Origin of the sequence: Flavobacterium lipolyticum, assembly GCF_020905335.1 — a bacterium.
Taxonomy (GTDB): domain Bacteria; phylum Bacteroidota; class Bacteroidia; order Flavobacteriales; family Flavobacteriaceae; genus Flavobacterium; species Flavobacterium lipolyticum.
This window is the reverse complement of the sequence record NZ_JAJJMN010000001.1, coordinates 230,687-346,029: the sequence shown is the minus strand read 5'-3', so window position 1 is coordinate 346,029 and position 115,343 is coordinate 230,687. Positions and strand designations below refer to the sequence as shown.

At 35.1% G+C, this 115,343-nt stretch carries 95 protein-coding genes, 1 tRNA gene and 1 other RNA gene (2 of these 97 running past the window's edge); 53 read left to right on the top strand and 44 right to left on the bottom strand.

Going from position 1 to position 115,343, the window contains the following annotated elements; genetic code table 11:
* Positions 1–779, top strand: partial view of a hypothetical protein gene (locus LNQ34_RS01430; RefSeq protein WP_229998423.1) — the 3' portion only. 259 nt of this gene lie to the left of the window's left edge; 779 of the gene's 1,038 nt are visible here — the last part of the coding sequence; the start codon falls outside the window, past its left edge; the stop codon is at positions 777–779.
* 177 nt (positions 780–956) lie between these two features.
* On the opposite strand, the gene LNQ34_RS01425 is transcribed toward LNQ34_RS01430, so the two are convergent.
* The 8 genes from LNQ34_RS01425 to LNQ34_RS01390 form a co-directional block, all read right to left on the bottom strand.
* Positions 957–1,703, bottom strand: a complete 747-nt coding sequence (locus LNQ34_RS01425) for a HesA/MoeB/ThiF family protein (RefSeq protein WP_202703604.1) — start codon at positions 1,701–1,703, stop codon at positions 957–959.
* 347 nt (positions 1,704–2,050) lie between these two features.
* The gene (locus tag LNQ34_RS01420; protein WP_229998422.1) at positions 2,051–4,024 is read right to left on the bottom strand and encodes a protein-disulfide reductase DsbD family protein; all 1,974 of its coding nucleotides are present in this window, start codon (positions 4,022–4,024) and stop codon (positions 2,051–2,053) included.
* A gap of 48 nt (positions 4,025–4,072) precedes the next feature.
* Positions 4,073–4,879: a hypothetical protein gene (locus LNQ34_RS01415; protein WP_202703606.1), complete on the bottom strand. Its 807-nt coding sequence runs from the start codon at positions 4,877–4,879 to the stop codon at positions 4,073–4,075.
* Positions 4,880–4,881: 2 nt separating this feature from the next.
* Positions 4,882–5,409, bottom strand: a complete 528-nt coding sequence (locus LNQ34_RS01410; RefSeq protein ID WP_123923531.1) for a heavy-metal-associated domain-containing protein — start codon at positions 5,407–5,409, stop codon at positions 4,882–4,884.
* Between the two features lies 1 nt (position 5,410).
* Positions 5,411–5,899 (bottom strand): TlpA family protein disulfide reductase, encoded by a 489-nt coding sequence (locus LNQ34_RS01405; RefSeq protein ID WP_229998421.1) that lies wholly within the window; start codon positions 5,897–5,899, stop codon positions 5,411–5,413.
* A 66-nt stretch (positions 5,900–5,965) separates the two neighbouring features.
* Entirely contained in the window at positions 5,966–6,346 is a 381-nt protein-coding gene (locus tag LNQ34_RS01400) for a heavy-metal-associated domain-containing protein (RefSeq protein ID WP_202703608.1), read from the bottom strand.
* A 160-nt stretch (positions 6,347–6,506) separates the two neighbouring features.
* A complete protein-coding gene (locus LNQ34_RS01395) occupies positions 6,507–6,860 on the bottom strand; it encodes a DUF6769 family protein (RefSeq protein ID WP_229998420.1) in 354 nt (117 codons plus the stop codon).
* A gap of 382 nt (positions 6,861–7,242) precedes the next feature.
* A complete protein-coding gene (locus tag LNQ34_RS01390) occupies positions 7,243–9,258 on the bottom strand; it encodes a hypothetical protein (protein ID WP_229998419.1) in 2,016 nt (671 codons plus the stop codon).
* An 848-nt stretch (positions 9,259–10,106) separates the two neighbouring features.
* Between LNQ34_RS01390 and LNQ34_RS01385 the strand changes: the two genes are divergently transcribed.
* Positions 10,107–12,305 (top strand): alpha-galactosidase, encoded by a 2,199-nt coding sequence (locus LNQ34_RS01385; RefSeq protein ID WP_229998418.1) that lies wholly within the window; start codon positions 10,107–10,109, stop codon positions 12,303–12,305.
* A gap of 355 nt (positions 12,306–12,660) precedes the next feature.
* On the opposite strand, the gene LNQ34_RS01380 is transcribed toward LNQ34_RS01385, so the two are convergent.
* Entirely contained in the window at positions 12,661–15,375 is a 2,715-nt protein-coding gene (locus LNQ34_RS01380) for a S8 family peptidase (protein ID WP_229998417.1), read from the bottom strand.
* A 565-nt stretch (positions 15,376–15,940) separates the two neighbouring features.
* On the opposite strand from LNQ34_RS01380, the gene LNQ34_RS01375 reads away from it, so the two are divergent.
* From LNQ34_RS01375 to LNQ34_RS01325, 11 genes are all read left to right on the top strand, one after another.
* Positions 15,941–16,771: a M57 family metalloprotease gene (locus tag LNQ34_RS01375; protein ID WP_202703613.1), complete on the top strand. Its 831-nt coding sequence runs from the start codon at positions 15,941–15,943 to the stop codon at positions 16,769–16,771.
* Between the two features lie 234 nt (positions 16,772–17,005).
* Positions 17,006–17,989, top strand: a complete 984-nt coding sequence (locus tag LNQ34_RS01370) for a hypothetical protein (protein WP_202703614.1) — start codon at positions 17,006–17,008, stop codon at positions 17,987–17,989.
* A 254-nt stretch (positions 17,990–18,243) separates the two neighbouring features.
* Positions 18,244–19,032 carry an SDR family NAD(P)-dependent oxidoreductase gene (locus tag LNQ34_RS01365; RefSeq protein ID WP_229998416.1) on the top strand — a complete coding sequence of 263 codons (789 nt, stop codon included), beginning with the start codon at positions 18,244–18,246 and terminating at the stop codon, positions 19,030–19,032.
* 231 nt (positions 19,033–19,263) lie between these two features.
* Positions 19,264–20,070, top strand: coding sequence for a phytanoyl-CoA dioxygenase family protein (locus tag LNQ34_RS01360; RefSeq protein ID WP_229998415.1), 807 nt, complete (start codon positions 19,264–19,266; stop codon positions 20,068–20,070).
* Positions 20,071–20,223: 153 nt separating this feature from the next.
* Positions 20,224–20,922: a CDP-alcohol phosphatidyltransferase family protein gene (locus tag LNQ34_RS01355; RefSeq protein ID WP_229998414.1), complete on the top strand. Its 699-nt coding sequence runs from the start codon at positions 20,224–20,226 to the stop codon at positions 20,920–20,922.
* Positions 20,912–21,343 (top strand): GtrA family protein, encoded by a 432-nt coding sequence (locus LNQ34_RS01350; protein ID WP_229998413.1) that lies wholly within the window; start codon positions 20,912–20,914, stop codon positions 21,341–21,343. Before LNQ34_RS01355 ends, LNQ34_RS01350 begins: the two co-directional genes overlap by 11 nt.
* Before the next feature lie 325 nt (positions 21,344–21,668).
* The gene (locus LNQ34_RS01345; protein WP_229998412.1) at positions 21,669–22,247 is read left to right on the top strand and encodes a DUF4833 domain-containing protein; all 579 of its coding nucleotides are present in this window, start codon (positions 21,669–21,671) and stop codon (positions 22,245–22,247) included.
* Positions 22,248–22,477: 230 nt separating this feature from the next.
* Entirely contained in the window at positions 22,478–22,654 is a 177-nt protein-coding gene (locus LNQ34_RS01340) for a hypothetical protein (RefSeq protein WP_229998411.1), read from the top strand.
* 13 nt (positions 22,655–22,667) lie between these two features.
* Complete coding sequence (locus tag LNQ34_RS01335; protein WP_229998410.1) at positions 22,668–23,120, top strand: hypothetical protein; 453 nt, start codon at positions 22,668–22,670, stop codon at positions 23,118–23,120.
* A gap of 955 nt (positions 23,121–24,075) precedes the next feature.
* Positions 24,076–25,779: an AAA family ATPase gene (locus LNQ34_RS01330; protein WP_229998409.1), complete on the top strand. Its 1,704-nt coding sequence runs from the start codon at positions 24,076–24,078 to the stop codon at positions 25,777–25,779.
* The gene (locus LNQ34_RS01325) at positions 25,772–26,845 is read left to right on the top strand and encodes a hypothetical protein (RefSeq protein ID WP_229998408.1); all 1,074 of its coding nucleotides are present in this window, start codon (positions 25,772–25,774) and stop codon (positions 26,843–26,845) included. The genes LNQ34_RS01330 and LNQ34_RS01325 overlap by 8 nt, the downstream gene beginning before the upstream one ends.
* A 205-nt stretch (positions 26,846–27,050) precedes the next feature.
* On the opposite strand, the gene ssrA is transcribed toward LNQ34_RS01325, so the two are convergent.
* Positions 27,051–27,447, bottom strand: a transfer-messenger RNA (tmRNA) gene (gene ssrA / locus LNQ34_RS01320).
* Between the two features lie 573 nt (positions 27,448–28,020).
* The gene (locus LNQ34_RS01315; RefSeq protein WP_229998407.1) at positions 28,021–29,223 is read right to left on the bottom strand and encodes a serine hydrolase domain-containing protein; all 1,203 of its coding nucleotides are present in this window, start codon (positions 29,221–29,223) and stop codon (positions 28,021–28,023) included.
* Between the two features lie 240 nt (positions 29,224–29,463).
* On the opposite strand from LNQ34_RS01315, the gene LNQ34_RS01310 reads away from it, so the two are divergent.
* A complete protein-coding gene (locus LNQ34_RS01310) occupies positions 29,464–30,666 on the top strand; it encodes an NAD(P)-dependent oxidoreductase (protein WP_229998406.1) in 1,203 nt (400 codons plus the stop codon).
* 142 nt (positions 30,667–30,808) lie between these two features.
* Here LNQ34_RS01310 and fumC read toward each other — a convergent pair whose 3' ends face one another.
* On the bottom strand, positions 30,809–32,194 hold the full coding sequence (fumC, locus tag LNQ34_RS01305) for a class II fumarate hydratase (RefSeq protein WP_229998405.1): 1,386 nt from the start codon (positions 32,192–32,194) through the stop codon (positions 30,809–30,811).
* A gap of 83 nt (positions 32,195–32,277) precedes the next feature.
* On the opposite strand from fumC, the gene LNQ34_RS23400 reads away from it, so the two are divergent.
* On the top strand, positions 32,278–32,409 hold the full coding sequence (locus LNQ34_RS23400; RefSeq protein WP_255664083.1) for a hypothetical protein: 132 nt from the start codon (positions 32,278–32,280) through the stop codon (positions 32,407–32,409).
* A 465-nt stretch (positions 32,410–32,874) separates the two neighbouring features.
* Here the strand turns inward: LNQ34_RS23400 and LNQ34_RS01300 are convergent, their stop codons facing one another.
* Both LNQ34_RS01300 and arsC read right to left on the bottom strand, forming a co-directional pair.
* Positions 32,875–35,346, bottom strand: coding sequence for a TonB-dependent receptor (locus LNQ34_RS01300; RefSeq protein WP_202702392.1), 2,472 nt, complete (start codon positions 35,344–35,346; stop codon positions 32,875–32,877).
* A gap of 89 nt (positions 35,347–35,435) precedes the next feature.
* A complete protein-coding gene (gene arsC / locus LNQ34_RS01295) occupies positions 35,436–35,786 on the bottom strand; it encodes an arsenate reductase (glutaredoxin) (protein WP_229998404.1) in 351 nt (116 codons plus the stop codon).
* A gap of 113 nt (positions 35,787–35,899) precedes the next feature.
* Between arsC and LNQ34_RS01290 the strand changes: the two genes are divergently transcribed.
* The 3 genes from LNQ34_RS01290 (at position 35,900) to LNQ34_RS01280 (ending at position 38,155) form a co-directional block, all read left to right on the top strand.
* Positions 35,900–36,832: a CPBP family intramembrane glutamic endopeptidase gene (locus LNQ34_RS01290; protein ID WP_202702390.1), complete on the top strand. Its 933-nt coding sequence runs from the start codon at positions 35,900–35,902 to the stop codon at positions 36,830–36,832.
* An 11-nt stretch (positions 36,833–36,843) separates the two neighbouring features.
* Complete coding sequence (locus tag LNQ34_RS01285) at positions 36,844–37,884, top strand: AMP-binding protein (RefSeq protein WP_229998403.1); 1,041 nt, start codon at positions 36,844–36,846, stop codon at positions 37,882–37,884.
* Positions 37,885–37,954: 70 nt separating this feature from the next.
* Positions 37,955–38,155: a bacteriocin gene (locus tag LNQ34_RS01280; protein WP_202702388.1), complete on the top strand. Its 201-nt coding sequence runs from the start codon at positions 37,955–37,957 to the stop codon at positions 38,153–38,155.
* 75 nt (positions 38,156–38,230) lie between these two features.
* Here the strand turns inward: LNQ34_RS01280 and LNQ34_RS01275 are convergent, their stop codons facing one another.
* The 3 genes from LNQ34_RS01275 to LNQ34_RS01265 form a co-directional block, all read right to left on the bottom strand.
* Complete coding sequence (locus LNQ34_RS01275) at positions 38,231–39,451, bottom strand: RsmB/NOP family class I SAM-dependent RNA methyltransferase (RefSeq protein ID WP_202702387.1); 1,221 nt, start codon at positions 39,449–39,451, stop codon at positions 38,231–38,233.
* A gap of 143 nt (positions 39,452–39,594) precedes the next feature.
* Positions 39,595–41,568 carry a KUP/HAK/KT family potassium transporter gene (locus LNQ34_RS01270; protein WP_017496128.1) on the bottom strand — a complete coding sequence of 658 codons (1,974 nt, stop codon included), beginning with the start codon at positions 41,566–41,568 and terminating at the stop codon, positions 39,595–39,597.
* A 133-nt stretch (positions 41,569–41,701) separates the two neighbouring features.
* Positions 41,702–42,913, bottom strand: coding sequence for a dermokine domain-containing protein (locus tag LNQ34_RS01265; RefSeq protein WP_229998402.1), 1,212 nt, complete (start codon positions 42,911–42,913; stop codon positions 41,702–41,704).
* A gap of 117 nt (positions 42,914–43,030) precedes the next feature.
* Here LNQ34_RS01265 and LNQ34_RS01260 point away from each other — a divergent pair, with 117 nt between their 5' ends.
* The 3 genes from LNQ34_RS01260 (at position 43,031) to LNQ34_RS01250 (ending at position 45,351) form a co-directional block, all read left to right on the top strand.
* Positions 43,031–44,092 (top strand): WD40/YVTN/BNR-like repeat-containing protein, encoded by a 1,062-nt coding sequence (locus LNQ34_RS01260; protein ID WP_202702385.1) that lies wholly within the window; start codon positions 43,031–43,033, stop codon positions 44,090–44,092.
* A 269-nt stretch (positions 44,093–44,361) separates the two neighbouring features.
* Positions 44,362–44,736 (top strand): hypothetical protein, encoded by a 375-nt coding sequence (locus tag LNQ34_RS01255; RefSeq protein WP_229998401.1) that lies wholly within the window; start codon positions 44,362–44,364, stop codon positions 44,734–44,736.
* 222 nt (positions 44,737–44,958) lie between these two features.
* On the top strand, positions 44,959–45,351 hold the full coding sequence (locus LNQ34_RS01250; RefSeq protein ID WP_229998400.1) for a hypothetical protein: 393 nt from the start codon (positions 44,959–44,961) through the stop codon (positions 45,349–45,351).
* A gap of 148 nt (positions 45,352–45,499) precedes the next feature.
* On the opposite strand, the gene LNQ34_RS01245 is transcribed toward LNQ34_RS01250, so the two are convergent.
* The 4 genes from LNQ34_RS01245 to LNQ34_RS01230 form a co-directional block, all read right to left on the bottom strand.
* Positions 45,500–45,958, bottom strand: coding sequence for a sensor of ECF-type sigma factor (locus LNQ34_RS01245; RefSeq protein WP_202702382.1), 459 nt, complete (start codon positions 45,956–45,958; stop codon positions 45,500–45,502).
* Positions 45,959–45,975: 17 nt separating this feature from the next.
* A complete protein-coding gene (locus LNQ34_RS01240) occupies positions 45,976–46,389 on the bottom strand; it encodes a hypothetical protein (protein WP_229998399.1) in 414 nt (137 codons plus the stop codon).
* 33 nt (positions 46,390–46,422) lie between these two features.
* Positions 46,423–46,965 carry an RNA polymerase sigma factor gene (locus LNQ34_RS01235; RefSeq protein ID WP_202702380.1) on the bottom strand — a complete coding sequence of 181 codons (543 nt, stop codon included), beginning with the start codon at positions 46,963–46,965 and terminating at the stop codon, positions 46,423–46,425.
* A gap of 62 nt (positions 46,966–47,027) precedes the next feature.
* Positions 47,028–48,161 (bottom strand): SRPBCC family protein, encoded by a 1,134-nt coding sequence (locus tag LNQ34_RS01230; protein ID WP_202702379.1) that lies wholly within the window; start codon positions 48,159–48,161, stop codon positions 47,028–47,030.
* Between the two features lie 430 nt (positions 48,162–48,591).
* Here LNQ34_RS01230 and LNQ34_RS01220 point away from each other — a divergent pair, with 430 nt between their 5' ends.
* Positions 48,592–48,972: a pyrophosphohydrolase domain-containing protein gene (locus LNQ34_RS01220; RefSeq protein ID WP_202702378.1), complete on the top strand. Its 381-nt coding sequence runs from the start codon at positions 48,592–48,594 to the stop codon at positions 48,970–48,972.
* 302 nt (positions 48,973–49,274) lie between these two features.
* On the opposite strand, the gene LNQ34_RS01215 is transcribed toward LNQ34_RS01220, so the two are convergent.
* A complete protein-coding gene (locus LNQ34_RS01215; protein ID WP_202702377.1) occupies positions 49,275–50,345 on the bottom strand; it encodes a branched-chain amino acid aminotransferase in 1,071 nt (356 codons plus the stop codon).
* Positions 50,346–50,662: 317 nt separating this feature from the next.
* On the opposite strand from LNQ34_RS01215, the gene mnmC2 reads away from it, so the two are divergent.
* Together mnmC2 and LNQ34_RS01205 are read left to right on the top strand one after the other, a co-directional pair.
* Positions 50,663–51,328, top strand: a complete 666-nt coding sequence (gene mnmC2, locus LNQ34_RS01210; RefSeq protein ID WP_229998398.1) for a tRNA (5-methylaminomethyl-2-thiouridine)(34)-methyltransferase MnmC2 — start codon at positions 50,663–50,665, stop codon at positions 51,326–51,328.
* A 166-nt stretch (positions 51,329–51,494) separates the two neighbouring features.
* Entirely contained in the window at positions 51,495–51,692 is a 198-nt protein-coding gene (locus LNQ34_RS01205; RefSeq protein ID WP_017496117.1) for a hypothetical protein, read from the top strand.
* 34 nt (positions 51,693–51,726) lie between these two features.
* On the opposite strand, the gene LNQ34_RS01200 is transcribed toward LNQ34_RS01205, so the two are convergent.
* The gene (locus LNQ34_RS01200; protein ID WP_202702375.1) at positions 51,727–52,671 is read right to left on the bottom strand and encodes a LysR substrate-binding domain-containing protein; all 945 of its coding nucleotides are present in this window, start codon (positions 52,669–52,671) and stop codon (positions 51,727–51,729) included.
* 107 nt (positions 52,672–52,778) lie between these two features.
* On the opposite strand from LNQ34_RS01200, the gene LNQ34_RS01195 reads away from it, so the two are divergent.
* From LNQ34_RS01195 to can, 4 genes are all read left to right on the top strand, one after another.
* Positions 52,779–53,258 carry a Dps family protein gene (locus tag LNQ34_RS01195; RefSeq protein ID WP_089076315.1) on the top strand — a complete coding sequence of 160 codons (480 nt, stop codon included), beginning with the start codon at positions 52,779–52,781 and terminating at the stop codon, positions 53,256–53,258.
* Positions 53,259–53,391: 133 nt separating this feature from the next.
* Positions 53,392–53,676, top strand: a complete 285-nt coding sequence (locus LNQ34_RS01190; protein ID WP_070907274.1) for a hypothetical protein — start codon at positions 53,392–53,394, stop codon at positions 53,674–53,676.
* A gap of 80 nt (positions 53,677–53,756) precedes the next feature.
* On the top strand, positions 53,757–55,409 hold the full coding sequence (locus tag LNQ34_RS01185; RefSeq protein WP_202702374.1) for a SulP family inorganic anion transporter: 1,653 nt from the start codon (positions 53,757–53,759) through the stop codon (positions 55,407–55,409).
* Positions 55,410–55,526: 117 nt separating this feature from the next.
* Positions 55,527–56,162, top strand: a complete 636-nt coding sequence (can, locus tag LNQ34_RS01180; protein WP_017496112.1) for a carbonate dehydratase — start codon at positions 55,527–55,529, stop codon at positions 56,160–56,162.
* Positions 56,163–56,198: 36 nt separating this feature from the next.
* Here the strand turns inward: can and LNQ34_RS01175 are convergent, their stop codons facing one another.
* Together LNQ34_RS01175 and LNQ34_RS01170 are read right to left on the bottom strand one after the other, a co-directional pair.
* Positions 56,199–57,401 (bottom strand): LETM1-related biofilm-associated protein, encoded by a 1,203-nt coding sequence (locus LNQ34_RS01175; RefSeq protein ID WP_229998397.1) that lies wholly within the window; start codon positions 57,399–57,401, stop codon positions 56,199–56,201.
* Between the two features lie 116 nt (positions 57,402–57,517).
* Entirely contained in the window at positions 57,518–58,045 is a 528-nt protein-coding gene (locus tag LNQ34_RS01170) for a superoxide dismutase family protein (protein WP_070907271.1), read from the bottom strand.
* Positions 58,046–58,253: 208 nt separating this feature from the next.
* Between LNQ34_RS01170 and LNQ34_RS01165 the strand changes: the two genes are divergently transcribed.
* From LNQ34_RS01165 to LNQ34_RS01155, 3 genes are all read left to right on the top strand, one after another.
* Positions 58,254–58,691: an META domain-containing protein gene (locus LNQ34_RS01165; protein ID WP_202702372.1), complete on the top strand. Its 438-nt coding sequence runs from the start codon at positions 58,254–58,256 to the stop codon at positions 58,689–58,691.
* 32 nt (positions 58,692–58,723) lie between these two features.
* A complete protein-coding gene (locus tag LNQ34_RS01160) occupies positions 58,724–59,242 on the top strand; it encodes a DUF4251 domain-containing protein (protein WP_229998396.1) in 519 nt (172 codons plus the stop codon).
* A 74-nt stretch (positions 59,243–59,316) separates the two neighbouring features.
* Entirely contained in the window at positions 59,317–59,805 is a 489-nt protein-coding gene (locus LNQ34_RS01155) for a hypothetical protein (RefSeq protein ID WP_229998395.1), read from the top strand.
* A 75-nt stretch (positions 59,806–59,880) separates the two neighbouring features.
* Here LNQ34_RS01155 and LNQ34_RS01150 read toward each other — a convergent pair whose 3' ends face one another.
* The 8 genes from LNQ34_RS01150 to LNQ34_RS01115 all read right to left on the bottom strand — a co-directional run bounded on the left by LNQ34_RS01150 (position 59,881) and on the right by LNQ34_RS01115 (position 69,956).
* Positions 59,881–60,975 carry a glycoside hydrolase family 18 protein gene (locus LNQ34_RS01150; RefSeq protein ID WP_229998394.1) on the bottom strand — a complete coding sequence of 365 codons (1,095 nt, stop codon included), beginning with the start codon at positions 60,973–60,975 and terminating at the stop codon, positions 59,881–59,883.
* Between the two features lie 228 nt (positions 60,976–61,203).
* Positions 61,204–63,009, bottom strand: a complete 1,806-nt coding sequence (locus LNQ34_RS01145; RefSeq protein WP_202702368.1) for an acyl-CoA dehydrogenase family protein — start codon at positions 63,007–63,009, stop codon at positions 61,204–61,206.
* A 53-nt stretch (positions 63,010–63,062) separates the two neighbouring features.
* A complete protein-coding gene (locus tag LNQ34_RS01140) occupies positions 63,063–63,413 on the bottom strand; it encodes a four helix bundle protein (protein WP_229998393.1) in 351 nt (116 codons plus the stop codon).
* Positions 63,414–63,570: 157 nt separating this feature from the next.
* Positions 63,571–64,752 carry a thiolase family protein gene (locus LNQ34_RS01135; protein ID WP_017496103.1) on the bottom strand — a complete coding sequence of 394 codons (1,182 nt, stop codon included), beginning with the start codon at positions 64,750–64,752 and terminating at the stop codon, positions 63,571–63,573.
* A 328-nt stretch (positions 64,753–65,080) separates the two neighbouring features.
* A complete protein-coding gene (locus LNQ34_RS01130) occupies positions 65,081–67,471 on the bottom strand; it encodes a 3-hydroxyacyl-CoA dehydrogenase/enoyl-CoA hydratase family protein (RefSeq protein WP_229998392.1) in 2,391 nt (796 codons plus the stop codon).
* 50 nt (positions 67,472–67,521) lie between these two features.
* The gene (locus LNQ34_RS01125; RefSeq protein ID WP_017496101.1) at positions 67,522–67,980 is read right to left on the bottom strand and encodes a MarR family winged helix-turn-helix transcriptional regulator; all 459 of its coding nucleotides are present in this window, start codon (positions 67,978–67,980) and stop codon (positions 67,522–67,524) included.
* 221 nt (positions 67,981–68,201) lie between these two features.
* On the bottom strand, positions 68,202–69,239 hold the full coding sequence (locus tag LNQ34_RS01120) for a helix-turn-helix transcriptional regulator (RefSeq protein WP_229998391.1): 1,038 nt from the start codon (positions 69,237–69,239) through the stop codon (positions 68,202–68,204).
* Positions 69,240–69,341: 102 nt separating this feature from the next.
* Positions 69,342–69,956, bottom strand: a complete 615-nt coding sequence (locus LNQ34_RS01115) for an HD domain-containing protein (RefSeq protein WP_229998390.1) — start codon at positions 69,954–69,956, stop codon at positions 69,342–69,344.
* 543 nt (positions 69,957–70,499) lie between these two features.
* Here LNQ34_RS01115 and LNQ34_RS01110 point away from each other — a divergent pair.
* The 7 genes from LNQ34_RS01110 to LNQ34_RS01080 all read left to right on the top strand — a co-directional run bounded on the left by LNQ34_RS01110 (position 70,500) and on the right by LNQ34_RS01080 (position 79,261).
* A tRNA-OTHER gene (locus tag LNQ34_RS01110) sits at positions 70,500–70,616 on the top strand.
* A gap of 239 nt (positions 70,617–70,855) precedes the next feature.
* A complete protein-coding gene (locus LNQ34_RS01105) occupies positions 70,856–73,096 on the top strand; it encodes a hypothetical protein (RefSeq protein WP_229998389.1) in 2,241 nt (746 codons plus the stop codon).
* A gap of 317 nt (positions 73,097–73,413) precedes the next feature.
* Complete coding sequence (locus tag LNQ34_RS01100) at positions 73,414–73,974, top strand: hypothetical protein (protein ID WP_229998388.1); 561 nt, start codon at positions 73,414–73,416, stop codon at positions 73,972–73,974.
* A 73-nt stretch (positions 73,975–74,047) separates the two neighbouring features.
* Complete coding sequence (locus tag LNQ34_RS01095; RefSeq protein ID WP_229998387.1) at positions 74,048–75,469, top strand: RtcB family protein; 1,422 nt, start codon at positions 74,048–74,050, stop codon at positions 75,467–75,469.
* A 930-nt stretch (positions 75,470–76,399) separates the two neighbouring features.
* Entirely contained in the window at positions 76,400–77,197 is a 798-nt protein-coding gene (locus LNQ34_RS01090) for a TatD family hydrolase (RefSeq protein ID WP_229998386.1), read from the top strand.
* Positions 77,198–77,428: 231 nt separating this feature from the next.
* Complete coding sequence (locus LNQ34_RS01085; RefSeq protein ID WP_229998385.1) at positions 77,429–78,190, top strand: nucleotidyltransferase domain-containing protein; 762 nt, start codon at positions 77,429–77,431, stop codon at positions 78,188–78,190.
* Positions 78,191–78,202: 12 nt separating this feature from the next.
* Positions 78,203–79,261, top strand: coding sequence for a nucleotidyltransferase domain-containing protein (locus LNQ34_RS01080; protein WP_229998384.1), 1,059 nt, complete (start codon positions 78,203–78,205; stop codon positions 79,259–79,261).
* 22 nt (positions 79,262–79,283) lie between these two features.
* Here LNQ34_RS01080 and LNQ34_RS01075 read toward each other — a convergent pair whose 3' ends face one another.
* The 4 genes from LNQ34_RS01075 to LNQ34_RS01060 are packed head-to-tail and all read right to left on the bottom strand — an operon-like array spanning position 79,284 to position 82,102.
* On the bottom strand, positions 79,284–80,111 hold the full coding sequence (locus LNQ34_RS01075; RefSeq protein ID WP_229998383.1) for a sensor histidine kinase: 828 nt from the start codon (positions 80,109–80,111) through the stop codon (positions 79,284–79,286).
* A complete protein-coding gene (locus LNQ34_RS01070; RefSeq protein ID WP_229998382.1) occupies positions 80,108–80,755 on the bottom strand; it encodes a hypothetical protein in 648 nt (215 codons plus the stop codon). Before LNQ34_RS01070 ends, LNQ34_RS01075 begins: the two co-directional genes overlap by 4 nt.
* 4 nt (positions 80,756–80,759) lie before the next feature.
* Positions 80,760–81,467, bottom strand: a complete 708-nt coding sequence (locus tag LNQ34_RS01065; RefSeq protein WP_229998381.1) for a hypothetical protein — start codon at positions 81,465–81,467, stop codon at positions 80,760–80,762.
* Positions 81,468–81,472: 5 nt separating this feature from the next.
* Positions 81,473–82,102, bottom strand: a complete 630-nt coding sequence (locus LNQ34_RS01060) for a response regulator transcription factor (protein WP_017496092.1) — start codon at positions 82,100–82,102, stop codon at positions 81,473–81,475.
* 225 nt (positions 82,103–82,327) lie between these two features.
* Here LNQ34_RS01060 and LNQ34_RS01055 point away from each other — a divergent pair, with 225 nt between their 5' ends.
* Both LNQ34_RS01055 and LNQ34_RS01050 read left to right on the top strand, forming a co-directional pair.
* Positions 82,328–83,587 carry a hypothetical protein gene (locus tag LNQ34_RS01055; protein ID WP_229998380.1) on the top strand — a complete coding sequence of 420 codons (1,260 nt, stop codon included), beginning with the start codon at positions 82,328–82,330 and terminating at the stop codon, positions 83,585–83,587.
* 410 nt (positions 83,588–83,997) lie between these two features.
* Positions 83,998–86,517, top strand: a complete 2,520-nt coding sequence (locus LNQ34_RS01050; protein WP_229998379.1) for a DEAD/DEAH box helicase — start codon at positions 83,998–84,000, stop codon at positions 86,515–86,517.
* A 92-nt stretch (positions 86,518–86,609) separates the two neighbouring features.
* Here the strand turns inward: LNQ34_RS01050 and LNQ34_RS01045 are convergent, their stop codons facing one another.
* Positions 86,610–87,008, bottom strand: coding sequence for a helix-turn-helix domain-containing protein (locus LNQ34_RS01045; protein WP_229998378.1), 399 nt, complete (start codon positions 87,006–87,008; stop codon positions 86,610–86,612).
* 184 nt (positions 87,009–87,192) lie between these two features.
* Here LNQ34_RS01045 and LNQ34_RS01040 point away from each other — a divergent pair, with 184 nt between their 5' ends.
* The 9 genes from LNQ34_RS01040 to LNQ34_RS01000 all read left to right on the top strand — a co-directional run bounded on the left by LNQ34_RS01040 (position 87,193) and on the right by LNQ34_RS01000 (position 98,076).
* Positions 87,193–87,819, top strand: coding sequence for a putative polyvalent protein kinase domain-containing protein (locus tag LNQ34_RS01040; RefSeq protein WP_229998377.1), 627 nt, complete (start codon positions 87,193–87,195; stop codon positions 87,817–87,819).
* 171 nt (positions 87,820–87,990) lie between these two features.
* Positions 87,991–88,932 carry a multicopper oxidase domain-containing protein gene (locus LNQ34_RS01035; protein ID WP_229998376.1) on the top strand — a complete coding sequence of 314 codons (942 nt, stop codon included), beginning with the start codon at positions 87,991–87,993 and terminating at the stop codon, positions 88,930–88,932.
* 17 nt (positions 88,933–88,949) lie between these two features.
* Positions 88,950–89,378 (top strand): hypothetical protein, encoded by a 429-nt coding sequence (locus tag LNQ34_RS01030; RefSeq protein ID WP_229998375.1) that lies wholly within the window; start codon positions 88,950–88,952, stop codon positions 89,376–89,378.
* Between the two features lie 40 nt (positions 89,379–89,418).
* Positions 89,419–90,885, top strand: a complete 1,467-nt coding sequence (locus tag LNQ34_RS01025) for a tyrosinase family protein (RefSeq protein WP_202702061.1) — start codon at positions 89,419–89,421, stop codon at positions 90,883–90,885.
* A 339-nt stretch (positions 90,886–91,224) separates the two neighbouring features.
* Complete coding sequence (locus LNQ34_RS01020) at positions 91,225–94,329, top strand: DUF6493 family protein (RefSeq protein WP_229998374.1); 3,105 nt, start codon at positions 91,225–91,227, stop codon at positions 94,327–94,329.
* 5 nt (positions 94,330–94,334) lie between these two features.
* Positions 94,335–95,663: an SWIM zinc finger family protein gene (locus LNQ34_RS01015; protein WP_229998373.1), complete on the top strand. Its 1,329-nt coding sequence runs from the start codon at positions 94,335–94,337 to the stop codon at positions 95,661–95,663.
* Between the two features lie 840 nt (positions 95,664–96,503).
* On the top strand, positions 96,504–97,115 hold the full coding sequence (locus LNQ34_RS01010; RefSeq protein ID WP_229998372.1) for an RNA ligase 1 family protein: 612 nt from the start codon (positions 96,504–96,506) through the stop codon (positions 97,113–97,115).
* Positions 97,116–97,347: 232 nt separating this feature from the next.
* The gene (locus LNQ34_RS01005; RefSeq protein WP_229998371.1) at positions 97,348–97,851 is read left to right on the top strand and encodes a hypothetical protein; all 504 of its coding nucleotides are present in this window, start codon (positions 97,348–97,350) and stop codon (positions 97,849–97,851) included.
* 63 nt (positions 97,852–97,914) lie between these two features.
* A complete protein-coding gene (locus LNQ34_RS01000; protein ID WP_229998370.1) occupies positions 97,915–98,076 on the top strand; it encodes a hypothetical protein in 162 nt (53 codons plus the stop codon).
* 125 nt (positions 98,077–98,201) lie between these two features.
* Here LNQ34_RS01000 and LNQ34_RS00995 read toward each other — a convergent pair whose 3' ends face one another.
* The 3 genes from LNQ34_RS00995 to LNQ34_RS00985 all read right to left on the bottom strand — a co-directional run bounded on the left by LNQ34_RS00995 (position 98,202) and on the right by LNQ34_RS00985 (position 103,113).
* Positions 98,202–99,980 carry an AMP-dependent synthetase/ligase gene (locus LNQ34_RS00995; RefSeq protein WP_202702055.1) on the bottom strand — a complete coding sequence of 593 codons (1,779 nt, stop codon included), beginning with the start codon at positions 99,978–99,980 and terminating at the stop codon, positions 98,202–98,204.
* Between the two features lie 167 nt (positions 99,981–100,147).
* Positions 100,148–100,579 carry a hypothetical protein gene (locus LNQ34_RS00990; protein WP_017496073.1) on the bottom strand — a complete coding sequence of 144 codons (432 nt, stop codon included), beginning with the start codon at positions 100,577–100,579 and terminating at the stop codon, positions 100,148–100,150.
* Positions 100,580–100,710: 131 nt separating this feature from the next.
* Complete coding sequence (locus LNQ34_RS00985) at positions 100,711–103,113, bottom strand: TonB-dependent receptor (RefSeq protein WP_229998369.1); 2,403 nt, start codon at positions 103,111–103,113, stop codon at positions 100,711–100,713.
* Between the two features lie 352 nt (positions 103,114–103,465).
* Here LNQ34_RS00985 and LNQ34_RS00980 point away from each other — a divergent pair, with 352 nt between their 5' ends.
* Together LNQ34_RS00980 and LNQ34_RS00975 are read left to right on the top strand one after the other, a co-directional pair.
* The gene (locus LNQ34_RS00980) at positions 103,466–104,749 is read left to right on the top strand and encodes a zinc-dependent metalloprotease family protein (protein ID WP_229998368.1); all 1,284 of its coding nucleotides are present in this window, start codon (positions 103,466–103,468) and stop codon (positions 104,747–104,749) included.
* A 161-nt stretch (positions 104,750–104,910) separates the two neighbouring features.
* Complete coding sequence (locus tag LNQ34_RS00975; RefSeq protein WP_229998367.1) at positions 104,911–106,206, top strand: zinc-dependent metalloprotease family protein; 1,296 nt, start codon at positions 104,911–104,913, stop codon at positions 106,204–106,206.
* 128 nt (positions 106,207–106,334) lie between these two features.
* Here the strand turns inward: LNQ34_RS00975 and purL are convergent, their stop codons facing one another.
* From purL to LNQ34_RS00960, 3 genes are all read right to left on the bottom strand, one after another.
* The gene (purL, locus tag LNQ34_RS00970) at positions 106,335–110,006 is read right to left on the bottom strand and encodes a phosphoribosylformylglycinamidine synthase (protein WP_229998366.1); all 3,672 of its coding nucleotides are present in this window, start codon (positions 110,004–110,006) and stop codon (positions 106,335–106,337) included.
* Between the two features lie 222 nt (positions 110,007–110,228).
* Positions 110,229–112,082: an endonuclease gene (locus LNQ34_RS00965; protein WP_229998365.1), complete on the bottom strand. Its 1,854-nt coding sequence runs from the start codon at positions 112,080–112,082 to the stop codon at positions 110,229–110,231.
* A gap of 339 nt (positions 112,083–112,421) precedes the next feature.
* Positions 112,422–113,939: a hypothetical protein gene (locus LNQ34_RS00960; protein WP_229998364.1), complete on the bottom strand. Its 1,518-nt coding sequence runs from the start codon at positions 113,937–113,939 to the stop codon at positions 112,422–112,424.
* A gap of 251 nt (positions 113,940–114,190) precedes the next feature.
* Here LNQ34_RS00960 and LNQ34_RS00955 point away from each other — a divergent pair, with 251 nt between their 5' ends.
* Together LNQ34_RS00955 and LNQ34_RS00950 are read left to right on the top strand one after the other, a co-directional pair.
* The gene (locus LNQ34_RS00955; RefSeq protein WP_017496067.1) at positions 114,191–114,622 is read left to right on the top strand and encodes a PaaI family thioesterase; all 432 of its coding nucleotides are present in this window, start codon (positions 114,191–114,193) and stop codon (positions 114,620–114,622) included.
* A 5-nt stretch (positions 114,623–114,627) separates the two neighbouring features.
* Positions 114,628–115,343 carry the 5' portion of a chorismate-binding protein gene (locus tag LNQ34_RS00950; protein ID WP_229998363.1) on the top strand. The gene runs 364 nt beyond the window's last position, so only the first 716 of its 1,080 coding nucleotides appear in the window; the start codon lies at positions 114,628–114,630; its stop codon lies off the right edge, out of view.

Genomic DNA, 115,343 nt, shown 5'->3' with positions numbered 1-115,343 from the left:
TTCGCGATATTGAGTTACTTTCTAAAACAGAAGACAGTCAGAGTTATTTTACAAACGACTGTTATTGCCTACTGGGTTTAGACAGAACAAAGACTATTAATTTTCCAACAAAATATGATACCGTTCATTATTATACAAAGGATGGGAAAATTAGGCTTATAAAAGAGATAACGTCTTATCAACCAAGTTATGAAACTTATATAAAGCATGATGTCGAGATTTCGAGAGAAGATTATAACTCAGAAACGCCAGACTTATATTCCTATTTTACAATTGATAAGAATGGTTTTTTTATTGGGAATCTTTACAAAGTAATGAACACATCTTTTTTGGAATGTTATAATAAGAAATCATCGTATGCAATTACTGATGGCCTGGTTAAATTACAAGAGAATTCCGGTATTAGTGCGGAATTTACTTATGCAATGTATTTGTTTAACACTGACCTTTTGTATGCAAAAGTTAGTATGGATCGTTTTGTAAAAACTTTACCTAATTTTGATTATAAAAAGGAAGAGATTTATATTGAACAAGGTGATTTGTATTTGGAAAAAATAACTAATATAAAATTATATAATGTTGATAATTTAGAACCTGTTGACTATAATGATTTTGCAATAGTGTTTAATTATTTGAGAGAATTTAAAATTATTAAGAAAGATGGGAAAGAAAAGTACTTTGTAAAAATCAATGTAGTAGGAAATGAATTATCCCCTTTTTCAGGAGAGTACTACATAGATTTAAAAGAAATTGCAATGTTTGCTTCGATTCCGGATTAGGATGTTTCTTTAAGAAAAGATTCATAAAGATAGAAACCGGGTTAAAAGAAATTGATACATCGATGTGAAATCTTGAAGAGAACACTTCACTCTTTTATTCAAACAAAAAAGCTGCTTCAAATAATTGAATGCAGCTTTTTTTAATTTTATAATAAAAATGAAGTTCGTTTAAATTCCTTATTTAAGCGAGGTCAGATAAAATTCCGGGAATGTTTTTACGGGAGTGTTGGTCGCGATGTCAAATGCAATATGGGTACACATTCCCGCTACGAGCCAGGATGCAATAGGGAGTTGGGGAGGAGACAGATTTTTGTTTTCCTTTTTGTATTTGTCCAGAATTTCTTCGAGCCATTTTTGCGGATTTTCCCAATAGCGCATATACTCTAAAACATAGTCGACAACATTCACTTCGCTAAATTTTTCATCTGACTTTTTTAAAACTTCTAAACCTTCATCTTTTGAAATGACCAATACCAATGCACCCCATCCTAAATTATAGGGATGTAACACCGGAATGTTTTTCTGCTGACAAATGGAATCAAATATAAGCGGAACATCAGAAGTAAAATCCAGAGCGTTGATCGCAATTTTATGGTCGGTAATGTAATTGCCAACATTTTCGGGTGTTAAAAAGCAGTTATGAATCGTGATTTTTGCCTGACTGTTGATCGACAATAATCGTTCTTTAAGCGCTTCTACTTTGGGTTGTGCGATATTGTTTTCGGTATAATTTTGTCGGTTTAAATTGGACAATTCGACAACATCACCATCGATGATGGTCAGGGTTTCAAAACCTAATCGCAATAAACATTCAGCAATAGCGCTTCCGATACCTGCCCCGCCTAATAATATCGGAGTGTTTTTTATTAATTCCTGCTCTTCAGGGCTGATGTAAAGCCTATTTCTGATGTGCCTTTCTTCCATATTTATTTTTTACAATCGTTAAAAATTTATCCTTTTGATAAAGAAAAATCAGACAACAGGAATCCTGAAATTTCTCAGAACTGTTCATTTTTTAATCTGTATCAGAGCTAAAGTATCGAAAATAAAATTAATATCGAAATACCAAATAACTAAATGTCATTGCTTTAAAATGTGTTCGTGCACCATTAGTTTTGTGGCAGAAATTAGGATCAAGCTTTTGTCTCAGGACGAAATGAAAGTGCAATAAAAAAAGGAGATACCTAAATATCTCCCTCTTTTATGGGCTTCAACAGCCCACGATTGTGCACAACGTCTAAAAAATGCACAGATGTAAAAAAATGGTACTTTTAATTTTGAAATTTAGCAATACCGGATTTCAGCCATTGCTCATATTCGGTAATGTCAGGAGTATATCCTGCAGGTTTGCTCAGCTTTTGCTCATTTGTATCTAATAAAATATAGTACGGCTGCGCATTTGCTTTGTAGCGGGTAATTTGAAAATCACTCCATTTATTTCCGATGGTTGTGATCTTTTTACCAGTTTCTTTAGAGACATATTGTTCTTCAAGAGGTAATTCTCTTTTGTCGTCAACATATAAAGAAATTAAAACGACTTCATTATTTAAGATGGACAAAATACGAGGATCAGACCAGACATAATCTTCCATTTTTCGGCAATTCACACAGGCAAATCCGGTAAAATCTAAAAGGATAGGTTTGTTTACACTTTTGGCGTAGGCTAGTCCTTTTTCATAATCTGTGAAAGCTGTGATGTCATGAGGGCCTTTATGTGCTCCGTCTGGTAATACTTTTTCAGCGGATGAGGTGTTTTTTCCACTCCCACCCACGCCATACGGAGATTCGCTATACGTCATTGGAGGAGGGAATCCGCTGATTAATTTCAAAGGAGCACCCCACAATCCCGGAATCAGATAAATGGTAAATGTTAGTACGATTAATCCAACTCCTAAACGGCCTACCGAAATGGATGAGGTTGGAGAATCATGTGGCAAGGTTATTTTTCCAAATAAGTAGAAAGCCAGTGTACCAAATATAGCGATCCAAATGGCCAGAAAGATTTCTCTTTCAAACCAGTGCAGCTGTAACACTAAATCGGCATTAGATAAAAATTTAAAGGCCAAAGCCAATTCCAGAAAGCCCAGAAATACTTTTACGGTATTGAGCCAGCCGCCGGATTTTGGCAATGTGTTTAACCAGCCCGGGAACATGGCAAAAAGCATAAAAGGCAATGCCAAAGCCGATGAGAAACCTAACATTCCCACAATCGGTGCAATTCCGCCTTTAGAAGCTGCTTCAACCAGTAGAGTTCCTATAATGGGACCCGTGCAGGAAAAAGAAACAATTGCCAGAGCCAATGCCATAAAAACGATTCCAATGATCCCGCCTTTATCTGCCTGCTGATCTACTTTATTGGCCCATGAATTGGGTAACATGATTTCGAAGGCACCCAGAAAAGAGGCTGCAAACACAATCAGTAAGATAAAAAAGATAATATTAAACCAGACATTGGTAGATAGTGCGTTTAAGGCATCAGCACCAAAAAGCAGCGTAATTACGGAGCCCAGAAATACATAAATCAGGATAATTGAAATACCATAAATAATGGCATTTTTAATTCCTTTAGCTTTCGTTTTACTTTGTTTCGTAAAGAAACTTACCGTCATAGGTATCATAGGAAACACGCAAGGGGTAAGCAGTGCGGCAAAACCGGATAAAAACGCAATAATGAAAATCATATACAAACTGGAATCCGTTTTTTCGGATTCCGCTTGTTTTTCTATGGTGGGATTTACTGTTGTTTTCTCGGTTTTGTCGTTTGTAATGTCAGCTGCCTGAATTTCTTTTGCTTCAAGCGTTTTGAGATTGAATTCAAAGTACTTGGTTTCGCTAATACAATTCTCTTTACATACCTGATAAGAAAGCTCTACTTGTACGACTTCTTTTTCGGGATTGGTCTGTTTGATTAATTGGGTAAACACAGCTTTATCCGAAAAGAAAATTTCATCTACACCAAAGATTTCATTAAACTTTCGATGAGTTTCGCTTTCGGTTGCTTTTCCAATAAGTTCATAATTGTTTTTGGAATCATGAAAAAGGAATTCAGCCGGAAGCGGACCATCTTCGGGAGTGAATTGCGAATAGACATGCCAGTCTTTCTCGATAGTTCCTTTAAAAGAAAGCTGATATTCCGAATCGGATTTTTTCTCGATCGAAGCTTCCCATTTCACAGGATTTATAATCTGCGCCTGGACTTTTGCAAAAGCAAAGAACAGGAATAATACATAAATTATTTTCTTCATTTTATAGGTTTAATCAGAACGATTTGTTCCGGTTGTAATGGGATTTATTTACTTCGTTACATTGAAAAAAGTATATTCCAGTTTCAGGAAAACGCCATCGGTTGCCATACGCTGCATAGAGCTGTACAACTCTTTTTTGTAAGCTAAGTCAATTCTCGCCTGACTGTTGATGATAAACTGGATCGAAGGAACTACATCCAGGTACGATCTTCCATTTTCAGTAATAGTTTGTCCGGTAAACTCCAACATTGCATTAATATTGGTTTGTTTGTAACTGGTGTATTTTTTAGGATGCATTAATTTACCCACAGAGAACGTATAATTTATGGCATTTTTGCCCAGCATATCCGGAAAACTGTAATCGGCATTGTTAAGAGCACGCACATAGCTTACGGAAGAACTTATAGCTACTTTATGAAGCAACTGTGTGGCAACCAAACCGGCTTCGTAACCTGAATTTCCATTGGCTAAATCTATGGCTTCCTGATTAAAGTAAGAGTTATTGTAACTGTATCGCCCAAAGGCAGCCATCCTGAAATGACTTTGCAAATCATCTGCCGAAAAGAATCGGTATTTGGCATAAAATCCACCACCTTTAAGGCCCAGTCCATTGTCCTGATTGCTTAAAAAAGCTGAGGTACGAACCATCAGGTTTTTATTGATCCCCCAGGTAACTTCCGGGGTTAAATTGTACATGGAACCGCTTTCGAGTTTCTTTTCCATTAAGGATTGTCCAACGCGAACTCCAATAGAACCCGCCGGAGCATTACTGGCAGGTTCGGTTACTACAAATAATTCTTGTGCTTCAATTTGATAAGAAACCAGAAATAAGAAGATTAGGGATAAATATCTCATTTTTAAAGGGCTTTTAAATAATAATCATTCTCATTTTCAGTCGCGTAATCAGGATATTTTGAGTACGATTTAAGTAGTTTTTTATACTCTTTCTGCGTCACAAAACCTTTGTCTAAAACCCTGTACTTCCCTTCGGCATGTGCTACAGGCTTTTTAATATCGATAAAAGTATAGGTGGCATCATCGATTTTCAGAGTGGTATTGTCCTCAATTTTGTCTACGTGAAATTTTGCTGTTAAAACTAGTGACCCAACAAAAAAACCAGCTTTTTCAACTGCTTTTTTCAGGACTTTAGGCTCCAATGAATTGTCTTTTTTAAAGTATACTGTAAACGTATTGGTATTTAAATCGGTACTGATACTGTCTACTTCTGTAAAAGCTTTCAACTGTTTGTTTATGGCATTCGAACACATCGAACAGGTTAATCCTGTTGCGATTATTTCGGCTTTTGTAATCTGAGAATAGGAGTTTACACCTGTTAATAATAGGATAAGTGTAAGAGCTATGAATTTTATATTTAGGGTTTTCATCTTATTTTTTGTTTTTTTTAATTTGAGCAATTATTTGAGCTTCCGTTGGATTGATAGCAACCAGTTTTCCTGATGCATCAAAAAGAAATGCAGAAGGCAGCGCTTCAACTCCGAAAGTCAGAGCTGTTTTGGCTTCAAAGCCTTTTGGGTCAATTAATTGCTGATGTTTCATTTTATCTTTTTCAATGGCTTTCAACCATTTTGTTTTGTCGTTGTCGATTGATATTCCGACGATTTCAAAATTCTGATCTTTATATTGATCGTAGATTTTAACCAGCTTTTTGTTGGCCAGTCGACAAGGAGCACACCAGGATGCCCAAAAGTCTACTAAAACCGTTTTTCCTTTAAAAGAATTTAGTTTGGTTGTAGTATTCTTATTGTTTTGAAGCTGAACATCCGGAAAACTGTCTCCCACTTTTATTTGTGCATTTGTTATAGAAACAGCTGCTACAAGAGTGAATAGTGTGATTATATTTTTTATTTTGAACATGATTCTTTAATTTTTAAGTTGTTCGTAATGAGGGTTTAAAAAACTGCATTACGAACAAAATGGTTTTTAATGATGCGACGATGAGGTGCTTTGTTTTTTATCGCTTGGTTCTCTGTCGTATTGACAACATCCGTGTAGTTCGTCATAAACCGTATTTGGAGCCTTAAATTTTTCATTATCATATCCGGCATCAGCTATGCGTTTTAGAATGACATCAAGATTCGTCTTTTGAGCATCGTAAGTAACAGTAGCGATTTTGGTGTCTTCGTTCCAGATTACTTTGGCTTCTTTATTAACGTTTGCGGCAGTTTCGATCACTTTTTTGCACATGCTGCAGTTACCGTTTACTTTTACTTTTTCAGTGGTTTTATTTTTAATTTGAGCGCTGGCGAAAGTAACTGACAGCAATAGAGACATTGCCATCAATAATTTTGTTATTGAGTTCATTGTATGTAATTTTTTTTGGATGAATTAATCCTAAAGCACAGCAGAAACTATAGCAAATAGAGCTATCTCTGACAATAGATTAAGATTAAAAAATAGTTTTGAATTAAAGCCTTAAAAAGGCTTTTGGATAAGACAGACCTTTGGCTGTCACAAAAGAAATCTAGCTTATTTTAGGGGGAAGCCAGATCGAACGGAAATCTGAAGAAATAAAGATTTCTGAATAAAAGTAAGTTTGTTTTTTTTCAGAAAAACCAAAAAGAGAATGGTTTTCTACCTGAAAGATTGCCATTGGCGAAAAAGCACAGCTACTGGTTGGCGTACAGGAATTCCCCATACAGCTCTTATCACAGCCATGTTTTTTGTCTTTCGAATCTTTTTTACTGCAACAATCTTTTGCAGTGGATTCTTTTTTGCAACATGACATTTCTTTTTTTGTTCCATGCGCATACGTAAACGTTGGTCCCATCAGGAAACCAAGCATAACGAATAGCAATATGTAAAACTTCTTTGTCATAGTTGCTCGCAAAGATATTTTTATTTACCGGCTTAGCTTGTTAATTTTTTTGTAAATATTTTAGAAATGATTCAGGAGCGTTAGAAATTTATCTGTCTCTTAAAAATGGTGGCGTAAAACGTATATCAATTGGATCCGTTTTTTTACTATAAGAAGTATAGACATATTCTGTGGCCGTCAAAGATATTACAGCATAACGGAATCTTTATGTAAAAAATACTTTGATGTACCAAATTAAAGAACTATCATGTGTTGCAAATCATACAGTTGGGGGGCTTGTATGAAATTACAATGTATGAATTAGATCTGAAAATCAGCGGAAAGACCCAACTGGTACATCAAAGTTTGAAAAAAAGGACTCGTTTAAAATATCAATCTCACTTTATTGAAGATTGATATTTATAGTACTTCCGTCTTTGATAACTTTCTTAACGATTATTTTTTTGCCTTCAGAGACCGTTATTTTTAGTTTTTTATCGACTCTTTCTACTGTGATATCAAAATCATGTTCAAATGCATTGATGTGACGCATTTTCATCATGGGCCAGGATTTAGGAAGACGTGGAGTGAAGTCAAACGAGTTTAGCGCTGTAGGTCGGATGCCAAATAAGCCTTCAGTGAAAATTCGGCAATACAATCCGCTTTCTGCTGAAAGATGACGCTGATCACCTTCGGGATAGGCTTCTACAGGGTAGGGAACATGATCTCCTAATAAACGACGGTTGGAATAGTAGTGCAGAAAATCCAGTGCTTTGTCTGTTTCACCAGCGGCGAGAACACCTCTTAGAGCATACAAAGTCGATCGGTCCCAGAAAATTTTATCACCCGCAATACTGGCAAGACCGTCTTTGGTCCATAACCTGGATGAGAATATGGCTTCAATTGTTCCTTCTTTTCTATCGTAAATACCCATCGTGAGCGGGGTACAGATCCAGGCTCTTAGGATATCATTTTCTTTGTAGTATTTGTAGGTTTCAAAGCCTTCGACTTTAGCTCCGAAATATTTCTCAATAGCTGCCTTTAATTTTTGAGCCTCCGTTTGATAAGCTTTAAGCTGTGCTTTGTTCTTTCCTAAAGCTTTACCCAGATAAACAGCAGAATTCAAAGCATCATAATATAAAGAAGAGGTATTTAAATTGGCTTTTCCGGCAGGAAGACGGCCTTCGAGTTCATCAGAGTCGGATGTTACGATGCCATCAGAATTTAATTTTCTATGGCAATACTCCAGACACCATTCGATCAAGGGCCATAATTGTTTGGCTTCTTTTGTATTTCCTCTCGAAAGCGCATAACGCGAAGCTCCGTAAGCAATCATAGCACCATCGCCACGATCACCGGCTCCGGCCCAAATATCAGTTCCTTCGGCTACAATCGAACTCGGAATTGGTTGGTATTCTTTGTTCATAAATTTTGCAAATTGTAAATAAGCATTTAAGGAGGCCTGATTACCATATTCATATCCTAAAAAAGGAAAAAACGGGCCAATATATTCGGCCTGATCATTGGCCCAGATAGCAGCATAATAAGATTCTCCTCCGGGGCCGTGCATAGGACCGCCTTTGGTTTCAAAAATACTTTCGGAAGCTCTGATTTTAACAAAAGCAAATTCCGTATTCAAAACGGGATCGGGGGTTTCTAAGATCAGTTTATTCCATATTTGATGAATGAGTTGAGTACGTTTTTCTTTTTCTTCTTCGGCATTTACAGCAGGAACCTGCTCGTTTGTTTTGACACCCGAATAGAAAACAGAAAAACTAACGGCTTCATTGGTTTTAAGATTAAAACTCCCGGAATTAGAGAGGTCAACATGCAAAGTATAACTACCTTCCGTTCCTTTTTCGGGATCTGTGGTATAAACGGTATTCGATTTTGGAATTTCTACGATACAGGTTTTCTCAGTTATGTTTTTAAGAGTATAAATTTCACAATAACCGGCTACAGTGGTCGACGGGAAAAATTGTCGGGTCAATTCCAGTGTATTGCCGGCTTTACTCTTAACGAGCAATGTTCCGTTCAGCGTTAGTGAAGTCACTTTTTCTGCCACGATAGGTTTGTAGTTTACGGTGACCAAATTAAAACCGTCTTGTGCAAACCTTCGTGTTAAACTGGCATGAGTATTATTAGGGATAGTTCTGAGCATGGGCCAGACCAAACTGCGGGTCGCATGGAACGAACCATTTGCCGCAACGCCATACCTTAGAACGCAGGAGATTTTTTTACCACTCATTTCAATATGATCGTCATGCGGAATGTTGTTACTGATCTGCCAGGAAATAGTTCCGTCCGAATTGATTTGCCAGCGTCGGTCTTCCTGCGAAAATGCTTTGCCTGCTACGAAGCAAAAAGCGACAAGGACGAATAGAATGTGTTTTTGTTTTTTCTCAAAGAATCTCTTCATTAGAATTGTTTTTTTATAGATGTTGAATAATTACCGCCAGCAGCTTGTTATTTATCGTATTAGTAGTATTTGTTTGTGTTGTTCTTTAGATAAATTTTTTATTGGTTTTGTTTTAAAGACGCAGTTGCTTTTTGTCCTGAATTAACAACTGTTCGGTAATTTTCGATGTCATCTTTTTTCTACGGGCGGTAATTTTCATTATTATAGGAGTATAGTTTTATAGCTATTGTTCAACCCAAAAGTATAAATGTTCTATTCTTTAAGTGAACAGTTCCTACCGGTTTTTTTGAGGATGCTTAGAAAGTAGAGACAAACAGAAAAAGTAAAGTGGGTAATATAGGATTAGGTAGTAGAAAGTTAAGATTGGTTTGCTATGAAGGTTTTTTACGTTTTGCGAAAATAAAAACCAATCGGATTGTTCAACAGTGAGGAAAAAAGATGAGGTTGCCTACAGTACAAAAAGGACCGGAAATAGTAAAGTTAAAAGATTAAAAATACTGTTGTTATGAGGTTCTTTTCAGGGCTTGAAAAATCCGCTTTTTGAGATAGGAGAAATATAGGTTTTGCTTCGAAGAATATCAAATGATATTTCATTAGATTTTTTACTTTATTAATAGTAATGGTATTTTATAGAATAAAAACAGGGTAATATAGTATTATAATTATAGGTATAATCTTGTTTAAGAAAAATGTTTTTTGGTATAGATCAGAACAAACTGGTAGGTACCGGTGTGTACGGATGCTTGATTGTTATACTTTTGAAATTCATTTTAGATTAAACGAATAAAATAAAGAATACCACAAACCAACCATAGGAACCAACCATTTACTATTATCGAACCCTTTTTATGAAAAAAATACTATTTCTATTACTCCTTACATTTCTGTTTTGTGAAGCTAATGCGCAGGAGGAACAAATTCAGATGGAGACTCAAAATACTGCTTTGATTTTAAAGGTAGGAAAGAATGGCTTGCTGTACCAATCTTATTTAGGGACGAAACTAAGAGATAATTCAGGATACAATGCGGTTTCGAAAGAGAATACCAAAACATTTGTGGTTAACGATGGAAATCCATTGGTTAATTTAAGACATCAGGCTTACCCGACTTTTGGAACAGAGAATTTGTTTGAACCCGCAATTCGAATGACTCACAATGACGGTAATCCCTCTCTGGAATTAAACTATGTAAGCCATAGTACACAAAAATTAGATGCCAACACGACCGAAACTAGTATCAAACTTAAAGATCCTGTATATCCGGTAGAAGTTACACTGCATTATAAGGCTTTTTATAACGAGAATACAATAGAACAATGGACTGAAATTGTACACCATGAAAAGAAACCGGTTATGTTGTACAATTATGCGTCATCGATGCTGCATTTTGATGCCGATCATTATTGGCTGACTCAATTTCACGGAGACTGGGCCAAAGAGGCTCGCATACAGGAAAGTGAGTTAACGAGTGGTACGAAGGTAATTGACTCGAAATTAGGGGTTCGTACCGATATGTATCAAACACCGGTTTTTTTTCTGTCTTTAAATGCTAAAGCCAATGAGAATTCGGGTGAACTTGTGGCAGGAACGATTGCCTGGTCCGGAAATTTTAAGTTTGTTTTTGAATTGGACAATAAAAATTCGCTTCGAATCAGCTCCGGAATTAATCCGTTCGCTTCTGAGTATAATCTTCAGCCTGGAAAAGTATTCACAACACCTTCTTTTATTTATACTTTTTCGAATAAAGGGAAGGGACAGGCGAGTAGAAACCTGCATTCATGGGCCAAAAAATACGGAATAAAAGATGGAGAAAAATCCCGTCTGACCTTATTGAACAACTGGGAAACAACCTTCTTCAATTTTGATGAAAAAAAATTGACCGATATGTTTGCGGATTCCAAAACGTTGGGCGTTGACATGTTCTTGCTGGATGATGGCTGGTTTGGAAATAAATATCCAAGAAGCGGCGATAAATCAGGACTTGGAGATTGGCAGGCTACTAAAACAAAGCTGCCAAATGGTATTGGTTTCCTGATGCAGGAGGCTGAAAAAACGGGAATAAAGTTCGGAATTTGGATTGAACCTGAAATGGTGAATCCGAAAAGTGAATTGTACGAGAAACATCCGGATTGGGTATTAAAATTGCCCAACCGACCGGAAAGTTATTACCGCACCCAATTAGTTTTAGATTTATGTAATCCGCAAGTGCAGGATTTCGTATTCCAAACAGTAGACGATATTATGCAGACAAAACAAGGGGTAGCTTTCTTTAAATGGGATTGTAACCGAATGATGACTAATGCTTATTCGGCCTATCTGAAAAATCAGCAATCACATTTGTTTATTGAATACACCAGAGGTTTGTATAAAGTTTTGGACCGCATTAAAACGAAATATCCAAATTTACCCATGATGCTTTGTGCCGGAGGAGGAGGCAGAACCGATTACGGATTACTTCAATATTTTACAGAGTTTTGGGCAAGCGACAATACCGATCCTTTCAACAGAGTATTCATACAATGGGGATATTCGCAGTTTTTTCCCGCCTTCTCAATTTGTAACCATGTAACTTCTTGGGGAAATCAGTCCATCAAATTCAAGACTGATGTGGCGATGATGGGTAAATTAGGTTTTGATATTAATGTAAAAGAACTGAAAGAAAAAGAATTGAAATATTGCCAGGAAGCCGTGGCCAATTATAAACGATTGAGTCCGGTAATTTGGCATGGCGACCTGTACCGAATGGTCTCTCCTTATGAGGAAAGCCGTGCCGTATTAATGTATGTGAACGAGTCAAAAAGCAAAGCGGTTTTGTTCTCCTACACGCTTCATCCACTTTATGATCCGCAATACAATCCGGTTCGTTTTCAAGGTTTAGATCCAAATAAAACCTATAAAGTGGAAGAAATAAACCTAATGCCCGAGGCAAAGAAATCAGTCGAAGAATCCGGAGAATCTTTTACTGGAGATTATTTAATGAATGTTGGTTTACGGGTTTCTTCGTCTAAGGTCGAAACCAGCGTCGTTCTCGAAATTACTGAATTGTAGTTAAATTAGTTTTTTGTATAGACGAAAAGCCTTTCGATGGGAAAATCTCCATTTCGAAGGGCTTTTTTATTTTGATAGTGAAGCAGAAAGGAAATAGTTTCAAATGAATAATTATAACCAGTTGGCTGTTTGGAAAAGTAATTGCTACAGATTAGCGGATTAAAAAAATTAGAAAATTAGAAAATCTGCAAAAAAAAATACACCTAGGAACATAGATTTCTATTTACAAAAAAAATGATATTAGAAGGAAACAAATTTTCTTCACATAAACGATGTGTTAAGTGATCTTTTTAGTAACTGCACCCAAAAGGTTAATTATTTATAGGTGAAGAGCGTTAGATTATCTGAAAACAGTTTAAAAAACCGCAATCTTTCCGGTTTGTACCCCGCCGGAACTTGTTACTATTTTATAGAGATAAATTCCCGAGGGCGTATTTTTCAAATTGATACTATTGATTTTAGAAAGAAACGAAGAAGTAACAATATTTTGCCCGCTAATATTGTAGAGATAAAAAGTAGCAGCTTCCTCTTTTTTGGCTTCAATATTTAATTCTTCATTTTTGCTTAATAGTGTTGGGTAAATCAAAAACAAATCATCACCTAAATAGTTAGCATCAATAATTTGGGAACTTATGGTAGTATTGCTTCCTAATATTAGATTGATTTTATATTTATTATTGCCTTTTATTGGAGTTGTATCCAGAAAAGAAAAAGCTTTTGATTGGATGTCGTTTAGAGTACTAATCACACTTTCGGCTGAGTTATTAATCTTGACTAAATCTATTCTTTTGATGTTGTACAAGCTAAAAACATTGGCACTGACCTTTATTTGTTCCTCCTCGAAAACTTCTGCTGAAGCCAATTCAAAGTAGCAATTTGAGTTTTGATCATACTGTAAAGTCGATTCGCTTTTTATTCCTTCGCTATCATTTATCACAGGAGTAACCGTATAAATTTTTGCGTCAGTATAGACATAATTGTTGTTCGTTATTTGTTCTTTAAACTCTAAACGGTCATTTGTCAGTTGATAAATTTTAAACGAAGCAACATCAGCAGGTTTGTCCCAATTAATTTCTGTTGTGCCATCGCATACTAAACTGGTTCTAATGTTTAAATCATAAGAAACCGTAAAGGGATCCGAAACATAATCCGTATTACCAATGGTCATTTTTAGTTTTGCTTTCGAGAATTTTCTCTCTGTGGGGGTGTATTTAAATTGTTCACTATCTAAATTGATACTATTTGCTATAATTCCCCAGGTTTGCCCATTATCATAGCTAATTGACAATTGCCCATTAACACCGGAAAAGGAAGAGCTCCATTTGAAAGGAGAAATTATTTTACCATCATAAGGAAAATTATCATTAGCCACTGGATAATTCCATTCAAAACCATTTTTCGTTTCATATTCATAGGCGATACTGTAATCCTGAGAAGCATTTGAGACGTATACGCCATTAACAGCAATCGTATAGGTGCCGGGTGTAGGATTGTCAATTGATACCTGTTCGATAGTATTCAGTTTGTCTTTTCCTTTAGTGGCAGGTTGCTGAGGAGTTTCAGGATTCAGAACCCAGGGTAGAAAAGTAGTAGGATCGGCCGAAATAACTTCGAGATCTAAATCATTTACCAGACTTATAGTACTGTTGATAGCTGCGGGTAAGTCGTTCCAGACTAAGGTTATTTTTAGGTTTTTTGCATTAGAAGGAACTGTAATAGTATGTGAGTTCGTTTGACCGGAAGCCAATTTATCGGTTATAAATCTGTTTTCACTAATCGTTTTCAGACATTTATCAGCATTGATGTTGCCATAACCATAGGTGAAATCAGGACCTGGATTACCTAAATCTTTTGCACTATTAATTAGAATGGCCTTCGTTAAGGCATTAGACAAAGCAGTATTATGTATCGTTTTATACTGTTGCTTCATAAGAGTGATAATCCCTGTGGCCAATGCAGTAGAATTTGATGTCCCTTGCGAGCTGTAAGCGACTAACTCCGGTTTTATTCTACCATCATAAGCAGGACCCTTCGACGAAAAAGACAGGATGACCTCGTTTTGATCTACACAACCGAAGGCAATGCTGTTTTTAGATTGTTTAAAATTACCGGTGATAGATTTATAGCCTTCCAATCCTTTATTACCGGATGAAAAACAATGAGTCAAGTCGGGATTTAATGCCAATTGATTGTCGTAAGCATTTGCGAGTGCCCCATAAAAATTCTCAATCACGGTACCATAAGAATGATTTTGAGTGGTAGCCCCTTGTAAAGTTGCTATTTCATCAGGATAGATATTCAAAAAGTCAGACGATTGCAGTTTTGCTTTTATGGCTACCCCTTTTCCTAAAACAGAACTATTTCCCAATCCGGAAACTATAGTGGCCGTAGCAGTTGCATGGCTGGATATGGTAGAAGATTGTGTTGAGGAAGGAATATGTTTAAGGTAGAGATCAACATCTTTTAGATCAAAAAGGTCATCCTTGATAGAGGCAATTTGATTTTCACCTGTGAGAAGAGGGAAATTAATAAGCGCTTTATTTACAGCATTAATAGTGAAATTTTGATCCGTTATTTTTGATTCGCTTTGAGGTTGCAGTGCTTCTTGTGAAACAGCAGTGACGCTGCTCAAGGAAATAATCTTGTCAAGAATCGTTTCGGAATCACTTTCCAGGATTACAAGACGATCATTAAGTATTTTAATAGTAGAAATGTTCGCCAGTTTCAAATCAGCAAGTAATGATTCAATAGCATTAGTGGCTATGATGTATTTTTTGTGTTCTTGATGATTTGAAAAATCTGAAGGCAATTTCCACAAATTATTAACGGGAACTACCTCTTTCAACGATCGATTGTATTTTGAACTTTTATTTTCAACAATACAATAGGTAGCGTCTAATTTTTTTACAATAGTATACTGATTGCGATGTGCATTTTCTATAGGGGTAAGAGAGTATTTTTCAAATGTTCCATCACTTTCTTTCTTTAAGTATTGTTCCCATTTTTTGGAGTTTTGCGACAAACAGATTGTCGTTGCTATAAAAAGGAAAAACGTAATTTTTATCTTCATTTACTGTAGGTGTTAGGGCAATTGTGAACATTTTGATCGATATTTTAACAAAAGCGGACTTTTTTAGCGGTGTATTGTTTTTTTGTTTAAGATAAAATATTTTTTAAATACTTCTAATTGAATTGAATATCGTCGCTAAAAAATCAAAGTTATCAAAATATTTGTAAAAATTTTATTCCTTTTTGTTTCGTTCGAAATACGTGATTTTAGAAGGCTATGTCCACTTTTAAGAGCTTTCAGTTGTATTTCAAAGCTGTTGAAAGTTTATCAGATTCGTTTTCACCCGCGAAGTATACGAAATCTAAAATTAATAATTTTGTAGGTTTTGTTTTGGAGTAAGGTGTTGATTTGTAATCGATTGCTTGTTTTTATTGGGCTCATAGTGAATTTTATGCGATTACCGCATAAAAAATAAGAAAATAATTTAACAAAATAGATTTAATTTGTTAAATTATTGTTTTTATAAGTATTTTAATACTAAATCTATGTAGTTTTGACAATAAAGTAGTAATATTTTGTAAAGACCCTAAAAATCAACTTATTTAACTAACCAAAACACTTTTAAATGAAAACAATTAAAACAACCTTACTTTTGTCGTGTATAGCGCTATCGCTATTGTCTTGTAATAAAGAGGATGAGGTAACTCAGCCAAGTAAAGAAGCTCTAACAGTATCACAAGATGTGTTAGATAAAATTAGCTCACTTGCATTGAATAACAAAGATGTTCAAGTAATTAAAAATACCAAATTAGACGGTACCACTGAAGATGCTTACCTGGTTGAAGGTGATATCATCATCACTGATGCACAATTGAAACAAATGGATCTTCACGGAGGTATCACAACGGAGCAATACCGCACTACTAATTTAGTAGCTGCTCCAAAAACTATTAAAATTGTCGGATTAACCGGAACAGGTACGACAGCTTTATCTGCTAATATGCAAGCCGGATTACGTGCAGCAGTGAACAGATATAATAGCTTAGGATTGACGATTAACTTTACACTAACTTTCGGTTCAAGTACTACAGGTGCAAACATAGTAGTAAGAAGACAATCCGGAGGTGCTGGTGGAGTAGCCGGTTTCCCTACTGGAGGAAATCCTTTTAACTCTGTTACATTGTATTCTGGATTAGATACTTATTCAGTAAATGTAAACGCACACGTAGCAGCGCACGAAATTGGTCACTGTATTGGTTTACGTCATACAGACTATTTTAGCCGTCAAAGCTGTGGACAAAATTCAAACGAAGGAGCTGCTGGTGTTGGAGCAATTCATATCCCAGGAACTCCTACAGGATACGATTCGACTTCATACATGAGAGCATGTTTCAGCTCAAATGAAACAGGAGCTTTCAATGCTAACGACGTTACAGCTCTGAATTATCTATATTAGAAGTTGAATTAGAGGCGTCCTTTGCAAAATATTCGAGGCTGTTCCGTAATTGGAGCAGCCTCACTTTGTTTTTAGTAACTGCTTAAACTTTTTTATGTCGGATGGGAGTATTGAATCCCTTGTATCCTTCCTGACTTTTTTGGATAATTTAAAAATAAAACAGGTAATTCTACGTAGCTGTAAGACTATATTTTGTACTAGATTTATTACTTAAACCCTAATAATCGACAAATCATGCAAAACAATGAAAATTCACCCATTCCAATAGGATGGGTTGGTGGATTTCCACCAGCAGGTTCACCTATGTTGTATCCAACCCGGGATCTTTCCTCATTACCGATGTTAAGTAATATGGATAACATTAGTTTTTTACAACGTCAACTTGGTGTAAGATGGCCTGAGTTTAGTTGGGAAACCCAAAAAGACAGTCCTAACAAGAGAAGATGTTACCAACAATTTGCGCCTTACATTTCCAGAGCGGGTTATACTGATGAAGGTCGGGTATATTCAGTTATCTGCCCTCAACAGGGAGTCTGGCTTAAAGATGAAATTTGTATCAATGTTGAGGTTACGGTGACCGGACAAAGAGGTTGGGTGAACGAAGTAACAAAAGAGGTTGCCATAGACATGACCGTTGAAGGTAAAATTTGGCTGACACCAAATGAACAACAAGGCGATAAGATAAAAGAGATTTGGCCGCTATTGGAATATAGTTTTCCAAAATTTCCATTGAATAAAGATAATGCCATAAGAGTCACTACACACAAGCAGAATGATCCTGATCAGCCCATCTTTGAAGTGATACACGGATTAAATCCTGAATTTGAAAATCCTCCGTTTGCATTACATGAGGGTAAAGCATTTGCTACGGCCTATCTTGCCGTTGAAATTGGAGATATTAAGCTGACAAAAGATAAAGTAGTTGATGATTTTAATCAATTAATTATGAAAGCTTTTAACATTGGTTCAGGAAATATGCTTCAGCCGGGAAATACCTTGTCATGGAACCTTTGGTTCACAGAACCCGCTTTGGTCAATAAGGAGGAGTGGAAAAATCATGCTGAATTTTGGAGAAACTCTATTGATGTACATCATTGCTCTCCTACCGGAAATGGTACTGATGCCAGATATTTTGATGGAAGCAAATTTAGCCCTGAAGCAAATGCCGTAGAGGAGATAATTAAGGATATTATCAACTATGTTAGAAAGCATCTTTAGGTTATTGAAAAAAATGACCTATAAAAAAGGAAGGTATTTAATATCTTCCTTTTTTTTTGTGAAGCGGTTGGAGTTGCAATTGAACAATCTGTACCTCATTTTTTAAACGCAAGTTGTTTTCTTGACGGTTGGCAGAATATCAAAAAAATAGTTTTAGAGAAAGCGGGATGGTATTCTTTATCTTATGAGTTAATAGGTAAGAATTAATCCGTTGGGAGTAATTAATTTTTATATTTGAGGATTAAATGAATAAAATGAGCGAAAAAATTAAACCGTATGCCTTAGTAACCGGTGCCAGCAAAGGTATTGGAAAATCGATTGTTTATGAATTGGCTAAACAAGGTTATCCGCTATTGCTAGTGGCAAGAGGAGGAGAGGAATTAAAAGCACTATCTGAGGATCTTCAGGCGAAATACGGTATCAACGCTCCAATTTTGGCAATTGATCTTTCATTGACTGGTGCATCGCTAACAGTTACTAATTGGATAAAAATGAATAATTATCCGGTTGGTGTTTTAGTTAACAATGCCGGTTATGGCGTGTGGGGCAATTTTAGTGAGTCTTCACTGACCGATCAGCTTGGCATGATGCAGCTTAACATGAATGTAATTGTAGAACTATCACATCTATTAGTACCCATACTTTCACAGGAAAAACAAGCCTACATTTTAAACATATCGAGTACTGCTGCCTACCAGGCCGTACCTACGCTGGCGGTTTATTCCGCTACAAAGGCTTTTGTTTTATCGTTTACCCGTGCCTTGCGTTTCGAACTTGCCAAAACTTCAATTTCAGTAACTTGTTTTAGTCCGGGTCCGGTTGATACCGGTTTTGCTGCAAGAGCCGGTTTGAATCCTTTTAACAAAATGGCTGAAAAGTTTAATATGCAACCGGATGAAGTTGCAAAAATTGCCGTAAAAGCCATGTTCAGCAAAAAATCAGAAGTTATTCCGGGTTTTACAAATATCATTTCGGTGTACGCTAATCGTATACTGCCAAAGGGATTTATCGAAAAAACGGCCGCCGGAATTTATAAAATTTAATTTTTTTTCAAAAAAAAGTAAGAAAATATGCTTTGCAAAAGATAAATTATTATTACCTTCGTTTTAATATCTACTAATTCTATAGAATATGTCTAATAAAAGAAATATGTTTAGTTTTCCGAAAGAACGAATGCAAGTAAACAACATGCGAATGTGTCGCTGTTGTTGCTGTCGCTAATCTTTTAGATAAAATTACAAACACTATTATTTCATTTATTAAATATATTTATTATGGTATCTTCTTATAAAACTTTTACCCTTACTGAGCAATTAACAGATGAGCAAATTGACTTTTTCAACGAATATGGCTTTATCCATTTCAAAAAATTTATAAATCCGGAAACGGTTTCATCAATCATTGATGCCTCAAAACAAGTACAGCAAAAATGGATTGACAATGACCTTAAAAAGGTAAATGGCGTTCCAATTAAATACGGAAAAGATTTAGATGGTTCTCCTATTGTGCAGCGTTTTGCTTTTATCAATCAGCATCACCAAACCTTAAGAGGTCTTTTATTGGATCCAAGATTTGATAGTTTATTGCAATTGGCAGGCGAGGGTGCAAGATTAGGCACTGAAGAAAAAGACGGAATGGTTTTCAATCATTATATCAATGGGCCGGAAAGTAAGTTTACTAAAATGGGCTGGCATACAGATGGTTTGAGAGATATTTTTTATGGTGCAAAATTAAACCCGATGTTAAATGTGGGGATTCACTTAAGTACTTTGAAACCCGAAAATGGAGGTCTTAAAATCATTCCGGGCACTCACAAGCAAAGTATTTACCAAATGCTTTTTCGTAAAAAATACTTTTTAGATCATAATGCCGATTCAGAGGAAGTTTCCATCATTCCGGAGGCAGGAGATTTAACCATTCACGATGGCCGTTTGTGGCACAGAGTGGCAGAATCCTCTATCCGTGGCGAAGAGAGTAGAAGGAGAGTTATTTATGTTCCAATAATAGCAGGAAAATACGCTCCTAAAAACGAGAATAGCCCAACGGTTTTTTATCAACGTTTTGCGGGAATTGTTAAGTAATATGCTATTTGTCCTCGCATTTAGTTATCTGGTTAGATCAGGTAAGCTAAAAAGAACTGCCGATTTTTTAAAAAATACGCCAAGGAAAATAAAGTTAAAAATGGTTAAACTGGAATTAGCGATACTCTCAGGCTTACAAATATTGCGTTATTAATGGGAAAAGAAACACAGACTGAAGAGTATAGTGCAATTGTACAAAGAGCATTTTCAGACCGTAAGCGGACTAATATTTTAAAAAGAGCAGAACAGTTAACGATTGTGTTTTTACTTCCAAAGGTACCTGAATTCATTTCGCCAAACGTACTCACTTTAATTGGTACACTTGGTTCGGGATTGATTTTTTTAGCCTTTGTTTTAGGGGCTTACGTCACCGATTGGTATTTACTTTTGGCTATTATTGGATTGATTATAAATTGGTTAGGCGATTCTTTAGACGGAAGATTGGCTTATTATAGAAATATTCCACGCCGTTGGTACGGTTTTGCACTCGATATTATTGCCGATTGGATTGGTATTGTACTTGTAGGTTTTGGCTACTACATCTATGCTAAAAATGGTACACAAATAGTAGCCTTTGCTTTTGTGGCATTGTATGGCTGGTCTATCATCATCAGTCAGTTACGTTACAAAATTACAAATGAATACAGTATCGATTCCGGTTTTGTTGGTCCAACTGAGCTTCGATTTATTATTGCTTTAATTTTAATTATAGAAATTTTATTTCATGGATCAATCACCTATTTGGCGGGCTTGATAACTATTGTATTGTTTGTAATTAATACGATAGATAGTGTAAGGCTTTTAAAACTGGGTGATTTAAGAGATAAAAACCAGGACCGATATGTTCAGTAAAAAAGCTGTTTTTACTTTTCTGCAAGCACAAGTCGCGGCATTTTTAGGCGGTATTACCGATTATGGTCTGATGATTTTATTAACAGAAGTATTTCAATTGCATTTTGCCTTTTCTATTCTAATTTCCGGGACCGTTGGTGCAGTTATTAATTTCAGCATCAATAGAATCTGGGTGTTTAAAAATCAATCGGGTTATAGCAGCCACATCAACAGCCAGCTTTTTAAATTTGCCTTAGTGGTATTAGGAAGCATTTCCTTAAAATCATTTGGTACCCTTATTTTTCAGAAAGTATTTCAGATCGATTATAGAATTGGAAGATTAATCACAGATAGTTTTGTCTCTTATGGATTTAATTACCCACTGATTAAGTATTGGGTTTTTAGAGCAAACAAAAAACAGAACGTAGTCGAATCAAATTAATAGAGAAATAGCCAGTTTGTTGTAATTCGTGTTTTTTCTATGTGTTGAAAAAATAGCCACAGATTAACAGAATGGAGAGATTTGAAAATCTGCAAAATCTGCAAAATCTGCGTGAAAAATATTCAACGCATAGTCCCGATGCACCGGGATATATGTAATAGAAGAAGACAAAAAGAAACTTGTTTCACACATAATCATCTATGTTTCTTTTAAACAAGTGAAACGCCTTTTTTAAGCGTCCTAATTCTATGTTTCTAGCCTGTACTGAGCGGAGTCGAAGTGTGTTAAAATAAAAGAAACCAATAGGTTATATAAAATTTAGTTTATGAACAGATTATCCTTTAAAGATTTTACAAAATCACTGATCGTTATAGCGATCTTAGTACCTATAATTTCAGGAAATCTATCGGCACAATCCAAAAATCCATCGCCATTAAATTTCCCAACGCCTAAGAATATAGATAATATGCTATTCTATATTCAGCGAGATCCCAATATAAACACCGCTATTTATACCATAAACTACCAGGAAAATGGAAAAATAAACAAAAGCAATCCTATAAAAGCGTATTGGATTCGATATGCTGAGAAAGGAGAAAAAAAAGATTTCAATTATTTACAACGCAAATTTGCCTACGGAATAGAAACTAAAACTCTCGAAAATGAAGAGTTTGAGTTTAAATTTGTATCGTATAAAAAATTGGCCTTAACCTTGAAAAAGATAGAGGCGGATCAAAAATACCATGTTTTTGCAAATGTAAATCAGAAAAAAATACAGGTAGAAAAAATATTTGTGCGCATTGAAGGAGGTTCTTTCTGGTTACCCAATGTAAAGTATGCCGAGGTGACCGGAATTGAGGCGCTCTCCAATAAAACCATTACCGAAAGGATGTTGTTAAAATAAGATATTCTTATTCTTTCATGTGTTCTCCTAAAAAGCTGTGCAAATGTCTCTGACTTTGCACTTTTTTGTTCCTTAGAAATTATAAACGGGATAAAAGTCTCCCCACCTTTTACGTTTAGTTCTTATTTATTGTCGTGGATTTTTTTGCATTCAGGAAAATATTCTAAGAAAGTTATTTTTAAAGTCAGAGACTTTATGAAGTTTCTGTTTTTAAATTATACTTGTTTAAAATGGCGCAAAGTCAGAGACATTTGCGCAGCGTAAAGAAGAAGATTTCGGAGAGCGGAGCTTCAAATGTTAAAGGTGATATGATATGTCAAGCTCAAGAAATTGATGTTCCCTTTGAAAACATTATTGATAATAAAGAAAATTCTAATACCTTCGAAGAGGTAAAAAAAAATGATTAAACCCAAATAAACTATGATAAATCGTTATAAAGTTTCAACTAATATTTCTTCATTGCAATATTTTGTAGCAGTTGTTCTTCTATTTTTAGCAATTCTTGCCTCCTTTAAGGGGTATAAGATTTTAAGTTTTATTTTTTCACTATTTTTCTTTTATAAAGCGTATAAGATTTATTTAAAAAATAAAAATAAAATTACAGAATTAGAAATTGATGAAAACATGATTAGACTATTTAATTATGAAAACAGATTGGTTTTTCAAGCTCAAAAAGAGCTTTTATCATTTACGGAACTTGAAAACGGATTGATAAAAATTCAATCCAGACAAAAAGAGATCTATCATTTGGATCTAGGTACCAGTAAAAATGAGATAAAAATGTTAATAGGAGAACATTTGTTTGAAAAATCAAAGAAAAGCTCTTTTTTTAATTTAGGCAATATCTTAGATTTTTTAGATATTATACGATGAGTAGACTGTACTTACTACTGTTGTTTTGTTTTTTCTTCCATTTCTCAAATGCACAAACATATGACAAAAAGGGTCATAAGCAGGGATATTGGCGAGTGTTTGATAATGAAACCAAACAATTAATATTTGAAGGTGAATATAATCATGGTGATAAAAAAGGAAGGTTTATAACATATTATACAAATGATAAGATTAAAGACGTAAACTTTTTCAAGAAAAATTTATTACATGGATTGCAAAAAAGATTTGTCCAGTTCTCCAAAGTGTTCTCATGAAAAACTACTCCCGCTCTTCGAAAAGTTCTTATAAATAAAAAATCGCAATGATCTAAGTTTAGATTATTGCGATTTTTTTGTGGACTTGATGGGATTACAATCGAACACCTAATTCCTATTTTAATGTTTATAGATAAGCTTGGAAAAAAGCCATGAAACCTTGTGTTTTAAAAGTTTTTTAGCTGACTTAGTAATTTGTTGGAGTTTATTAATGTTTTTCTTTTTTGATGCCATTCTTTAAAAATCTGATTTTTTTTAAGTGAAATATTTGTATAAAAAATATATCAGAGTGTTCGACAGTTGGACACTTTTCTATGTATTTCATTTCCCAATTAATGACAAATAAAGAGTTAGAAAGAACTGAGGGAGAATTTATATTTGATAGTATAGATTTTTTTTGCCAATGCAATTTAGAGAAACGGGATGATCAATTGAATAAACAATCTTTAACTCAAATATCTAAGTGCACCTGAAGATTACTAGCGTTATAAGATGCAATATCAATCTATGTTAAAAAGCTAGAACATTCAATACAACGGGCTTTTAATATTGATTTTTTAAGAATTTGAATCAGAAAAAACTAAAAAAGCATTTTAAGTTTAGTGCATTCGAGAAAACAGGTAATTATACCTGTATTGGTAGGATTAAATTCATTAAATTTCATTCAAAATTATTTATGTATGAAAATTTGTTTTGTGTGGGTAAAAGAGTTTAGGAATTTTAATAACCTAGGTCTTAATTTAGCGAATGATATTAAGTTTAAGTATCAGGCAGAAGATAATGTTATTTTACATGAAAGGGTGGAGGCATTACCTAAAAATTTTTTTGGGAAAGATATTACCGATGTAACGGGAATAATTGGGAAAAATGGTACTGGAAAAAGTAATGCTCTTGAACTTATATGTAAATGTCTTAAAGGGAGCAAAACATCCTTAAAAACGGAATTTATTATTATATTAAAAGTTGATGGGGGATATACTTGTTATTATAATCTTTATAATAATGAAATTCCTGAAGTAGGCTTCAAAATGAAATTTGAAAAATACGAAGGTGCCATTAATCCGCTAAAAGTGGTATTTTTTTCAAATGTTTATGATGATAGAAGGAACAATTTTGATAAAGAAATTGTTGACATATCGGTTAATAATAGGTCAAGATCATTTGGTATTGCTAAAACTTATGATTTTGGTAAACAAGTCAAGTTTATCAATTCGAAGATATTTAGAACCTTGAATATAGAAATACCTACTAATGTCCAGATTACAAATAAAGTTTGGAGTAATAAATTAGCATCCATATCAGATAAATGGAATCGAAAAACTAATTTTTCAGGTCTTAGAAGATTTTTTAAGGATAGAACTAGGGATTTAAAAGAATCTTCGAAATTCGTAATCTTACTAAAGTATGGATTCTTTTTAGAAATTTACCCCAAGCTTTCAAGAGAAACAATTATACGATTCGACAGTGATGGTGAATTTTCCAAAGAACTAGGCTCAATTTTTTCAGATGACAAATTATATGGTTTTAGTACCGATGAAGTCAGTGATATATTATTGAACTTTATCGAGAAACAGGTTGAAAGATATGGATATGGTGAAAATTTTGTACCAACGGAGCACTCTTCTAAAGAACTATATAATAGATTGGATCTTATTCGAAAGCAAATTTACTTTATTAGGGAATTGAAATATCAAATCTCTGAATTAGAACTGAGTTATTCTGCAGAGGGAATACGAGGAAGAAATACTGAAAATTTCATATTTAATTATAAGTCTGATTTTACCAACTCTTTTGTTAATCAATTTATTTCACTTTTTGAAGATTGTAGTTTTTTGGATATTAATTGGTTGGGTATAAGTTCAGGACACAAAGCATATTTGAATCTTTTTTCATCAATTCATAATGAATTAAGATTGACCAGAACTCCGAATTTACTACTTTGTATTGATGAAGGTGATCTTTATCTTCACCCAAGATGGCAGATTGAATTTTTTGATAAACTGTTGTCTGTGCTTCCGACGATATATAGCGGAAGTATTCAGCTAATTCTGACTTCACATTCACCATTTTTGCTTTCAGATCTTCCTAAACAAAATATTACGATATTAAATAACGAAAAAAGTGAAAGTAGTTCTTTTGACGGTATAAATTTAGCTATAAATACATTTGGAGGGAATTTGTATGATTTATATTCTGAACCATTCTTTTTAGGGAATCGCCGTACGAGCGATTTTGCATATGATAAAATCAAATATCTTATAGAAAAAGTTGAATTGGATAAATATACCATTGAAGAAAAAAAAGAACTTGTCAAATTGACTAATATTCTTGGTGATGATATTATAAAATATAGAATTAACTCTTTATTAAACAGAAATGATTAAGTTACAGGATCATATTGATAAACCAGACTCGGATTTGTATTTATCATCATTAGCAGAAAATTACTGGAATTATTTAAATCCAAGAACAAAAAAAAAGAATGATTATGCAAGAGGGGCATTAGTGTATAAGTGCAAGAACCTATATGCTAATTGCGATTCAGCAAATTATGTAAGAGATTTTGCTAATGGTTCAAAAACAACAGCGCAGAGACATAAAAAGTTTTTCATGCTTTTGAAAAAATATAAATATAAGTTTTTAAAGCAATTAATTTTTTGCCCGCCTTCTGATTTTAATCTTTTGCGAACAGAAATATTAGGTGTTCTTTTTGAATCTGATATATTTATCAGAAAGGGTAAAAAGATTTCACAGACTCCATTTGGCGCTCTTTTATCAGATAAATTGTTTGATTATAAAAAATTTAGAAGCTCAGAATATTGTGTTAAAATGTATTTAGATATGGGGTTTCTACTGAGTTCTTGTCCATATTGTAATGACAGAACCGTTGAAATTGTGAAGAAAAACGCAGCAAAAGGAACAGTACCGCAAAACATTGCTTATTTCGATCTTGATCATTTTTACCCAAAGTCACAGAATCCGTTTTTTGCCCTGTCATTTTATAATTTAATACCGAGCTGTAGTATCTGTAATTCAAAAGAAAAATTAGATAAAACGTTTAGTACTACGACTCATATTCATCCTTATCAAACATCTTTCGATGATTGTTATATGTTTCAGTTTTCTTCTACGGTCCTTTTAGGTATTGATAATTATGAAATTTTAATAAACAAGAAAACGACTAATGATTTTGAAAACATTATGGACTTTAATTTATTAAATAGGTATAAAAATAGAGTAGGTAGCGTTAAAACGATGATAAGGCATTATCAAAATTACCACAGGACAATCAATAACAATAGAGAGAGGGAGCTTTTTGTAAAATACTTTACTGATCCAAATCCTGGAGTAATGTATAAAAAACTAATTTTAAAAGGGGATAGAAGTAAGCTTTACCGAGATGTAATTAAAGGAATTGATGTAGATAATATAATTGGATTGGCAGATTAATTAAATTTTTCATTAAAAGAAAGCATTCAGGTCATGTAATTTGGATTAAAAACTTTTAAGACTGAAGAAGAAGGAATAGTTATTTTAGAATTGTTTTTGAGGAGGAAGAAGAAAAATACCGATTAGAATTTATTAAACCCGCTCTTCGAAAAGTTCTTATAAACAAAAAATCGCAATGATCTAAGTTTAGATTATTGCGATTTTTTTGTGGAGTCGCCGGGAATCGAACCCGGGTCCAAACAAGCAACTAAAGAGCTTTCTACACGTTTATTTCCTGATTGGATTTTCGATGTTAAGCTAGGTCAGGAACAACCACTCAACACTTATCTTCTTAATTTCGATATCCACCCGAAGCTCATGGAAATCTAGGTTTATTTTTACGGTTCCCCTGTACTGACCGCCACAAACCAAGGCTTTCAAGGAGAATCCAGCTTTCCTACCTTGTAGGAACGTGGCGCAATCTTACTATAATTCGGATTATGCAGCTAAAGCGTAGTTATTTTCGCCGTGTAAAATTGTAAGATCTTATATTTACGAGCAAGGTCTCAATGCTCGACGTGCTTACTTTTCAATTCGACTTGCTGTCAAAACCAGTCGACCCCAAAAATGAGTTTGCAAATTTATACTATTTGCAGTTAGCTTTGTAATAAATTTTTCAGAAAATTTTATTATTCCGTATTAGTCGAAAGTCGAAAGTTGTAAAGTTTTTAAAGTCAAATGCTTACTTTTTGTTTTCGCACAATTGATGGTATTTAAAAAAGATCAAAGCCAATATTGCAACTGTCTTAGGATTTTAGACTTTATGATCTTTTACTTTGGACTATTGTATTATTCAATTTAGTCGAAAGTCGAAAGTTGTAAAGTTTTTAAAGTCAAACGCTTACTTTTTGTTTTCGCACAATTGATGGTATTTAAAAAGATCAAAGCCAATATTGCAGCTGTCTTAGGATTTTAGACTTTATGATCTTTGACTTTGGACTATTGTATTATTCAATTTAGTCGAAAGTCGAAAGTCAAAAGTTGTAAAGTTTTTAAAGTCAAATACTTACTTTTTGTTTTCGCACAATTGATGGTATTTAAAAAGATCAAAGCCAATATTGTAACTGCTTTAGGTCTTTAGGTCTTTAGGTCTTTACGACTTTCGACTTTTAACTTTCGACTTTACGACTACTGTATTACTCTTCGTCCTTGAAGTTAAACGGGTAATCGCCAAAAACTGGTGCCAGTTTGCGAACCGCATAGGTATTTCGGGTCATTTTGTTCGACAAGGCAATTATGGTAACATGTTCTTTCATTAAAGTGATATAAGAAGAAGTATTGCCATGCCACCAGCCATTGTGGAAATAAAAATTCTGTCCGGTTTCCCAATTGATCATTCTGATTCCTAATCCGTAATTTTTGGTTCCTTTACGCTCATTACTGTATCCGGTATAAACTTGTTTCAGTAAGGCAGGTTTTAAAAAATCAGGTGAATTTCTGGCACGATCAAATTTTAAAAGGTCTCGCACTGTTGAAAAAATATTTTTGTCCCCGTAAACATTGTCCAAATAATCAAAACCAATTTCTACACCATTACCTTTATAAGAAGGAACAATTTTCTTTTTGTCCTTATCATCATCAAAAACGTAGGTGTGTTTCATTCCCAAAGGTTTGAAAATCATTTGGTGCATGGCTTCTTTATAAGTTAAGCCCGTAATTTTTTCAATAATTAGAGCCAGCATCGCATAGTTGGTATTGCAATAACTAAATCGCGTTCCGGTTCTGGATTCCAAACCAATGTTCTTGGTGGCTAAAATGTCCAGGATATCTTTATTGGTAAGCTGATTGTGCCTGTCCCAAACGGATTTGTCTCTGTCTGTAAAATAGGCATAATTACGCATTCCGGTGCGGTGGTCCAAAAGCATTCTGATTGTACAGTCTTCGTATGGAAAGGTTTTTAGAATCGTATTTACCTTTTGATCTAAATCGATCTTACCGGCATTAACCAGTTTTAAAACAGCAGTAGCAGTCAGAACCTTGCTTACAGAAGCAATCTGAACAGGAGTTTCTGCGGTTATTTTAGTGCCTTCGTTTTTATTGGCAAAACCATTATAGCGTTCAAAAATAATTTGACCGTTTCGGGCGACCAAAAAACTTCCGTTCATCGTATTGTTGGGCCAGTTTTTATTGTAAAAGTGATTTATTCTTCCTGCAACTGAATTGATATAGGCCTGCGAAATTCTTTTTTCAGGACCTAACGGTTTCATTTTCGGTAAAGTATCTTCTGTTGTAGTGGTGGTATCGGCGGTTGTTTTTTTATCATTACCACATGAACTTAAAACTAATAACAGGAAAAGTATTTGTGGTATATTTGTTTTTTTAAGGAGGCTCATTTTCATCGTTCTTTAAAAACAAATATATAGAATTCAATATTTATGTTTGGCTGTTTTGAGAGGCTTCAAAAGCATGATTTAACAAAAAATTAAGATTTTGTTTATTTATTTGGTTGTTTGTCAGCTTTTAACGGTTTTTAAACATTCTAAATTGTATTTTTTCAACAAAATTTTAACTAAATTTGTTATATTTGAAACAAATAAGATGTAAAAAGTTATATTAATAATTATTTTAAACCCGTTTAAATGAAATTTGGAATCATAAAAGAAAGAAAAAACCCGCCGGATCGCAGAGTTGTTTTTGCTCCTAATGAACTTACAAAATTGAAACAGCTGTATCACGAAGCAGTAGTGGAGGTAGAGAGCTCTGATATCAGGATTTTTTCGGATATACAATATAAGAGTATGGGAATCACAGTTACGGAAGATCTTTCTAATTGTGATGTATTATTTGGAGTAAAAGAAGTTCCGGTTGAGAATTTGATTCCGAATAAGGCTTACTTCTTCTTTTCGCATACTATTAAGAAACAGCCTTATAACCGAAAACTGTTACAGGCTATTTTGGAAAAAAATATAGATTTATACGATCATGAAACTATAGTAGATGCTCACAACCGCCGTTTAATTGGTTTTGGAAGATACGCAGGTATGGTTGGCGTTTACAACGGAATTCGTGCTTTTGGGATTAAGTTTGAGTTGTTTAAGCTGCCGAAAGCGGAAACACTGGACGGAAAAGAGGCTTTAATTAAACATTTGAAGCGCATTACCATGCCCGCTTTGAAATTTGTGATTACCGGAACGGGTAAAGTAGGGAGTGGTGCCAAAGAGATTTTGGATGCTATAAAAGTAAAAGAGGTTACAGTTGATAATTATCTGACTAAAAATTATGCACAGGCTATTTATGTACAGTTAGATGTTTTAGAATACAATAAGCGTATTGATGGTCAGGTAGTTGATTTTAAGGATTTTGTAGCGCATCCTGAAGAATATGTTTCTGATTTTGAGAAATTTACAAAAGTAACGGATATTTATTTCGCAGGTCATTTTTATGCGACGGGAGCACCGATGATTTTAACACGTGAAATGCTGAATGCGAACGACTGCAAGTTAAAAGTTGTTGCCGACATTTCTTGTGATGTTAACGGACCAATTGCCTGCACGTTAAGATCTTCGACAATTGCCGATCCTTTGTACGGTTATTTTCCTTTAGAAGATATAGAAGTGGATCTTTTTCATCCTGCGGCAGTAGCAGTGATGGCGGTTGATAATTTACCGTGCGAAATTCCGAAAGATGCAAGTGAAGGTTTCGGAGAGCAATTTATGGAACATGTAATTCCGGCTTTCTTCAATGGTGATAAGGACGGAATCTTAAAACGTGCTAAAATAACTGAGAAAGGAAAACTAACAGAGCGATTTAGCTACCTGCAGGATTATGTAGACGGAAAATAGAAAGAGGAATTAGTATACAGTCACAGTATTCAGTTCTCTAAAAAAAATCCATTCGCTGTGCGAATGGATTTTTTTATGGGGAAAATCTAAAATCTAAAATCTAAAATCTAAAATCTAAAATCTAAAATCTAAAATCTAAAATCTAGACCATCTCCTCCGGTTTCACCCAGGCATCAAAATCTTCCGGGCTAACGTATCCTAAACGAACGGCTTCTTCTTTAAGTGTAGTTCCGTTTTTGTGAGCGGTCTGAGCAATTTCGGCAGCTTTGTAGTAGCCTATTTTGGTGTTTAAAGCTGTAACCAGCATCAGTGAATTGTCTACCAGTTCTTTAATACGTTTGTAGTTGGGTTCGATTCCCTGTGCACAATGTTCATCAAACGAAACACAGGCATCTCCTAATAATCTTGCCGATTGCAGAAAGTTGGCTGCCATAACCGGTTTGAAAACATTTAGTTCATAGTGTCCTTGCATTCCGCCAACAGCGATTGCCATATCATTTCCAATTACTTGGGCGCAAACCATGGTTAAAGCTTCACATTGGGTTGGATTTACTTTTCCAGGCATGATAGACGATCCTGGTTCGTTTTCCGGAATATGAATTTCACCAATACCTGAACGTGGTCCTGATGCTAACATTCTCACATCGTTTGCAATTTTGTTCAGAGCAACTGCCAATTGTTTTAAAGCCCCGTGAGTCTCCACAATTGCATCGTGTGCAGCCAAAGCTTCAAATTTGTTTTCGGCAGTAACAAAGGGATGATTCGTAAATGTTGCAATATATTCAGCTACTTTTACATCATATCCTTTTGGAGTGTTCAATCCGGTACCAACTGCTGTACCGCCTAAAGCGATTTCAGATAAATGCGCTAAGGTGTTTTTCAGGGCTTTTAATCCAAAAGACAATTGAGCGGCGTAACCTGAAATTTCCTGTCCAAGAGTTAGAGGGGTGGCATCCATAAGATGTGTACGACCGATTTTTACCACATCCTTAAATTCGGTTGCTTTTTTTACCAAAGTAGCGTGTAGTTTTTCAACTCCCGGAATGGTGGTTTCAACAATCATCTTGTAAGCAGCAATATGCATTCCGGTTGGAAAAGTATCGTTAGAAGACTGTGATTTATTGACATCGTCGTTTGCTTTTATAAATTGTTCGCCTTCTCCAATACCAAACCCTTGTAAAACTTGTGCGCGATTGGCAATTACTTCATTCACATTCATATTGCTTTGTGTTCCCGAACCAGTCTGCCAGATGACAAGAGGAAATTGATCGTCTAGTTTTCCTTCAAGAATTTCGTCACAAACGGCTGCTATGGCATCTCTTTTTTCGATTGGTAAAACGCCCAGATCGTAATTGGCATAAGCAGCTGCTTTTTTAAGATAAGCAAAGCCTTCAATGATTTCCTGTGGCATAGATCCCGCTGCACCAATTTTGAAGTTGTTTCTGGAACGTTCCGTTTGTGCTCCCCAGTACTTATCTGCCGGAACCTGAACTTCACCCATCGTGTCTTTTTCTATTCTGTATTTCATTATGTTGTATGTAAAAAGTTATTTGTAAAGTGTAAAATGTTATCTGTAAAATGTAAAATGTTTGCTGAAAACTGAAATTTCTTATGAAAAGGAATGAACTAGCCCTGATGGCAGCGGCATCCTTTTGTGCCGGGGTTCGGGACAAAAGATATAGCGGACAGCAGGAATTAGCTTCTGAAGATTCTCATGTTCTTGTGCATGAGATTGTTCAGTAAAATGGCGGTTATCCATAAGAAAAAAAGCTTATTTAAAATGAGTATAAATATAAGCATAAATGTTATTTCCAGAAAATTGATTTGGATTTTATTGGTAACGAAAAATATAAGGCTTACATTTGTCCTTACATTCAAAAATTCCGGAAAACATGTTTGAATTTTCACAGTACTTAGGTTTTTTACTTTTCTTGACCATACTAACTATAGGGTTTTGGTTGATGTTTTTCTTAGTAGGTTTCGTATCTTATTGGGTTACGGGTGCTAGCTGGGAAATGTTCAAAGAGAAAAGAGCAAAGAAAAAGCAAGAACAATCAGCTTAATTTTAGTTGATTTCAATAAAAAGGACTCGTTTTGCGAGTCCTTTTTTTATGCTAAAAAATAAAAAATTCCAATAAAAAAATCCAAATTCCAATTTTGTAAAACTTAATTGGAATTTGGATTTTTTAGTTTGGAATTTAAGTAAGATTATCCAGGGAATTCTCCACCGCCGTCACCGTCATTTTTAGGTGCGCCCGGTTTTTCTCTGTCACTTTTTGGTTTGTTGAAACGGTACGTAAACGATAGATTGAATTGACGTTTACGGAATTGCATTTCGCCGTAAGATGTTTGACTTTCAAGAGTGGTATCATTTTGAAGGTAAGTATACGATCTCATGATTCTTGAGTTAAAAATGTCACTGATATTAAACGCAATTGTGGCCTTGTCTTTCAATACATCTTTACTGAAAGCGGTATTCATTCCAAATTGGTCTAGAATCTTACCCTGTGCTGTTTTTTGTGCGCCATTGTAGGTACCGCTTAACTGCCAGTCAATTTTATATGGCAATGTAACTTTTGAACTAATTCTGGCAAACCAGGTGTTGGCCTGATTGTTCAGATTTTGTACAATCACTTGATTGTTTGTGTCTGTATACGTGTTCTCTCCGGTTGTTTTTACATTGTAAAGGTTGAAGTTACTGTTTATTTTCCACCATTTATACGGGCTGTAATTGAAGGTAAATTCGAAACCATATTTTTGCTCTTTTCCTAAGTTGATAGGACGGCTTAAAATAACAGGAATCCCGTCTACTTTATCTCCATTTGGAGTTCTGACAAAGCTGAAAACATCTTTTGTATTTTCGAAATAAGCAGAAGAACTAAAGGTCACTTTTTCCCATCTTTTGATATATCCTACATCAAATTTATCGGTTAATGATGGATCTAAGTCCGGATTTCCCTGGAAAATGTTAATGTTACTGGCGTAATTAAGAGCCGGATTCATGAAACGTCCTCTCGGTCTGGATAAACGTTTACTATAACTGGCAGTGAAGTTACTCTGATCTGAAATTTCATAACTAACAAAAGCACTTGGAAACAAGTTGTTGTATTTTTTGGTGTTAAAAATACTATTGTCTAATAAGTTTACTTGAATATTCGTGTCTTCCCAACGTAAGCCAAATAAATAAGAGAATTTATTGACTTTCAGTCCGTACTGTGCATAAAGTGCATTGATGTTCTCTTTGTATTCTAAAGTATTTGATTTTTTTGGATCTATAACATAGTTTCCATTGATAAGATTTGTAACGTTGTACTCGTTGTTTAAATCTCCAAAACTTCCTTTGTATCCCGCCTCAAACTGACTTCCTTTTCCTAGTGGAAGAACATAATCTGCCTGAAGTAGTATTTGTTTTTGTACCTGATCGTTTAGAGTGGTATTAGAAGTAGGTAGAGCGGTAATAAGCCCGTCGCTATCGTCTGTATTTCTGGAAACTGATAAATCGGCAGTCAGTTTGTGTCCTTTATCGTTGAAATTTTTGATTAAGTTCGAAGTAAATTCTACGTTTTCACTTTTGGTATCGGCATTATTGAAACGATTAGTTGTTCCTGTAAAAGCGTGAGCGGCATCAAAATTATTGTAGTTAATATAATCTTTATCCTCACCTGAGTTTTTTTGATAATTAATGGCATTTGTCCAGAAGGTATTAGGAGCAACTGTCCATTCCATACCCGCTCTGGCATTAAAACCGTTTCGGATTCTTTTGGTATCACGATCTTCATCTAAATAACCTTTTGGAGATCCATCGGCATTATAATAAGAAGTATTGGTTAAACCCATACCTTCATTGGTTCTGTAGTTGTAACCTGCAGTGGTAAAATAGTTTAGTTTTTCGGTTTTATAATTTAAGTTGGCACTCAAACCATAAGTTTCAGGAAGTCCTGTTGAAGCAATAAAAGTTCCGTTGAACCCCTGATTTTTTCCTTTTTTAAGAATGATATTGATGATTCCTGATCCTCCCTCTGCATCATAACGTGCTGATGGATTAGTAATTACTTCTACTTTGTCGATAGCATCTGCAGGAAGCTGACGTAAAGCCTCAGCTACATTGATCGCATTTGAAGGACGTCCGTCAATTAAAATTCGGATATTGTCACTGCCTCGTAAGCTTACATTTCCTTCAGAATCAACAGAAACAGAAGGAACATTGTCTAAAACATCACTTACTGTTCCGCCTTTGACCATCATATCCTGTCCAACATTGTAAACTTTTTTGTCCAGTTTTATTTCGACACTTGATTTTTCGGCACGAACGACAACTTCACTTAATTGCGCAGCGTCTTCGGATAAACTTACGACACCTAAAGCAGTGTCTCCGGAAATTGTTTTTCCTTTAATAAAAGTAGGTTTAAACGAAATAAATTCAACTTTTATATCGTAAGTACCCGGGGCAATAGCCACATCAAACTCTCCTTTTGGATTGGTGATTCCACCAGCTATAACTTTGGTGTCATTTGGGGCCGTGATCGAAATAGTAGCGTACTCAAGAGGTTGTTTGCTTACTTTTTCGAGAACTTTCCCGGTAACTTTTACCTTGTTTCTGGCAGGAGGTGCCTGTTGTGCATAGTTGTACAAACTTGTAAATAGGCATACAAGCAATACAGCAAATTTGATTTTCTTCATTGTGATTTTTGGTTTCTTTTGTTCTTTAGACGGCAAATGTAACTTTTGGTTTAAAGAGAAAAATCACAAAAATTTGTTAATACGGTTCTTTATAATTGATCTAAAAAAGAAGCCACTAAATCCGGATCTCTGCCAATGATTGCTTTGTCATCTTTTATAACAATCGGACGTTCGATCAAAATAGGATTTTCGACCATAGCTTCAATAATCTGATCATCGGTCAGTTCTTTTCCTTTGTAATTTTCAATCCAGATTTTTTCCTTAATTCTAATCAATTGCAGCGGTTTAAGGTTTAGTTTTTCAAGAAGTTTTTTTAAATCATTAAAGTTCGGCGTTTCGATCAGATAAGGGATAATTTGATATTCCTGTTTTGTGTTTTCAATAAAAGCCAGGCAATTTCTTGATTTTCCGCAACGTGGGTTGTGATAAATTTGTATCATTTTGTTATATTTAGAATGTTGTAAGATAATTAAACCGAAATAGGTATTTTAGCAGTGCCAAAAATAAGATTTAGTTATTAAATCGAATTCTCATTTTTTAAATTATTATCAATATGTTTTTAGAACAAGGAATTAAACCTCATAATAAGTTCTGGTTGTATCTTTTAGGGTCCGTTGTAATTATTATAGCATCTTTTATTGGTCAGATTCCTTTTTCTCTTGCAGTGTTTTATAAGAGTTGGATTTCCGGCAAGGGGTTTCCTTCTAATGATGCGACGGTTATGAAAATGTTTGAACCCAATTTGACCTTGTTTCTGGTGATGATTTCCTTTGCTTTTGCTTTTGTGGGGATTTATTATGTGGTGAAATATATGCACCGTCAGACTCTTTTATCCGTCACTACTTCAAGGGCAGAAGTAGATTGGAGACGAGTTGGTTTTTCTTTTTTATTATGGTCTTTGTTCTCTGTTTTGAGTTTTGTGGTATTGTATTTTAGTTCTCCCGAGAGTTTCGTGTGGAATTTTAAATGGATACCTTTTTTAATTTTAGTGGTAATCGGAACGGTGTTAATACCGATACAAACCTCTACCGAAGAATATGTCTTTAGAGGGTATCTTATGCAGGGATTTGCTAATTTAGCACGAAACAGGTGGTTTCCTTTACTGATGACTTCCGTTATATTTGGTTCGATGCACGTCTTTAATCCTGAAGTCGTAAAAATGGGGTATATCGTGATGGTGTACTATATCGGAACCGGTTTGTTTCTCGGAGTGATTACCTTAATGGATGAGGGAATGGAACTGGCATTGGGTTTTCATGCTGCTAATAATTTAGTCGGAGCTTTGTTGGTAACGTCCGATTGGTCGGTTTTTCAAACGCATTCACTTTTTATTGATATATCAGAGCCTTCGGCCGGTGTAGATGTGCTATTACCGGTGGTTGTAGTTTATCCTGTGCTGCTTTTTATTTTTAGTAAGAAGTACAATTGGAGTAACTGGAAAGAAAAATTAACGGGGGAAATAAATGTTGTAAAATCTTTAAATTAAAACACACAGTCATGTCAAAATTAACACATAAAAATGTCCATAATTACTTTAAGTTAAATGGTTATCATTTAAATGGGAAAGATTTATGCCGCATAGGTTACAGTTACATCAAAGAAGGAGATGTATATGAAAAGGCTATTGGTGAGTTTTTGCTGGATTGGTTCGATAAGAAAGAGTTTATTGAAATGACAACTTCTGGCACGACCGGACTTCCAAAATTAGTACGACTCGAAAAACAGGCTATGATTCAGTCCGCTTTGGCAACAGGTGATTTTTTCGGATTGAAGCCCGGAGATAAAGCACTGCTTTGTTTGCCTGTGCAATTTATAGCCGGAAAAATGATGTTGGTTCGAAGCCTGATTTTGGGGTTGGATATTGATGTCGTTTCGCCAAGCACAGCTCCTTTGGCTTTAAACAAAACTAAGTATGATTTTGTTGCCATGGTTCCTTTACAGGTTCAAAACTCTGTTGAAGAATTGAAAAATGTAAAGAAACTCATTATCGGTGGTGCTAAGATCGATAGTGCGCTTGAAGAACAATTACTTCCGCTAAAGACCGAGATTTACGAGACCTATGGGATGACGGAAACTATTACACACATCGCTGCCAAAAGAGTGGGAGAAAAGGCATTCTCGATTCTTCCAAATGTGAAAATCGACAAGGATGATCGTGACTGTTTGGTAATTCATCTGGCTTCGGTTTCTAATGAGCCTATCGTTACAAATGACCTGGTGGAGTTGGTTAATGAAAATCAGTTTGTATTTTTAGGAAGAATTGACAATGTAGTGAATAGTGGAGGAGTAAAGTTAATTCCGGAGCAAATTGAAAGTAAACTGATAGGGAAGATAAACAGCAGGTTTTTTGTAACCGGAGTTCCGGATACTACTTTAGGAGAAAAACTAATTTTGGTGATTGAAGGAGAAAAACAAGAGTTTGCTTCTGATTTTTTTGATGTATTAGGTAAATACGAAAAGCCAAAGGAAATTGTTTTTGTTCCAAAATTCAAAGAAAATGAGAACGGAAAACTGTTGCGTAAGCCTAGTTTGGTGTAAAAAAATACTTTGCTGAAAGTAAGAAAAATCGGCTACATTTATAAGGTATTAACTTTAAAACCTAATAATTATGAAATTTATCTTAAATCTAACAAATGTTGAGCAATTAAGTAAAAGCGAATTAAAGCAAATTAAAGGCGGTGATTTTATTTATTATTTAAATGGCTATCAATTGCGATGTGCTAAGCAGTTAACACAACCGCCAACATGTGGCAATATTCCATCATTTTGTTTGATTTCACCAGATATGTGTCCAATTGACCAGTCTTAAACAATAGAAAAAAAATCCAAATTCCAACAGTATAGTTTGGAATTTGGATTTTTATTTTTTGGAATTTAGAAAAAATTAATTAGTTACTTTTCGTTCCAATAAAGCCATATAGAATCCATCAAATCCAGATTCTGACGCTAGTATTTTGCGGTCTTTAATAAAAGTAAATTGCTTTCCGATTTCTGTCTTTAAGAATTTCTCTACCTGTTCCTGATTTTCCGATGGTAAAACGGAGCAAGTGGCATAGACCAATTTTCCACCCGGTTTCACAATTTTCGAATAGCTTTCCAGAACTTCTGCCTGTACTTTTCGAATGTTATCAATAAATTCAGGCTGCAGTTTCCATTTAGAGTCAGGATTTCGTTTTAAAACTCCCAAACCACTACAAGGCGCATCGATTAAAACACGGTCTGCTTTTTCATGTAATTTTTTGATCACTTTTGTAGTATCAATAATACGGTATTCGATATTAAAAGCACCATTTCTTTTGGCTCTTAATTTCAATTGTTTCAGTTTGCTTTCGTACAAATCCATTGCAATTAACTGCCCTTTGTTTTCCATTAAAGAAGCAATGTGCAATGTTTTTCCTCCCGCTCCTGCACAGGTATCTACCACGCGCATTCCAGGTTTTACATCCAGAAAACCGGCTACTAATTGTGAGTTGGCATCCTGAACTTCAAAAAGTCCTTGTTTAAAAGCGTCTGTTAAGAATACGTTGGCTCTTTCTTTTAAAACTAAAGCTTCAGGCTGATCTTTTAAATATTCCGTTTCAATATTTAAATCCATCAACGTGTTTCTCAAGTTTTCCTTGGTACCTTTAAGCGTATTGGTTCTTAAGATAACTTTAGCCGGCTGATTTTGAGCAGCAATTTCTTTTGCCCAAACTTTCTCTCCTAATTCTTTTACTCCTAATTCATCCATCCAGTCCGGAATAGATTCTTTTAGAGCTCTAACTTTAGAAAGCTCATCGAAACGGCCTTTTATTTTTCTCTCAGGAGTTCCTTCCAATTGTCTCCAATCCGGAATAGGATATCCTCTCAAAACTGCCCAAACCGCAAACATTCTCCATAAGTTATCTCTGTCGTATGGTTCTTTTACTTCTGCAATTTCTGCATATAGTCGCTTCCAGCGAACAATTTCGTATATCGTTTCAGCAACAAACTTCCTGTCGGAACTTCCCCAACGTTTGTCTTTTTTTAAGGCTCTGGCTACCACTTTGTCTGCATATTCTCCTTCATTGAAAATAGCATTTAAAGAATCGATGGTAGTATAAACTAAATTTCTGTGTAATCTCATTTTAATTATTTGAGTTGCAAAGGTACTATTAATTGATTGAAAGTTAAATTTTTAATTTTGATTGTTGATTTAACTTCTTTTTAAAAGAAAAAACACTCTAATAAAGTTTAAAAGAGTGTTTCTTAATGATGTTTTGGAATGATTTATTTCGTAATACGTGTCAGTCCAATATTTTCAGGAGCGTGAAGCACCATCGGGAATTTCTCAATTTTTACGGAGCTACTGTCTAAACCAAAAGCTCTTTCTTCAGATAAACTCAGTTTTTTAATGAAGAAATAAGAACTCATGATAATGTTTTCATGCCATCTTAGATCGTTGTCGTTAGATAAGAATTTCTCTGATAAAACAAATTTAAAGTCTCCAATAATATTGTTTTTGTTCAAAGACTCGTAACGGCTGGTGATGTCTACTTCGCCACGTTTTACCATATCGCGAATTACTTCTCTAAACATTAAATTGATTTTTGTAGGCTCTCTGAATCCTAAATTAAAATCGATTCTGTAAATGTCGTCCTTAGCGATTTCGGTAACTTTGTATTGTGTTTTGTAAGGTTCCGTCAAAATGTTTACGTGTACAAACCAGTAAATATCAGCTCTTTTTGGACGCTTTTGTAGAATAGAGTAGATTACTTTTTCCTCTAATTCATCAACGCGATTAGCGTTGGTCATATAAACCAGATGAGTAGCGTATTTTGGTATCGATAAGTCTTCGCTTAGTTCCATCAATACCTTTTTATAGTCATCAATTTTGATGATTTTGGTGTAGCTTTTGTTGATTTTCTTAGCCAGATACCATATTGTCATGATAGAGATTAAGGCAATCGCAATAATTAAAGTTACGTAACCGCCTTCGGCAAATTTAGTAATGTTAGCAATCAGGAAACTAAACTCAATCAGTAAATAGATAGTGATTAACGGCACCATCAGGTACAATTTTACACGTTTCATGATGAGATAGTAATTCAGTAAAATGGTTGTCATGATCATACACAGAATAATGGCAAGACCATAGGCATGCTCCATATTTCCTGATTTCTCAAAGTGTAAAACAATTCCAACACAACCAAAAAACAATAGCCAGTTGATCGATGGAATATATAACTGTCCTTTTACTTCGGTAGGGTATTTAATTTTAACTTTTGGCCAAAAGTTCAGTCGCATAGCCTCGTTGATCAAAGTAAATGATCCGCTGATAAGTGCCTGAGAAGCAATTACCGCTGCCAAAGTAGCTACCACAATTCCAAATGGAAGGAACCAGTGTGGCATAATCAAATAAAAGGGATTTCCATTTTCTCCACCCAGTTGTTGCAGTGTACTTCCTTCATGATGGATTAAGTAAGCAGCCTGTCCGAAATAGTTTAAAACCAAAGTGGTTTTTACAAATACCCAGCTAATTCTGATATTTTTTCTTCCGCAATGTCCCATATCAGAGTACAAAGCTTCGGCACCCGTTGTACATAAAAACACGAAACCAAGTACAAAGAAACCGTCAGGATGAATGGATAATAAATGATAAGCATAATACGGATTTACCGCTTTAATTACTTCAGGAAATTTTAGAATTTGAATTGTTCCCAGAGTTCCCAACATTGCAAACCAGATCAGCATCATTGGAGCAAAGAACTTTCCAACTAGTTTGGTTCCAAATTGTTGTATGGTGAAAAGAATGAATAAAATTGCGATAACAATATAAACAATAGTCTCCGTTTGCATAGTCGGATAAAACGCCCGGATTCCCTCTACAGCCGAAGAAATAGAAATTGGAGGGGTTATAATTCCATCAGCTAATAAGGCACTTCCTCCAATAATTGCGGGGACAATGAGCCATTGAATTTTAGTCTTTTTAACCAGTGCATATAAGGCAAAAATCCCGCCTTCACCATGATTGTCGGCACTTAACGTGATCAGTACATATTTTATTGTAGTCTGAAGCGTCAAAGTCCAGAAAACGCATGAAATTCCACCAAGAACGATATCAGAATTAATGGCGTAATCGCCAAGAATGGCTTTCATTACATACAATGGAGAAGTACCAATATCTCCATAAATAATTCCTAATGTTATCAGTAAACCCCCTATAGACAACTTACTATGTAAGTTTTTATGCGATGCGCTCATGTATATTTTTATAAAAGACGGTTGCAAATTTAGCGTTTTATAATAAACTAACCTCAATTATAACTAAAAAGATAAAAAAAAGCACAATCGTTAAATTGTGCTTTTCATTTTATATAAGATTGGAAACTGGGGATTAAATTCGTCTACCACCGTAACTTCTTCCGCTGGAACCACTCTCTCTTTGTGGCGCACTGCTTCTGGATTCCTGACTTGCTCTTGGAGATTCGGAACGTTGTGTGTTTTGTGAACTCTGTCTCTCTGAATTTCCTCTGTTTTCTGAATAACTTCTGGAAGACTCATTTCTTGAAGGAGTCGAAACCCTTTCTGTAGTTCCATAGTTTTGCGAATTTCCTCTGGAAACATTCGAATTGTTTTGACCATAATCTCTTCTGCCTGTATTTTCAACTCTTACAGGATTTGTGCTTATGCCTGAATTATCTCTGTTGTTAGAAGAGGTTCTGTTTGTAGTGTAATTTCTGTCAGATGTTGTTCGGTTCTCTCCATAATTTCTGGTTGAGGTTCTGTTGTCTGCAGTAGATACTCTATCCGAATTGGATCTGTTTGTCGTGTATGTATTTTGATTTCTTCCATAATCTCTGGTAGTAACACGTCTTTGATCTAAATCATATCTGTTAGTAACATTCGAATTTCTTTGCGCAAAACTATAATCAGGACGTCTGGTTTCGTAACCGTACGTGCGTCTTGTTTCATAGATAACCGGAGCTCTGTAACTTCTTCTTGTATTTACATAGTTGTAGCTATTGTTCACATTAATACAAAGATTGATGTTGTTTCTGTATCTGTAAATTGGGTAAGGTCTCCAGGCATAGTAATATCTAGGATAGTAATTCCAACTCCAGCTAGAGTAATACGGTCTGTAATTGGTTACCCAAAACGAAGTGTAAATTACTGGAGCTACATTGTAAACAGGCTCGTAAATATAGTTGGCACCATACAAGTAGCTGTTCCCAACAATTTGTACATTCACCCTGTTGTAATTGTCTCTTTCTACATCGATTGTAGCGATGTCCTGAAAAACATCACGATCTAAAACCGCCTGAATAATTACTACGTGAGTTCTGTTTTCTACAGATTCGATTACACGTAAATAATCCACCTGGTTGTCATCGTTTAAATCAAGATTTGAAATTTGATATTTCGAGTCATTTAAACGTCTTTCAAAATCCTGTAGATTAGCTGATTCTCCGAAGATAGAAGCAACAGCTCTTAAATCTAGGTTATCGCTTATATCTGAATTTTTTGCATAAACGGTAGTTTGGCTTTGTACGGGTACAGAACTCAAGCCTATTGCCAGGAGGGCTATAAAAAGTAGTTTCGTTTTCATTTTTAAATCGTATTATGATTACTATTTTGAGGTATCCAATTACTGTGCCAGAAAAAAAAGCGAAACTTATTTCAAGTGTTATAAATAATTGTATTTTAGCGCTAAAAAACTAATTTTATGAGAAAAGTAATATTCTTTTTTGGTGCTTTTATTTTGTTAATGTCTTTTAAAACCTTGAATCATAATGGTAATGGGATTTTTAACACGGGTTTTACATCAATTCAGATAGATACTTTGTTTCAGGATAAAATTAGCATCAGAGCGATCTCAATCGATAAAAATAAAATTTGGTATGGAGCTGATAACTCCCGTTTTGGGTTTTATGATTTGAATAAAAAAGAAAAATTTGAAGACCATATTTACCGTGATACTTTGAATCTGGAATTTAGAAGTATTGCTCAGAATGCAAACAATATTTTTTTGTTGAGTGTAGGAAATCCTGCATTGCTTTATCAGGTGTCTAAAAAAACTCAGAAAGTAAAATTAGTATACAAAGAAGTAAATTCGAAGGTGTTTTACGATAGTATGCAGTTTTGGAACGATAAAGAAGGAATTGCGATTGGCGATCCTACAGAAGATACTTTTTCTATTATCGTTACGCGTGACGGTGGCGAGACCTGGACGAAAATTTTATCGGATAAATTACCAACCAATGCAGAAGGTGAAGCCGCTTTTGCAGCCAGTAATTCTAATATAGTAATAAAAGGAAATGATACCTGGCTGGTTTCAGGGGGAAAAAAGGCACGTGTTTTTTATTCGCCGGACAAAGGAAGAACCTGGAAAGCAGTTGAAACACCAATTGTACAGGGAAAAACAATGACCGGTATTTTTACAGCCGATTTTTACGATTCAAAACACGGATTTATCGCTGGTGGTGATTATGAATTTCCGGAACAAAAAAGGGATAATAAAGCCTTTACTACTGACGGAGGAAAAACCTGGCAGCTAATTGGGCAGGGTATGGGATTTGGATATGCTTCGTGTGTGCAATACGTTCCGGGTGGAAATGGTAAAGAAATTATTTGTGTAGGTTCTGAAGGAATCCAGTATTCGCAAAATGGTGGAGAGAACTGGATGCAATTATCAACGGATACAAAATTGTTTACCATTCGTTTTTTGAATAGAAATACGGCAATTGCTGCCGGTTATAATAAATTGGTACGATTGAATTTTCGATAAAATACGCATGATCGTTTTTATAAATAAGGTACGTTTGTAGTAGAAAGCCGGTCTAAGGAATAAAGAGGTAGCCTTACAGTTGTTGAATTGTAAGGTTTTTTTTTATGATTTATTTTTTTATTCTGAAAGAAAAAAGTATGTTTGTACATCCATCCAAAGCAACTTTAATCTCCCGAACTTAAGAGAGAACCAAATTTTCAAGCTAACAAGGTTATAAATTGTAGGTTTGAATACTAGTAATGAAAGGCTTATAGTATTTGTAGAAAGTCTTGGGAAAACAGCACTGTAATACCATGGATGATGATGTAATTTTTACTTCGATTTGGCCTCTTCAGGGCCAGATTGGAACAACAGTTGTGCTTTCGGCCGATGAAAACCCTTATAAAGAGAATATTCGCCCGGGGTCTTTGACCATTGTTGATGTGCGGTTTATAACTATCGGGCTGCCATACGTTGTTGTTGTTACTCATTCAGCTTTGATATTGGATGCTGTAGGTTATAGTCGTTTTTCTGTTGTAGTTCCTCCGGGTTTATTTGCGGGAGTGCGGTATGTTATTGTTTTTACCCTGGTAAAGACCACAGGAGCGGGTGTACCGCTTTTGTTTAGAACCTCTCCTCATAATTTTTTTTTCACCGTTGTATAAAGAATATTGTTTTTGAATATGGTTTTAATAATAAGTTAGAATAGTACTAAATGAAGTAATGGATGATATACTTTTCGTTTGCATTTCTTGTTTTTTGGCACAAGGAAAAAAAGTTTGTTCATATTGTCAGAACAGCTTTAATCTCCCAGTTTATTAGATAACCAAATTTTTAACAAACAATATTGTAAAATGTAATGCTTGAATAGTAATAATAATTGACTTATGTTATCATGGTATAGTAAGTCTTTAAAGAACAATATAAAAGAGATGAATGATGATGAAGTAATTTTTAGTTCTTTTTGGCCGAGTCAGGGTCAGGTTGGAACAACAATAACATTCTCGGCGAATAACAATCCTTATAAGGAGAACATTAGACCAGGTTCCATGGATATTTATGAAGTTACATTTATAAGCCCTAGTTTACCGTCTGTTGTAGCTGATTCTGGTGTAATAATCGATGAGTACAGTCGTTTTTCCGTTAGAGTACCAGCTGGTGTTGTAGTAGGAGGGAGGTATGGAATTATTTTTACACTAAAGAAAACGAATGGATTAGGAGCACAAGAGTTGTTTTTTTTTAGAACCTCCAGTTATCAGCCTAGTTTTACTGTTCTATAAAGTTTTTTTCCTTTGGTAGACTAGTAAAGAAAGGGTATGTTTAGCTTTTGCCACTTATGCTAATTGTTTAAAATAACAAGAACCCTAAATAAAATAATAAAGTAAGTATTATTTTTTAGGGTTCTTGTTGCTGTTGTTTGATAGAGGATTAGCTTTTATTGGCTTTGTCCCTGTATTGTTTTAGTAATTTACGGTTAAAGTCGTCTTCTGATTTTTTAAGCTTTAAGATTTTCTTAGCAGAAAGGATCTTCTTTAAGTTGCTGTTGTATTTGTCTCTCAGGGTATATAATTCTTTGTCTGCGCTTTCCATTTGTGACAAGAGTGAAGCTGCTTCTTTTTCAGACATGGTACTAATGTTATCGTCATCTAGTTTGCGCAAATACATTTTCATTTTTTCGTGACGCAATTCATATTGTTTGTCATCGTATGTATTGTAAATGGGCCAGAATTTCTCGGCTTCTGTCGAGGTGAGCTCCAGTTCTGTTGTTAAAAAAGAAACTTTATAAGCTTTAATCTTTTCCCGCTTTTCGTCTGTTTTGTCATTCTGTGCATAAAAGGAGAATGTAATAAAGAATAGAAGTATCGGAAGTATATTTTTAATTTTCATCTTTTGAAATTTTAGTTTTATTCTGAAATTAAATTTTCAATATTAGGGTTGGTAGCTAAGATGTCTTCAAGAGTTTCCTGTTCAAGAGCAACATTTTTACCAAGTTTATCAATGTCTTTTGTGTCCAGTTCACGAATTAAATCGTATTGATTTAAGTTGGACTGATAGGATAAGTAGGTTTCTAAAGTATCCTCGTCAAGATCTTTGGATGTATTGTAATGGTTGGTAACAGGAATCAGTAAAGCTGCAAAAACAACTGCGGCAGCCGCAATCGAAAGTGCTTTTTTACGCTTGTAAAGCGGTATTACTTTTACTTCTTTCTCTTCGTTTATTTGCTGTAAAACCTTTGTTGAAAAAGCATCAAAATAATTCTCCGGAGTTTTAAACCCGGTTTTTATTTTCGGTTCGTTTTCTAATTTAAATGTTTTCATAGTAGCTATAAGACAGTTGTTGTTACAAAAGGTTTAATTTGAGGTAACATATATTTCAATTTTTTTTACTGCGTGATGATAGGATGCCTTCAAAGCGCCGACTGAAGTTCCCAGAATTTCAGCGATTTCTTCGTATTTTAATTCTTCAAAATATTTCATTTTAAAAACCAATTGCTGTTTTTCCGGTAAGGTTACAATCGCTTTTTGAAGTTTGATCTGAATTTCATCTCCTTCAAAATAAACATCGGCCTTTAAATTGTCGATGGCTTTATTTTGTAGTGCTTCAGAAGTTATTCCGTTCAGTTTAGCTTTTTGACTTAAAAAGGTCAAAGCTTCGTTGGTTGCAATTCGATACATCCAGGAAAAAAGCTTGCTTTCTCCCTTGAAGTTTTTTAAATACTGAAAGACTTTTACAAAAGTATTCTGTAAAACATCATCTGTATCGTCGTGATTCAGAACAATGTTTCGAATATGGGAATACAGCGGTTTTTGATAATCAGATACGAGCTTTTGAAACGCGGTATTTTGCGTTGCAGGATTTAATAATAGTTGAATAAATTCCTTCTCGTCTGCCAAATTCCGTTATTTATGGTGTTAGAATGAATTTTGAACAAAAGGTTTAATTAACCTCGATTATTTTAGAATTCTGACTGTTCTTCTTCTGTAGGCGTTTTAGGCGTTTCAGCAGGTTTTGCTACTGTCGGATCGGTAGTGGCAGGCCTGTAAACAGGAATTTTAGCTACCGGAACTACTTTAGGTTTTGTTGGATAGTAAATTTCAGTCATTAACTTAGACGGGCTTTTTACATCCAGTTTGCTCATGGCTAGGATTTCAAGATGTGACCAGCTTAAATCAGGTGTAATTTTTTCGTTGTTGATGAAAGCGGTTGTTTTTTTAAAGGCTTCGTTAAGGTGCGAATAATCGCCTTTTAAAGTGGTTTTTACGGCTTCAAATCCGTTTAATTTTCCTCCTGAAATATCGCTTCCAGAAGTAGTTACGATTTCTCGGCTGGTTGGTAAACAGATTGAGATTTTAGCCAGTCCTGTTGTAATGTCGTAAGTGTGGTAAATGATAAATGGTTTTCCATTCGTAGCTAACCCATTGTTTTTGCTAAATTCGATCAGTTTCGGAATGACGATTTTGGCATTTTTACCAACTTTTCCAATTTCACTCGTGAAGGTTTGTCTGATGTAAGGAGTTTCAGTCTTTCTTACTAATCCGTTAACTTTTATAGCGTATGTTTTGGTTTCGTAATCTAAGTTTTTGTCAATATTGGCAAGACTTTTTTCGTAGATAGTTCCAATTACTTTGTCCGAGCCTCCGTTTAGAGCGGCGTAAACTTTAAATAAAAAACTCATCGTTCCGGATGCTTTCCAGGTTACTTTTGTTTTTCCGGCTAACGTATCTTTAAAAGTCCAGTTTACATCAGCTTCGGTTCCGTCATACTTCATTTTTTGTTGTATGCTTTCTCCGTCCTTTGTTTTTAGAGTGATTGCGTTTCCATTTCCTTCAGATCCTGTCCAATAAAAAGAAGCCCCATTTCCGACCGTTTTGTTAGGAAATGTCATTTTCATCGTAGGATCTTCAACAGACCAGGATTCAAAATCTTCATAATTTCTAAAATCATTAAGATAATTGTATACCGTAGCTTTTGGTGAATTGATCACTTTGCTTCTTTCTACAGAAAAGATCCCTTTTTGTGTGGCAACAAAAACGGTAAGGGCAACAAGGCTTAGTAATAATAGAAGGAATAGATATTTAAGAATCTTCATTGGAATGGTTTATTTGGAGTCGTAAAGTTATAAATTTATTACTAGTCGCACTAATAACACTTTGCTAAAAGTACATTTTATGCCATTATCGGAAGAGAAAATCAAATAAAACGTACTGAAAATGATTGTATTTGAAATCGAAAGCTTTCTTTACGGTTCTATCTTTTGAAGAAAAATTTAATTACAAATAAAATGGCAATAAAAAGTAAAAATACGAGTAATACTTTATAATTACCTTTGTAAAAAACCTTGTGTAAAGCGAGATCTTTTCGATAAGCGAATATCATTACGATTACGAATGCAATAAAAAAACAGAGTCCGAATATTAATTGTCCTTGACTAAACATAGTTAAAAATTATTTTTGGCAAATTTAGAGAATTGTATACGAATTGTTGCTAATTTGGTATTTCATTTAATCAAAATAATATCATGAAGAAACAACTTGATGCGGTGACTGAGTTTCATACTGCTTTTAGAATAGGTCATAGTCTGGAACCGATTGCTGATTTGGGAGAGACAAAAAAGCTGCTTCGTTATAATTTAATGAAGGAGGAAAACGAAGAATATCTGGAGGCGGTTCAGAACAACGATTTAGTTGAAATTGCTGATGCTTTGGGAGACATGATGTATATTTTGTGTGGAACTATTATCGAGCACGGTTTGCAGGACAAAATTGAAGCTGTTTTTGATGAGATTCAACGCAGTAATATGAGTAAATTAGGAGAAGACGGGAACCCAATTTACAGAGAAGACGGAAAAGTGATGAAAGGTCCGAATTATTTTAAACCTGATTTTTCTAAACTTTTGTAAAATAAATTGTTTTAACACATAGGAACATAGTTCTTAATGTGGGAAAAAGGCGTTTTACTTTTTTAAAATTCACATAGCTATGTGTAAGAAACAGGTTTCTTTTTGCGTTCTTTTTGAGATATCCAGTTAAATCTATGTTTCTATGTGTTGAGATTTTTTTCACACAGATTTATACAGATTTAATTTTTTAATCTGTTGTTTCGATTTTGGGCGTAGCTTATGAGTGAGAAGAGTAGTATAAAATAACAAGCCCGACAGGTTTTTTAAAACCAGTCGGGCTTGTATAATTTTATATTTTTGGATTACTGTACTTTTACAGTCCAGCCAAAAGTATCTTCAGAAAGTTTGTTTTGAAGACTTGTTAGTTTTTCTTTTAATAGAGAAGCGTAAGAATTCTCAAGAGGCGCCATTTCGTAATAGACATCCTGATAAGAGAAACCTTTAATTACACTTACTACAGCGGCAGTTCCTGCTCCGAAGATTTCTTTTAAAGATCCGTTTTTAGCTGCTTCTACCAATTCTGATACAATAACAGGACGAACTTCAACTTTAAGACCTTCTTTTTCTGCCATAGCGATTAAACTTTTTCTGGTAATACCGTCTAAGATCCTCTCGCTTGTTGGAGCTGTTAATAAAGTATCATTGATTCTGAAGAAAACGTTCATAGTTCCCGCTTCTTCCAATTTAGTATGTGTGGCATCATCTGTCCAGATTACCTGTTGGAAACCATCTTTGTTTGCCAGATTGGTTGGGTAAAATTGTGCTGCATAGTTTCCGGCAGCTTTAGCAGCTCCAATTCCTCCGTTTGCGGCTCTACTGTAATGTTCTGCGATAATTACTTTCACTTCACCTGCGTAATAAGACTGTGCAGGAGAAAGTAAAATCATGAATTTATATTCGTCAGAAGGATTGGCTACAACACCAGCACCGGTTGCAATCATAAAAGGACGGATGTACATACTGCTTCCGTTTCCTTTTTGAATCCATTCCTGATCAATTTTCAATAATTCGTTCAAACCGTCCATAAAAACAGCTTCAGGAACTTCCGGCATAGCCATACGAACTGCTGAATTGTTAAAACGTTTGAAGTTTTCATCCGGTCTGAACAACCAAACATCATTATTGTCATCTTTATAAGCTTTCATTCCTTCAAAAATAGCTTGTCCGTAGTGGAAGACTTTTGAAGAAGGATCCATTAAAATTGGAGCATAAGGCTTAATGACAGGATTTTGCCATTCTCCATTTTTAAAATCACACTCGAATAAATGGTCTGTAAAAACAGAACCAAAGCTTAAATTTTGAAAGTCTACTCCGCTTATTTTTGACGAAGTTGCTTTTCTGATTTCAATTTTGTTGGTTTGAGTTGTACTCATAATTAATATGTAAAGTTTTTTTTATGTAATTAGCATTAATAATAAAGAAAATCTAAAGCTATGATTTGGTGAGTGATAGATTTTTCTCAATGCAAAATTAAGTAAAAATATATAATTTGCTTAGTAAAACTGCATTATTTACGCCCTTTAACTGAGATTTATATATCTTATAATAAAGTGAAAAAATTAAGACATTTTTATAAAGAATTTATGAAAAACAAACCGTTTTTTAAGGCTTTACGCATTTGTTTTGACTAAATTTGGCACTTAAAATGCCCTATTTATCAATAGAAAAAGAGGGCTAATTCTGAAATAAGGTGAAAAGAGAAATAATTAAAACGCTAGATGGCTCAACGACAATTCATTTGCAGGAATGGAATGAGTCTTACCATTCCAAACACGGAGCGATTCAGGAAGCCAAACATGTATTTATAAAAAACGGTCTTTCCCTATTTGATGCTGCTCCGGTGAGTATTCTTGAAATAGGTTTCGGAACGGGGTTGAATGCGTTTATTACTTTTTTTGAATCCAGGTCAAAACAGCAGCAAATTGATTATGTGGGAGTAGAAGCATATCCTGTTGATGCGAAAGAGGTACTTGAAATGAATTATGTTGCTGAATTGCAGGCAGACAATTATAAGGATGTTTTTGAAAAAATGCACGAATGCGAGTGGAATCAGAAAGAGGTTATCAGTGCCGATTTCATGTTAACCAAAAGGAAACAATTTTTTGATGAAATTGATGATTTTGAAATTTTTGATTTAATTTACTTTGATGCCTTTGGATATCGGGTGCAGCCGGAGCTATGGAGTACTGAAATTTTTCGAAAAATGTACCAAAGTTTAAAGCCAAATGGAGTTTTGGTAACATATGCCGCTCGCGGAGTTGTTAAAAGAAGTATGATAGAGGTTGGTTTTACGGTTGAAAAATTGGCAGGACCTCCCGGAAAAAGAGAAATGTTTAGAGCCTTTAAAAAGGTTTAAATGAGTTGTTTAGAATGATTCTATATTGATTTATATGCATTAAGAAATCGTATTCGCTGCTAAAGTTTTTAAAAAAATAAGTTAAAATCAATACTAGTGATTGATATTTGTTTAAATTTGTTGCGAGTTTAAAAATATAGATAACCCCAAAAAATCTTATTTTATTATGTCAAAAATGATGTTTGATTACACGAAATCAATACTTGAGAGAGTGAGTTTCGACCCGATACTTTTCTGCAAAGAATTAGAAAAAGCTATCAAAACACTGTTACCGTACGAAATGGAACAATTACAAGAATGGTTATTAAATTTCATTATTGAAAAACCAGAATTAAAGCAAAGTCTACTACTAATTAAAGTATAAAAGAAAAGGAGCCAAATTGGCTCCTTTTTTATTTTTATTTCTTTTGTTGTAGCGGACTGATGATCTGAACGTTCTGAAAAACAATTGCTCCTTTAACAACTCCTGCAATTGTAGATCTTAGGGCGTCAATGATTTGTATTTTTAATTCGCTCTTCGGGTAAATCAAGCTTACCTCACGAGCAGGTTTTGGTTCCTTAAAGTTACGCAGTTTCTGTTTGTCGGAATCTTTTAAGTCTAAGGTGTGCAAGTACGGAAGTAGTGTTGTGCCCAACCCTTCGTCGGCTAATTTTATCAGGGTCTCAAAACTTCCGCTTTGTATCTGAAAATTATTCTGATCAAGGTCGCTGGCATTTTTACACAAATTTAAAATTCCGTCTCTAAAACAATGTCCGTCCTGAAGCAACAGGATTTCGTTGATGTTTAAGTCGGCAACTTCAATTTCCTCTTTTTGAAAACTGGCATGATGTTCCGGTATATAAGCCACAAAAGGTTCAAAGTACAAAACGATTTCTTTTATTTTTTCATCTTCAAGCGGAGTTGCGGCAATAGCAGCATCCAAATGACCATTTTTTAACTTCAGGATAATTTCATCCGTGTTAAGCTCTTCGATTAAGAGTTTAACTTTTGGGTATTTCTTGATGAAATTGTTTAGAAACATTGGTAAAAGCGTTGGCATAATGGTTGGAATAATTCCCAGACGGAATTCTCCTCCGATAAAACCTTTTTGCTGCTCTACAATATCCTTAATACGATCAGCTTCATTTACAATATTCTTGGCCTGGTTTACAATTTTCTGACCAATATCTGTAAGTTGAATGGGTTTTTTACTTCTGTCAAAAATTTGAATGCTAAGTTCTTCCTCGATCTTTTGAATCTGCATACTCAGTGTAGGCTGGGTAACGAAACATTTTTCGGCAGCAAGGGTAAAATTTTTATGCTCGGCAACGGCTAATACATATTGCAATTGAGTTATAGTCATCTTGATAGTAATTTTTGATGCAAAAATAAGGAAATATAATTTTTTTTTATATTATTTTCGGAGAACTTATTTTAAATTTGTAGTAATCACATTATAAAATGAGAACTATGAAAACAAATATTTTAGGTTTACCGGTAAAGGAGTCAGAATTGTTAGTGAAAGAACTAAATGTTCTGTTGTCAAATTTTCAGGTATATTACCAGAATTTAAGGGGGTTGCATTGGAATATTCGTGGGAAACGTTTTTTTGATTTGCATGTAAAGTTTGAAGAATTGTACACAGATTCCCAATTGAAAATTGATTTGATTGCAGAAAGGGTTTTAACTATCGGCGGAACTCCTTTACATACTTTTGAAGATTACATTAAAAATAACAAATTAGCTGTCGGAAAGAACATTTCAAATGATGAAAAAGCGGTTCATTTAATTGTGAGCTCTTTAACGGATTTATTGAAAATCGAAAGAGGAATTTTAAAACAATCGGATGAAATTAACGATGAAGGGACAAATTCGATGATGAGTGACTTCATTGCAGAGCAGGAAAAAACAATTTGGATGATGAATGCATGGCTTGAAGAAGAGCTTTAATGTGTTGTTTCTAAAGTGATTACTATAGCAGAATGGTCGGGTTTGACCATTCTGTTTTTTATGATTGTTAAATTTGTTTAAATTTTTTGGCCTCTCGCTTTGATTTTAGCTGTTTAACACTATTTTTGTTCCAATGAAATTAGTCGCTCGCATATTATTATTCATCTTTATTGCCTTCTTATCTACCCCAACTATTGTGACGGTAATGAAGAAAAGCAACGATGCGTCGATATTTTTCAGTTTTTCTGAAGAGGAACATTCACATAAAGAACTTAAGGCTGCTGTTTATCCGGCAATACTTCAACATGAAGTTGTTATGCCAGTTTATATTGAAAAAAAGACCATTGTGTCTGAGAATATTGTAAAATTAGATAATATTTCTCCGAGCATTTTTGCTCCACCTCCTAACTTGGCATAATACTTCCGATTATTTTGAATTGAACTGCATTTTGATAATTGCAGTAAGTCTTTAATGAATAATTTTTTTAGTATTGTGCTATGACAAAAAAAATCAATCTTTTTGCCAACCTTAAATCTGATTTTGCTTCAGGTTTAGTGGTTTTCTTGGTAGCTCTTCCATTGTGTTTAGGTATTGCAATGGCTTCCGGAGCACCTTTATTTTCGGGAATTATCGCAGGTGTTGTTGGAGGTATTGTGGTAGGTTACTTAAGCCAGTCTCATATTAGTGTCTCCGGACCAGCGGCTGGACTGACCGCTATCATTTTAACCGCTATTACAGATTTAGGTGCCTTCGATGTGTTTTTGATGTCTGTTTTTATTGCTGGATTAATTCAATTAGCATTAGGATTTTTAAAGGCCGGAAGTATCTCCAATTATTTTCCTACCAACGTTATTGAAGGAATGTTGGCCGGTATCGGAATTATTATTATTCTGAAACAATTACCACATGCTTTTGGTTACGATGCCGATTTTGAAGGAGATCAGGCATTTATTCAAAATGACGGAAGCAACTCTTTTTCTTTTCTATTTGATGTTTTAAATCACATACATTTAGGAGCGGTTGTGGTTTCACTTGTTTCTTTTGTGATTTTAATTTCGTGGGAGAAAGTTCCCTTCTTAAAAAGAATGAAATTAATTCCGGGAGCACTTGTTGCCGTTATTATCGGAATAATTTTAAATGAGTTTTTTACTTCAACAGGAAGTTCACTGGCAATTGCAAATGAGCACTTAGTTTCTTTGCCGGTTCCGAAATCTTTTGATGAGTTTAAATCAATCATAATTTTGCCCAATTTTGCTGCGGTTACAAACCCGCAAGTTTGGGTGGTGGCAATTACAATCGCGATAGTTGCCTCTATTGAGACGTTGCTGTGTATAGAGGCGTCTGACAGAATGGATGTTCAAAAACGTTATACCGATACCAATGTTGAGCTTAGAGCGCAGGGAATTGGTAATGTAATAAGTTCGCTTTTGGGCGGTTTGCCGATGACATCCGTTGTGGTAAGATCATCTGCCAATAATAATGCAGGAGCAAAATCAAAAATGTCCGCCATTATTCATGGGGTGCTTTTGCTAATTAGTGTTTTGTCTATTCCGGCATTATTAAACAAAATACCATTGGCAACTTTAGCAACGGTTTTAATTTTAGTAGGATATAAACTGGCGAAACCTGCAACTTTCAAACATTTCTGGGAAAAAGGAAAATATCAGTTCGTACCGTTTATTGCTACTTTAGTATTTGTTGTAGCAACAGATTTACTTAAAGGAGTTGCTTTAGGAATTGTTATCAGTATTATTTTTGTATTGAGAGGAAATCTGAAAAGAGCGTACAGTTTCAAAAAAGAAGAATACGAAGATGGTGATGTCATCCATATCGATTTAGCACAGGAAGTTTCATTTTTGAATAAGGCTGCGATTAAGTCGACTTTAAGTGAAATTCCGGAAAACTCTAAAGTAATTATCAATGCTGCAGATACAGAGTATATTGCCCATGATGTTTTAGATTTGATCCGTGAGTTTAAAGAGACACGAGCCATTGACGAAAATATTAAAGTAAAGCTTAAAGGATTCAAGAAAGCATATGAACTGGAGAATTCACCGGACATTAATAATCATGTATCAATAGAGCATTATTATGATGTTGCGAAAAGAACTTTAGTTCAAAAAGAAAAGGTAAAAGAGAATTTTAAATAAATTATAATTAATTAAGGTATTTCTTGATTGTGAGAAGTATTAAAATTAGATAACTTTACGAGAAGTTTTTTTTAGTAGATTTTAGCAAACGGGATTACCATACAAAAAACAAAAAAAATGAGAGAGTTTTATAAGCAGTTACTTGAAAATAACAGGCAGTGGGTTGAAAAATCATTAGCATTAGATCCTAATTATTTTGCGGATCTTGCAAAAGGACAAACACCGCCATTATTGTGGATTGGATGTTCAGACAGTCGTGTTCCGGCAAATGAAATTATTGGAGCTAAACCGGGTGAAGTTTTTGTACACCGTAATATTGCTAATATGGTAGTACACTCTGATATGAATATGTTGAGTGTTTTAGATTATGCGGTAAATGTATTGAAAGTAAAACACGTTATTGTTTGCGGACATTACGGCTGTGGTGGTGTTAAAGCTGCTATGGGGAATCAGTCTGTTGGAATTATCGACAACTGGATTCGTCACATTAAAGATGAATACCGTCTACACGATAAGTACCTGAATTCAATTGAAGATGAGACAGAACGTTTCAATGCTTTTGTTGAAATCAATGCAAAAGAGCAGGTTTACAATTTAGCTAAAACATCTATCGTTCAGGGAGCCTGGAAAAACGGACAGGATTTGATGCTTCACGGATGGGTTTACGGTTTAAATTCCGGTTTTGTAACCGATTTAAATGTGAATATTGCCTCAAATGAGGAGCTTGATGAAGTTTATCAGTTAGATCTATAATATAAAAAAGAAATCGCCCCAAAAGGGCGATTTTTTTTATTCGTTTTCGTCCAGGTTTTCATTAAAAGCAGACGGGAGTAAAGTTGGAATAAATTTGATAAGAATTGGTAATAATAAACTTCCTCCGGGCAGTAAAAAGATGGTGAGTGACGGAATCGTTTTACAGATGTCTAAAAGTTGTTTTTTCACCTTTTTCTTTTCTTTAGCATCCAGATCTCTGGTGGTGGAATAAGCCAGGAGAACCATTAACTCTTTGCTTTGAATGATTTCCTTCACTAATCTGTTTTTGTTTCTTACAATCAGTTTTACCACACTGTGGGTCATTTGGTCGTAAAAATGTTTTACGGGATTGGAATAATTAAAATAAGGAATCTTCTTTTTGTGCGTAGTGATGAACGTGTTGGTCGTTTCAATACTTTTGGTTACAAAAGCATCAGAAATTCCCATCATCGATCCTAAAGAGTACAAAAAGTAGGCCTCTTCATTTTCGACAACACCATCACTCCATAAAGCCATTCCAGCCATATCGATCAAATAGTAGTGTTCCAGTTTATGGTTGTAATAGTCCAATTGTAAAGTTTCTAAAGTATCAACCGTAACTTTTGAAAATTTGGAGTATCGGATGGAAGCTTCAAAAAGTTTAATCAGTAAATCGTCGTGCTGAGATTTTATGGTTTTGGTTTTTAAAGCCAGAGCCACAATACCCATAACGGTTTCTTCGATTCGTTTTAAGTATTTTTCAGGAATTGTTCCGTGTTCTAAATATTGTCTGAAAGCCAGGACATCAATAAACAAAAGCGCATTGGTTACTAAGTGCGAAAAGTTTTTACTGATAATACTGTCATTCGTCTGAACGCGCTGATCTATAATGTTTTCTAAAGAAAGGGAAGGAGTGTCCTTTGGAAGCAGAATTTTAAATATATTAAAACCTTCCGGACTCATTTCCTTATAGAATTTTAAAACTTCAGAAATAAAATTATTAGGTTCTGAGCTTCTTTTTTCCAAACAAAAAACACCGTACAAAGTATTTAATAAAGCTACTTTGGAGATTTCGGTTTTGAACCAGCCTTTTATAGGGATTGGAATCTGAGAATCTATAGCGATGATGTGGCCGTAAATAAAACCGGTTTCTCTGACTTTATGGTAAAACGACTCAGCAGTCTCAAAAGGAATAGCTTCTGAAAACTTTTGTTCGCTAAAAAACTTATCTATCCAGCCTGGTGCCGATGGGTTGATCATTAACTTTATAATTTATAGCTGCAAAGCTATATCTTTTTCTTGTTTTAGTGTAAATTTAAAATGAAATAACCACTAGATTTTGTGAAAATGTAGTGGTTATTACTGTTTTATGTTTTTTATTTAATGATTCCGGCGCAGGCAACTCTTCCGCCCGCATTTCCTGTAGGCTGTGTGGTGAAATCATCAGATCCCTGATGAACAATTAATCCTTTTCCCAGTATATCTTTACTTTCATCTCCGCAGCCAATGCACCATTCATCAGTAGTTAGTGTTATAGTCCCGTTACCATTTGCATCAGCGGTAAAGTTTCCGATATCTCCTTTGTGGTATTCGGCAACACCCCATTTTCCATGTTTTTTAAAAGTTGGATTCCAGTGTCCTCCGGCCGAACTTCCGTCTGCAGCACTACAATCTGCCTTTTCATGAATGTGAATTGCATGTACTCCCGGCTGTAAACCCGTTATTTTTGCAGCAAAAGTTACTTTTCCTTTTCTCTCGGTAAAAGTGGCTGTTCCTGCTACTGTACTTTTGCTTTTTGGCTCTAAAGCTACCCTTAAGGTTTTGGCATCATTTGATTTTGTACTGGTTTTACAGCCAATGATTAAAGCTGTAATTATGGCGAAAGAAACGATTATTTTTTTCATAGAAGAGTCTTTATTATTATAGTTTAAGTAAAATTAACATAAAATACTGACATGGATTAGTACCGATCGTTAAAAAAAACTAAAACTATGGATCGGAATTTAAAGGAACTTTAGCTGATGAACCAAAAAATATTGCGTAAATTCGTGTAATTATGAATTTATTTACTTGAAAATCAATGGTTTTATTTTTAACTTAATTTTAAATATTATGATCAAAAGTATTTTATCTTTCGTTTTTTTAGGAATTGTTCTCACTTCCTGTAATTGTTCTAAAGTAGCAAAAGGGGACGGTGCTTCTAAACTTGAAGGAAGCTGGGAGCTTAATTACATCTCCGGTTCAAGTGTTGATTTTGACGCTTTGTATCCCAATACTAAGCCAACCATTAATTTTAATCTGCCTGAAAAAAGAGTATCCGGAAATAACGGATGTAATTCTTTCAACGGAGCACTTGTGGTAACGGGGCATAAAATCGATCTGACAGGTCCAATGGCTGTAACCAAAAAGATGTGTCCGCAAGCACAGGAAGGGGAACGTCTTTTTATGGGTACTTTGCCCAAAATTACATCCTATGATATTACAGATGAAGGGAAAACGCTGCATTTTATCTCAGGAGACATTGCATTGATGCGATTTACCAGAAAATAGTACGCTTCTTTTTTAATTTAAATTTGCACTTTATGAAGACTAAATTATTCATTTCATTGTTGCTGTGCTGTTTTTTCAATGTTTCGGTTTTTGCACAGGAAAAGACGAAGAAGGAGCTAAGGGCAGAAAAAGATTTACAGCAACAGAAAGAAACGGAAGCATTGATTGATTCTAAAAAGTTCGATTTTGAAGCGCAGAAATTAAATCCGCAAGGAGGAAGGCTCATTATTTTGGATTATAATATTTATTTTTTAAGATTTAGCAGCGATAAAATTATTTGTGATCTGCCTTTTTTTGGACGTGCATTCAACGTTGCCTATGGGGGAGACGGCGGAATAAAATTTGAAGGAACACCGGAAGATATTAAAGTCGAAAAGAAAAAGAAGAGTTACATTTTAAGAACTACTGTTAGGGGAAAAGATGATGTGTATAATTTGCTTTTCACTATTTTCAATAACGGAAGTACAACGCTTTCGGTCAACAGTAACAATAGGGCGTCCATTTCTTATGATGGTGTAATTAGAGCGCCAAAAGCGGTGGAGAATAAGTAGTCTTTCTTTTTTAGAACCTTAGGGGTATTTTTTACAACGGATGTATTTATAGAAACAAATTTAAAACCAGAACTATGAAAAAAATAGGCCTTATTCTTGTTATGGCAATTGTCTCATTTTCTTCTTATGCTCAATCATCATTTAAAGAGGATGTGGATGTTTTACAAAGCATTTACGGAAAATCAAAAGGAGATCTCGTAAAAGAGTATATGAATTTATCGGATAGTCAGGCTGTGGCATTTGCAAAAGTTTATGATAGTTATGAAGCGGATCGCAAAGGCCTCGGGCAAACGAAATTTCAATTGATTAATGATTATGCGGTGAATTATGCAACGCTTACCGATGAAAAAGCGGATGAGCTGGCAAAGGGAACTTTAAGAAACCATATTGGATATGAGAAGTTATACTCAAAAACCTATACGCAAGCAAAAAAAGTGATAGGTGCCATCAATGCAGCGAAGTTCATCCAGTTAGAAGTGTATTTACAAACGATAATCAGAGTTGAAATTCTGGAGACAATTCCTTTTATAGGCGAACTGGATAAGAGTAAAGTTAAAATTTAGTTTTAAATTTTTACGATAAGCAAAACGGCAGCTATTTTTTGAACAGCTGCCGTTTTTTTTATGATGTAAAGTTTTTTATTTAGCGGTTTTAACGTCGTAAATTGTATGGACCATTCCGTTACGTGTGGCATCCAGAGGCAATTCCCAAAACATGATTCCGCCTAAGTTTTTAGCTTTAGCATATTCTGCTTTTGCTTTTATTGAGGCGAGATTGTCTCCTGTGGCAAATGTTTTTTCTTTTTCATTGTACCAGTGAGGTGCTTTGGCTTTTTCATCCCAAAAGTATTTCCATCCATTGGCTTCTGTATAAAAAGTGCTATAATCTTTAAAAGAAACTCCCTGAACATGCTCACCTGCCTGATACAAACCATTGTTGATGTTTTCTACATTTTTCCAGGTTCTGGTATAGAAAGCACCTCCTATAACTAGTTTTTCAGCAGGAATTCCCAGTTTCAATAAATATTCAACCGCTCTGTCTGTAGATTCTTCTTTTGGATTAGTGCTGTATAAAGGCGTATGGTGTCCGGTAACTTTTGAGTATCCGTTCACTAAATCATAACTCATAATGTTTACACGGTTTACTAGAGGCATTACTTTTTTCCAGTCAATCGATTCGTCTAAGGCTTTTTGAAAACCTCCGGCAGCAAAGCTCAATTCGTATTTTTTACCTAAAGTTGAACGTAAAATTTTGATTAGTTCGGTGAAATTTGGCTTGTCAGCCGGTTGAAACAAATGTCCTGGCAGTCCCTCAATTGCCGGATATTCCCAATCTAAATCTAAACCGTCTACTTTAAAATAATGGCTTACTTCTTTTACCGATTTGGCAAAAGTAAGTCTTCCTTCGGCTGTCGAAAATGCAGCAGAACAAGGTTCACAACCTCCCCAGCCACCAAGTGAAAGAATAATTTTTAATTGTGGATTGGATGCTTTTAGCGAAACCAAATGTTTAATCGTGGTAGAATCTTTTGCAGAATCAACGCTTAGTTTCCCATCTTTTAAATGGCAAAAACTAAAGATGATTTGGTTTAGTTTACCTACCTCATATTCGTTAATTAGTTTGTCATCACCTGTATAATAGGCTATGATGTCCATTTTTTTGCTTTTTTGCCCAAATGTACTTGTCGTAAAGTTGCACAATAGAATCAGGGCAAACAGGTTAATTTGTTTCATTTTATGTTTTTTAAAGTTTTTAGAATGCTAAATATAAAGTAATACCGCCAATATTTAACTATTCTATAGGGGGCTAAGAGTTAATTTTAACGAATATTTTGCAAATCGTTGCAAAAATATTGCGAAAGCTCCTTCCTTCGATTTAGTCAAAAAAATAAATAAATAAACCCGCACTGTTTCGGATTAGTGCGGGTTTAAACAAATTAAAAGCTAAAAACTATTTTTGTATTAGAAGCAGTATTCGTTTTCTGCAACTAATTTAGAAGTAATAACCTCTCTTAAGGCTACCACATTTGGATTGTTTGTGTATTTTGTGAAACGTTTAAGTCCCATTAACATCATACGTTGTTCGTCACCTTCTGCAAAAGAAATGATTCCTTCTTTACCATTTAGGTTAACGATATCTACTGCTTTGTACAAGTATAATTTTGCCATTGCAATTTGCTCTTGTACTTTAGCTTCTCCTTCTTTTTTGGCTAATTTTTCAGTTCTTAAAATAGTACTTTCAGCCATGTAGATCTCGATTAAGATGTTAGAAGCTGCCATCAATAATTGTTGGTGAGAATCTAAATCCGGTCCGTATTTTTGAACAGCGCTTCCGGCAACCATTAAGAAAACTTTTTTCAGGTTAGCGATGATTCCTTTTTCTTCCGCAAATAATTCAGAGAAATCAGGAGTATCAAAAGATGGAATTCCCATTAATTCTTCCTGAACTTTCATAGCTGGTCCTAATAAATCAACATGACCTTTCATAGCCTTTTTGATCAACATACCCACTGAAAGCATTCTGTTAATTTCATTTGTTCCTTCGTAGATACGTGCAATACGAGCATCTCTCCAGGCGCTTTCCATTGGAGTGTCTTCAGAGAATCCCATTCCGCCAAAAATCTGAATTCCTTCATCCGAACAGCTTTGAACGTCTTCAGAAACAGCTACTTTCAAGATAGAACACTCGATAGCATATTCTTCAACACCTTTCAATTCAGCTTCCTGATGAGAAGTTCCTTCTGCTTCACGGGCAGCGATTCTGTCTTCGATATCTTTTGCGGCACGGTAAGAAGCACTTTCTCCAGCGTAAGCATTAGTTGCCATTTCAGCCAGTTTAGAACGAATAGCACCGAAGCTTGAAATTGGAGTATTAAACTGAATTCTTTCGTTAGCATATTTTACAGCTCCTGTAGTAACTCTACGTTGAGCATCTAAACAAGCAGCCGCTAATTTAATACGACCTACGTTTAAAGCGTTCATCGCAATTTTGAAACCGTTTCCTCTTTCAGACAACATGTTTTCAACAGGAACTTTTGTATCGTTGAAGAAAACCTGACGTGTAGAAGAAGCACGGATTCCTAATTTATGCTCTTCTTCGTTCATAGAAATTCCGTTAGACGGATCATTTTCTACGATGAAACCAGTAATGTTTTTATCCTCTCCGATACGGGCAAAAACGATGAAAACGCTGCAGAAACCTGCATTCGAAATCCACATTTTTTGACCTGTGATCGAGTAGTATTTTCCATCTTCAGATAAAACGGCTTTCGTTTTTCCTGAGTTAGCATCAGATCCTGCTCCAGGCTCTGTCAGGCAATAAGCTCCGAACCATTCCCCTGAAGCCAATTTAGGAACGTATTTTTTCTTTTGTTCTTCAGAACCATAAAGCGTAATTGGCATAGTTCCAATTCCGGTATGTGCACCAAAAGCTGTAGAGAAAGAACCCGTTGCTCCTGAAATGTAGTCACAAACCAACATTGTAGAAACAAATCCCATTCCTAATCCACCGTATTCTTCCGGAACAGCAACTCCTAAAAGTCCTAGTTCTCCAGCTTTACGCATAGAAGATTCTGTATAAGCATAATCTTTCTTCTCGAAACGATCTTTATGCGCCCATAATTCTTTGTCTACGAACTCTTTTACAGAGTCACGCATCATCAATTGCTCTTCCGAAAAATCTTCCGGTGTGAAGATATCTTCGCATTTTGTTTCTTTAACTAAAAACTGACCACCACGAGTCACGTTTTTTTCGATAGTATCTGCCATTGCTTTTGTTTTTTATGAAAGAAAATAGAATATAGAGTAAAGAAAATAGACTTTTACTTCAGTCCGTTTTGAAAACTCATTGTCATTCTTTGAAATTCTTCTATTTTAATTTCTAATTGGTTAAATTGTTTTTCGTTTATATACTTTCTATGTGTTGCAATTAATAGTTGTGTAATTAATTCAAATGAAGAACCGAGAGAAATGTCTAAAAAATGACTGAAAGATTTATCAGTTCTTGAAGAACCTTCAGCAATATTACTAGGCATAGAAACTGAACATCTGCTAATCTGAGAACTCAAATCGTATCTTTCGTGTTTCGGAAATTCTATTAATACATCTGAAATTTCATTGGCTATTGTAATTCCGAGCTGCCAAATTTTCAAATTCTTAAAATTGTGTCTCATGTTTTTTTGAGGCAAGATAAGAATAAAACTAAAAAGTAGGTTTTTCGCTACTTTTAAAGGGTGCTTATTCACAAAATATCTTCATTCCAAAATTAAGTCTAGCCTCTTGCTTCTTTCCTCTCAAAAAAAAATCTATTCTCTTTATTCTATTTTCTTTTTACAACACTTCGTAAATCCCTGCAGAACCTTGTCCGGTACCTACACACATACTTACGATTCCGTATTTGTTGCCTCTGCGTTTCATTTCGTCGAACAACTGAACAGAAAGTTTAGCTCCTGTACAACCCAGTGGGTGTCCTAAAGAGATAGCTCCACCGTTTACGTTTACGATTTCCGGGTTGATGTTTAATTCGCGGGTAACAGCCAAAGCCTGAGAAGCAAAAGCTTCATTCAACTCGATTAATTCGATATCATTTAATGTTAATCCTGCTTGTTTCAAGGCTTTCGGAATTGCTTTTACAGGCCCGATACCCATGATTCTTGGTTCAACACCAGAAGAAGCAAAGTTTACCAAACGTGCGATTGGCTCCAGGTTTAATTCTTTTACCATTTCTTCGCTCATGATTAAAACAAAAGCAGCACCGTCACTCATTTGAGAAGAGTTACCGGCAGTTACACTTCCGTCTGCTGCGAAAACGGGTCTTAAACCTGCTAAAGCTTCTTTAGTAGTTCCTGCTCTTGGACCTTCGTCTTTATTTACAACGTATGATTTTGTTTCTTTTTTACCATTTTCATTGATGAAAGTCTGTTCAACAGTAATTGGAACGATTTGTTTGTCAAATTTCCCTTCTGCTTGTGCTTTCAACGCTTTCATATGAGAGTTGTAAGCAAACTCATCCTGATCTTCTCTGGAGATTTTATATTGATTGGCAACCGCTTCGGCAGTTAAACCCATTCCCCAGTAGTAATCCTCATGACCGGCAGCAGCTACTTTATAATCCGGAGTTGGTTTGTAACCTCCCATCGGAATATAACTCATACTTTCTGCACCACCAGCGATGATACAATCTGCCATTCCGGATTGAATTTTGGCAGTTGCCATTCCGATAGTTTCTAATCCGGATGCACAATAACGGTTTACTGTAACTCCGGGAACGTCTTCTACTTTTAATCCCATTAACGAGATTAAACGTCCAACGTTAAGACCTTGCTCTGCTTCCGGCATGGCATTTCCTACCATAACGTCATCGATGCGCTTTTTGTCAAAATCAGGCAGTTCATCCATCATAAACTGAATGGTTTCAGCCGCTAATTCATCAGGTCTTTTGAATCTGAAAACCCCTTTTGGAGCTTTTCCAACTGCGGTTCTGTATGCTTTTACTATATATGCTGTTTTCATAAATTATTGTATTAAGATTGGAGAATTAATTATTAAGATTTTCCAATTGTTTTGTTGATTTTATCTTTTATTAATATGATTTATTTTCCATATATAATTCAATAAATGCAATTACAAGAGGAATCCAAAAAATGAAAGGAACGAAAGTCCAGATTAATCTCAATTTCAAATTTGATTTTGATTTCCAAATTTTAAATATTCCAAGAATTATAAGTGGCCAAGTAAAAAACCAAAACCAAGGATTTATTGAAATTACTAAACCTATTATCAGGTTGATCGTTCCAACTTTTAATTCTTTATTCATTTTTGTCAATAAATCTTAAACAAATTAGTTTCTCAAAGGTTTTCCTTTAGTTAACATATATTGAATACGCTCCAGAGTTTTTCTTTCCGTACATAAACTCAAGAAAGCTTCACGTTCGATATCTAATAAATATTGTTCAGATACTAAAGTAGCTTCAGATAAATCACCACCAGCCATTACGTAAGCCAGTTTGTTTGCGATTTTTCTATCGTGCTCAGAAATGTATTTTCCAGCTTGCATTTGGTCAGTTCCAACTAAGAACATTCCAAGAGCCTGTTTTCCTAATACTTTTACATCCGTTCTTCTGATAGGTTGTGTATAACCCGCTTCAGCCATTAACAAGGCATGTTTTTTAGCTTCTGCAATCTGACGGTCTTTGTTGACTACGATAATATCTTTTCCGTGTTGTAAAAGTCCGGTATCAAAAGCTTCATAACCGGAAGTCGAAACTTTAGCCATAGCGATAGTCAGGAAATACTCCTGAAGAACGTTTAATTCAACGTCATTTTTACGGAACAAATCAGAAGCTCTTAAAGCCATTTCTTTAGATCCACCACCACCAGGAAGTACACCAACACCAAATTCCACTAATCCCATATAAGTTTCAGCAGCAGCAACTACTTTATCAGCGTGTAAGCTCATTTCGCATCCACCGCCAAAAGTCATTCCGTGAGGCGCTACAATAACCGGAATCGAAGAATAACGAACGCGCATCATCGTGTCCTGGAACAATTTGATTGCCATGTTCAATTCATCGTACTCTTGTTCTACTGCCATCATGAAAATCATTCCGATATTGGCTCCAACAGAGAAATTCGCTGCCTGATTTCCAATCACCAAACCTTGGTATTCTTTTTCAGATAAGTCGATGGCTTTATTGATGGCCTGAAGTACATCGCCACCAATGGTATTCATTTTAGACTGGAATTCTAAGTTTAAGATTCCGTCTCCTAAATCTTCGATAATAGCGCCACTATTACTCCAAACTTTTTTGCTTTCACGAATGTTGTTCAGGATAATGAATGAATCTTGTCCAGGAACTTTAGTTTGTGATTTTGTTGGAATATTATAGAAGAAAGTAGCTCCTTCTTTTACAGAATAGAAACTATCGCTTCCGGAAGCTAACATTTCAGTAACCCAGGCAGCAGGCGCTAAACCTTCGGTTTTCATGATTTCGATTCCTTTTGCAACACCAATAGCATCCCAGATTTCGAATGGACCATTTTCCCATCCAAAACCAGCTTTCATGGCATCGTCAATTTTGTATAATTCGTCTGAGATTTCAGGAATTCTGTTGGATACGTAAGCAAACATTCCGGCGAAACTTTTACGGTAGAATTCTCCTGCTTTGTCAGTTCCTTTTACTAAAACTTTAAAACGATTGATCGGTTTATCGATAGTTTTTGTCAGTTCAAGAGTCGCAAAATTTGCTTTTTTTGCAGCACGGTATTCTAAGGTATCTAAGTCAAGAGAAAGAATATCTTTGTCTACTTTTTTGTAGAAACCTTGACCTGTTTTACTTCCTAACCAGTTATTTTCCATCATTTTGTTGATGAAATCCGGAAGTTTAAACAATTCGTGTTGTTCGTCTGTTGGGCAGTTTTCGTAAATACCGTTGGCAACGTGTACCAAAGTATCCAATCCAACCACGTCAACCGTACGGAAAGTAGCCGATTTTGGACGGCCAATTACCGGTCCGGTTAACTTATCTACTTCTTCAATCGTTAATCCCATTTCTTTTACCAAGTGGAATAAACTTTGGATTCCGTAAATACCAATTCTGTTTCCAATAAACGCCGGAGTATCTTTAGCAACAACCGAAGTTTTTCCTAAGAATTTAGATCCGTATTCGTTTAAGAAATCCAATACTTCAGTTGAAGTTTTTGGACCAGGAATAATTTCAAATAACTTTAAGTAACGCGCAGGGTTAAAAAAGTGAGTTCCGCAGAAGTGTTGTTGGAAATCTTCGCTTCTTCCTTCACTCATAAAATGAATTGGAATACCAGATGTATTTGATGTAACCAAAGTTCCCGGTTTACGGAATTTTTCGATTTGTTCGAATACTAGTTTTTTAATATCCAAACGCTCCACAACAACTTCAATAATCCAATCAACATTGGCAATTTTTGCCATATCATCAGTCGTATTTCCAGTGGTAATTCGGTTTGCGAATTTTTGACTGTAAATAGGAGATGGTTTTGATTTTAATGAATTCGCCAGATGCTCATTTACTACTCGGTTGCGAACAGCTTTACTTTCAAGCGTTAATCCTTTTTTAGCTTCAGCTTCTGTCAACTCGCGGGGTACGATGTCAAGCAGTAAAACTTCAACACCAATATTGGCAAAATGGCAAGCTATTCCCGAACCCATAATTCCGGATCCAATTACAGCGACTTTTTTAATTGTGCGTTTCATAGTTAATATTTTGTTTTTTATTTGATTTGAATGTTCCTTATGAATTAAGGTTATTCATTTTCTGATTTTTCTGTTTGATTGAATATGTTTTTATCCTGAATTAATTCGTTTATGATTTCAGAAACCTCTATAAAATGGTTTAGTTTCTCATCAGAAACATGTTTTCTTACCGTTTCATTAAATTTCAGAACCGTATTTTTAGATAAATCTCTTTTTTCTTTTCCAAATTCGGTCAGGTAAATTAAAACACCACGACCATCAGTTGGGTTTTTTTTGCGAACAATCAAACCTTTATCTTCCATAGATTTCAATGTTCTGGTAAGACTTGTGGCCTCCATGCCCATTCGGGGACCCAAAGCTGTCGATGGGGTTCCTTCTTCCTTATCTATACTCAAAAGGGCAAACCCGGTAGCCATTGTGGCATCGTACTTAGCAGCCTCTTCATTGTACATTCTTGATACAGCTTGCCATGTAGCACGCAGAATATAATCTATTGTTTTCTCTTTCATATGTAACTATATCGATTTCAAATATAATTAAAAAATACTATGCATGCATATTATTTTTTAATAATTTTTTGGTTAGTTAAAAAATCCCTTTGATTTATAGGGGTTTACGGTTAAAATTTAATTGAAATATACTATTCTTTTTTGATGTTTTAACAAAATTAGTGCTGTAAAAATTGTTTTATGGTTTTAAAATAAGATAAAATTCTGCATTTTGTAAAAAATTATGGCTTTAATTCAATGGTATTTTTGTGTTCATATCTTGAAACTGCCTTTTGAAGTATAGCTTTTACCCTATTTCTCAGATCTTCAGGTTTGATAATTTCGATGCCGTGGCCAAATCCTAAAAGCAAACGTTCCATTTCGTAATTTGGAGAAATGAACAAATGAACGATAATACTTTTGTCGTCATTTTCTTTAATGAGTCGCTGTGTGTGATGCAGAGGTTTGGTTAACACATAAGGTGCGTTGACAGCATCTATCCAAAGTTCGATCTTTTTGGGTTGTAAACCTGAATTAACGGTTACCCCAATTACGTTTTTATAAAAGAGCTCTGCATCAAAGTTTTCTTCTAAATAGGGAATGTTGAAATCGTAATCTATGGCAATGATTCTGTCCAGGGCTAAATTGGTAATAGGTTGTGAACTTTTTTTCTTTCCTACCAAAAACCATCGGTTATTGAATTCCTTTAAAATAAAAGGGTGAAAATGAAATTTGCTTTCTTCCTGAGATTTAAACGATTTATAGGTAATAACCAAGGTCACCTTTTTGATGATGGCCTGATAAATCTCATCCAGATAATGAAGTCCTTTTAGTTTTTCATTTTTGTCGAGATAGATAACGGGTTTGGTATGCGATTTTTCGGCGTAGATTTTATCCTCCAAACGCTGTAGAATATCCGATACATCATTAAAGAGGGAGAAATCTTTAAACTGTTTTAACATCGAAACAGTTTCGGTGAGCACATTCATGTCTGTTTCGGTTAGGGGTATATCGGTTATGGTGAATTCGTCGTCTTCATATTTATAGTACTTTTTATCATATACTACAATTGGGGCATTGTACCCCAGTTTCTCACTTCGCATGAGCTGAATATCCATCTGAATGGTGCGCTTGCTGATGGGGTTGGCTCGACCTTCGTATTCAAACAAAGCATCAGAGCAGCATTCGATTAAGTCGTCTAAAGTCCATTGCCGATATTTGTTTTGAAGACATTTGTCTATCGTTTTGTACCGAATTAGGGCGTTTTTGTTTTGTGACATGGTTCGTGTTTTTGGGCGTGTCCCTCCGGGTCGGGCTTTCGGCTATATCTTTTGTTCCGTTTCTCTTCACAAAAGGATACCGCCTCAATCCCTCACGCGCGTTTACGTTAATAGGGAAATCTCTTTCTCAATATTCAATCTTGCTTTCTTTTCATATAAATTCCTAAACTCATCCGTTTGAAAAATAAAGTCGTTTTCCAGAAAATGTTTCAGCGCCTTAGCACGTCCGGGTTTGTAGAGAAAATCAGGATAAATGCGGTATTCTTTTCTAATTTGTTCATAATAGATTTGATATGCTTCCCAATCACAGGCCAAAATCTTCAAGTCAAAATCGATTAACCAGTTAATATCTTCATTGTGATGATGAAGGTGCTGTTGTGTAGCACAGATTGCATCAAAAATGAATGGTTTGTTAAGGGTGATATTTTCGGGAAGAATTGACAAAGCGAATTCGGCACTTTTAAGTTCATTGTCTTTTCTGGAAGAAGAGTAAACAATATCATGATAAAAAATGGAGAACAATACTTCATTCGGATTTTCAAGTTTATCCCGATAGACCTCAAAACTCTCCATCATTTGTTTTAAATGCGTGAGATTGTGATAATGTCTTGATTTTTTAGAATAGGCCTTTTCTAAATACATCCATTTTTGCTGAATTTCATTTAATGGAAAGCCAATGTTCAAGAGTAATTCAGAATAGATTTTTTCTAAATTCATATGGTGTTTTTTATTTAAATCTAATGAGAAGCTCTGTAAGAGCTGAATATTTATGGCCAAATTATAACAGAGAATCAAAAGCTCCAGCGGAGCGATACCTTTATTTTCCTTTCATTAATAGAATATGTCACCCCGCTGGGGCTCTTCAAATGCATGTGAAAAAAATGTACAAATATGTCGTCCCTCTGGGACTTATACTTTTGTAATCTGAAAAAACTATAGTTATAACGTCTCTCCGGGACTTATAGACTTTTTTAAAATTAATATTTACTCAAATTTAAAATTCTTTTTTAACTGCGCAAAATAATTGCGTAGTAGTTTTAAAATCTTTGCTCAGGAAATAAAACGAATAGTATTTCTAAAAAATGAAACAAAAAATTTACTACGCAGAATAACTGCGCACTGGTTTTAAAATCTTTGTTCAGAAATAAAAACAAACGTTCATATAAATTAAATAAAGAATAAAACAGGTCAAGTTTGAGTTACTTCAGAAAACTTTCCAACGTACACACTTACACCATTACCTTTTTATTCAATTATTATGAAGCAGTAGCTCAGCGGTAGAGCAGGTAGTTTTGAGATTATCGGTAAAAGGTCAATCAAAACTTACTTCGTACACTTCTAATGTCCGGGTCGTGGGTTCGAATCCCATCTGTTTCACTATTGATGATCAATTAAAACTTACTTCAGAACATTGGTATTTCCCGTTCGAGTCGGCAAGTTTTAAAATTATCATTAATAAAATGAGGGTCAAGATTAACTTACTTCTTCGCGGTCGCCCGCTCCATTTTAGCTTAGTTAGTCTATTACACTCCAATTTCAGGTCAAGTGCTTCTTACTTCAAAATCTTTTAGGTAGAATCAGAAGCACCATTATCTAAATTTTAAAAAATTAAAAAAATGAAAACAACAACATTATTAAAAATCAGTTTACGTCAGAACGCTATTTTCATTCCATCAGAAATGATTGCGAATGACGTTAAAAATTTATCAGGAACAACATCCGTTTTGTTAGCCAATGTTTCAAAATTGGGATTTACATTTTCGGAGTCATTGCTTCAGGCTTTAAACAACGTAAGCCCGACTTACAAAGTTGAGGTTTTAGAAGTTTTGAGAGAAGTTTTAGGAACGGATAAAAACTGGACACCATTGGTGAAAGAATGGAATGTTCCAACTGGAGAATCTGTTTTGGATCATATTAGTACATATTTCGGAAATGTTTTTAAAACTAAAAACGGAACAACTTTATCCTGTGGACATATCATTCCTGATAATACTTTTCCGTTAGAAAGATACAACGGTTGTCCATTTTGTGGAACTCCTTTTGAATTTGGTAAAATCGAAAAAGTGGGACAGGGAAGCAAATTAAAAATGCTGGAATTGTGGTCCGAAAAAGATTTAAATGATTTCTATATATCCTTATTGCAATCCAAAACTGCTTTAGATGCTACTCAGACAGATAGCTTAAAAATGGTTATGCAGTACTTGCCTTTACCAAAAACTGAGGTAGCAATGAAGGAAACTTTAATGCTTGTAATCGATCTTTTGATTGAAAACGGTAAAGAAGAAGAAGTATCGCAATTTTTGAAAACACCAACAGATATTTTAAGATATTTATGGTTTAAGAATACGGGAATGCTTCAGATCATTGAGCCAAAAACCATTGTTAAAAGAGCCGCTAAAAATGGACAGCATTTTTATACTGTTTTGGATACAAGTGTGCAGGCGAGAATGGCGTCTCAGAAAGATTTGAAATTGAAATATTCAAGAAAAGGATGTTTGATGGTTGCCAACTGGTTGAATAATATGGATATGGAAGTTGAAGCCATGTGCGAAACGATGCATCCAAAAAGAGGAATGTGGGTTCGTTTTATCCGTGCCTTGCGTTTGGCAGAATACAGCAAAAGAAAAGGATTTGAGAAATTGAATTTTTTATTGGATGTATTTTACAATCAGGTATATGACGTTTGGCAGGGGAAAGTAAATTCGTCAAGGTTAAAGTTTGATGCCGATAAAACATTTGCGTTGTTAAAGCAACGTCCGGGTTTGTTTGCCCGTTCTTTATTTTCGAATATGCTTTGGTTTGGGGCTGATGAAACCATTGCTCATTTTTCTGAAATTATCGATAAAGTTCCGGCTAGACTGATCTTTACGCTGAACATGTATGCATCAAATTATTTTGATAAAAACATACAAAGAAGTGTAAAACCTTTAGGAGGAACCAATAAAAGAGTGAATCCAAACGCATTGTTGAATTTGTATGATGAATCGCAGCTGGAGGAGATGAAAAATCAGATTGAGGATTTGTGTCTTTTGGCGATGAAAAAAAGATTCGCAGCGGTTAAAAACACCAATAAAACCATCTATATCGATCCGCAATTGTTCAACATTCCGGTTTCAATAGGGGATCGTAGTGATACGGTTCAGGATTTACCGGTGGCTTTAATGGGAACACGTTTCCCGATTGAAGGCAACGAAGTGCGATTGTTTATGCAGTGGGGTGCAGGTTTACCGGCTCAACATCTGGATATGGATTTAAGCTGCCATATTGCCTACGAAGACCGTTCTGATATTTGTTCGTTCAGCCGATTGACGACTACGGGCTGTCAGCATAGTGGAGATATCAGAAGCATTCCGAATAAAATTGGAACTGCCGAATATATCAACATCAATATCGACGAATTGGCAAAAGCCAAAGCTAAGTTTGTGACTTTTACCTGCAATGCCTACAGCAACGGAAGTATCACGCCAAATTTGATAGTAGGTTGGATGAATAGTAAACACCCAATGAAAATTTCGGAAAAAACAGGAGTTGCTTACGATCCGTCTTGCGTGGATCATCAGGTTCGTGTGACGCAGAATGTGGCGAAAGGTTTGGTTTTTGGAGTTTTGGATGTAGCCAAAAGAGAAATCGTTTGGCTGGAAATGACTTTTGGAGGTCAGGTTGTGGGTGGTTTGGACTTTAAAGGAGTTCAGGCTTTGCTTGCCAAATTGAACAGTAAATTGAATATAGGTAGTTTGTTACAGCTTAAAGCGGAAGCTCAAGGTCTAACAATCACCGAAGATAAATTTGCCGATGAGGTTTATACCGCACAATGGGCGATGAATCCAGCAGTTGTGACACAATTATTAATTGATTAATGTTTGGAGGTACAGAGGTACAGAGGTTCAGAGAGGCAAAGGTTCAAAGGTTTGTAGAGAGCAATGATTGATCACATTGTTTTTGTCATTTCGACGTAAGGAGAAATCACATGCAGGATTTGACAAAGATTGATGACATTCTTTGCGGGGTTTCTAGTGTGATTTCTCCTTACGTCGAAATGACAATTAGCACCTATAAAACTCTTCGATTTTGCGAGAAATATGTCTTTGTTGAGCAAAAAAATTAGAATTAAATTCATCTGCGCAAAATAATTGCGCATTACTATTTGAATCTTTGAAAAAATAAATTGAGAGATATGAGAAATTCAGAATTTGAAATTCATCCTTTTAATGAAGCTTTCTATATTGAATCTTTATTAAATAAAACACGTTCAATTTTGAATGATGTTAAGTCATTAAATAAATTTTGGAAAAATGGAATTCATCATTGTAAAAATGACGATGCAATTTTAGATATACTTCAAAATATCATTGGGAATGTAGGAGCAATTTCTCGATTTTTTTGGCCTTCAAAGGATAAAGGATATTATAGAATTAGAGGAGAAAAACTTCGTAAAATTTATGATGTTAGTGATTCAAGCGTTTTAAAAAATAGAGATATGAGAAATTATATTGAACATTTTGATGAAAAACTAGATGATCTTTTAGAAGAATTCACTATTGGAATAGTAATGCCAAAATATGTGGGACCAATAGATGATTTTAATGATGGAAGAGCAATTTTTAGAGCATATTTTTATGATCAGCATATTTTTAAGATGCTAAATGTAGAATATGAAATGAAACCAATAATAGTTGAAATTAATAGAATTCATGAAATTTTATTAGTGCAAGATGAAAATGGTGGTCGATTTTAAAATAACTGCGCAGCAGTAAAAAACCTTTGCACCTATGAACCTCCGGACCTATGTCCCTTAAAAAAAAGAAACAATGAAAACACAAATAAACGGTACAGAAATATTAGAATTAGGATTTCCGGAAGGGAAAATAATCGGGATTGCCTTAAAAATAAACAGCAAAAGAAACGGATTTACAAGAGACGAAATGATCGCTTATTACAAAAACGTCTTAGAAACTCCGGAGAATTATATAGACGATAAAGTGTTCAGCAAACTGGCGGTTGCTTTAATCGAAAAATCAAACGAGAAACCGGAAGATTTCATTGCTTTAAATCAAAATCCAAATGCGTATTCGGCTTACGGACTGGATCATATCGAAGACGGAGCCAGAAAACAAATGGAAGTAGCCATGAAATTACCGGTTACCGTTGCCGGAGCCTTAATGCCCGACGCGCACCAAGGTTACGGATTACCGATTGGTGGAGTTCTGGCCACAAAAAATGCCATTATTCCGTATGGTGTTGGGGTTGATATTGGGTGTAGAATGGCGTTGTCGGTTTATGATATTCCGGAAGCTTTTTACTTTGAAAACGAAGCCAAATTCAAAAAAGAATTGATTAAGAATTCTATTTTTGGAGCGGGCCACGGATTTCATGGTCAGTACAAATCGGATCATGCGGTTTTGGAGAACGAGACTTTCAATAGGAATCCGTTTGTGAAAAACTTAAAAGATAAAGCCTGGTCACAATTAGGATCTTCAGGTGGTGGAAATCACTTTGTGGAATTCGGAATCATGGAATTTGCTCAGGACGATGCTGTTTTGAACATTCCAAAAGGAAAATATGTCGCTTTGTTAACACATTCGGGTTCACGCGGAATGGGAGCTACAATCGCCGGACATTATACTAAAATTGCGAAAGAGGTTTGTAAACTTCCGGAAGTAGCGAAAAACTTAGCCTATCTGGATATGAACACCCAATTGGGTCAGGAATACTGGATGGCGATGAATTTGGCGGGAGATTACGCTTCGGCTTGTCACGAGATTATTCATAACAAAATGGAACGCGCTTTAGGAGCGACGATTTTAGCCAAAGTCGAGAACCATCATAATTTTGCCTGGAAAGAAATCTGGAACGGCGAAGAAGTGATTGTGCATAGAAAAGGAGCAACTCCGGCCGGGAAAGGCGTTATGGGAATCATTCCGGGAAGTATGACCGCACCGGGATTTTTGGTGAGAGGAAAAGGGGAGGAGAATGCGATCAATTCGGCTTCGCACGGAGCGGGAAGACAAATGAGCCGAACTCAGGCGATTAAAAACATTACACCATCCGAGATGAAATCAATCCTGAGCGATCATGGCGTTACGCTTATCGGAGCAGGTCTGGACGAGGCGCCAATGGCCTATAAAGACATCCATCAGGTGATGAAAGCGCAGGAGGATTTAGTAGATGTAGTGGCTAAATTTACACCGAAATTAGTGAGAATGGCGGATGATGGGAGTAAGGAGGATTAGTGGTCAGTGATCAGTATTTAGTGTTCAGTCGCAGTCGCAGTTTTCAGTGTGGAGGCGTGTTTTTAGTGATCAGTCTCGGTCACGGTTTTCAGTGTGGAGGCGTGTTTTTAGTGATCAGTCTCGGTCACGGTTTTCAGTGTGGAGGCATGTTTTTAGTGATCAGTCTCGGTCACAGTTTTCAGTGTAGGGGCGCACAGTAGTGTGTCTAGCGATTTGTGGTAATTTTAACTGCAAAGAACGCTAAGATTTACGCAAGGTTCGCAAAGGTTTTTTTCGCATTTTTTCACCGCAAAGAACGCTAGGATCAACGCAAGGTTCGCAAAGGTTTTTTCCGCATTTTATGTCATCCTGAGGAACGAAGGATCACACGCGGGATTCGACAAAGATTGATGACATTCTATACGGAGTTTCTCGCGAAGATTTACTTCGTCAGTCGCTATCGCTCGAGTCTCCTTACGTCGAAATGACAAACTTTGTGGTGATTTTAACCGCAAAGAACGCTAAGATTTACGCGTAGGTCGCAAAGAATTTTTTAATGCAGATTTAAAAAGATTTTAGCGGATTATTTATAAAAATCATTTTGAATCTGCTAGAATCTGTAAAATCTGCGTGAAACAAAAAACTTAGCGTCCTTGTGCCTTAGTGAAAAAAAACAATAATAATTTAAGGCAACAGAGAGAAAAAAAACCTTAGTCTCTTAGCCTCTCAGAACCTTAGCCCCTTAAAAAAAATAATCGGTTCTAAAGAGGAAGAAACCTTAGCCTCTCAGAGCCTTAGCCCCTTAAAAAAAAATAATCGGTTCCAAAGAGAAAAAACCCCTTAGTCTCTTAGCTTCTCAGAACCTTAGCACCTTAAAAAAAAATAATCGGTTCTAAAGAGGAAGAAACCTTAGCCTCTCAGCCTCTCAGAACCTTAGCACCTTAAAAAAAAATGACATATATAGACATAGGAATTAATTTAACGAATAAACAATTCCAAAACGACACAGACGATGTCGTACAAGACGCACTTGATGCCGACGTATCGCAGATGATCCTTACGGGCACAAGCATACGAAACAGTGAAGAATCCTCGAAGATGGCGAGGCAGTATCCGGGTGTGCTGTATGCAACGGCGGGAATACACCCGCATGATGCGAAGAGTTTTGATGCGCAGAGTATTTGGAAACTTCGAAATTTATTAAAGCAGAAACAAGTCGTTTCAGTTGGCGAATGCGGACTCGATTTTGATCGTGACTTTTCGCCCAGAAATGTACAGGAAACCTGTTATAAAGCCCAACTAGAATTGGCGATTGAAGTACAGAAACCTTTGTTTTTGCACGAAAGAGCTGCTTTTACCAAGTTTATGGACATTACCAAAGATTATTTACCGCAATTGCCCAAAGCCATGGTGCATTGTTTTACGGGAACGCTGCAAGAAGCCAAAACCTATCTCGATAACGGATTTTATCTGGGTTTTACCGGCGCGATTTCTGATACCAAACGTTTCGCTCATTTAAAAGAAGTGATTCAATACGTACCGCTCGACCGCCTGATGATCGAAACCGATGCGCCCTTTATGCTTCCTAAAAATGTGCCGAACAGCCTTTTGAAGAAATACCACGAACGCCGTTGCGAACCTGCATTTCTGCCGTATGTGGCCGGCACCATTGCCCAGTTTAAAGGAATTACTTTAGCTCAAGTGGCGGAAGAAACGACTCGAAATTCTAAGAGTTTTTTTGGGATTTAGTTGTAAAGAGACAAAGAACTGTTTTTGTCATTTCGACCGAAGGGAGAAATCACAGGCGGGATTCGACAAAGATTGGAGACATTCTGTGCGGAGTTTCTAATGTGATTTCTTCCTTCGGTCGAAATGACAAACATCACGAGAAAAAATGTAATCACACGTCTTTGTAGTAAAAAAAGTTAGGTATTCGTACTTGATTTGAAGGCTTTTTGTTTATTTACATTGAAAACAATCATGAAAGAAAAAATATTAGAAAAATTAAAAGAAATAGAAAAGCAGAAAGATGTAGAGGTACTTTTTGCAGTAGAATCTGGAAGTCGTGCGTGGGGATTTGCTTCTCCGGACAGCGATTATGATATTCGTTTTATATACAAACACAAACCAGAATACTATTTGTCGCTTTGGGAAAAGCCAGACGTAATAGAATTCATGACCGAAGATGACCTTGACGGTTCTGGCTGGGATTTACGTAAATCTGTAAAGTTATTAGCAAAATCTAATACAGCTTTGATTGAGTGGTTGTTTTCGCCAGTTGTATATTTTCAGGAGGATGATTTTGTAAAACAAATGCAAGATTTAGCCGTTGAATGTTTTTCACCAATAGCGGTTTTACACCACTATTTAGGAACAACGAAAAACTTTATGGAAGTATGCGAAATGGAAGAAGTAAAACTAAAGAGTTATTTCTACGCTTTAAGAACAGCTTTAGCAGGAAAATGGATTATAGAAAAGAATACTTTTCCACCCGTTGCTTTTGCCGATTTATTGCCAATTGCACCACAAAATATACAAGAGAAAATAATAGAGTTGCAAAATATAAAAGCCGGTCAGGATGAAAAATATTTGCACCCTAAAGAAACTTTAATAACCGATTTTTTATTGGAAACAATACAATTTAATCAAGAGAATGCTAGTAAGTTAGGAAGTGGGAATAAGATAAATGAAGAGTTGGATTTGTTTTTTAGAAGAGAAACATTTAAGAATAGTTTAGTTTAAAATTTCAGTAAAATGACCATCCAAAATTTAAAATCCCAAAACCTAATCCTATTCGAAGTTATTTCGGGTAGTAGATCTTTTGGGTTAAATACACCAACATCCGATACCGATATTAAAGGGGTCTATTATCTGCCAAAAGAAAAATTCTTTGGGTTAGATTATATTCCGCAGGTTAGTAATGAGACGAATGATGAGGTTTATTACGAAATAGGGCGTTTTGTAGAATTATTGCTTAAAAATAATCCTAATATTTTGGAAATTTTAGCTTCACCGGAAGATTGTATTTTGTACAAACATCCGCTGATGGAGCGTTTACAATTAGGAGATTTTTTGTCTAAACTCTGCAAGGATTCTTTTGCAGGTTATGCCATAACTCAGATCAAAAAGGCGAGAGGTTTAAACAAGAAAATTGTAAATCCAATGCCAAAGGAAAAGAAAAACCTTTTGGACTTTTGTTATGTTTTAAATGGATATGAAACAGTTTCTTTATTGGCATTTTTAAAAGAGAATAACTGGAATCAGGAACAAATAGGTTTAGTAAATCTTCCTAATTCAAAAGGAATGTTTGCCATGTTTTATGACGAAAATAAAATTTTGGGTTATAAAGGAATTATTCAGAAAGAAACCTCCAATGAAGTTTCGCTTTCATCAATTCCAAAAGATGAAAAGCTAATGGGTTACTTGTCTTGTAATCAGGATGGCTATTCAAAGTATTGCAAAGAATATACTGAATACTGGAATTGGATTGAGAAGCGCAACGAAGATCGTTACAATACGAACCAACAACACGGGAAAAATTATGACAGTAAAAACATGATGCATACTATCAGGCTTTTACAAACTGCGGAACAGATTTTGTCCACTGGAAAATTAAATATCAGAGTTTCTAATCGGGACGAATTATTAGATATAAAAGCAGGAAATAAAGAATACGATGATTTATTAGAAATGGCCGATCAATTAATTGCTTCAATCGAAAGTCATTACGTAACTTCAAATCTTCCTGAAAAACCTGATGAAGAAAAGGCCGTTCAAACCATAATCAAAATCAGAGAAGAATTGTATAAATAAGGAAAAGCTTGTTTTTGATGTTTTAAAAAGATTCTTTGCTGTACTGTTCTAAAATTTGATCTTCTAAGGGGCACACAAACAATAAATGTGTCCCTTTTTGAGCAGGAACAATTTTAAAAGTGCCACGTATGGCTTCCATTCGAAGCGACATATTGTTGATACCATTTCCTTTTTGAATCGTATCAGAAAATCCAATTCCGTTATCATTCACTGTAATTTTAAGATCATTCTCAGTCTGTTCAAATTGAATTTGCAGAGTACTTGCCTCACTGTGTTTGTATACATTGTGAACGGCTTCTTTTACTACCAAAAAGAGATTTCTTCTGGCTTTTACAGATAAATTGGTTTCTTTTTCAATGATATTCGAATCTAGCTGAAATGTTATAGTCGTTTTATCTAAAAAACGTTTGACATAGAGACTCACATATTCTATAAAATTACCAATAGTATCATTTTGAGAATTCAGACTCCAGAGAATTTCTCTCATGGCTAAATTCATATCTTCTGAAGTCGCTATAATGACTTCCAGATCTTCCGAAAAACTTTCTTCAGGCATTTTATATTTTAAAAATTCTGCCTGAAGTTTTATGGCCGAAATTCCGGCACCTAAATCATCATGCATATCCTGCGAAATACGCTCTCTTTCTACTTGAATCGCTTTCTGACGTTCTAATTCTTTCTGCAGCAACTGGTTTTGAAACTCGCTTTCTTTGATTTGGTTTTCCTGTTGCTGAATCAATTGCTTTTTATTGTAAATAAACACCATCATAATAATGAAGCACACAAACAACAACATTATAATAATGGCGATAATATAGGTTAGTTTTATTTCGGGGGGAAGCTCGCTCATTTAGTTGAGGTTTTTGTGATTCGCTCATATTTTATAAGGGCATAATAAAATAAAGCATACATGATAAAATTGACTACAGAGCTAATTTTTCTTAGAATTTCTAAGAAAAACAGATCTTCTTTTTCAAATAAATACATAGGTGTAAACCTAAAAATAATGTAAGTACTCCAGAAAAGTAAAGCGGTTGAAATCCAGAAATTCTGATCGTCGGTGATCTTACCTTCAACCGGAATCTGAAGCTTTTGATAAAACCACAAAATGGAATTAAAAATATAGAATAAAGCTAGCAATATTCCAAGTTGTGGTAAAAACTTTGTGCTTAGAATATCAATAAAAATGAAACAGTAAGATAAAAGGATGAATGCAACGAATGCCCCAATTCGCTTAAAATTTCCGATATAGATTTTTGAATAATAGATTCCAAAAAATAAAATGCAGAATAGTGCATATATATTATAATAAACGGCAAAGTCAAATTGCCTTAAGTAGGCTTTAATTTCTCCAAAGACTTCTAAACTTAAAGTCCCAATTAGATAAATACCTAAAAAGTTTTGAGCCGGAAATGTATATTTCCAGCCCAAAACTATTGCTTTTAGTGTTGTTATGCTTAAACAACTTATGTAAACAATTTGTAATACTTCCATTTAGTTAAGGATAAACTCTTCCAAAGTCGTATGCTTGAGCTTTGCCTTTTGAAACACTTTGTGCACGAACAACGATACTCAATTTATTTTGATTTGTAGGCTCTTCATTAGTTTCTTCAAATTTAATCATTTCAAAAAACAATTCTGAGTAACTAGATTCAGGTTTAGAGTTATTTAAAAAATGTTTTAGAATAAAAAAATAGAGGTCTTTAAGTTTATAACTAACGGCTTCCGTATTTTTGATTTGGAGACCACCAATCCTGGTTTGTGTATTAATTGTTTGAAGTAATTTATTTTTATAATTGTTACTATATTTTATAAAGTCTTCTTTCTCAATTTTTTCTATTTTTTTAGCCTTAATTTTGAAAAAGAAATCTTTATCTCCAAATTTTTCGGTTTCTACAGAAGATATAGAAAAACAAATTGAAAATCGATCATTATCATCTTGTATGAAGTATATTTTAAAGTAATCTAATTTCTTCTTTTCTTCTACAGGGGCATTATCATAAGAACTAGATATTTCAGAAATGAAATTTTTTGAATCGATACAGAAATCATAAATCATATTGCGAATTTCTAGTTTTCTTAAGGCTTTATTTCTTAAATAAACCTCCTCATCCGGCATAGTTTTAAGAACTACTGGTGCTAATGTTTCAAATTTTTTTAAAAATGCTTTTTTAGTAACTTTTTCTTGTGATTTTAGTGTGTCCATAATTTCTAGTTTTTGGTGTTAAACTTGTTAATTGCTTCAATTTTGTTACTTACCTGTAGTTTTCGGTAGATATTGCCAATGTGTTTTTTAATGGTGTCGATGGTGACATTTTTTTTATCGGCAATTTCTTTGTACAGAAGTCCCTGCGCCAGCAAGTCAAGAACTTCTTTTTCGGTTACAGTTAGTAACGATAAGGTTTGTACTTGTACTTTTGTTTCCTGAAAATGTTGTAAAACGCGCTTTGCAATGGCAAAACTCATAGGGGCACCGCCTTTGTGAGCTTCCTGAATTGCCTGAATTATCTTGTCCAGCGGATCTCCTTTTACCAGATAACCACTTGCACCTGCACGCAATGCCGAAAATATTTTTTCGTCATTTTCAAAACTGGTGCACATAACAAAGGTGGTGCCTGGCATTACGTCTGTTAATTTAAAAACAAGATCAATACCTGATAAATCCTGCAACTGAATATCCATTAAAACCACGTCTGGTTCCAGAGCTTCCAGTTTTTGCAAAGCATTTTTACCATTAAAAAACTGAGCCACACATTCCATATCCTGCTGGAAATCGATGATATTTTTTAAGGCCTGATTGTAATTCTTATCATCCTCTACTATGGCTACTTGTATCTTCATGGTGTTACATTTTCTTTTACAAAGTTGTACAATAAGTTCATTGACCGCAATTACCCTTTTGGGTGATATTAGAAATTAACTCAAAAAAGACAAATGGTATTTATAGAATAAACTTACAAAAAATAAAATAAGAATTGTAAAAAATTAAATATCACCCAAAAGGGTAATTGATTGATATACTGTTATCAGGATACTTTTGAGATGTTAACTAAAAACATAGAAATCATGAAAACTAAAATTCTATTTATTATAATTATTTTATGTACGGTCACGGCGCAAGCGCAAATACCCACTTTAGCAGAAAGAAATTTTTCAGCAGTTAAGTCAATAAAAGATAATGAGGCTTCTAAACAATTAAGTGATTTTATTACAAATGGAATTGTTGAAATTGTCGCAAGAAATAAGCAATTAGAAAGTGTAATGCTTCAAAAAAATGAACGTTTAAACAGTTTAGGAATTGATGTAGATACTGTTGAAAAAAACAATTTGCTGAAGGAAGTGAAGAGGGACAGTGTAACCATTGACCAAAATAAAAAAATAGTTGAAGCATTATTCAAGTTTCAAAAAGATATTGAAGCCGATATTCCTCCAACAAAAAGAGAGTACACTATTATTTATCATAAGTTGTACTGTAATAAAATTAAAGAAATCAAAGCAGAAATTAAAGCAAAGAAGAAGGAAAGTAAAACCTTAAATGATATTCGAAAAGGATATGAAAAAATAGCTGAAATTAAAAGTTTAAACAAACAAATTGAAGATTTAGATCGCGAATTGAAAAATAAAAACGGAACATATTATTGGTTTCCTTCCTTCCCAAGCAGAAATAGTAGTGCATTTTTTGAAAATCTGTATAACATTAAAGATAATAAAACCAGTTTTTTAAATTCTGCTGCCTTAAATTATAGTGACTTAGGAGCTGTCATTCAGTCAGAAGTGATTGCGGATACTTTCTGGGCTGTACGAACTAGTTTTGGTACTCTTTTACAATCCAATCAAAAAACGCCAAAAGATCCAGAAGAAAAAGAGAATCAAACACAAAGCAGTCAATTGGAGACATTACTAAATGGAGGAGGAAATTTCTATATTCAAAATCAGCTACCAGTGTATTCCTTTATGAATGAAGATATAACACTTTATACCTTTTTTAATAATAGAACTGCTTTTGGAATAAAAGGACTTAATGATGCAATAGATACTAATACTTTTAATTCTTCATTGGGTGCTAACCTTTATTTTGGATTAAATTCTACTGAAAAGAAGTTCAATGTGTTTCTTGTCAGTGATTTTAGTGTGATAGCTGCTTCAAAGTCGGTTTATGATAATTTACAATTAGCAAAAAAACAGCCTTTCTTTCAAGGGAGATTGATGATTGGGGTAACTTTTTTAAGTCAATTCAGAGTAGCTGCTACCTTAAGTTCTTTTGGTAGTGATGAGGCAGTCAGATCAGGTAAAGTTACTGTTGGGATTCAAATTGTATCCAAATAATAGATTCTCTGTAAATAAGTATAGTTGCAATTATACTATTTTTTTGTTGGTTGGATTATCTAAAGAAAAATAAGTCTCGACAAAGGAATCGAACAAAACTAAACAAAAAGACATTTTTCTACAAAAACACTGCCGCGCAAAATAATTACGGAGCAGTGTTTTTATTTTGGAACTTAAGAAAAAGCTCTTGATTAAATCAGGTGTTTGTACTTGGTTTGAAGGCTTTTTGATTATATATATTTGAAGGCAAACAAAGTTTTAAAAAAAATAATTGATTATGGAAAACCGTAAAACGTATAGTTAAATCTTATTCATCTTTGTTAGCAATCTTTTTTAAAGTAAAAGCGATTGAGAATGGAGATAAAACATAAATAGCTTTTTAATTTAATAACTAAAACTAATTATATAGTATGAACATTTTTGCTAAAAAATTAATTACAATTGATGATGTGGATTTATCGATTCATCCAATAGATATTTTCCAAGGTCTTTTTCATAAGGAAGGGTATTCTTATTTGAGAGGTATTCAGGAAGAGGTTTTAAATTCATGGCATTTAATCAGAGATCAAAGGGATGTTCTCTGTAAGATGAATACTGGTTCAGGAAAAACACTTGTTAGTTTACTAATGCTTCATTCAAAAATGAACGAGGGTGTTGGCACTGCTTTATATTTATGTCCAGATAGGCAATTACTTGATCAAGCAAAAAAGCAAGCTGAACTTTACGGTATTCCAGTTTGTGAAATAGATGAAAATAATGACTTTCCTACTGATTTTCATAATTGTAAAAGTATATTACTTTGCACTTTCCAAAAACTATTTAATTCTAAATCAATATTTAATCGTGATCAAATTAAGATTGGGTCTATCGTTATTGATGATGCTCATAGTTGTTTAGACAAGGCAAGAGATACAACTACACTTAATTTACCAAGGAAGCATGAAGCTTGTGAAAGAATAATTAAAATTTTTGAAGCTGAATTTAAGGACCAAGCACCTGGAACATATAGAAGGTTAATCGATGGTGATCCATTTGCAAGTATTTTAAAAGTGCCTTATTGGGCTTGGTTCGAAAGGGAAGAGGAGGTTACAACACTTTTAAATAAGTTTTCATCAGACGATGAGTTCAAATTTAAATGGGGATTAATAGCAGATGATTTATTATCTTATGATTGTTATTTAGGACCAAAAGGAATTGAAATTGCTCCAATACATGTACCATTCCAAAATGTAAAATCATTTTTTGAAGCAAAACATAGATATATTCTTTCAGCTACTTTTGAAGATCAAACCGATTTAATTAAGGATTTTGGTATTAATTCAGAAAGTATTATTAACGCTTTAATACCAAAAGATAGAAAAGATATTGGACAAAGATTAATTTTAGCGCCGAAAAGATTTGATCCAAGTTTATTTGATAATGATATTTATAAGTTAGCAAAAGAATATTCTGAAAATAACATTAATGTTGTCGTTTTAGTTCCATCATATTCCAAGGCTGAGCCTTGGATAAAAAATGGAGGAATAATGTTAAATGATGGAGACATAAATGAAAATATTACTGAACTTAAATCTAAACAAGGAGGATTATATGTGTTGGTTAATAGATATGATGGAGTAGATTTAAATGGAGACATGTGTAGAATTTTAATAATGGATGGTTATCCTTCATTTACATCTTCCAAAGAATTATATTCAGAAATGAGACTCGATAGTGTAAAAGCTTCTCTAAAGGCACAAATAATCGAGCAAGGTTTAGGAAGAGGTGTTCGATCAGGAAGTGATTTTTGTACAGTAATATTAATGGGGAATGATTTACTTCAATTTTTAGGAAATAGAAATAATTTGCAATATTTTACCTCTGTAACAAGAAAGCAACTTGAAATGGGGCTAACGTTGTTAGATGAAGAAAGTAAAGAAGATTCTATTACGACAATAAAAGAAACAATTGATTTTTGTTTGTCTCAAAATATTGACTGGAGAGCATTTCATTCACAAGGAATTTCTAAAGTTGATGTTGATGTTTTAAATGAAGAAAAAATAAAAAATATAAATATTGCAGTCTATGAAAAAGAGGCAATTGATTTATTTCGAGCAAGAAATTACTCAGGTTCAAAAGATGTAATTGTAAAAAAAGTAATTGATGGTATACCGATTTCAAGTAAACAAAAAGGATGGTATTTTCAATTTTCGGCACAATTGTTATATTTAGAGAATAAGGTAGCTTCAAATGATTTACAATTAGCTGCATCTGCAAATGCTACTCACATGTTTCAAACTAAACTCGGAAATAATTATACAAAAATTGCTGTACACGAGGAACAATCTTCTAACGTCAAAAAGTTTTTAAGTGAATTTAGCAAATCTCAAGATTTCAAAATTTATTTAGAAGAAGTACTTAATAACTTTAAATATAGTCCAGATATCAATTACACTAAATTCGAAAATGCTTTAGCGAATGTTGGAAGAATGATTGGATTTTATGCTCAGGAACCAGAATTAGAATTTGGTAACGGTCCAGATGTTTTATGGGGTATGACTGACAATCATTTCTTAATATTAGAAGCTAAATCAATGGCTATACATGAAGAGATTACAAGAGACAATATTGGTCAATTATTGCAATCAGGAGAATGGTTTAAAAAACAATATGGAGATACTGCTAAACAAACACTTGTGACACTTCAAAGTCCTAAAATAAAAGGTTACAATGTTAATCCAAGCGAGAATACAAAAGTAATTGACGAACAAGCATTAGAAAAAATTAGAAAAAATTTGACACAATATGCTAATGCGATATGCGGTATTGGTGTCAATGCAATTACGCCAATGGAAATTTCTAAATTACTTGTAGCACATTTTTTTACTCCGCCATTATTTAGAAATACTTATTTAAGCGATATAGTTAGTAAACGCCAATTTACTTTATAATATTTCAATTCTTCAAAAATAGTTTAAAATTAAAAAAGCGCAAACCCTCAAAAGTTTGCGCTTTTCTCAATTTTATATAAAAAGAAAATCCCTTATTTCAATTTCATCAACTTCTCTAAATATTCGACTTTATCTTTTTCGGCCTGAACGAGACGTTCGTACAGCTCGATCACTTTATCAAGAGGGTTAAAAGTAGCATTCATACCTTGATTAAAGCTATTTCCTTGACTTGAACTATTATCGTAAAAATTATTAAAGAAATTAAAAACAGATTCCTCTGTAAAATTTTCAATCGCTTCTACTGTTACGCCAAGTGCTTTTGCAATTTGTACCAATTTTTCGAAATCAACAGTTTCGCTGGTTTCAATACTTGAAATAGTTTGCTGGCTTGTGCCAATGGCATCTGCAAGTGCTCCTTGTTTCATACCGCGAAGTTCTCTGATACGGCTGATATTTCGGCCAATATTTCTGGGTCTGGTTTCTGTGCTCATAATTCAAAGATATTTATTTTTTTTGATAAAAACAGCGATCCGTAAAATACAAGGCTAATTTGGTAATGTACTATCGGGTGTTTTTTTATCCGTTATAAATATATTCTTTTTCTTACTTTTACAAGGCTTTATTTCGCCAGGTAAATAGTAAGTTTAAAATATTTATATTTGCATGATAAACTTCATGAAAAATGAACTACAAAATATCATTTCAGGAAAGGGCCAAGTTAGGCATGGAGATACTATCCAAACAGTCTCCCGTTACCTTAGAAAAGGCACGAGCACAGGCAGAGCGCTTAAGTCTGGCAAGCAAATCAAAAGTGAAGAAACAGCGTTAATAAAAGAATTCTGCGAAAGGAATTCTTTCTGGATTACCGGAATTAACATCAATGCTTTCATATCTTCGGGCGCTGAGCAAAAAGTGTATCTTCAAAATAAGCATAAAGTGATCAAATTGAATGACAGTATTTATTATGAAACATGGGAAGATTATTTGAATAATTTACTGCTGCATAATTATTTTTTTTCTGACACAGCATATCAATTAATTGGATTTTCGGAACAGGATACTATATTGTATGCAGTTGTAGAGCAAAGATTCGTAGATTCTGATAGTGATACAGAATTAGAAAATGTAAAAGTTTTTTTGACTTCAAATGGTTTTGTTAGCACTAGAAATAATGATTATTTTAATCCCGAATTGGGTATTATTCTCGAAGATTTACATGATGAAAATGTTTTGACGTTTCAAGGGAATCTATTCTTTATCGACACCGTTTTCTACCTCACACCACAATTCTACCTCCCCTGATCCTTCAAAACCCGATTCGCATCAAAGAAGAATTGTATTCTTAAAAAACAAAACGCAAGGCAGATTTTTACTACAAAATCAGGTATTTCTACGGGGTCTCAAAACCGGCATTAATTTTAAATTTGAATTGCATTGCCGAATGTGTTGGCAGTGAAAGATTTAAGTTAAGAAATGAAAGGATGCCCCAAATCCATAGTGCTCTTTTGCTTTTTACTAAGCAATCTGTTTTTGTTTTCTCAAAACGAACATTTAGTGATCGGGAGAACAACAGGAAAACTACTGCTTAAAAATAACGTCTCTGTCCGGACTTTTGGTTTTACGAACTCTCTTTCGGGGCAGGTTACTTTGCCGGGATCTGAGATAAGGGCAAAGGTTGGCGATACTGTTCGGGTTGATTTTTGGAGCATTTCGCAGGGAAATCCGGTCTCTTTATTTTGCAAAGAAATTGATTTTGTTCAATGGGATAAAAACAATAAGGTGATGAAGAAAAAAGAGGCCATTCATCACATGGAGCATGGGTTTTATTCTTTTCGGGCCGAAAAACCGGGTACCTATTTGTATTACAGTCCCGAAAATTATCCGTTCAACCTTCAGGCGGGAATGTTTGGGCTCATTATTATTGAACCAAAAGAAAAGGATCCTTTGGCGCCTGAGTCTTTGCGTGAAATTCTTTGGTGCAGCAACGAACTGGATACAAAATGGCACACCGATGCCATCATGGGTACCGAATACGATTCTCGAAATAAACCTATTGTTCTGCCTCCCTACCAACCCAATTATTTTTTGATTAATGGTAAAGTTGCTTCCGAAACCAATGGTTTACAATCGTTAGATCGTAAAAACGAGGCAGTGCTGCTTCGTCTGGTCAATTCAGGATTATATCTTCATGAAATTGTATTTCCGCCTAATGCAAAACTGAAGCTGAGGTTTGGGAGTGAGACTGCTCTAACAGAATCGGCTAACGGATGCACAGTAGCACTACATGCGGGAGAAAGTATGGAAATACTCGTTTCCCTGGAAAATGTGGGAGATACAGAACGATTGATCTACCATTTTACTGATCCTATTTCAAAAAAGAAAGTTTACGAAACGGCTATTGCTGTTTTTAATTAAAATTTAACCCCACGGCTATGAAACAACTGTACTTTTATTGGATACTCTTTTTTTCGGTTTCTATTTCATTTGCGCAAAACAAACCTACATTTTCGGTAGTAGGAACTGCGGTCAATAAAGAAAGTGTACTGAAAAACAAACGGCTTGACATTTCGAAAATCAAGGTCGAAAATATTTCAAATAAACCAATCTATCTGGTTTGGGAGACTGTATCGAATACATTCCCAAAGGAGTGGGATTGCTCGATGTGTCAGCACGGTGCCTGCCAGATTGGAATTCCGAAAGGATCCTCTTTTAATAAACTTAATCCGGATCAGCAGGGCTTTATTGCCATTCATGTAATTCCTGCCAGCAAAATAGGCAACGGAACGGTGAAATTTAAAATCTATGACAAAGCAAATCCTAAGTATGCTCAGATTTTAACTTTTGAAGTCGAAGTGCTTTAATGTTAACTACCAATTTATTAATAACCCAAAAACAAAAAAAATGAAAAAAATTACTAACTTATTTTTAGTTATTCTGATCTCGGGATTGTCCTATGGTCAGAGTAAAGCGGATGCGAAGTATATTCGCTGGAATGCCAATACGCCTCAGGGGAAAGCCAATCTTGAGGCGATGAAAGTGGCTTTTAAGAAAATGCGCGAAGCGGGCTGTGAGAAAGGTATTTCCTGGTATTACCAAGGCGCAATTCATAATATCCCCGAAAAGATAACAGGTCCCAATAAGCTCTGTCCGCAATATCAGACTATTGATGATAAATTATGGGCCTGGGCAGATTGTACACACACTGACACTAATAATGCAGCTTTAAATTTTCTTTTATGGCACAGAATGTACATCTGGTATTTAGAAAAAATTGTTAGAGAATTGTCCGGAAAAGCAGATTTTGCACTTCCGTACTGGAACTACGGCAGTAAAGAAGAATCTCAGAATATTATGGCCGAACCTTTTAGGGAGCCGTCAGGTTCTTTGTATACCGCAGCACGCTATACTATTTTGAACAATGGAAAACCAATCCTTCCCGAACAGTTGGCCAGTATTCGAAATTCAATAGAAGAATTAAGAAAAAACCCTTCTTTTGCAGGTGAGGCCGGATTTAGTAGTAGTCTTGAAGGTCAGCCTCATGGTTATATGCACAATCTTATTGGTGGGAGATATGCTCATCCGCCTGAACAGCATTACAACGAAATATATCAGATAGTAACTTCGGGTTTAATGGCCAATGTTGAGTCGGCCGGATTCGATCCTATTTTTTGGCTGCACCATAGTATGGTCGATCGTATTTGGGAATCGTGGGATGTTTCGGAACTTGGTCAGCGTCCAAGTTTAGAAGAATTAAAAGCGAATCCGTGGCCGTATGAGTTTATCACTCCAGACGGAGGCCGTATCACTTATACCATGGAGGAAGTCTACAACATCGTTTTTAATTTAGATTACAAATACGATGATTTGCTTTACGGATCTAAAACTCCGGTATTAGCGGCTAATGAAAATAAGGTAAAAACCAGAATCTCCTTTCAGGATGCTAAAGAAGAAGTAGTTTGGGAACAGAAAGTAGGTAAAGTATTAGGCACTTCGGCTTTTACCCATAAAGTGAGCAGCACCTTTGCAAGAAATACCAATAAAGTTTTTAGAACTGCCAATTCCAGATTAATTCTGAATCTGGATGTGTCTGTTTACAAAGAACCAAGTGATTATTATACGGTTTATTTGCGTTATCCCGGAAAAAAAGACCAGTATGTGGGAATGATGACTTTCTTTGGAGTTGCTCATGATCACGGAATTGGAAAGAATCATGAAATTGGTGAAGATGGAGTAAAACTTAAATATGCCTATTATATTTCAGATGACTTAGTGAATACGAATGCGAATTTTCAAGTTATAATTAAAAAGACCGGAGGCGGAGACGCTAAAGTTACTCTGGAAAAAATTAGTGTGATAAAAGCAAATTAAGTTTTTTTGATTTTCTGAAAACGACATTCCAATAATAATCCAAACCCTGCAAATACTGATTTGCAGGGTATTTTTTTGAAATCTAATGCTGCTTTTTTTCGTAGGATTTTTTAACATTTAAAAGACGTTCTTTTAAGAAGATCTTGCTATAAAATTCTTATTTTACAGGTTGAAAACAAAAGTCGATAAAAGGGAATAGAAGCATACCAGTTCAGGATTTAGGCTTACAAAAGAGAGCTTCTTCAGTAAAAAAACGACGATTTTCATTACAAAGACATTGAATTACTTTACCTATTAGATTATATATTTAGAAATAACACTTGTTTTATACGATTACTAATGAAAAAAAGTCTCAAATACATTGATGGGAATTCAGATAAATTCTGGGAAATAAACGTGACAGGATTCGAATTTACGGTAACTTACGGTAAAAACGGAACTTCGGGAACTTCACAGACCAAGAGCTTTTCAACAGATGAAGAATGTTTGCGAAATGCTGAAAAATTAGTCAGCGAGAAACTGAAGAAAGGATATTCTGAAAATGGAGAAGTGAGTATCACTTCAAAACCAAAAACGGGTAAGGCGGCAAATTCTGCTGCTGTTTTAGAGGAATACGACGCCATCATAAAAGCAAAAGATATTCATTTGATGCTTCCTTTTTTAAAAGAAAATGCAAAAGGAAATGTAGAAGCTTTAAAGAAACACATCAAAAAAAATAAAAGATACTGGACCCAATACGTCGATTTATCCAAAGAACCGGAATTTTTGAAGAAGAATAAAACCGGTAACAATTGGGGGTCTTCGTGGGGAACAAGAGGTGATCAGAAGCAAAAAGAAATGATCACGCTAAGTGCTATCGCATTGTTTGATAAAGCCGATATTAATTCGTGGGATGAAGTACTGCAATTGCTGGATGAAGCCGATCAGAAATCCTATGTTCTGGACACATTGTTATGGGCAAAACCCAATTGGCTGGAAACTTTTATTTTGGATAAAGTAAAAAGACAGGACTGGGTAAGTGTCAATTATCATATTCTGCGAAAGTTTGAAGAGGAAGGTCTGCTGCAATTCAATCCGGAGTTGTACGCTTTAAGCCTTGCTGCTACAAACGAGTGGCGTGCCAAAATTAAAACCAGAAAATTCATCAATACTATTGTAAAGGATACAATAGGATATCAGAGAGATATTCCGGAATTGTTTAATTACGAAACCATACTTCACAACAGCTTTTTTCGGGATAATGATACCCAAAGTTATGACGAATTCCAGACCTGGAGCATTGTCTACAAAACGTTACTCGACGAGAATAAAATGGACCGCAGTTTTTTTATCGAAAATGCCCTCCAGATTCAAACCAAAGAATGGAACAACAATCTAAAATCTTTTTTCAGAAAAAGAATCGAAGAATTTAATGCGACAGAAGAAGAACTGATTGTTTTTCAGGAAAATATATTTTCGTTTTTGCACAACGCGTATCCGCCCATTACGAGTTATGGAATTGAATTGGTGAAGAAAATTTATGGACATCCAAAATTTAAAGCCAAATCATTTCTGGAATGGCTGGAACCTTTAATGATGCGTGGCGACTGCAAAGCAGCCATAAAAAATGCGCTTCCGGTTTTAGAAAAAATAAGTAAAGCCAATCCGAAATTGAACAATCAGATTGCCTCTATTCTGGCTGATGTTTATGTGATTTCTGATTTGACTTTACAGGAAAAAGTGTCTAAAATTATTCTGAAAATCGGTTCCTCCAAAGATAAAGTACTGAAAGAAAAACTGAGTACTTATGTTACTTTGATGCAGGGAAATATCAAATCAGGTTTAAGTCCGTTTTTAGATGAGGACGCTTTGATGCCGGACGATGCCGGATTTGAAGAATATCAATTCCAACCTCAAAAAGAACCGGTATTGACCGAAGAAGTGCAACTGCCAAAGGACTGGAACGAAATTTTATTTCAGTTCGGAAACTTCATTGCTTCTGAAGATGTTCTGGACACCGAAATCCTGATGAATACCTATATTCAACAGAGAGATTTGTTTCCCGCCGATTACAGCGCGCAGTTACAGCCTTATCAAAAACAATTGAACAAATTCTATTTTGAAAGTGTTCATAAGAACTATATGAAATCGTTTTTGTCTCAGAAAATTGAAAACATCAAGAATAAGTTAAGTTCTAAAGACAGTCATTATTTAAAAATTAATACACTGGTTTTAATCCGACCGTTATTAGAAAAAGTGCAGCAGAAAATTGAATCCAATTCAAAACTGCCATTGCTTTCTTTCCCTAGTCATAAACCGTATTGGGTCGCTCCTAAAGTTTTGCTGGAGCGTGTAATTGCCTATCAAAAAGCAAACGAAGAAATTGATTCTCTTGATTTAGCAATTGCCATTGCGCGAATGCCACGAGAAAATACCCATGAAGCACTTCCTTTATTGAATGAAATCGAGGGCGAATTAAAAGCCTTGTTGTCCTACTGCTTGGGAGCAGAAGATAAACTGACGATTGATTCCGGTTCATTAGTTTCAAAACTTTTGGCAACATTAGGTAAAACCACTAAAGAAAGCGGAATATTATCTTTATGGGCCGTTGCAGCCAGAACATTTTATCCGGACCATACTTTTAGCGAGTTTGAAAACACCTATTTAAAACAAGTTCCATTTGTGGTTTCGCCATTTCAAACCGAATTCTCCTTTAAGGAAAAATGGAACGAGTGGAACAATTATAAAACACACGAAAAAGAAAGATCGCCTTCGTGGTACGAACTTTGTTTCGAACTGCCACAATACATCAAAACGCCCAATTATCTATTGTACAGTCTTGATATTTACAAAAGATCGAACAGTTGGGATTACAATATAAACTATGGCGGAAATACATTTTACTGGCACAGTTTGACGCCACAAAATCCGGATGCTTTAGTGATGACTTTATTGAACAACTGTGTAGTTCCGGACGGTTCAAAACCGGAATTAAAAGGTTTTCTGGACGTTTTAAACCGACCGGAAATGAGGTTCTCGGATAATGTTTTATTGTTATTCGCGCTTTGTTTCTTCCAGGAAAAGAAAGATTTACGCTTACTGGCCTCCGAAACTTTAATGAATCTGATTGAGAAACAAATAATCGATATAGAGAAGTTTGCTGAGAAGGCGGCTTTTGCAGCAACAGGGAAATATGGTGCTTTTTCGAGATTAACCGACGGAATAATTGCCTTAAAAGATATTTCACCTTTATGTAACAGTGCATTGCTGCAGTTCTTTAATGCCTTTTTTACTCATTTGGAAGTGAGCGAAAAGCTACCGACAAATTTCAAGAAAATGGTCGAAAACTATGTTGATGTTTTAATCAAAACCAATCAGAAACCGTCAGAAAGTGTCATTGCGTTTTTTGAACAGTGGAAAGATAATGCTTCGCTTAAATCCTTGATTAAGCAAATTTTAAAATAAAGAAAATGACAGATTTAGAATATAATTATAAAGGAATTTCAACCTACAGTAAAACAAAGGGAATCAATAATTTGGTTTTGGCCCATCAAACCGAAATTGAGGAAGTCAATAATATTCCGTGCTTTTTCTGGGGTAGCTTAACAGATCCTTATGTTACAGCAAAATGCTGGAGCACGATTGCCAAAGTAGTGCGTTCGAGTTTTGGACCAGTTCCGCCCAGCCTTCGTGACCCAATTGTTTCTGCCGGTTCAGAAAGACTTCGTTTTGAAGGATTTTCGTCCTGCAACGGAGTTTATGTAAGATTGGACATGAAACCCGAAGCCATCGACGGCGAATTTATTGCCAATGGAACGACTAATGTTGATTTTAACGATCCAATGCTGAATGCGCTAAATGCGATTCAAAAAAATGAAAAAGTAACCCTTGCCGTTGGTCAGCAAGATGTTCAGGTGATAACCAGTAAGGCAAAAGTGGTCGAGAAAAAAGTGACTTTGCCCATGCGCTGGATTAAAGGATTAACCAGTGTTCAGCTTTATTTGGCTGATATGGATTTGAAGTTCGAACTCAATAAAATACAAACCATTCAGCTTTTCCAAAGCCTGCCGAAAGGAAGCGTAAAAGGGGATTTTTTTATCACCAAAAGAGCCGGAAAATTTATGTTTTCGACTTTGGCTACAACCGACAGTGTGAGAATAGGGGGTGTTCAAAGACTGCGTTTGTTAGAAGGGATTTTGGCGATTGTAGATAAGATTTTTGTTTACGAATCAGATGATAAGCAGACTTGTGCTATTGTTTGCGAATTTGGTAAAATGCAGTTATTGATGGCTTTTTCTCCGGATTCGTATCGTGGTTTTTCGGGTGAAGGAAATGTTCTGGAAACCATGACGGAAAATTTACCAATGGAATGGGTGTACGGATTAAACAGTTTATTAAAATCGAATGAGATGTTTGACCCGACCATGCTTTCGATTGAAAATGATATTGATTTTAGTACGATGGATAATCTAACGTCCAATTTATCTTCCATGGGATTATTAGGTTATGATTTAAGCGAAAAAGCTCATTTTTACCGTCGTCTTCCCTTTAAAACAGAACGTATTTTATCTTTAAATCCGAGATTGAAAAATGCGAAAAAGCTAATTGATAAGGCAGAGGTGGAAATCTCAGAACGCAGAGCCGATTATATTGAAGCCAAAGTAAAAGGTTCCGGCGTGGTACATAAAGTGATCATTGACAATACTTCACAAAGATGTACCTGTGATTGGTTTACGGCTTATCAGGGAAAGAGAGGAATCTGCAAGCATATTTTGGCGGTGAAAATGATACTTTCTTAAGCTTGAAAATTAAAGACATGCTCTACAAATCTTAAAATAAAGTTAAATTAAATTCTAAAAATGCTATATTTGTACCTGAAATGGAAATGAAAAATATAAATATTAATCTGTCAGTAGGACTATATAGTGATCGTTTAGCAGGATTTGCCCCTGTTAAGGGCTCAGGATGTGATCTGTATTTTTATGAAATCGAAGTGTAAATTGAAGTTACAAACTCAACATAAGTATAGCAAAGCGTTCTCTTTTTAGGACGCTTTTTTTGTTTTAGGGATTATTCACCAGGATAAAAAAGATGGAAAATGATTACAAATTGATCGTAACTATAAAATATTAAAAAAAACAACACATTAAATGTTTAATGAATTATAAAAACTCCAAAATATAGTCTTGAAAAGTAATCTGATGAGTAACAGTCATTTGATTTGATAAAAAAGCTGCTTCGATATGCGGACAGGGATTTCTATGACTTAACTTAAAGATTTAATAAATTGAAAATCAATGAATTGAAGTATTGAAGGATTTGGAAGTATGATTTTTTTGACATTATCTTTGCCGAAGAATATCAGGACACTGAATTTCAAAAAACAATAGAATTTAAAAATTAAACAATATATAAAATGGATTTCATTTTTAACACATATAACGTAAAACCAATAAACGCGAGTTCGGCCCTTGAAGGGGTTTACATGCTGGTGCATCATTATAGACAATATGATAATTATCGTATTTGTTATAAAGCACCTCTAATCGGGTGCTTTTTTTATGGGTTGAAATTTAAAAGCGCAAAAGTTGTTTGATGTTCTTCGAGTAAATCGGGGATTTAATTTAAAAGTATATAAGATGAAAAAGATAAGTACATTATTTGCTAAAGATCCGCACGATCTGGCAAGGGTAATAAATAAGGTTAGTGATGAAAATAAATGGGTTACAACCGGAGAAGTTATTGCTACAAGAAAATTTGATGGCTCAGCTGCAGCAATTATTAAGGGAGAATTATTTAAAAGGTTTGATGCCAAAAAAGGGCGTATAATTCCTTCTGGTGCGATTGCATGTCAGGAAGCTGATAGTGTGACGGGGCATCATCCGCACTGGTTGAAATGTGACCGTTTGAAACCTGAGGATAAGTTTTTCTTTGAAGGTTTTGATAATTTAAAAATCAAGATCGATGGGACATTTGAATTATGCGGCCCTAAAGTGCAGGGAAATCCTGAAAAATTGGAAAAACACCTGCTGATAAAACATGGCAGTGAGGTTTTTGACTTTTCAAATTTTGAATTTGATGATTTGAAAAGATTTTTGTTAGAAAATGATGTTGAAGGTATTGTTTTTCACCATGCTTCAGATGGAAGAATGTGTAAACTAAGGAAATCTGATTTTGGAATAAAACGTTCGAAGTTAGAAAGCACCCCAACAAAAAATGCCAATAACTTAATTATTTCTAACCATGAGTAAAAAAAGTAAATCTGACCATGATTTTGGTCTTGTCAGTAAAATTAGGTTTAGTGAGTATCTGTTTATTTCGATAACGATTCAGAGCTTACTAAACGACGGAAAGAGAAGGGAAGACAAGAGGTATACCTCATTCAGACGTTATTGTCTCGGTAAAGATATTTTAACGCTCTATGGATGAGAGATCAGGAGGATATCAGAGGTTCCGGAAAATTCCGAAATAAAGTAAAATGTTATGAGTAACAATACATTAGAAAAATACAAAAGAGCAATTAGAAAAAAATACGAGATCGAAAGAGAAGGAGAATACTTTGATTATTTGTACAAACCTTCCCGTGCAAAACTTCGTGATTTGTGCTGGCTCATTTTCGAAAACAACCCAACAAAAGAGGACTTGAATGTTTTTAGTAATCTATTGGGCTTAGATTTCGATCATACCCAGAAGAATAAGTTTAAGGAGAAGAAAGATAAGTTCAGACCTATTGAAACCTTCTTTAAGGGAGAAACAGATCCGTCCAGTATGGATGTTATCAATATGGCTGCAATCTTGGTTGATTTTCATCCGCGTCCTCTCAAGAAGTTTTACGAAAATTCTAAAAAGGAAGAAGCAAAACCGATCAGAAGAATGGATAAAGCTAAAGAAGTTTTTGAAAAAAAGAGTGCTGATAAAAAGGAGAAGCCTGAAAAGAAATCTAAGAAAAGAAATTTCTTTAGGGATATTAAAAGTATGTTTTTCTAGCGAACAGAATTATGAGTTAAAGATTTAAACACCATTATTTTAAAAATTATAAAAATAAAAATTATGAATAAAGTTTGTAATATCGTTTTAGAAGAAAAGCATAGTAGGCACACAGTTGCTGAAGAACAGGAAAGTACAATTATCGAATATAGATCGGCTGTTTTAGAGGCGAAAAGAGGCGAAGTAACCCAAATGAATGGGTTTTTAATTCGACCACAAGCTTAAAACGTAAGTCCGTTTGTATAGCATTCACAACTGTTGTTGACTATTTAAAGTGATGTTGGTACAATTAAAAAACGGCTGTCTTTATGAGATAGCCGTTTTTCGTTGGTTAGTATTATGTTGGTTTATTAATTTTGTCCGTATATTTTAGCGTAAAGATCTTTGTAGATTTCTTTAATGATTTTACGTTTTAATTTTAGGGTAGGAGTAAGTTGTCCTCCATCAATTGACCAAACGTCCGGAGTAAGTTCAAAACGCTTGATTTTTTCCCAGTGTCCGAATTTCTCGTTAATGGTTTCTACTTCTTCGTCAATACGTTTGATAACCTGTGCGTTAGTACTGATGTCTTTGTCGCTGTTTCCTAAAGTTATTTTGTGAATTTTAGCCCATTCTTTTACAAATTCAAAGTTAGGCTGAATGAAGGCTGCCGGCATTTTTTCGCCTTCACCAATCACCATGATCTGCTCGATAAAACGAGATTGTTTCATGGCGTTTTCAATCAACTGAGGAGCAATGTATTTTCCTCCCGAAGTTTTGAACATTTCTTTTTTACGATCTGTAATTTTAAGGAAACCTTCGTTGTCAATTTCTCCAATATCGCCGGTGTGGAAATAACCGTCTTGTAATGCTTCGGCTGTTTTTTCAGGATCTTTGTAGTAACCTAACATTACGTTTGGCCCTTTGCAAAGGATTTCACCGTCTTCGGCAATTTTAACTTCTACATTGCGAATTGGTTTTCCAACAGTTCCAATTTTAAAACCTTTGTTTCTTTGGTCGTTTACGGCAATTACCGGTGATGTTTCAGATAAACCGTAACCTTCCATAACCGGAATTTCAGCAGCAGCAAAAACTCTTGCTAAACGCGGTTGCAAAGCAGCACTTCCTGAAACCATTAAATCTAAGTTTCCTCCCAAACCTTCTTTCCATTTACTGAAAATAAGTTTACGGGCAATTTTTAACTGAAATTCGTACCAGGCACCATTAGCACCATAAGGCTGATATCTTAGTCCTAAATCAATGGCCCAGAAAAATAGTTTTTTCTTAATGCCAGTTAATTCAGCACCTTTTGCGTAGATTTTATCGTAAACTTTCTCTAAAAGTCTTGGAACGGCCGTAATTACATTTGGTCGTACCTCTTTTAGATTATCACTGATTTTATCAATCGATTCACCAAAATAAACCGAAATACCATAGTATTGATAGATGTACAGTATCATTCTTTCAAAAATATGACAAATAGGAAGGAAGCTTAAAGCCGAACTTTTTCCCGGATCAAACGGGATTCTTGGTGCGCTGTCTAAAACATTAGAAACAATGTTATGGTGAGAAAGCATAACTCCTTTAGGTCTTCCAGTTGTTCCGGAAGTATAAATAATTGTTGCTAAATCTTCTGCTTTAATACTGTCTTTTCTGGCTTCAACTTCGCTTTGATTGCTGTCGTCTTCTCCTAGCGTTAACAATTCAGACCAGTGTTTGCAGCCTTCAATTTCATTAAAAGAATAAACTTCTTTTAAAGTTGGAACGTTAGCTTTGATCGCATTTACTTTGTCAAGTACTTCTGTATCGGATACAAAACAGAAAATACTTCCACTATGATTTAATATATATTCGTAATCTTCTTCGGCAATAGTTGGGTAAATAGGTACGTTTTGAGCACCGGTTTGCAGGATACCAATATCCATAATATTCCACTCCGTACGATTGTTAGAAGTGATTAATGCAATTTTATCATCTTTTTGAACACCCATGCGCAATAATGCTCTTGAAATAGCATTTGCTTTTGCAATATATTCCTGGCTAGATGTCTTTTCCCAGACTCCGTTTTTTTTAGTTGCTAAGGCAACCTGAAGGTTATAAGTTTCTTGTTGATAATAGGGAAAATCAAAAAGGCGTGTGATTGAAACCATGTTAGTATATTGAATTTTATCGCAAATTAAATAAAAATTAGGTATAATTTTTATATTTATCGAAATTTATGGGAAAAATTATAAGTACTTTAGAAAATCTACGAAAACGTTTTCTTTTTTGTAGTAAAAGGTATAAAAATCAAGAAAAATTGATTTTTACGTAGTAATTATTGTACGTTATAATCTACATATTCTTTTACTCTTTCACCCATCAGAAACATTTTTTTCTTGGTAAAATGTATAGAAAATTGGGTATAATTCCACTCCTCACTGTCATTGGTACGGTACCAGAAAGTATAGGAAGCACTGTTGAAACCTTCTTTAAAAACCGGAATACCTTCTTCGGTACATTCAATTCCCCAGTTGATCTTTTTTTTGCTTAGATCTTCATATTGAATAATTCCTGTTCCGTCCGGATTTAAAATGGTAGAGGGTTCTTTTTTTCCGGCTGGTAAAAAAGTTCCGGGTACCGGATACCCAATGGTGGTGGTAATAAAATGGTCACGGACTTTATAAGTGATTCGGTCTACGTGAATTTGTGAATGTAATTTTACGGCACTAAATAATAAAGTAAAAAGAAATACTTGCAGGGTTTTCATTCTATGTAGGTTTAAGGGTTTTTGGAGTTGCCAAAAAATTCGGGGCACAAATTTTTTGGCGAATATAGTTCAATTTTCACTAGAAAAAGGAATCCCGATTACAAGAATGATATTTTTATTTTAATGCGATGCTACTCTGTCGAAAACTGGTTTTCCAGTAATTTTTCTTTAAAGTCAGATTTAAAGGTGTAAGCAAAAGTAAGCATCAGAGCACGTGTATCTGACTTCGAAGTACGGTTGTTACTGAACAAAGCCGTATTGTTTTTAAAACCGCTTTCAAGTGTGTTGAACATATCGGTAACCACTAAGCCTAAACGGGCATTGCCTTTACCCAGTTTTTGCTGAAAACCCATATCTACATTATAGATCGGAATTCTTTTTCCCTGCGCGGTAGCAAGTGCCGAATTGTAATTTCCGATAATTTGCAGTTTTCCACCTTTCCACGGAACAAAATTATTGATGATCTTTCCGTACCAGCTGAATGCATTGTTGACTACATCCTGAGCCAGATTGGAGGCGTTTATATTTTGCTGAAAAGCAGTGATACTGATATTGGCATCGTAGAATCCAACGGGTTTTAAGCTGAAAATAGTTTCAAGACCATAAGTAATGGTGCTTCCAATATTTCTGGGCTGTTGCAAAACTACTCCGTTGTCCTGTAATTCGGCATATTGTCTGATTGTATTGGTGGCGTTTCTGTAAAAAGCATTGGTAGAAAGGGAATATTTAGACCATTCTTTGGAATAACCTGTTTCAATAATATGAATGATTTCCGGTTTTAAGTACGGATTTCCTCCATGCGGATTCAAGGCATCGGTAATATCAATAAAAGGATTTAAGTTGTCTAAATCCGGACGATTGATACGTTTGCTGTAACTCATTTTCAGAAATTCATCTGCAGCTAAATTAAGTTGTAAAGAGGCAGAAGGGAAAAGTTTTACATAATGATTGGAGAAGTTATCACTGTTGTTTTGAGTTTTTCCATTGTTTGAAACCTGTTCGGCACGTAATCCCAGGTTGTATTTCCATTTGGGAGTTTCTTTAGTGCCAATATAGGAGTTTAGCATTCCGTAAACGGCATTGATTTGCTCGTTGAATTTGAAGCCGTTGCTTGCCAAAGGATTTACCACGTATTCTCCATTCGTTTGATCGGCACTTTCAAAATTGGAGTTGAAGAATCGGAAGGTTCCTTTGTAGCCCGTCTCTAAAATGGTTCTTTCTGAAACCGGAAGCGCATAATTTACAATAGCGTTCGAGATATTTTCGTGTTCGTAATTGTGTGTTCTTTGCCATGCAGCATTACCAATCAGGTTGTCGTATTGATCGAATTGATAGGTATCAATGTCAGTGTTTTCTCTGTGTTTGTTGAAAGATGAGGTAATACTGGCATTCAGACTCTTTTGGTCATCGGCAAATTTTCGGTCATAGCTAAAAGCAAGTTCGCCTACCTTAGAGCGTTCGAGTTCCAGAGAATGTCTTTTATTGCTCGAGAAAAACTGATTGGTACTGTTGTTTACCTGCGTGTATAAAGTTTCGCCATTGTCCTGACTTTCCATATTTCCCAAAGCTTCAAAAGAAAAGCTGTTGTTTTCGTTTGGTGAAAAATCAATGTTGAATTTCAAATTCTGCAAACCTTCTGTTCGTTGGTCGTTTCTGTTTTGATTGATATAATGTTCGTCATCAATCAGATAATTGATTCTTTCACCTTTGATCTTTTTAGTTCTTCCGGCAAAGCGGTTGTCGTATCCCAATCCAAAATTCCATTTATCTGTTTTATGATTTAAGAGCACGGAGCTGTTTAATCTGCCTTTGGCTCCAAAACCACCTCCTAAAACCACTGCACCATTCATACCGCTTTGGTTGTTTTTTTTGAGTCTGATATTGATAATACCACTCTCTGCATTTGCATCGTATTTGGCAGTAGGATTACTGATAACCTCAATACTTTCAATACTGCTTGCTGCAATCTGATCCATATTGGTAATGGCGGAGTTTTTTCCGTTAATCAAAATCATAGGTGATTTTCCTCTCAAGGTAATTCCTCCGTCTGCATCCACAGCTACTGTAGGAATGTTTTTGAGCATATCAGTAGCGGTTCCGCCCGTTTGTGTCAGATTCGAAACGGCATTAAAAATGAAGCCTTCGTTGGTTTTTTGAATCTGCTTTTTATGAGAATTTACAACAACAGTATTTAACAGATTAGTGTCCGTTTTTAAAGTTATGGTTCCAATAGAAATAGGAGATCCTGTAAATTTTACTTTTTGAGTAACGGTTTTAAAACCGATTAATTTGAACTGAATTTTATATTCACCCGAAGCGACATGATCTAAAGAGAAATTTCCGGTAGCATCTGTAATCGCATATCCGGCAACTTTAGTAGAATCGGCAGTGTTTTTTAAAACCACATCGACAAATTCGATGGCTAGCTTTCCATCAGATACAGTTCCTTTAACAGAGGGATTTTGGGAAAATACAACCTGGCTTATTATAAGTAAGAGTAATCGAAGCGATAAATTTAATGTCCATTTTTTCATGAAACAAAGATATTTATAGCAATAAAAACACTGGTGTAAGCTGGCTTAAGATAGTATTAAATTAATCTTAGAGTCGTTTTAAAGTTTTTTGGCCAAAGATTAAAGGATCATTTTGATTTTTTTTTAAAATGAGAAGCAACTGTGCTAGATCTTTCGGAGGTTTTAAAACCATAATTTTAGTAAAAATTGCAGTATAAACTTTTATGCAATGCATCAATAAATAACATAAAATTCCAGTTAAGTTATTAAAAGTAATGCTCATTACATAGTATAGGCCGATTGTTACAAAGTTGTGATTGATCTTTGGTTTTTTTGTAAGTTTATTCTTTATAAATTTAAAACTTAGATAGAAATGAAAAAGAAAATTGTTTTCAGGATTTTTATAGTGTTTTCACTTGTTTCCTGTAGTAGAGAAAATGTTGGATTAGAGTCAGATTTATCAAACAGCGTTGCTTATAAAATATCAGAACTACCACAGTTACCTGATTTTGCAAAGCCAATAAGAGAATCTGGAGAAATAAGAGAATTTAGTTTAATTAAGAAAGATGGAACAAAACTGAATTTTGATTTGAAAAGCGCAGAGCAGACTTTATTTGGCAAAAAAAGGACCTTAACTGGCACAGTTGAAGCGAACGAAAAGTATGAAAATGCTATTATGATTATAGGTGATAATGGATTTGAATTGTACTTTAAAGATAATGGAGAAGAATTGGTTCTCAAAGGGAAAAAGGACTTAGATGTAGGGGTTGAAGAGCTGGATTTAAATTTTGATAAGGCAGAAAAGAAAGAATTTTTAGTTGCAGCAAACAAATTAGGACATAACGGAGAGGTATTATTGAAAAATTATCTAAGTCAGCAAAGTACTAGCAAAAAGGATGATAGCCATTTTGAAGTTATTACTGAAAAGTATGATAATTATAAGCTGATTAATGAAACTGCTACATCAAGAAGAAAAGAATTAGTTGAAGGTAGAATAGCAGGAGGATGTTTATCCATTGTACCTCCGGTTGCATCACCTCAATTATTCAATTCATCCAAACCAACCGGTATACTAAATAAGGATTCCAGGAAAACATACAATATTGAGGTTGCTTACATGGAAAAAGATTTCCCTTACATGTTTCATTATGTTAAACTTGTGTATTCTCTTATGCAAGTGGGGAGAAAATTGGGTTTAAAAAAAGAAGAATATTGTCAAGTTCCTAACTTCAATTTTTATAAACCTGAAGATACACCTGCTGCTAAGGCGGAATATTTGGCTTCTTTTGCTAGAGTTAATAAGTCCCGCGCCCAGTTAGATAATTTGGTTGAATATCTTGATAGACATCCTAATAAATTAGGTATCAAAGTAGTTAGATGTGCCTTTTTTACCGGATATAAATGGGATAATGGTGCATTAGGTTTGGCATATAAAGGTACATATGGTAATTCTTATTTTGGAACAGAGTATAGTTCATTAATTATTTCTGATTTAGGAAACAACGCTTTTGCTCACGAATGTGGACATAATTTAGGAGCTAGTCATGTTAATGATCCTAATGATGTTATGTATGCTTTTGAAGGGTATGGTAATTACCAACATTTTGATAAAGGTAATTTGTCAACAATAAAAGATTGTATACAAAATAGATGGTAATGAGTACTAAATTTCGGGCATGAGGTAAATATGAATTTCAAAATGTTGAGATTTTTTATAGTACTTAATATTATATAATAAAGACTTATTGTTGCAATATTGTGGCTAATCCTTATTGTTTTGTGATAGTTTATTTTTACAAAATTAAAAACGTGTTAAAAATGGAAAAGAAAATTATTTTCGGGATTTTTATAGTGTTTTCGCTTGTTTCCTGTAGTAGAGAAAATACGGGATTAGAGTCAGATCTATCAAACAGCGTTGCTTATAAAATATCAGAACTACCACAGTTGCCCGATTTTGCAAAGCCAATAAGAGAATCTGGAGAAATAAGAGAATTTAGTTTAATTAAGAAAGATGGAGCAAAACTGAATTTTGATTTGAAAAGCGCAGAGCAGATTTTATTTGGCAAAAAAAGGACCTTAACAGGCACAGTTGAAGCGAACGAAAAGTATGAAAATGCTATTATGATTATAGGTGATAATGGATTTGAATTGTACTTTAAAGATAATGGAGAAGAATTAGTTCTCAAAGGGAAAAAGGACTTAGATGTAGGGGTTGAAGAGCTGGATTTAAATTTTGATCGGGTAGAAAAGAAAGAATTTTTAGTTGCAGCAAACAAATTAGGACATAACGGAGAGGTATTATTGAGAAATTATCTAAATCAGCAAAGTACTAGCAAAAAGGATGATAGCCATTTTGAAGTTATTACTGAAAAGTATGACAATTATAGGCTGATTAATGAAACTGCTACATTAAGAAGAAAAGAATTAGTTGAAGGTAGAATAGCAGGAGGATGTTTATCCATTGTACCTCCGGTTGATCCATCACCTCAATTATTCAATCCAACCAAACCACCCGGTATACTAAATATGGATTCCAGGAAAACATACAATATTGAGGTTGTTTACATGGAAAATGCTTTCCCTTACATGTTTCATTATGTTAAACTTGTATATTCTCTTATGCGATTGAGGGGGAAATTAGGTTTAAAAAAAGAGGAATATTGTCAAGTTCCTAACTTCAATTTTTATACACCTGAAGATACACCTGCGGCTAAGGCGGAATATCTGGCTTCTTTTGCTAGAGTTAGTGACGCCGATAAACAGTTAAAACATTTGGTTTCGTATAATATAAAGCATCCCAATAAATTAGGTTTCAAAGTGGTTAGATGCGCGTTTTTCACTGGGCATAAATGGAGTAATAGTAACTTAGGTTTGGCATATGTAGGTACATATGGTAATTCTTATTCTGGAAAAGGGTTTAGTTCATTAATCATTTCTGATTTAGCAAACAACGCTTTTGCTCACGAGTGTGGACATAATTTAGGGGCTGATCATGTTAATGATGTTAATGATGTTATGTATAGGTACAATGCACTTGATGGATCAGGTAAATATGAACATCTTGATAAAGGTAATTTGTCAGCAATAAAAGATTGTATGCAAAATAGATGGTAATGGGAATTGTTTTTTTTTCTGGAGTGAAGAAATATCGAGCTTTTAATTTCATAAAAAATGCCCCAAATAGTGTCTAACTTTTTGGGGCATTTTCATAATTCGGGCGTTTTTAAATTATAATATATTTTTTAGTTTTTTTCAATCCATTTTCTGGCGTTGACAAAAGCTTCGTGCCAAGGCGAAACCTCGTCGTTTCTGTCTTTTGGATAATGTGCCCAGTTCCATTGGAAGGTGGAGCGCTCAATGTGTGGCATCATTACCAAATGTCTTCCGGTTTTGTCACATAACATTGCTGTGTTGTAATCAGATCCGTTAGGGTTTGCAGGATAACCTTCGTAAGCATACTTAGAAACAATGTTGTAGTTTTCTTCGGCTAAAGGCAATTTGAATTTACCTTCTCCATGAGAAACCCACACTCCTAAAGTGCTTCCGGCCAATGTCGATAACATAACCGAGTTGTTTTCCTGTACTTTTACAGAAGTAAAGATGCTTTCGTGTTTCTGACTTTCATTGTGAAGCATTTTTCCGTGAACTTCATGCTCCGGATTGATCACTTCTAATTCCATGAACAATTGACATCCGTTACAAATCCCGACAGATAGCGTATCTTCTCTTTTAAAGAAATTATCGAGAGCGGTTTTTGCTTTTTCGTTGTATAAGAAAGCTCCGGCCCATCCTTTGGCAGAACCTAAAACATCAGAATTAGAGAAACCTCCAACAGCTCCAATAAACTGAATGTCTTCCAGTGTTTCACGACCCGAAATCAAATCAGTCATGTGAACGTCTTTTACATCAAAACCGGCTAAGTACATAGCATTTGCCATTTCACGCTCAGAATTACTTCCTTTCTCACGGATAATAGCCGCTTTTGGTCTCTTGACTTCGCTCGAGATGATAGGTTTTTTACCAGTGAAATGAGATGGGAAAGTATAATTTAAAACCTGATTTTTATAGTTTTCAAATCGTGCCTGAGCTCTTCCGTTTTTAGATTGTTTTTGATCTAATAAATATGAAGTCTCGAACCAGATGTCTCTGTAAGCTTTTATGTCTAAAGTCCAAGGTCCAAGGTCTAAAGTCTCGGTCGTTGTTGCTTTTCCTAATTTATAGAACTCGATGTTGTTGGCATTTAATTTGGCTTCAACAGCAGTATCTGATTTCGCCTGGAAAACAATACCAATGTTTTCTGCAAAAAGGATTTTCAATAAGTCTTTTTCTGCGAAAGCGCTGAAGTCAATTTTTGCCCCAAGGTTTACATCTGCAAAACACAATTCTAATAAAGTTGTGATCAAACCACCGCTTCCGATATCGTGTCCGGCTAAAATTTGGTTTTCACCAATTAATTCCTGAATGGTATTAAAAGCATTTTTGAAGAAAGAAGCGTCTTTAATAGTAGAAGTCTCTTTTCCGATTGTATTTCTGATTTGTGCAAAAGAAGAGCCTCCTAATTTGAAATCATCCTGAGACAAATTGATATAATAGATTGAATCTCCGTTTCTTTGTAAAACAGGTTCTACTACTTTTTTGATATCGGTACAGTTTCCTGCTGCCGAAATAATAACCGTTCCCGGTGCAATTACTTCGTCGTTTGGATATTTTTGTTTCATCGAAAGAGAATCTTTTCCGGTTGGAATATTGATTCCTAATTCGATTGCAAATTCAGAACAACCTTCTACGGCAGCATATAAACGAGCGTCTTCACCTTCGTTTTTGCAAGCCCACATCCAGTTGGCAGACAATGAAATTCCTTTTAACTGATCTTTAATTGGTGCCCAAATGATGTTTGATAATGACTCGGCAATAGCATTTCTGGATCCCGCAACCGGGTCAATCAAAGCAGCGATAGGAGCATGCCCGATAGAAGTAGCGATTCCTTCTTTACCTAAATAATCCAGAGCCATAACTCCAACATTATTCAAAGGCAACTGTAAAGGTCCTGCATTTTGTTGTTTGGCTACTTTTCCACCCACACAACGGTCTACTTTATTGGTTAACCAGTCTTTTGAGGCAACCGCTTCTAAACGCAAAACGTCTTTTAAGTAATTTTCGAAATCTGCTGTGTTGTAAGCAACATCAGCATATTTTCTGTCAATTGTTTTATCGGTCATAACTGTTTTTGGAGAACTTCCGAAGAAATCTTCTAAAGCATAATCCATCGGTTTTGAACCGTTTGTTTTAGATTCGAATGTAAAACGGTGATCGCCCGTTACATCTCCAACCTGATACATTGGCGAACGCTCTCTGTCGGCAATTCTTTGTAAAGTATCGATATCTTTTTGACCAATAACCAATCCCATTCTTTCCTGAGATTCGTTACCGATAATTTCTTTGGCAGAAAGAGTAGGGTCTCCAACAGGTAATTTATCTAAGTCGATTAATCCTCCGGTCTCTTCCACCAATTCAGAAAGACAGTTTAAGTGTCCTCCGGCTCCGTGATCGTGAATCGAAACAATCGGGTTATTATCGCTTTCTACTAAACCACGAATCGCATTGGCAGCACGTTTTTGCATTTCAGGATTCGAACGCTGAATTGCGTTTAACTCGATTCCTGAGCCAAAAGCTCCGGTATCTGCAGACGAAACAGCAGCACCACCCATACCAATTCTATAATTTTCTCCTCCAAGAATTACGATTTTATCGCCTTCTTGTGGTTTCTTTTTGATTGCCTGATCTAATTTTCCGTAACCAATTCCACCCGCCTGCATGATTACTTTATCGTAACCAATTTTACGGTCGTTTTCTGAATGTTCGAAAGTTAAAACCGAACCTGTAATTAACGGTTGCCCGAATTTATTTCCAAAATCAGAAGCTCCGTTTGAAGCTTTGATTAAAATATCCATTGGAGTTTGGTACAGCCATTTTCTTTCTTCAACAGCATTTTCCCATTTTCGGTCACCCTGAGCGGAGTCGAAGGACTTTAAACGAGAATATGAAGTCATGTAAACTGCTGTTCCAGCTAATGGCAATGAACCCTGGCCACCGGCTAAACGGTCACGAATTTCTCCTCCGGATCCGGTTGCAGCTCCGTTAAAAGGCTCAACTGTTGTTGGGAAATTGTGTGTTTCTGCTTTTAAAGATAAAACGGAATCGAATTCTTTTATCTCGTAATAATCTGGTTTGTCAGCTGTTTTTGGTGCAAACTGCTGCACTTTTGGTCCTTTTACAAAAGCAACGTTGTCTTTATAAGCAGAAACAATATCGTTAGGATTTTCCTGTGATGTTTTTTTAATTAATTTGAATAGAGAAGTTTCTTTTTCTTCTCCGTCAATCACAAATGTTCCGTTGAAGATTTTGTGACGGCAGTGCTCTGAGTTGGCTTGTGAGAAAGCAAAAATCTCTGAGTCAGTTAGTTTTCTTCCTAATTTAGTAGAAAGATTATTTAAGTAATCAACTTCTTCTTCGCTTAAAGCTAATCCTTCTGTTGTATTGTAAGCGGCAATATCATCAATTTCCAGAATAGGTTCCGGCTGCACATTGATCGTGAAAATTTCCTGATCTAATTGGCTGAATTTCTGAAATAACATTGGGTCAAAATCTGAAAAATCAACTGTTGCCGGATGAAATTCTTCAATTCTGATAATGCCCGTAATACCCATGTTTTGAGTAATTTCTACAGCATTTGTACTCCATGGAGTGATCATAGTGGCACGTGGACCAACAAAAAAATCCGTCAGTGCGGATTTTTCGATCTTATTGGAGTCGGCAAAAAGCCAGTTTAGTTTTGAAATGTCTTGAGCCGAAATTTCGTTTTGCGTCTGTACTGCAAAAACAGTTTTGCTTTGGTTTTCAAAGAAATGGATCATTGTGATGTGTAGTTTGTTGTATTGAAGTGCAAATTTAGTTTAAATATCTAGCAAGCGCAAATTTGAAAACAAACTCTTTTAAAAAATATGATACCGTTCTGAAATTGGGATATTGTCGTGCAAAGTTTTTATTTTCACGCAGATTCAGCAGATTCAAGAATGCCGGAACTATTTATAAGTAGTTCCAAAAAAAATCTGCTAAATCTGTGTGAAAAAGTATTTTTAGTTAATGATTATTTTCCTGATGATAGTTTTCGAATCTTTAACAATTTTTAAAATATAAATACCACTTGGTAAATGACTTACTGAAATGCTGTTTTCTGTCGCGTTCTGTTTTTCAAAAACTTTTTGTCCTGAAAAGGAAACAATTTCTACAGCATAAGAAGAGCCAGATTCGTTTAAATTTATATTAAAATTCCCGTCAGAAGGATTTGGATAAACGATGATTCCGTTATAATCCGCAAGGTTTTCTTCTCCTTCTGCTGCAGTAGGCTGTACTTTTTTGCTGCCTAAATTAGCACAGGTATCTTGTGAAAATGAATCCCATTGTGCGCTCAGATTAAAAGTAGTACTTGGTGAAGTTACGGTTGATTTTCTTCTTAAAGTTACGTCGGCTCCGAAATTAGCAGTTCCACCATTGAAAGTTCCGATGATGTCGATTAAAATGCCATTTTTGAATAAACCAATAGGATCATTTCCGTTAAAGGCCATTTCAGTTGCTGTTGTCGAAATATTAGCCGCACTGGTTGAATAGCAGCTTGAAGATATGGAGCTGTTTACAATGACAAATTTACTTCCCGTAGCTAAGGTTCCGCTTAAAGCCAAACCGGTACTCCAGGAACCTGAGCCGTTTGTTTGTTTTTTTATCGTATACGAAGCTAAGCTCACAGAACTTCCAGTGTTATTAGCAATTTCAACTGCTTTATTGTTTCCGGACCCTTCAACGTATTCAGAGAAAAGGAGATCCGTTGTAGTTCCGGTTCCGCCACTGTCGGTTGTAACTGAAATGGTATTGCTTGAAGCGGAAACATTTCCTGCGGCATCTTTTGCTTTTACATAAATAGAATAAGCTGTTGTAGCGGTTAAACCTGTTATAGTTGCAGTTACACCGGAAACAGTGGTTTTTAAAGCGCTGTTTGCATAAATATCGTAACCTGTAACGCCTACATTATCGGTAGAAGCAGTCCAGGATAGTGTAATGGAAGTTGCTGTTTTTGAAGTCGAAGCTAAGTTTGTTGGTGCAGTTGGAGCCTGTGTGTCTGAAGAAGGTGTTCCTCCCCAAATTTGATTGACATATTCCGGATGATCGATATAAGGGTTTCTATTGTTCTGACGGGCATAGATGGCATTGTTTCGGGCAATTTCTCTGGCGCTTACAGGATCTTGTGTGTGCCAGGTTATTAGAAGATTTAAGAATGCCGTAGTAAAAACTTTATTGCCTGATCCGTCAAACATAGGGAAAGAGTAACCTGCAACGTTATTTTCATAACGAGTGGCAAAATAAAAATACATTCGGGCAATATCGCCTTTGAATTCGTTTATAGGTTCGAAAACGGTTCCTGAGTATCCGGATACCGAACTGGAGCCTAATTTACCTCCATTTTGAGAAGTGTACGTAGCAGAACTAACATTCCCGTGAGGATAGTTGGATCGTATTCCGTTTACTTTTCCATCTGTCGGAGTGATAAAATGCGCATCGGATACCATTGGAGATTGTTCGTTAAAAACCGATTGCGGAATAATATGCTCTCTGTTGTAGCAATCGCCTTCTGAAACGTAGTTCCCACAACGCTGTGTTGATCCTGTGGTATAATTGTAAGGATCCGTTCCGGATGGGTTTTCGGAATACATGTCTAAAACAGTTCCGTCGTTTTCAAAAAAATTATCGACATCTGAGGTTTGATAAGTGGTGTACAATCCCGCATATCCGTTATCGGTATGACCTTTAATAATGTTGTACAATTGTGTTTTCAATGTGTAACCTGTTCCTGTTGCGGTGTTGTAATAGCCGGTGGGAATTTGCGCAAATGCCGTTGCGGCAAACATCAATAACAGTAAAAAGTAGTTTTTTTTCATAATTAATAGTCTTTAAGATTTGGTTGTTTTTTGTTTTTAAAATACTGAATTTTAGAATGTTGAAAATCAGTTTTAGCAAATCTACTATTTTTATGAATTATATAAGTTAAGTGATGTTTAATTTTGGATATATTTTCTTACGGGTGTTTTTTGGGGAAAGAAAAGACTTAAGGTGCGGAGTTTTTTCCATGAATTGAATGCAGTTTGTCATTTCGAGGAACGAGAAATCACACTGGCAAGTCCAACCCAATTGTCGCCAATCTTTGTCGAATCCCACGTTTGATTTGCTTCGCTTGTTTACTGTCGCTCGAGTCTCTCTTCGGTTGAAATGATATAAAATTACTTAGGAAAAGCGGTACTCTGATAAGCTCCTAAATCCGGTGGAGAAGTTCTGGTTTTTCCAATAATATCTAAAGGAATGTTATAAGCCTGGTTTCCTTTCGCGAAAGCGGAAGAAGTATTGTCAATGTTGAACAGGTTTTTAGCAACATTAAAGAACTTGGGGTTTTCGTTCAGAATGATCTGGTTGTAGTGTGCAGGATCTGTTTTGAACTGATAATCCGGATTGTTGGAAGAACTGCTGAATTTTAGCAAACAATTATTGAGTTGGTACACAAAGGCGGCAGTGGTTTTTTTGTTTAAATTGAACTCGTTGGCTCCCGATCCGTAAATGATACAGTTGTTAAAAGTCGCCTGTGTCAGCGGATTTGTTTCCGGAACAGCATTGGCCAGGCTGTTGCTTAAACTAACTGCAAATTGAGAATTATTGGACCAACTGTTGTTGAAGGTGCAATGTGTGAATTTGTAATCTCCTCCGTATACACAAGATAAACTCGCAAGACCGGCATAATTGATAACAATGTTTTCTCCATTTATACGGGCATTTTGTGCCAGTATTCCATATTCGACAGTGTTGTAAATCTGGGTGTTTTTGATTTCAATGGTCGAAGCAGGATCCGGATTCTTGAAATTTAAACCAATGACCGCATTTTTCAGGGTAAGATGATGGATAGAGTGATTGGTACTTCCGTTAGCAAAAATGACAGAGTTCCACTGTCCGGGAATATTATCGTAAAGTGATTCTAGTCGATCGCCTTCAAAAACAACTTCATTTTCTAATTTTGGAGTTGAAGAAGTGGTTCCTTTAATTTGTAAAGAAGCTTTATCGTCGACAAAAAGACCTGAATTAGCATGAAAGTATACGCGTGCACCCGCTTCAAAAGTCACCGTTTTGTTTTTAGGAACACCGGCAAATCCATAAATAACATAAGGTTTTTGTTTGGTGAAAAGCAATTCATTTCCGTTGACAGGATCGTTGTCATTCAGGTAAAAACCATCTACCTCTTTGCCTTCAATTTTAATTTTCTCTTTGGTTCCGTCAGGATTTTGTTGTGGATAAAGAAAAACAGCATCCTGAATGAGTGTGACCAAAGCGACTTGTTGAAGATTAGCGCCGCTGTCAAACTGAATCTGATCAGTATATAAAAAATCGGTTGGGTTTGCATCTGTAATATCTGCGGTGGTTTCTACAAAAATGTACAAACTGTCTTTAGATAAAAGTGTGACGTCTTTGAAAATTTTACCATTGTTTCCGCTCATACCGTCGACCGTCATTCTGTATTTTGAATTTAAGCCGTTTTTGAGCTGAATAATAGGAATGGAGATGTCGTTTTTACTTCGGTTGTATACTTTAAGTTGATAGGTAGCAGAGCCAATATTCTTGAAAACAGTGTCCAAATAAACAGTGTCTTTAGAAAACTTTAAATCTCCGGAACTGGCAACGGTATCAAAATCAGTTCGGCAAGAACTAAAAGCTAGAATTATTCCGAAAATGAAGAGTACAAAGTATTGACGCATTTGAATGAGTTTTTTTGCCACGGATTAATAAAGACTAAAAAGTTTTTTACTCTTTGAAGAGATATTCTAATCTGTGAAAATCTGTGTAATCTGTGGCATCAAAAAAAATCTCTGCAACAGATTAACAATTAATGTTTTTGTAAAAATAACAAAAAACTTACACGTTTGAAGTGGATTTTTAATTTTAGAATGGGATTTTCAAATTTGTATCTCATCTTTTCTTTAATTTTACGTTTTTAAAGACTATTTTAATGAATTATACAAAAGAGCAGATTTTAGCGCGCTGTAATGAGTTCTCAAAAAACACATTGATGGAAACGCTAAAAATAGAATATATCGATGCAGGGCCTGATTTTTTAACTGCAAAAATGCCTGTAAATCCTTCTGTTCATCAGCCAATGGGCTTGTTACACGGTGGAGCTTCAGTAGCTCTGGCTGAAAGTGTTGGTAGTGCAGCGTCTTTCTTTTTTATTGATATGAAAGAACAGGAAGTACGTGGAATCGAGATTTCAGCAAATCATTTGAAAAGTATTCGGGAAGGCTGGGTTTTTGGAACCGCAAGAATCATTCACAAAGGAAGAAGTATTCACTTGTGGGAAATCAAGATTACGGATGAAGAAGGAAATCTGATTTCGCTTTGCAAACTGACCAATATGGTTTTGGAAAAAAAGAAAACAGTATAGGAAGTATGAATGATTTTTTTTCTAAAATTATAGTACAGTACGAAAAGTGTTTGCCTTTTGTAATGTACTCTAAACCGAATTCTACCACTATTTTTGCGCTTTTGCAGCAAAATGATACGTTGCATAAAATCTCCGATTACAAGGAAAAAGGTTTTGTTTTTGCTTCTTTTGATGAAAAACAACTGATATTGATTCCGGAGAATGAATCTGAAATTTTAACAGCAGAACAGCTGGAAATTGCTTTTGAGACTGCTGAAATGGAAGATTCAGTTATTGATAACGAGGCCAGATTACACTACGAAGCATTGGTTTCAAAAGGAATTCAGGCGATTCAAAATGACGAATTCAAAAAGGTAGTATTATCCAGAAGCGAAGAAGTAACTTTAAGCGAGTTCGATTTTGTGTCTACTTTTCAGCACTTGATTCAATTGTATCCCACGACTTTCTCATATGTTTTTTTTCATCCAAAAATAGGTTTCTGGATGGGAGCCACACCGGAACGACTGCTGAAAGCCAACGGAAATGTTTTTGAAACAGTGGCTTTGGCCGGAACACAAAAAGCAACCCTGGAAACGGATATCTTATGGCAGCAAAAGGAGAAAGACGAGCAGCAATATGTAACTGACTTTATTGTAAAAAGATTACGTGAAGTAGCTTCTTCTGTGGATGTATCTGAACCTTACAGTGTAAAAGCGGGATCGATCTGGCATATCAAAACAGA

Bases quoted from the DNA above. Each gene is read 5' to 3' on its own strand.
- LNQ34_RS01045 (WP_229998378.1), bottom strand. From the start codon at position 87,008: ATGAGCACAGAAACCAGACCCAGAAATATTGGCCGAAATATCAGCCGT.
- LNQ34_RS01195 (WP_089076315.1), top strand. From the start codon at position 52,779: ATGAAAACAAATATTTTAGGTTTACCGGTAAAGGAGTCAGAATTGTTA.
- LNQ34_RS00975 (WP_229998367.1), top strand. From the start codon at position 104,911: ATGGAAAAGAAAATTATTTTCGGGATTTTTATAGTGTTTTCGCTTGTT.
- LNQ34_RS01350 (WP_229998413.1), top strand. From the start codon at position 20,912: ATGTTCAGTAAAAAAGCTGTTTTTACTTTTCTGCAAGCACAAGTCGCG.
- LNQ34_RS01100 (WP_229998388.1), top strand. From the start codon at position 73,414: ATGAGAAATTCAGAATTTGAAATTCATCCTTTTAATGAAGCTTTCTAT.
- LNQ34_RS01245 (WP_202702382.1), bottom strand. From the start codon at position 45,958: ATGAAAATTAAAAATATACTTCCGATACTTCTATTCTTTATTACATTC.
- LNQ34_RS01105 (WP_229998389.1), top strand. From the start codon at position 70,856: ATGAAAACAACAACATTATTAAAAATCAGTTTACGTCAGAACGCTATT.
- arsC (WP_229998404.1), bottom strand. From the start codon at position 35,786: ATGATACAAATTTATCACAACCCACGTTGCGGAAAATCAAGAAATTGC.
- LNQ34_RS01370 (WP_202703614.1), top strand. From the start codon at position 17,006: ATGCAAAACAATGAAAATTCACCCATTCCAATAGGATGGGTTGGTGGA.
- LNQ34_RS01145 (WP_202702368.1), bottom strand. From the start codon at position 63,009: ATGGCAGATACTATCGAAAAAAACGTGACTCGTGGTGGTCAGTTTTTA.
- LNQ34_RS01170 (WP_070907271.1), bottom strand. From the start codon at position 58,045: ATGAAAAAAATAATCGTTTCTTTCGCCATAATTACAGCTTTAATCATT.
- LNQ34_RS01060 (WP_017496092.1), bottom strand. From the start codon at position 82,102: ATGAAGATACAAGTAGCCATAGTAGAGGATGATAAGAATTACAATCAG.
- LNQ34_RS01345 (WP_229998412.1), top strand. From the start codon at position 21,669: ATGAACAGATTATCCTTTAAAGATTTTACAAAATCACTGATCGTTATA.
- LNQ34_RS23400 (WP_255664083.1), top strand. From the start codon at position 32,278: ATGAAAAGGAATGAACTAGCCCTGATGGCAGCGGCATCCTTTTGTGCC.
- LNQ34_RS00980 (WP_229998368.1), top strand. From the start codon at position 103,466: ATGAAAAAGAAAATTGTTTTCAGGATTTTTATAGTGTTTTCACTTGTT.
- LNQ34_RS01220 (WP_202702378.1), top strand. From the start codon at position 48,592: ATGAAGAAACAACTTGATGCGGTGACTGAGTTTCATACTGCTTTTAGA.
- can (WP_017496112.1), top strand. From the start codon at position 55,527: ATGAGAGAGTTTTATAAGCAGTTACTTGAAAATAACAGGCAGTGGGTT.
- LNQ34_RS01135 (WP_017496103.1), bottom strand. From the start codon at position 64,752: ATGAAAACAGCATATATAGTAAAAGCATACAGAACCGCAGTTGGAAAA.
- LNQ34_RS01260 (WP_202702385.1), top strand. From the start codon at position 43,031: ATGAGAAAAGTAATATTCTTTTTTGGTGCTTTTATTTTGTTAATGTCT.
- LNQ34_RS01030 (WP_229998375.1), top strand. From the start codon at position 88,950: ATGAAACAACTGTACTTTTATTGGATACTCTTTTTTTCGGTTTCTATT.
- LNQ34_RS01005 (WP_229998371.1), top strand. From the start codon at position 97,348: ATGAGTAACAATACATTAGAAAAATACAAAAGAGCAATTAGAAAAAAA.
- LNQ34_RS01390 (WP_229998419.1), bottom strand. From the start codon at position 9,258: ATGAAGAGATTCTTTGAGAAAAAACAAAAACACATTCTATTCGTCCTT.
- LNQ34_RS01175 (WP_229998397.1), bottom strand. From the start codon at position 57,401: ATGATCAACCCATCGGCACCAGGCTGGATAGATAAGTTTTTTAGCGAA.
- LNQ34_RS01000 (WP_229998370.1), top strand. From the start codon at position 97,915: ATGAATAAAGTTTGTAATATCGTTTTAGAAGAAAAGCATAGTAGGCAC.
- LNQ34_RS01375 (WP_202703613.1), top strand. From the start codon at position 15,941: ATGAAAACAATTAAAACAACCTTACTTTTGTCGTGTATAGCGCTATCG.
- LNQ34_RS01200 (WP_202702375.1), bottom strand. From the start codon at position 52,671: ATGACTATAACTCAATTGCAATATGTATTAGCCGTTGCCGAGCATAAA.
- LNQ34_RS01150 (WP_229998394.1), bottom strand. From the start codon at position 60,975: ATGAAACAAATTAACCTGTTTGCCCTGATTCTATTGTGCAACTTTACG.
- LNQ34_RS00995 (WP_202702055.1), bottom strand. From the start codon at position 99,980: ATGGTTTCAATCACACGCCTTTTTGATTTTCCCTATTATCAACAAGAA.
- LNQ34_RS01010 (WP_229998372.1), top strand. From the start codon at position 96,504: ATGAAAAAGATAAGTACATTATTTGCTAAAGATCCGCACGATCTGGCA.
- LNQ34_RS01355 (WP_229998414.1), top strand. From the start codon at position 20,224: ATGGGAAAAGAAACACAGACTGAAGAGTATAGTGCAATTGTACAAAGA.
- LNQ34_RS01055 (WP_229998380.1), top strand. From the start codon at position 82,328: ATGAAAACTAAAATTCTATTTATTATAATTATTTTATGTACGGTCACG.
- LNQ34_RS01185 (WP_202702374.1), top strand. From the start codon at position 53,757: ATGACAAAAAAAATCAATCTTTTTGCCAACCTTAAATCTGATTTTGCT.
- LNQ34_RS01410 (WP_123923531.1), bottom strand. From the start codon at position 5,409: ATGAAAACCCTAAATATAAAATTCATAGCTCTTACACTTATCCTATTA.
- fumC (WP_229998405.1), bottom strand. From the start codon at position 32,194: ATGAAATACAGAATAGAAAAAGACACGATGGGTGAAGTTCAGGTTCCG.
- LNQ34_RS01160 (WP_229998396.1), top strand. From the start codon at position 58,724: ATGAAGACTAAATTATTCATTTCATTGTTGCTGTGCTGTTTTTTCAAT.
- LNQ34_RS01250 (WP_229998400.1), top strand. From the start codon at position 44,959: ATGTTATCATGGTATAGTAAGTCTTTAAAGAACAATATAAAAGAGATG.
- LNQ34_RS00990 (WP_017496073.1), bottom strand. From the start codon at position 100,579: ATGAAAACCCTGCAAGTATTTCTTTTTACTTTATTATTTAGTGCCGTA.
- LNQ34_RS01340 (WP_229998411.1), top strand. From the start codon at position 22,478: ATGGCGCAAAGTCAGAGACATTTGCGCAGCGTAAAGAAGAAGATTTCG.
- LNQ34_RS01330 (WP_229998409.1), top strand. From the start codon at position 24,076: ATGAAAATTTGTTTTGTGTGGGTAAAAGAGTTTAGGAATTTTAATAAC.
- LNQ34_RS01070 (WP_229998382.1), bottom strand. From the start codon at position 80,755: ATGGAAGTATTACAAATTGTTTACATAAGTTGTTTAAGCATAACAACA.
- LNQ34_RS01120 (WP_229998391.1), bottom strand. From the start codon at position 69,239: ATGTCACAAAACAAAAACGCCCTAATTCGGTACAAAACGATAGACAAA.
- LNQ34_RS01165 (WP_202702372.1), top strand. From the start codon at position 58,254: ATGATCAAAAGTATTTTATCTTTCGTTTTTTTAGGAATTGTTCTCACT.
- LNQ34_RS01240 (WP_229998399.1), bottom strand. From the start codon at position 46,389: ATGAAAACATTTAAATTAGAAAACGAACCGAAAATAAAAACCGGGTTT.
- LNQ34_RS01385 (WP_229998418.1), top strand. From the start codon at position 10,107: ATGAAAAAAATACTATTTCTATTACTCCTTACATTTCTGTTTTGTGAA.
- LNQ34_RS01190 (WP_070907274.1), top strand. From the start codon at position 53,392: ATGAAATTAGTCGCTCGCATATTATTATTCATCTTTATTGCCTTCTTA.
- LNQ34_RS01365 (WP_229998416.1), top strand. From the start codon at position 18,244: ATGAGCGAAAAAATTAAACCGTATGCCTTAGTAACCGGTGCCAGCAAA.
- LNQ34_RS01050 (WP_229998379.1), top strand. From the start codon at position 83,998: ATGAACATTTTTGCTAAAAAATTAATTACAATTGATGATGTGGATTTA.
- LNQ34_RS01205 (WP_017496117.1), top strand. From the start codon at position 51,495: ATGTCAAAAATGATGTTTGATTACACGAAATCAATACTTGAGAGAGTG.
- LNQ34_RS00960 (WP_229998364.1), bottom strand. From the start codon at position 113,939: ATGCGTCAATACTTTGTACTCTTCATTTTCGGAATAATTCTAGCTTTT.
- LNQ34_RS01215 (WP_202702377.1), bottom strand. From the start codon at position 50,345: ATGAGTACAACTCAAACCAACAAAATTGAAATCAGAAAAGCAACTTCG.
- LNQ34_RS01280 (WP_202702388.1), top strand. From the start codon at position 37,955: ATGAAATTTATCTTAAATCTAACAAATGTTGAGCAATTAAGTAAAAGC.
- LNQ34_RS01130 (WP_229998392.1), bottom strand. From the start codon at position 67,471: ATGAAACGCACAATTAAAAAAGTCGCTGTAATTGGATCCGGAATTATG.
- purL (WP_229998366.1), bottom strand. From the start codon at position 110,006: ATGATCCATTTCTTTGAAAACCAAAGCAAAACTGTTTTTGCAGTACAG.
- LNQ34_RS01360 (WP_229998415.1), top strand. From the start codon at position 19,264: ATGGTATCTTCTTATAAAACTTTTACCCTTACTGAGCAATTAACAGAT.
- LNQ34_RS01125 (WP_017496101.1), bottom strand. From the start codon at position 67,980: ATGAAAGAGAAAACAATAGATTATATTCTGCGTGCTACATGGCAAGCT.
- LNQ34_RS01290 (WP_202702390.1), top strand. From the start codon at position 35,900: ATGTTTTTAGAACAAGGAATTAAACCTCATAATAAGTTCTGGTTGTAT.
- LNQ34_RS01115 (WP_229998390.1), bottom strand. From the start codon at position 69,956: ATGAATTTAGAAAAAATCTATTCTGAATTACTCTTGAACATTGGCTTT.
- LNQ34_RS01400 (WP_202703608.1), bottom strand. From the start codon at position 6,346: ATGAACTCAATAACAAAATTATTGATGGCAATGTCTCTATTGCTGTCA.
- LNQ34_RS01425 (WP_202703604.1), bottom strand. From the start codon at position 1,703: ATGGAAGAAAGGCACATCAGAAATAGGCTTTACATCAGCCCTGAAGAG.
- LNQ34_RS01095 (WP_229998387.1), top strand. From the start codon at position 74,048: ATGAAAACACAAATAAACGGTACAGAAATATTAGAATTAGGATTTCCG.
- LNQ34_RS01075 (WP_229998383.1), bottom strand. From the start codon at position 80,111: ATGAGCGAGCTTCCCCCCGAAATAAAACTAACCTATATTATCGCCATT.
- LNQ34_RS01300 (WP_202702392.1), bottom strand. From the start codon at position 35,346: ATGAAGAAAATCAAATTTGCTGTATTGCTTGTATGCCTATTTACAAGT.
- LNQ34_RS01065 (WP_229998381.1), bottom strand. From the start codon at position 81,467: ATGGACACACTAAAATCACAAGAAAAAGTTACTAAAAAAGCATTTTTA.
- LNQ34_RS00985 (WP_229998369.1), bottom strand. From the start codon at position 103,113: ATGAAAAAATGGACATTAAATTTATCGCTTCGATTACTCTTACTTATA.
- LNQ34_RS01270 (WP_017496128.1), bottom strand. From the start codon at position 41,568: ATGAGCGCATCGCATAAAAACTTACATAGTAAGTTGTCTATAGGGGGT.
- LNQ34_RS01020 (WP_229998374.1), top strand. From the start codon at position 91,225: ATGAAAAAAAGTCTCAAATACATTGATGGGAATTCAGATAAATTCTGG.
- LNQ34_RS01015 (WP_229998373.1), top strand. From the start codon at position 94,335: ATGACAGATTTAGAATATAATTATAAAGGAATTTCAACCTACAGTAAA.
- LNQ34_RS01395 (WP_229998420.1), bottom strand. From the start codon at position 6,860: ATGACAAAGAAGTTTTACATATTGCTATTCGTTATGCTTGGTTTCCTG.
- LNQ34_RS01405 (WP_229998421.1), bottom strand. From the start codon at position 5,899: ATGTTCAAAATAAAAAATATAATCACACTATTCACTCTTGTAGCAGCT.
- LNQ34_RS01040 (WP_229998377.1), top strand. From the start codon at position 87,193: ATGAAAAATGAACTACAAAATATCATTTCAGGAAAGGGCCAAGTTAGG.
- LNQ34_RS01035 (WP_229998376.1), top strand. From the start codon at position 87,991: ATGAAAGGATGCCCCAAATCCATAGTGCTCTTTTGCTTTTTACTAAGC.
- LNQ34_RS00965 (WP_229998365.1), bottom strand. From the start codon at position 112,082: ATGAAAAAAAACTACTTTTTACTGTTATTGATGTTTGCCGCAACGGCA.
- LNQ34_RS01310 (WP_229998406.1), top strand. From the start codon at position 29,464: ATGAAATTTGGAATCATAAAAGAAAGAAAAAACCCGCCGGATCGCAGA.
- LNQ34_RS00955 (WP_017496067.1), top strand. From the start codon at position 114,191: ATGAATTATACAAAAGAGCAGATTTTAGCGCGCTGTAATGAGTTCTCA.
- LNQ34_RS01230 (WP_202702379.1), bottom strand. From the start codon at position 48,161: ATGAAGATTCTTAAATATCTATTCCTTCTATTATTACTAAGCCTTGTT.
- LNQ34_RS01155 (WP_229998395.1), top strand. From the start codon at position 59,317: ATGAAAAAAATAGGCCTTATTCTTGTTATGGCAATTGTCTCATTTTCT.
- LNQ34_RS01085 (WP_229998385.1), top strand. From the start codon at position 77,429: ATGAAAGAAAAAATATTAGAAAAATTAAAAGAAATAGAAAAGCAGAAA.
- LNQ34_RS01420 (WP_229998422.1), bottom strand. From the start codon at position 4,024: ATGAAGAAAATAATTTATGTATTATTCCTGTTCTTTGCTTTTGCAAAA.
- LNQ34_RS01315 (WP_229998407.1), bottom strand. From the start codon at position 29,223: ATGAAAATGAGCCTCCTTAAAAAAACAAATATACCACAAATACTTTTC.
- LNQ34_RS01090 (WP_229998386.1), top strand. From the start codon at position 76,400: ATGACATATATAGACATAGGAATTAATTTAACGAATAAACAATTCCAA.
- LNQ34_RS01335 (WP_229998410.1), top strand. From the start codon at position 22,668: ATGATAAATCGTTATAAAGTTTCAACTAATATTTCTTCATTGCAATAT.
- LNQ34_RS01285 (WP_229998403.1), top strand. From the start codon at position 36,844: ATGTCAAAATTAACACATAAAAATGTCCATAATTACTTTAAGTTAAAT.
- LNQ34_RS01275 (WP_202702387.1), bottom strand. From the start codon at position 39,451: ATGAGATTACACAGAAATTTAGTTTATACTACCATCGATTCTTTAAAT.
- LNQ34_RS01080 (WP_229998384.1), top strand. From the start codon at position 78,203: ATGACCATCCAAAATTTAAAATCCCAAAACCTAATCCTATTCGAAGTT.
- LNQ34_RS01380 (WP_229998417.1), bottom strand. From the start codon at position 15,375: ATGAAGATAAAAATTACGTTTTTCCTTTTTATAGCAACGACAATCTGT.
- LNQ34_RS01325 (WP_229998408.1), top strand. From the start codon at position 25,772: ATGATTAAGTTACAGGATCATATTGATAAACCAGACTCGGATTTGTAT.
- LNQ34_RS01025 (WP_202702061.1), top strand. From the start codon at position 89,419: ATGAAAAAAATTACTAACTTATTTTTAGTTATTCTGATCTCGGGATTG.
- LNQ34_RS01265 (WP_229998402.1), bottom strand. From the start codon at position 42,913: ATGAAAACGAAACTACTTTTTATAGCCCTCCTGGCAATAGGCTTGAGT.
- LNQ34_RS01140 (WP_229998393.1), bottom strand. From the start codon at position 63,413: ATGAGACACAATTTTAAGAATTTGAAAATTTGGCAGCTCGGAATTACA.
- LNQ34_RS01415 (WP_202703606.1), bottom strand. From the start codon at position 4,879: ATGAGATATTTATCCCTAATCTTCTTATTTCTGGTTTCTTATCAAATT.